Origin of the sequence: Aestuariivita sp. (assembly GCF_021404545.1) — a bacterium.
Lineage (GTDB): Bacteria > Pseudomonadota > Alphaproteobacteria > Rhodobacterales > Rhodobacteraceae > Aestuariivita.
In genome coordinates this window covers 1-113,214 of sequence record NZ_JAAWWD010000004.1, presented here as the reverse complement: position 1 = coordinate 113,214, position 113,214 = coordinate 1, and the positions used below count along the sequence as shown (strand labels likewise).

Here is a 113,214-nt window from a genome sequence, read left to right as displayed (position 1 = left end):
TTTTTGGGGTTTCGGAATACGGTCGTTTTTGATCGCTGGTGGGAAGCGCGCAAGCTGTGGGGCGGCATCGTGGCAGGTGCGCGCGCAACATCCCAGGATTGCCTGATACATCTGGGCTGCACGGAAGACCGGCGCGCCATCTTGATGCCTGTCGCGCATTTCTGTCATGCCCATCGCGAAGCGCTGCGAGGTACCACACAGTCGCTCGGTGCCGATGACATGTCCTTGCGCGCGGAGGCCCCCGAAGGGGTCTCAAACGCGGCAGCATATTGGCTCAACCAGGCCGCGCGTGCCTTGAACGCACTCTCGGTGGCGGGCCGGGTCGACGCGGTTGGGCGGCTCTCGCTGGCCACTCGCCTGGCCGAGCTTGCGGCGCAACAAGCCGGCAACGAGCGCATCAAGACAACGCCGGTCCCGTTCGTCTATTCGCTGCTGGTGCGGCGGACCACCTATGTCTACTGCGCGTTCCTGCCCTTCGCGCTGACCGATACGGTTGGGCTGTTTGGGCCCGCAATCATGGCGGTTGTTGCCTATGTGTTTTTCGGGCTACAGGCCGTGACGCGAGAATTGGAGGATCCGTTCACCGTCAACGATAACGCCCTGCCATTGAACGCGATCTGTCGGACCTGTGACAACACGATCCTCGAAACGCTGGGTCAGGTCCCGTTGCCCCCGGTTCAGCCCAGGAACTTCATCCTGGACTGAGACGGGCCCGATGCGAACACCCCACAAAACACCACCGTTCTGTCACCCGCTGTTCCGCCTCCGACGCGCCAAAAATGGAGGCTCCGCCCTGTCAGAACGCGGGGTAACACGGCCGTTCATGCAGGCTGAAACCTGTTTGAATCCCGGCTTTGAGCCATTACGCTGATCCTATGGACAACAAGATCGCCCGCAACCTGTCGCTCAGGCATTTTCGCGCCTTTGTCCATGTCGCCGAATGCGGATCATTCAGCCGTGCGGCGACGGTCATGGCGATCTCCCAACCCGCCCTCACCCTCAGTATACAGCAATTCGAGGATATTGTGGGGGTTCCCTTGCTCTTGCGGACCACGCGGTCGGTGTCGGTAACAGCGCAGGGTGAAGAGCTCCTGCCCAAAGCCCAGGCCATCCTGCGGGAGGTCGATGCGGCGATCCTGTCGGCACGGGCCAGCGCCGAACGGCAAGACAATCGGATCCGAATAGCTGCCCTGCCCTCGGTCGCCATCCGGGTCCTGCCGAAGGCTATTCGCAGCTATGCCGCGCTGGCGCCGGACGTGACAGTCCATACTCAGGACGACAATGGGCGCGGGGTCGAAACCCAGGTTCTGAACGGTGCTGCGGATTTCGGCATCTCGAACATATGGTCGAACACTCCAGACCTCTCGTTCCGCCCCTTCATCCGTGACCGGATGGGGCTGATCTGCCGGGCCGATCACGATCTGGCCGGGCGTGACACTCCGCTCAGATGGAGTTGCCTGGCCGATCTGTCCTTCGTGGGCATGGCCGAAGATACCGGGATCAGCCGCCTGACCCGCGACCGCGATGCGTTGCCCGAATCGGTCCGGAACCCCGATTTCACCGTCTTGACCATCTCTGCCCTGGTTGGGTTGGTCGAGAATGGCACGGCAGTTACCGCCCTTCCCGCGCTGGCAGCACCCGATTACCTCAACCCCTCGCTGGTCTACAGACCGCTCTCCGGGCCGGTGCTTTATCGCGAGTTGCAGCTCATCGCGCCCCGGTCGCGCCCGCTATCCGGGGCGGCACAAGCCTTTCTTCGGCATTTGCTGGACAGCGGGCCGTCGCTTTCGGCCTCATTTTCCGACCACACGGTCGAAGCAATACACCCAGAGGATTGATTTATAAGACCTGCTTATGGATTGCTCGAATCTTCAAATTTTACTTTGACATCCGTCTGCTCAAAGCTTTGCCCCACAGCAACAGTCGTTGGGGAGGACGGGACATGTTTGCAGCCTTATCGGATAAAATGCGGCCCGAGGCCGAGGTGATGGATCTTGCGCGGCTGGGATCGCTGCATTCCTCCACGCTCAGCTTCATGCGCACATTGGTGCGGCGGATCATGAAAGAGGAATGGGTCATCACCCGCGACCGCTTTGACCTGGATGAGCACGGTTACGGAACGGCGATCTACGGGATCGAAACACCGCGCGACAGATACAGCTTCGTGCTGTTTTCCGAATATCTGTCGGACGAAGACCGCAATGACCGGGTGATCGCGACGCGCTGGGATCTGACGATGGCGCTGTGCGAAGGCCAGGTTGATGACGTCTGGCTGGAAGAGTTGCATCGCAACGTGCCCAAACAGGAGGCCGGGCGCGTGGATGCGCGGGTGTTCAGCCTGTCGCGCGCCAATCGCAGTTCGCGCCTGTTTAGCTATGTGCTGGACGAGCTTTGCGCCGGTCGGCAACCGGATGCAGACCGGATTGCGGATGTCGGATATCTCTACCGGACCACCGCGGTCTATGGCAGCGGCAAGCTGGGAATGGCCGACTGGAATAAGGTGCGCGCGAAATTCGCCGATTTCGATCGCCCCTTCGCGCCCGAGATGTTCATCTGTTACATGCTGCGCCAGTTCAGCCTGGACCAGATCGATCATATCGCCATGGCGCGCGCCCCACACATGGCCGTTGCCCTGGATGATCGGCTGAAACGCTTTTTCGGGATCGGCAATTCCACTGGCCTGGGTATGGCGCCTTACCTGGTCAATCATGGCGAACTGTTCAGCCAATGGGTGGCAATGCGCGAGGCCGCCCTGGCACAGGTTCTGCACAAGGCAACGCCGACCGATTGGCGCATCGGTCTTTTTCACGACCTGGTGAGCCGCGCCAAACAGCATTTCGCGGAAAGCCGGACCAGCGACGCCGAGCAGATCGAGCGCAACCGCGTGCTGATTGCGGAACTGCCGCTGGTCGATGCATGGATGACAGCTCAGGGCGCTTCGCTTGAGACCTGGTCGGTTCTGTCGGATCATGCACGCGACAGCTGGAGCCTGGAGACACAGGAACTGATCCACGCTATCTGCCTGGAAATCCATCCTGAGCTTGTGAACGATCTGGAGGAGCGGTTTGCCGTCACACCGAACCCGGTGATTGACCCCGCGATGAGCACGGCCGAGCTTCGCGATGTGATCGAAACCCGCTATGACTGGGCGTTGGAGATCGACTTTTCAGACCCGGCCAATTCGGATGCGTTCTGGTATCGGTCCGAAGAAAAGCTTGAACCGCGCCTGGGTTTTGCCGGTGCCGACCCGGGTGTTGAAAAGCAAATGCCCCTGCCCATCGGTCGCCGGGTGCGGGCGTGCTATGATCTATTGATCGAAGATCTCGAGGTGCATCCTGACAGCGATGTGGTGCATTTCCTGCTGCGCCATCCAGCGCTGAAAAGTATCGTCCGCCGCATCCAGACCATGTCGCGACAGACCTATGCTGAAATCCGCGCAAATCTGGCGGACCGTCATGTTCGCCCCATGGATCTGCTGCGCTGCAAACTGGCCTTTTTCGGTGTCAGCAAATTCGATCCGCGCTCCAAGCTTTGGGTTCGCAACACGATGTATCAGGGCGCCCCGCTGATCGACGATATCGGGCAGACTTATGACAGCTGGTTCCTGCCGTTGAAACCCGAGATGTCGGAGGCCGCAGCATGAGAGTATCCCGCAATGAGATGATCGCCGCCTTGTCACGGGCCTATGAAGGGGCAGGGCATGATATCGGCGATTACGAAGATGCAGCCCAGCTTGTCACGTGGTCGCATATGTGTGGCCTGGGTGGGTTCGACCGCATCCCGCTGCCGCCGACGGCCCCAACGGACAGCGCGCCGCCGCAGCTGGTTTTTGAAAACGACGATATCGCGGTTATCGACGCCAGAGAGGCCGACATCTGCGAACACGGTTCTTTGGCGGCGCATCTGGCCTGTGCAAAGGCGCGCAAGACCGGCTTTGCCATCGTCGAGCTTGCCAATTGCCGCTTTCCCGATCTGATCCTGCACGCCTTGTCGCAGGTCGCGCAACAGGATGTGTTCATCTGTGCCTATTGGACGGACCCGGCTGGATCGCATGGCGCCAGTTTCGAAGCGGGGGCGGCATTTCCACATTACTGGCGTATCGAAGCTCCGGAGGCCGCCAAGGATCTCTCGACGGTGACGATCATCTGCACCAATCGGCCGGCCTTGCTGGCGGATGCGGTCACACGCCAGGCAGAGCACCCGGAGTTAGAGCGTTTTGAAGTATCCGCGGCGCAGTTGGCTGCCAATTATACACAAGCGCTGGAACGCGGCATCGAGATACCTCCGGCTCGTTGGGATGCTCTGAACGCCGCGGCCTGGCCGATCCTGGTTCCCACCGATCAACAATCCAGAGCCGGGGCCGGGCCCGCCTGATCGGGGCGCGTACGATCCTCGGCCACCCGCGAAACGATGGCCTGCGGAACAGGCGGCAAGCCCATCGGGGCGGTCGCCCGTTTTCCTGCGAGATTGCGGCGCCCTGCCCTTGGGCGAGGTCAGACCGGGCCCCGCAGCGAGGCGGTCACCTCGATCAGGACCGGCGCGTTTCTGGGGAGGCTTTTGACACCGATGACAGCGCGCGTATGGCGCCCGGCATCCCCCAGCGTCGCGATCAGATATTGCGAGGCCCCATCGGCGACCGACGAGATATCCGAAAAGGTATCATCATGCGCCACATAGCAGGTCAGACGCAGCAGACGATTGAGGTTCTCCAGCCCGCCCGCTGACCGGTTCAGCCAAGCCAAGGCCTGCTGCGCGCAAATCCGCGCCGCGACTGCCGCCTGCTCGACCCCGACATCACTGCCAACCTTACCGACATAGGCAAGGCGTCCATTCTGTTTGGGGATCTGCCCGGCCAGATAGGCAGTGCCGCCTTCAATCGTGACCAGATCATAGGGATAGCGCGTGCCTTCGGGGGTGGGCAAGCTCGGGATGACCTTCGTCAGATCCACCACTGGATCGGCCTCGTCGGCGGCAAACCGCGTCGGTGTCTCAGTCATGCTCCGCCCCTTTCCGATCGCGGCCCAAACGGCTCGTATCTTTGAAAAAGCCATACACAGATTATCGCGGCGAGACCCAGCGCGCTTAGCACAAGGCTGGGTGTGATCATCAAAACAGCCGAGATCAGGAACGCACCGCGCCCCAACCAGCGCAGCGGACGGCCGCCCAGCCAGCCGGTCAGCATGATTGACAGGCATACGATGGCAATGCCCGATCGCGCCAGTACCACAACAAGGTCCGTCCATGTGCCCTGCCCCAGAAGCTCAGGGTTCGCCACGAACAGAAACGGAATGACATAGGCCGGGACGCCCAACGCAAAGGCCCGCCACCCCACCGAGGTCGAGCTTGTCCCAGCGATAGGGGCGGCTGCAAAGGCGGCCACCGCCACGGGCGGCGTGATCTGTCCCAGCACCGCATAATAGAACACAAAGAGATGCGCGGCGAGCGGATCGGCCCCCAGATCCACCAGAGCCGGCGCGACCAGCGTGGCCTGAATGATGTAGGCGGGTGTCGTCGGCATCCCCATGCCAAAGATGAACGCCGCCACCATTGCCAGAAACAGGGCCGCATAGAGATTGCCGTCGGCAAAAGCGATGACCAGACTGCTGAATCGAAAGCCCAGCCCCGAAATCTGCACGATCCCGACTATGATACCGGCCGAAGCGCAGGCGATCGCCACCGTCACCCCGGCCCGCGCGCCCAGTTCAAGCCCCTTGGCCAACACCGCGGGCGACACCCGGGTCGAGCGGCGCAAGAACGGCGTCGCAAGCGTTGCCATCACGCCGAAGAAGGCAGACAGGGTCGGTGTGTAGCCCATCATCAGAAAGCTCATGATCACCACCAGTGGCAACAGAAAGGTCCATCCGGCCTTGAATTCGCGCCACGTCGCGCCGCGCGCGCTGCGCTGCATCGGTTGCAACCCATGTTTCAGCGCCTCCCAATGCACGGCGGCAAAGAGCGACGCAAAAAAGAGCAGTGCGGGCAAGGCTGCGGCGGTGATGACCTCCTGGTAGCTGACGCCCAGGATTGCGGCCATCAGGAATGCGGCTGCCCCCATGATCGGCGGGGTGATTTGCCCGCCGGTGGACGCGACCGCCTCGACGGCACCGGCAAAGGTCTTGGGATAGCCAAGCCGTTTCATCATCGGGATGGTAATGGCGCCGGTCGTGGCGACATTGGCGACAGAGCTGCCAGACATCGTGCCCATCAACGCGCTGGCGACAACCGCCATCTTGGCGGGCCCCCCGCGAGTTGCCCCCGTTGCCGCCTTGGTGACATTCACAAAGAAGTCCCCACCGCCAATCACCTGTAACAGGGCACCGAAAACCACGAAGAGAAAGATGAAGTTGGTCGACACTCCGAGGGCCACGCCAAAGATGCCCTCAAAACTGAAATACATCTGATCGACGAACTCATTAAGATCCACCCCGCTATGGGCAAGGGGGCGCAGGATTTCCACATGCCGCAGGCTCGGACCGAGAAATCCATAAAGAATGAAGACAAGACAGAGGCCGGTAATCGCCATCCCAAGCGTGCGCCGGGTCAGTTCCAGCACCAACACGACCGTTCCTATGGCAACGAAAAGCTCCATCGGTGTCGCCGACTGGGTCCAGGGCGGGCGGACCACGATTGAGCTGTGAAATACGATCAGGTAGCCGACACAGATGATCGAGAGCGCGACCAGCACCCCATCGACACCCTTGCGTACGGTGCCGCCGACCATCCCATAGATCAAAAAGCCAATGACCAGCGACAACAGCAAATGCGTGCCGCGCAGGACCAGATCGGGCAGCAACACAAACGGCGACGCCACGATCAGATGAAAAAGCGCCAGGCAGACGGCCAGGGCCGCGATGGTTTTATCGAGGGTCAAGGGCATCGGTTCGTTCTTTCACGCAAGCTCAGGCAGACAGCTATCCGGCGCCGCGCCGGGCGATACCCGGTAGGCCAGGACCGCAAAGGCACCGCGCGCGGGCATGGGCGCCCGCGCGCTGCACGACGATCAGTTCAACACAGGGGCGTCCATCGCTATGCCCTGTTCTTCAAAGAACCGCGCAGCCCCTGGGTGGATCGGCACGAACATCCCCCGACCGGCTGTGTCGGTATCGATGTAATCGAGCAGGGCGTGCGTTCTCTGAAAGCGCTCCAGGTTGTTCCAGATGGCCGATGTAACCCGGTAGGCGGTCTCGTCCGCCATATCCTCGGATGCAAAAAGAAAGGTCGAGGTTCCGACAGACACTGCCGGTTCGGTCTGTCCCTGATAGAGGCCAACCGGAAGCGTCACCTTCTCAAAACCGCCGCCATGCCGCTCAAGATATTCGGCAACGCGCTCTTCATCCAGCGATAGCACCCGGATCTCGCGGGCGGTTTCTGTGGCCAGCACGGTCGAGTGGGGATAAAGCGCGACCCACATCACAGCATCGAGCTGACCATCGCGCAATGCGTTTTGCGACTCGCTCCAGCTTAGATGGTGGACCCGTCCCCCATCTACTTGGAGATCCTCAATCGTCATGCCATGCACATCGAGAAGGTTGTTGAACGCGTTCCAGGATGTCTGTCCGGGTTGGCCCGCGCTGATTTGTCGGCCCACCAGATCCTCGATTGTGTAGATATCAGAGGACGCGTCGACCCAGATCTGAATAGCGCTGGGGAAAAAAGTCATTAACCCGCGCACATTTTTGATCGGGTTGTCCGGCGTGGCCGGATCCCGCCCGGCCCAGGCGTCGGTTGCATTGCTGGCGGATGTGATGCCCAGATCGGCATCGCCCGCCGCAACCCGCAACAGATTGGGACCGGAGCCCCCCGGTTGAACACCCACGATGCTGCGGGGGAACTCGTCGCGCATCAGATCGCCAAGCCCGGTGGCCACCACATTAAAGGTGCCCCCGCTCGGCCCACCACCGATATTGAGAAATGCCGGGTCTTCGGCAAAGGACGCGGTGGCCACCGAGATGGATGCGGTTGCAAGAACGGCTGCGGTGGCGGCGCGCAGAAGGCAACGGCGGTTGAGTAAACGGTTCATTCAGAGTCTCCCTGTTTTCAAGACGCATGAAGGCGCGGGAACTCCAGTGCCTGCAACCCTTAGCAATATTTTGTGGACATAAAAACAGGGCACTTATTCACTTATCGAATAAAACGATAGCCGATGCGGATCAATCCGAGGTCACCCACGCGCCCATTGCGGTCGCAAGGCTGCATTCAGGTGGTCCACGAAATTCCGCGCCGCCGGTGCAAGGGACCGCCCTTTTCGCGTAATCAGCCCCAGCTCCCGAAACAGCGGCGGGTTCAGAAGTGTCCTGAACACCACGTCATTTTCAATCGGGTTGACCGACATCTGCGGCAGGGCCGCGATACCCTGGTTGGTCTTGAGAAGCGACAAGACCGTTGCGATGTTGGAAACCTCGACCCAAGGCGATGTGATGTTGTCGGGGACATCGCGCAACGTGCCCAGAATGGGCCGGATCCCGGTATCCGACGCAAAGGAGATGAACGGATATCCGTCCAGATCCGTCCAGCCCAACGGTCGGCTGTCTTGCGCCAGGGGATGGGTCTTATGCACCACCGCCCCGAAGGGATCGCGCAGCAGCGGCTCGAATTCCAGCCCGTCATAGTCCTCCATCCTGCCGGCAACACCCAAATCGACCTCGCCGTTCAGAACCCGCTCGCGAACGCCGGTTGAGTTGTCGTCGCGCAGGGACATCCGGATTTTCGGGAACGCAGCGGAAAACGTCCGGATCGCCTCGGGCAGGACGTTCGTTGCAATCGACGGCAGGACCGCAACCGCGACGCGGCCCTGGGTGCCATCGGCCACCGACCGGAAATCCGACAGGGTCGAGTCCAACTCGTGTAAAAGCCGTTCGATACCGGGCAGGAACATCGCGCTCGCCTCGGTCAGACGAAGCACCTTCGTGGTGCGGTCGAACAGCGTGAGGTCAAGAGCCTCCTCAAGCTGTTTGATCGCGGTCGTGACCGAAGGCTGCGACGTGTCGAGGACCTTGGCCGCCCGGGTAAACGACCCCTCGCGGGAGACCGCGACAAAGGCCCGCAGATGGGTCAGCGTTATCTTCACGTCATATCCCCCTACCGGCCAAACTCCGTCGATTTCGGATCCGGGATCGCCCGCAATCGCCTGGGCATATGCGCTGCACGCTACGCCTTGGCTGATCGCGGATGCAAGGGCCGAGGAGTGCCGTCGCTCTGCCCGAGCGCGGTACTTCGGCCTGTCTCCCACCTTGTCGCAACGCTCCGATGTTGGGCGCGCCAGGCAAAGGGCGCACAGGTTTTGGGCATGCAAAGGCTGGACCCGCCGCTGCCTTTAAGGCAAGCTCGAAGCCATAGATCGAATTTCAGCACGGGTGAAATGGCAATCAAGTTTGAAATGTTGCGGGTCTTTCGGACTGTCGCCGAAAAAGGCAGCCTCGCGGGCGCGGGCGGTGCTTTGGGACGGACCCCCTCGGCTGTCTCGATGATGCTTGCCCAGTTGGAGGAAGAGATCGGCGCGCCGCTTTTTGAGACTGACCGCAAGAACCGGCTGACACCGCTGGGCCAACATGTGCTGGACGAAAGCAACCGGGCGACAGACGCCTTTGGCCGCAGCGTCGATGCCATTCGGCGTCATGCCGCGTCTCTGGCCGGGACCGTGCGGATCGCGGCCATCCCATCGGCTGCGATTGCGGTACTGCCCAGCATCGTGGCAATGTTCCGGGTCGAGCGGCCTGAGGTCCGGCTTGAGATCAGCGATGTCGACACCCAAGAGGCGCTCCGGCGGATCATGATGGACGAAGCCGATATCGGCATCATTTCCGCCACCAGCGGCACGGCGGAGGGCGTTCCCATCCTCGAAGATGATCTGGGCATTGTCTGCCGCACTGGCGGTCCGATCTCGCGTGCCGCTCAGGGCTGCGATGCACCGTCATGGGAGCTCTTGACCCTGGAGGGGCTTATTGCAAACCCGCTCTGCCACCTGGTGCAGCATCCGACCGTGACCACCGCCCTGCGGACCTGCAATCTGGAGGCCCGCAATACCATCGCGTTGCTGTCGTTCGTAAGCTTTGGGATTGGCGCAACGATCCTGCCGCGAAGCGCGGTGAACCCGCAGGACGGTCAGTTGGAGTTCATCGTGCCCCAGGACCCGGCGACACGGCGCGAGCTGCGCAAGATCGCAGGGGCGCAAGGCCGTTTCAGCCCTGCGGTCGAAGCGTTCTGGCAAGCGCTGTAACCGATCGCCCCCACCGGATCCCGATATCCGGATCCAGACAAAAATCGCCCCACCCTCAGCACGTTACCTGTGAGGATGATTGCGGCGCGTTTGCGCGGACGCAAACAGCAGACCCTTGCGATTGCCTGCCGAAGCGTGCCGCGACACGGGGCGGCATGAGGGACCCGTTCGATGTCGCATCCCCGACCGCCGCGCCCATCGCACCATACAGCAATGACCGACGCGCGCGCCAGATCCCGGCAGGACTTGAGGAACGTAGCAGCGTTTCGCGACACTTCATCAGATTGTAGAACAAAATGGGTAACATTCAGATGTGCTTTGGGGAGTACATTGGAAACTTATGAAATCTGATGATTCTATATATTTTTTGTATACAAAGAAACGGCGCAGAGACGCTGGCCACCAACACCCGGAGGAGCCCGCGATTTCCAACCCCCTCTTGAACACCGCACCCATCGAGGATGCCGAGAGCGGCAAGCCTGCCGATACGCTCAAGAACCGGACCCATGCGCGCCTGCGCCATGCCATCCCGTTCGGCGCATTCGCGGCTGGCCAAAAACTGATCGAGCGTGAGCTTTGCCTGCTGACCGGCGCCAGCCGGTCAATCGTCAGGGAGGCCCTGGTTCATCTTGAACGCGACGGGTTGGTGCAGCGGCGATCCTACAGCGGTTTTTCGGTGGTGGACCTGAGCGCCCGCAACATCGTCGAGATCTTCGAGTTGAGATACGCCATCGAGACTTTTGCAGCCGAACTCTTTGTCGCACGCGCCAGCGATGCGGAAATCGTGGAGCTTCGGGAGGCATTCCACGTTATCGAAACCTGCTATGCACAGCATGACATGAGGCAAATCTGGAGCGCCAAGAAACGCTACTATGATGTCCTGTTTACCGGTTGCCGCAATGTCGAGATTCAACGCGCTCTAATGGCGTTACCGACAAGATCGGGCTGATGCGCAATCAGCTGCTGGCGGATGAGCGCAGGCGAACCGATTCGATCGCGGAAATGGGTGCATTGACCTCTGCCATTGCACAGCGCGACACCCGCAAGGCCCGCGCGGCCAGCCAGGCACATATCCTGTCGGCACGGGATGCGCTGCTTGACCGGCTTGAGGAGGGATAGGTCGATGCAAGACGGCCCAGCGGACCAAATCCCGACAGGTATTCTGCGCACAGTGGGCTTTGGGCTTTTTGCCTATATGGCCCATGGCACGTTGTTCGGACCTTACAAGACCACCGCTGTACATCTGGCGATCTTCGCCGCCGCGACGCTGTCCATTGCGTTTCTGAGGCAGATCAGATCGCATGACCCAAGGATCAAGGCGATACAATGGGCGGTCGATATCCTGGTCACCTGCGCCGCTGTCGGCAGTCTGCTTTATATCATCATCGGCTGTGAGCGGCTGTTGAACCTGTGGGGATCCACCTATCTGACGCAGCTTGACGTGCTGATTGGGCTGATCCTGGTGGCCGTCGCACTGGAGGCGTCGAGGCGGTAGTCCGTTGTCCTGGCGTTGCCGGGGCTGGCAAGCTGCGCCTATATGCTGTTCGGAGACAGTTTGCCGGGCGTGTTTTCTCATGCCGGGATGGATGTGCAGCGCTTCACCTACATCGTAGCCTATACAAGCGAAGGCGTCTTTGGCACCGGTTTGAAGGTCGCCGCGACCTATCTGTTCATGTTCATGATGTTCGGAGCCACGTTGCAGGCCACCAAGACCGGCGATTTTATCATGAAGCTGGCGAATGCCGGGCCGGGTCGCCAAACCGGCGCCGCCGCAAAAGGCGCCATGGCAGCCTCTGCAGGGTTGGGCACCATTGTTGGCAGCTCGGTCGGGAATGTCGTGGCGACCGGATCGTTCACCATCCCGCTGATGGTCAAGACGGGCTTTAAGCGCCATGCCGCCGCAGCAGTCGAGACCAACACATCGGAAGGCGCCCAGTTGGTTCCGCCAATCATCGGGACCTCGGCCTTCATCATGGCTCAGATCACCGGGATTTCCTATGCGACGATCGCGGTTGCGGCGATCATCCCGGCCTTTCTCTGTTATCTCTCGCTTTATTGGGTTACAGGATTGGTCTTGGCACTGGCCTTTGGTGCTGCGCAAGCGCAGCAGCAGGCCTTGATCGGGGCGAGCGGCTCAGGGTCCGGACCATACATAAACGGGGCGCAAATGGCCGATGTGGCCAACAAATCCCAGGATGGCATCCGGTACTCGGTGCAAACCACTGGCGGATACCGCGACAACCTTGGGCTGGTTCTGACCGACAAGGTCGACCTGGCACTCAACACGCCGATCACGCTTAATTTCGCCTATAACCAGCGTGGGTAATATGGCGAGTCGCCGATGGCCGAGGATTTCAAGCGGTTGCGCTATGTCTTTAGCTTCGGGACCGTGTCCCAGAACCCGTTTGTGCGCCAAGACAGCGGCATCACCTCTCTGGACGAGATCAAGGGGCATCCGTTCAACATCAACATTCCCTCCAGTTTCACCCATGGGATGAACCTGACGATGCTGGAGGCGGCCGATATCCCGTTATCCTCCTTCGATGCCGGACAAGTCGCGACCGGTCAAGTCTTTGACGAGATCCAGAACGGCGTGTTTGTCGGCGGCGCGCATGTTTTCCAGCTGGGGCTTGGCAATGCCCAGCGCCTGCCGACAACCATCCCGATCCGCTATCTGGATGTACCCGCAGAGGTCGTGGTCAAAATGAACGACGAATACCACCGCCTGCTGATGCCTTACGAGATCCCGGCCGGGAGGTATAACGGACAGGATCAGGCGGTCAAAACCTTTGGCCTGGCGCAGGTGATCTTTACCGATGAAAACGCCGATGAGGAGCTGATCTATCAGTTTACCAAAGCGTTCTGGGAGAACGTCGGCGCCTTGCAGGAGACCAACACCAGCTTCAATGGCATGACGCCCGAGCTTCGCTCCAAGCTTTATGGTGTCCCGATGCATCCGGGTGCCGAACGCTATTTTCGGGAAATCGGGGCCATCTAGACGCGGGCACATCCACCGCGCGTCCGGATCTGGGCCCATAACCGGTCCCAGGTCTGGGCGCGCTCCCGCCTTGGCCTGCGGCGTTCAGGGACACGCGTCCGATCAGGGCTGTGCCTGAGCGACGCCTGAACCGCGGGAGCGGGCAAGAAGACAAACAAGGGCGGCTGTGGCTGACCGATCCATCGCGACCTCTTTCACATAGTGATCCAATAAAGACGTTCAGCAATGTCAGTTGAAATTCACCGCACGCTTTTGTGGCAACAAACCACCCATCTGGAAGTATGGAAACCGGTTGAGATCCCGACCCTTCTGGTCGCGGCAATGGTGATCGTCAAGAACCCCTGGTTCGGCCGCGGGCATGTTGAGAACCCGCGCGCGGCGCTGGTCTGGTTTTCATTGGGTGGAATGATCAATCGGCGCTGTGCGATGGATCACCCGGACCGGGTCTCTGCCCTGGTCATTCTCAATTCGCCGCATGAACGGGGTGAGGATCAGCCACGATGGAGATGTTCGACACGCTCTACGAGGCCAGGGAGATCACCCTGATCGGTGTGCATGACGAACGCACGGGGAGCATATGGCATGGCTATGCCCGTGCATCCGGGCGGACCGGTGTTGTTCTAGCGGGGCAAAACGGCCCTGGCGCCACGAACCTGGTCACCGGATTGGACCAGGCCAAGGCCGCGTATACGCCGCTTGTCTCGATCGCGGGGGCGCTGGCCTCGGGCCATGTCTATCGCGACGCGTTTCAGGAGCTCGATCAACAGGCGCTGTTTACTCCGGTCACCAAGAAGACCTGGACCGCGACAAGCGCCGACCAGGTCCCCGAGATGATGCGCGAGGCCTTTCGCGTCGCTCATACACCCCGAAAAGGCCCCACCCAGTTGAACCCGCCCCGGGACGTGTTGTCGGGCCAGGCCGATTTCGGACCGATGCAGACCCCTGAAACCTACCGCCCGGTCACAGCCATGGCCGCCACCGCCCAGACCATCGCCAAGGCGGCGCGAATGTTGGCCGAGGCGACGCGCCCCGTCATCATGGTCGGCGGCGCCACCAAAACCACCGGCACCGGGGACAACGCCATGGCCCTGGCCGAGGCCTTCAATACGCCGGTCGTTTCCTCTCCCGGGCATGGCGACGCGGTGCCCTTTGGTCATCCGCTCAATGCCGACCATATGGGGCCGCGGGGCAATCCCGTGGCCACACGGCTGGTCAAAGAGGCCGACGTGATCCTCGGATTGGGCACGCGTAACGGCTTTAACGCTACGTTCCATAGCTATGACAACATCAACCGGGACGCGCAAATCATCCATGTCGAGCAGGAGCCGACGGCCATAGGGCGCTACTTTCCGCTTACCATGGGTATCCTCGCGGATGCGCCCACCGTTGCCGACCAACTGGTCGCAGAGGCCAAGACGCTCGGCCGCCGGGCCGAGGCCGATAGTTGGACAGAGACGTATAGATCCGAACGGCACGCCTATCTGGCCAAACGTGATGCCGACGCACAGGTCGATATCCTGCCGATCCAGCCTTCCGGCCTGTTCAAGACGCTACAGGACGTATTGCCGAAAGACGCAGCCGTAACGATGGATGCCGGCACGCTGTGCCTGCAAGCCACTGACGCGCTGAGTTATTGGCATCCCCAGCGCCTTTTTACGCCGCTTGATTTCGGACTGGTCGGGTTTTCCTTTGCGGCGGGCCTGGGGGTGAAACTGGCGATGCCCGACCGGCCGGTTATCAGCCTGATGGGCGATGGCGGGTTTGGCATGACCGTGTCCGAGCTGTCGACCGCAGTCGATCACAACATCAACTCGGTCACCGTGGTGATGAATAACGGCTGTTGGGGCGCCGAAAAGGCCTATCAGCGCGACTGTTTCGCAGAGCGCTATATCGGCGCGGATATCTCCAGCCCGCCCTTTGACACGCTAGCCGAGCTGTACGGTGCGAAAGGATACCGCGCGCAGACCCTGGCTGAGATGGCCGAGCCATAGAGGCAGCATTGGCCTGCGAAAAACCCGCAGTGATCGATGTACAGGTGGATCCGACGGCGCTGTATTCGTTTCGGCGTGACAGCTTCAAACAACGTGGAGGATGAGGACGTGACACCGCAAGAACGCTATCCCGCAACGCAGGCCCAGCGCGCAACCGGAGATTGGAACCCGTTCTGGGACACATTGGCCGCGCTTGATCCCGACTATCTGGAAGCGTTCCTGGCCTTTCGTGCCGTCCCGCAAAGTGGGCCGCTGCCAAAAAAGTATAGAGAACTGATCTTTATCGCGATCAATGTCGCAACAACGCATCTGTGGCCCTCCGGTATACGTCGGCATATGCAAAACGCGCTGCAAGCCGGAGCAACCAAGGAAGAGATCCTTGAGGTGATCCAGCTGGCCTCGATCATGGGGGTCCATTCCATGTCGATGGGGGTTCCGATCCTGCTGGACGAGGTCGAGAAGCTTGCAGCCGAGGCATAACTGCAATGCGGCAACGACAGCCGGGCGCGCGTCCCCTTTTTGCAACGCAGCAGATGGCAAGGGCGTGCCGCGCACCCGCCGCCGGTGAGGGGACCGGTGCGCGCATGCCAAATGCTGAACAGATGGCGCGGTTCTTGCACTCCCCAAGTCGCTGCCAAGCGACTAAGTGAACATCCTGCGCCTTTCACCAGGGCGGGCCCTTGCATTTAGCAACTATGATTTGCCATATTGATATAGCAAGTCAGGGATAAGGCAGGGATCGGGAATGGATAATGTGCGCGCAATCGATGCGGTGGTGAACATCTGGACCGAGGACGCCCTCGCCGGGCGGCCTGATCGCCGGGAGTTCTATACCGGCAAGATGAACGTCGATGACGAAACCTTCACCGGTATTTCACTGGACGACATGCTGCATCGCATGGATCGCGCGGGCATCGAGAAATCCATGTTGATCGCGGCTAAAGTCGGGCCGAAGGAGCATCGCGCCTGCTATCATGTGCCCTACGACATCGTTTATGACGCGGCCCGACTGCATCCCGACCGGTTCCTGTGTCTGGCCGGGATCGACCCCACCGAAGGGATGACCGGCGTGCGAGCCCTGGAGGAGGCCGTGCGCGACAAGGGCTTTGTCGGTGCGCATCTTTATCCGCATTGGTTTGAGTTGGCCCCCGACCACGCGCGATACTATCCATTCTATGCCAAATGCGTCGAACTGGATATCCCGATCCAGATGCAGGTTGGCCAATCCATGGTCTATGACAAGAGCTTTCCCCGGCGCAGTGTCGGGCGGCCCATAACGCTCGATTCCGTGGCCTGCGATTTTCCCGAACTTCGGATCATAGGCATTCATATCGGCATACCATGGACCGACGAAATGATCGCGATGGCCTGGAAGCACGAAAACGTCTTTATCGGATCCGACGCCCACGCGCCGCGGTACTGGCCCGAGAGTTTTGTGCATTACATCAATACCTTCGGGCAGGACAAAGTACTGTTCGGCACGGATTTTCCGGTGCTTGATTTCGAGCGCACCATGGAACAGATCAATGCGCTTGACCTGCGGCCCGAGCCCAAACGCAAGCTGCTGCGGGACAACGCCATACGGGTCTATAAACTGAGAGCGGAACGATGACCGCGACAGGCGCCGAAGCGCTCAATCTGGCCGCAGCGCTCGAGGTGAACGCGGGCGCGCGCCCGGATCATCCCGCGATCGTCTCGGGCGACCGGATGTGGACGCACGCAGAGGTTGCCGCCGAGGTGCGGGCGCTGGCCTCCTGGCTATGTGCCCAGGGCGTTACAAAGGACGATGTCATCGGCGTGGCCCTTCGCGATACCCCCGATCATCTGATGATGATCTTTGCCGTTGTGCGCCTTGGCGCAGTGCTGTTGCCGCTGGACTGGCGCTGGACCGAAGCGGAGCGCACCCGCGTCGCCACCCATTTCGGCGCACGCATGACAATCTGCGAACCCGACGCCGAGCCGGGCGCAGCGACACCTGCCCTAACGATGACGCAGCTGCGGTCGGCACCTGTGGGCGCAGACGATCCCCCCTTTGTGCTTGACCCCGATCTACCTCTTTTGATGTCGCTGTCATCGGGGACGACAGGCATGCCATCGGGACCCGAACTGACGCATCCGCAGATGCTCAGGCGGTTTTGGACCCACTGGATCAACCTGGGTCTGAACGCCGATCACCGCTATATGTCTGCGACACCTCTCTATTTCGGGGGCGGGCGCACATTCGCGATGTCGATCCTCTATGCCGGAGGTACGGTTATCCTCTTCCCGCCCCCGTTTCGCCCCGGCGAGCTCTGTGCCGAGATCGCCCGGCGCGGGGCCACCAGCTTGTTTCTGGTCCCAACCCAGCTGCGCGGCCTTCTGGAACTGGGAGCGGACGAGCTTGGCCCTGTGCGAGCGCTCGATGTGCTGATCTCCAGCGGTGCGCCACTTGACCCCCAGGAACGTAGCGAGATCGGCACAAGGCTGAACACCAATTTCAGGGAATACTATGCGTCCACGGAAGGGGGCGGTATCTCACTCTCCACACCACAGACCCGCGCCCGTTGCGCCGATTCTGTAGGCAGGCCAGTCTTTGGTGTCGAGATTGCCGTGGTTGACGACACTGACGTACCGGTGCCTGCGGGCACGGTCGGCCGTCTGAGATATCGCGGCCCCGGCGTTGCGACCAGGAGCTTTTCCAAAGACGGGCATCATACGGATCTGCTCAGAGATGGCTGGTTCTATCCCGGCGATCTGGCCGAGATGGACGCGGCGGGTTTTGTGACCCTCCGAGGGCGCGCCAAGGAGATGATCATCAGGGGCGGGGTCAACGTCTATCCGTTTGAGATAGAGACGGTTATTCGCAGTCACCCACAGGTCGCGGATGTCGCGGTGATGGGTGTGGCCGACGCTCGGCTTGGTGAAACTGTCGTGGCCGCCTGCATCGCCAAGGACGCGTCGCTGGACAGCGGAGCCTTGCTGGATTGGTGCGCCACTCAGCTTGCGCCCTACAAGGTGCCCGCTCAGCTCCGAATGGTCAGCTCATTTCCCAGAAACAGTGCTGGAAAAGTCCTCAAGGCCGAGCTTTTGGACCTATTCCAAACGCTCGATACCGATCTGTCACAGATTTCTTCTTGACGGTTGATATATTAATATAACAACATTGAGAACAAACAGCCGTAGGGAAGCGGATGATGGATCAGGCGTTTCGCAAAAAGCCGAACAGTCAGGCAGCGCGACCATGGATGGGCCAATCCTGGCCCCGCACCGCAAGCGGGCGCAGCTCTCTGGTCGAACCGCTGCCCCACCACATCAGCTGCGACGCGTTGCATGTCACCTTTCGGGCCGCACCCGATGCGATCAGACCGTTCCTCCCGCCCGGGCTGGAGCCGCTCGACAGTGGCGACGGATGGGTCATGATCGCCGAAATGGCCAAGGCCAGCGCGCAGGATCCCGAGCAGTTCTGGCGTGACCCGTCCCGGTCCAGCTATAATGAATGCGTTATCGGCTTTTACTGCCGGTTCGGAGATCGCATCGGGCGGTACACGGCGCTGGTCTGGGTGGACCGCGACTGGTCGCTGGGCATGGGCGCGATCTTTGGCTGGGGCAAACGGATCGGCAGCATTGACCGCAGCCGCCGTCACCTGACAAATCCGCTGTTGTCCGGCGGGTCCGAAACACTTGGTGGCGTTGTCTCGCGCCATGGCCATCACGTCCTGTCCATGGCTGTCACCTTCGACGAAGGCGGCACCCCGCTGGACCAATTGCCGGGCCACGGCGGCTCGACCTTTCTCTACCGGTTTATCGCGTCCCCCTCGCCCGATGTGCCCGATATCGAACAGCTGTTCGAGCTGGGCTTTACCAATGTCGCGATGTCCGACATCCGCGCGGGCCACGGGCGGCTGAGCTTTGGCGACGCGCCAGACGAAGAGTTGTGCGCATTGGGTGCGGTCGAGGTGACCGGCGGCTACGCCTATCAGCGCGGCTGGACGACCGACAAACAGGCGCGCCTGCTACATGATTACGCAAACGGGACCCCGAAATAAACAAGTCAAAACAACAGGGAAGGTGGACTGGAATGACACAGAATCTGATGAACCGGCGCAGCGTCTTGAAAGGCGCAACCGCAGGGCTGGCCATGACGGCGGCCCCAGGGCTGCTGCGCCCGGCAGCGGCACAAAGCCTCACACCTGTCACGTATCTGACGCCCTTCGGCTATCTCATTGCTTTTGCGGAAACCATGTTCGCCGATACCGGCGGTTTCTTTGTGAAGCATGGTCTGGATGTTACAATTCAGGGCGGTCGCGGATCGGCGATGGCCGTCCAGCAGGTGGTGGCCAGAAATGCGCTGTGTTCGCGCACCGGCGGCACCGATCTGATCAAGGCCTATGCCAAGGATCCCAACATCGTGGCTTTTGCCGAAATCTATCAGCGCGATCTGTTCTATGTGATCAGCGGTCAGGACGATCCGATTGAATCCCCCTCCGACATGATCGGCAGCGACATCGGGATCGTTTCAGCAGGTGGTGCGACCGAAAACATCCTCGACATGATGCTGGCCGGTCAGGACATCGCCCCCGGCGAGGTCAACCGCCAGGTTGTGGGCAACGCCCCGGCGGCCTTTGAGCTTGTGCAACTGGGCCGAATCAAGGCGTTCATCGCCACATCTGACACGCTGTTCCAGCTGCGCGTCGACGAGGCGCCCGTCAGTGCATTTTCAACGGACGAGTTCGCCCGGGTGCCGGGCCAAGTCTATATGACCTCGCGTGCGCAATACGAAGAGCGCCAAGAAGATCTGACCGCTTTCCTGCGCGGCGTCCACGACAGCCTGGGCGCGATGCTGACGATGGACGACCTGGGGTCGGTGATCGAAAGCATGGAATCCGAATACGAGATCTTTGAAGCAGGCCGCCCCGACAAGGGGCTGACCGTACTTGCAAACAGTCTCAACAACTACAAGGCGCCCTATGACGAAAACCTGGCGACCAAGCCAGATGTCTGGGAAACCTCGCACGACCTGATGGTCAAGGCCGGTCTGATCGACCCGATCGAGAACCGGAACTTCTTTGACGACGCTGTGCAAACAATGGCGTTTCAGTGATCTTCGATCACGATGACACGGCGCTGCTGCTGATCGACTATCAGAAAGGTTTTTGTGAGCCTGATGGGTCGATGGCGCGGCAGGGCCGTGACATCGGCGCGCTTGCCGCAGCGGCCGAGGCGGGCAATCGTCTGGCCGCTGCGGCCCGGTCACGGGGGTGCCCCGTGATCTGGACGCGCATGGTGTTTGCCAGCGATTACAGCGACGGCGGCGTACTGACGACCGTGCTGCGCCCCAACCTGGCAAAGATCGGTGCCCTGGCCCGGGGCAGCGGCGACGAAGAGCTGGCCAGCATATGCGATGTGCTGCCCGGCGATCTGGTTATCGACAAACCCCGGTTCTCGTCGCTGATCGGCACACCGCTGGAGGTGATCTTGCGCAGCGCGGGGATCGGCTCCGTTGTCGTGGCAGGCGTCACCACGCCGATGTGCGTGGAAAGCACCGTCCGGGACCTCAGTCAGCGCGATTACGCGGTGACGGTCGTTGCCGATGCCTGCGCCGATTTCGAGCGCGAGCGCCATGAGGCCGCTCTGGCCGCGATGGCCTTTGGCTTTGCCCATGTCGTCGAGTGCGCAGACATCCTCACACAAGACAAACAGGCAGGATAACCCGGTGAATACCATGAAAACCACCTCCGCCGATCTGGCGCCGCATGTGGGCGCGGGCATCTCTCTGAAAGAGATCGAACAGCGGTTCTCGACCCCCGATGGCGAGATCATCGCGCTCACGGAGGTCAATCTTGAGATCGCGGCCGGTGAGTTCCTGGTCATCCTCGGCCCCTCGGGCTGTGGCAAGACCACCTTGCTGCGCATCATCGCGGGCCTGCTCAAAAGCACCGAAGGCAGCGTCACCGTCGGGGGGGAGCCGCTGTGGAATGGCGGCACCCGCAACGACACGGCGGTCGGCAATCTGGGTGTGGTCTTTCAGGACGCCAATCTCTTTCCGTGGATGAGCATCGAGGACAACATCGCCCTGCCGCTCAAGCTGACGGGCGTGGACAGGGCCACGCGACGGCGCAGGGCGGGTGAGCTCTGTGAGCTTGTCGGCATCTCGGGTTTTGAGAAACGCTGGCCCAAGGAACTGTCGGGTGGCATGCGGCAACGCGCGGCGATCGCGCGCGCGCTGAGCCGGGATCCGCAGATCCTGTTGATGGATGAACCTTTTGGCGCGCTCGATGCGATGACACGCGACCAGATGAACCTGGAATTACAGCGCATCTGGATGGAAAGCGGCTGTACCATCGTACTGGTCACACATTCGATCCGCGAAGCGGTGTTTCTGGCCGACCGCTTGCTGCTGTTGTCGCCGCGCCCCGGTCGCATGGACACGCTTGAAACGATCAAGATCGCACGTCCGCGCGACATTTACGTGCAGACCGACCCCAAATTCCAATCCTACGAAATCGAGATGCGGCGCCGTCTGGATTCGTTTTCCTGATCAACGCAAAGGCTGATAATGCAGAAGTATTCCTCCCTGATTGCCACCCCGCTGATCCTTGTGGCGCTGGTGTTGCTGTGGGACGCCTATATTCGCGTCTTTGACGTGTCCCCTTTTATCTTGCCGCCGCCCGGATCGGTGTGGGAGGCGACCAAGGATCTGTTGGCCGATTCCGGCACCTTCGGTCATATCTGGGTGACATTCGTAGAAACGGTCGTCGGATTTCTGATCGCCGTGGTCGTGGGCGTCGTTCTGGGCGGGATCCTGGGCAAGGTGCGCTGGCTTGAGCAGACCCTGAGCCCGCTGATCGTGGGGCTGCAGGTGATGCCAAAGGTGGCGCTGATTCCGCTCTTTATCGTGTGGTTCGGCTTTGGCATGACCTCCAAGATCGTGCTTGCCGCTGTGCTGGCGTTTTTTCCGATCATGACCAATACGATCCTCGGCATCAAATCCGTGGACCGCGGTCATCGCGATGTCATGCTGTCGCTGAACGCATCACGGTGGCAGACCTTTCGTGATGTCGAATTGCCCAGCGCGCTACCCTTCATTCTGACCGGGATGGAAGTTGGCATCGTGCTGGCAACGATCGGAGCGATCGTGGGCGAATATCTGGGCGGCAATGACGGGCTTGGATACATGGCCATCGCCACGCTGAACGCGTTTGACGTCGACGCGATGTTCGGTGTGATCCTTTTGATGACCGTGCTGGGGCTGGTGCTTTACTTTGCCGTGGTCGGTATCCGGCGGTTCGTGACGCCCTGGCATGAGGCGGTGACCCGCGACAAGGAATAATCTGAAAACCGGGAGTGGAGAACGATGGGACGGATTGTCGATATAGGTGTGAATTTCAAACCCCACACCGAACTGAAACTCTATGATGTTCTGGGCATCGACCGCGCAACCGCCCGGGCCTTCGATCCCGAGGGCTATCTGCGGCAGATGGATCAAGACGGCGTCGCGATGACCGGCATTGTGGCCAACACCGTGCAGAACGGCGTGCGTGGCGAATTGCTGATGACCCATGTCGACGAGGTGCAGCCGGTGATCGAAAAGGACCCGGATCGCTTTTTCGGATGGGTTGGCATCAACCCGCTGGGTGGTATGGAGACGCTGCGCTACATCGAATACGCGGTGACCGAGCTTGGGTTTAAGGGTGTTCATGTTTACCCCCATTGGTTTGGCGTGCCGATCAATGACCGGACCTATTGGCCGATCTATGCCAAATGCTGCGAGCTTGGTGTGCCGATCAGCCTGCAAGTGGGGCGGCAATCGCCCCGGTCCGGCGCCAAACTCTGTGCCCGCCCGGAATGGATCGAAGAGGCCGCGTTCGACTTTCCCGAACTCACGCTATTGGGATTGCATATCGGTGTCCCGTTCGATTTCGAGATGACAAGCGCCGCAATTGGCCATGAGAATGTCTATATCATTGCCGATGCCCATCCACCGTCGACCTGGACACCGCATTTCATTGAGTACTTGTCAGGGCGCGGCTTTCTCAATATCGATGGAGCACAAAAAGTCATGTGGGGTACGGATTGGCCGGTTCAGGATCTGAGCCAATCTCTCAAAGAGGTCCGTGCGCTAAATCTACCTGAGGATGTTGAGGCTGGACTGTTGGGTGAGAATGCTATTCGTATCCTCGGTCTCGACCTTTAGGCCCCGAGGGTCAAAGCAAACGAGTTCGGAGCGATGGCGGAAGATTTTGTCCAGCGTCCAATACGGACAGCCGGTGGTGACGTGATCACCCCGCTTTATCACAAGATTTTGCTGATCCTCAAAGAACGGATCGAGCAGGGATATTACGCTGAAACCGGCGTGCTGCCCAGTGAGCACGATCTGTGTGAGGAGTTTGGCGTCTCGCGCATCACCGTTTCAAGATCGGTGCGCGAGATGGCGGAACTTGGCCTTGTCGTGCGCAAGCGGGGAGCGGCCACGCGCATCGTTTCGCCGACCATTTCGCCCACGATCCCCGGCGATATCGACGATTTCATTGAAAATGTTGTCGATTTGGGAAAAAGGTCGACGGTTCGCGTTCTTGAATTCGGTTTCGTTTCGGCAAATCATGATGTGCAATCGGCCCTGAAAGTGAAACAGGGTGCCGAAGTTCAAAGAGCCGTGCGTGTGCGCAGCTATCGGGGGAGCCCTTTTTCATATCTGACGAGCTATCTTCCAGAGGATATCGGACGCGCTCTGAGCCGCGACGATATGGAGGTCAGCTCCCTGCTTGGGCTTTTGGAAGACATGAATATCAATATCGGGAGCGCCGAGCAGAGCGTTTCGGCAGCGCTGGCCGATCCGCAAACCGGTCCCGCCCTCGAAGTTCCGGTTGGCACGCCGCTGTTGGCCATCGAGCGGGTGGTGCGCGACACGGATGATCGCCCGGTCGAATACATCCGGATTCTGTACCGGACCGACAAATACAAATACAGGATGCGTATGGACAAAAAAGAGGTGTGACTGCCCGCTTTGAGGATCCGCCCGCATTGGCGGTTCCGTCCGGGTCGGACAAGCGTCTCCAAAGCGCACCCGTCGTAGGTTCCTTCCAGGACTGCGTTAGAGAATGTCCAGGGACACCTTGACCCGGTCCATCACCACAGACGAGGTGAACCGCCCCACATTGGATTCGTCAAAGAAGTACTCTTGCGTAAACGCTTCGTATTCCTTGATGTCAGCCACAGTGACCACAAGGATAAAATCCGCCTCTCCAGTGCTGTAATAGCATTGCTGCACCTCTTTGGCCTGGCGCATTCTGCGCTTAAACGAGTCCAGGTGCATCCGGCTCTCGCGCTCCAACACGACACCGACAATCACCGTCAATTCACGCCCCAGCTTGGTGGGGGACAGGACCGCGATCTCCTTTTCGATTACGCCTGTCTCACGCAGCTTTTTGAGACGTTTCTGAACGGCCGGAGCAGACAGTCCGATTTCGTGACCTAACGCTTCGGCGGTCAGCTGCGCGTTCGATTGAACCAGTCTGAGAATCTGTAGATCTTTTTCATCCATGGTCGGTTTTTCCTCCGGATCTGGATCATTGGCAACTTATTTCGTCGAGTCCCGGGAAGTTTTCGACGACCACCATCAAACGTCTTGGCTAGAGTCGAAACAGATAACATAACTGCGGAACGGGCTCTGGTTCAGGCAAATGTGGACGGCATCACCCCGCCCGATTTGTCATTCTTCTCGTCACCGCATCAGACACGCTTGATCAACAGGGAGACGATAATGAAGAATAAAGTATCAACTGGCATCATGGCTGCGGGCATTGCCCTTCTGATCGGCGCGGTGCCAGCCATCGCAAGCCCGCTCAGCGAGCGCATAGAAGCCGGAGAGCCGATCCGCATCGGGTTCTCCAACGTGCCGATCTGGGGTTATCCCGATGAGAATGGAGAGGCAAAGGGTTTCGTGAACGAGATCGCGCTGGGGATCCTGCGCGAGATGGGGCACGACAATGTCGAGACAATCGTCACCGATTGGGGCGGGCTGATCCCGGGGCTGAAAGCCAATCGCTATGACCTGATCACCGGCGGTCTTTATATCCTCAATAGCCGATGCCAGAACATCTCGTTTTCCGAACCCATCGCGCAGACCGGCGATGCCTTTATCGTGCCTGCGGGCAACCCCAAGAACATTCAGACCTTCAAGGATATTCTCAACAAGGACGCGATCATGGTAACCGGGGCGGGGTATAACACCGTCGAGGCCGCCAAAAAACAAGGTCTGGGCGATGACCAGATCATGCAGGTGCCCGGACCCTCGGAAATGCTGGCGGCGGTCAAGGCTGGGCGCGCCGATGCGGGCGGCATGACCTATTTCGAGGCCAACCACTTCGCCCAGACGAATGATGACATCGATGTGACGGATCCCGCCGCACTGCCTGCCTGGACATTGAACTATGTCGGGATCGGGTTCCGCGAGGCCGATGCCGAATTCATGGCCGACTTCAATGCCGCGCTGGCCGATTACCTTGGCACGGATGCGATGTTGGCATCAGTGACCGAGTATGGCTATGTCGAGGGCAATCTGCCTGGAACCAAGACCGCCGAATGGGTCTGTGCCAACCGCTAATTGACGCACGTTAAGGGCGGGCTGCAGTGCAGCCTGCCTTGTTCGTTGTGCGCTTTGCCATCCAGGTGGTCTGATGAGCCTAATTGATTTTGTTGCCCAGTTTTGGCCACGTCTGCTGTCGGGCGCGGGTGTCACGGTTGCGCAATTCCTGCTGGCTGCCGTGCTGGGCGTCGCGATCTCGCTTTTCATGGGCTTGATGAAGCTCTCGACCAACCCGCTCCTCAAGGGCGCGGCGGTCACCTATATCGAGATTTTTCGCGGCACATCCCTGGTGGTTCAACTCTACTGGATCTTCTTCGTTCTGCCGCTCTTTGGCATCACGATCGAAAAGTTCACCGCAGGCTATATCGCGGTCGGTATGAATATCGGTGCCTATGGGGCCGAGCTGGTGCGCGGCGGCATTCTGTCCGTGCCCAAAGGGCAGTGGGAGGCGTCGCTGGCCATCAACATGAGCCCGGCACAGCGGATGCGGCGCATCATCCTGCCGCAGGCTCTGGTCAATATGTTGCCACCCTGGGGCAACCTGATGATCGAACTTCTCAAGGGAACAGCGCTGGTGTCTCTGATCTCGGTCGCGGATCTGATGTTCCAGGCGCGCCAGATCAATGCCACGACCTTTCTGTCGGCCCAGGTCTTTGGAGCCGCACTGATCATCTATTACATTCTCGCCCGCTTTTTCGTCACGCCCCTCATGCGTTGGCTGGAACGCACCATGTCGCGCAAAATGGGAAAGGTCTGATCCATGTTTGAATGGAAGTGGGATTTCGTCTGGGAAATTATGCCCCGGCTGATCGAAGCGACCGGTAACACATTGCTGGCCGCAGGTGCCGGGTATGCCATCGCCGTGGTGCTGGGGCTAGCGCTGGCACTGGGACAGCGCACCCCCTATGCCGTGGTGACATTCGTGGTGCGGGAATTTGTCGAGTTCATCCGCTCGACCCCGCTGATCTTGCAGATCTTCTTTGTCTTTTACGTGGGGCCGCAATTCGGCATCCGCCTCAGCCCGTGGATGTCCGGCATGATCGCAATCGGCCTGCATTATGCCTGCTACCTGTCAGAAGTGTACCGGGGCGGCATCGAAAGCGTGGCCAAGGGCCAATGGGAGGCCGCGACCGCGCTGAACATGACGACCGCACAGAAATATCGGCGCATCATTATCCCCCAGGCCATTCCCCCGGCCCTGGCCGGGATGGGCAACTATCTGGTCGGCATCTTCAAGGACACACCGATGCTTTCGGTCATCGGGGTCGCCGAACTCATTCACACCGCCAACGCCATCGGGTCCGAGAACTACCGCTTTCTCGAACCCTACACGATGGTCGGCATCATTTTCCTGGCAATATCGCTTCCGGCGGCTGGTCTCATCCGGCTGTTCGAAGGCCGTGTGCGCCGCAAACTAGGGCTCTGAACTCTTGCAGGATCTTTCCCGTTTTCCGCTTGAACTCACCGGTGACGACGTTCCGATGGTGCGTTTCCAACAGGTACGCAAATCCTATGGGTCATTGACCGTTCTGGACAATCTAGACCTCGACGTCGCGCCCGGCGAGATGGTTACGATCATCGGCCCGTCAGGGTCTGGTAAGACAACCGTCCTGCGCATGTTGATGACACTTGAGACAATCAATGGTGGCGTCATCTATGTTGACGGCAAACCGCTCACCCACATGCCCAAAGGCGGTAAACTCGTCCCCGCAAACGAGCGCCATCTGCGCAATCGGCGCGCAGATATCGGGATGTGCTTTCAGCACTTTAACCTGTTTCCGCATATGACAGCGCTGGAAAACTGCATGGAGGGTCCGGTGCATGTGCTGGGCCTCACGAAAGCCGAGGCACGCGACCGGTCCGAAGACCTGTTGGAACTGGTTGGCATGATCGACAAGAAGGATCAGCATCCCTCTCGTCTGTCCGGTGGACAGCAGCAGCGCGTAGCCATCGCGCGTGCATTGGCCATGCGGCCCAAGGTGATGCTGTTTGACGAGGTGACCTCGGCGCTTGACCCTGAAGTAATCGGCGAGGTGACAAATGTCATTCGCGGCCTGGTTGACGAGCACAATCTTACCATGCTGATGGTCACACACCAGATGGGGTTTGCCCGCGATATCTCGGACCGGGTCTGTTTCTTCTACGCAGGCCGGATCGAAGAGCAGGGCACACCTGCCGACCTGTTCGGAAACCCGCAAAAAGAGCGCACACAGCAGTTCCTCAGCGCCGTTAAGGAAGCCGTCTAGGCGTCAGAACGGCAGCCCAACCTTGGCCAGAAGGTCAACGGTCTGGGGTGTAAGCGTCCCGGGCCGCCAGATCACGAAATAGCTGCGACCGGTAAGGATCTGGTAATCGCGCAACGCAACCAGGCGCCCTGATCCGATCTCGATCTCCAGAACATCGGGGCAACCCAGCGCGATGCCCTTCCCCCGGATCGCGGTATCAAGGGTGCTCCCATACGAGCCGAGGTCGACGCGCGCGGCCTGGGTCAGATCCCCCAGGCCACTGAGCTCTGCAAAACTGCCCCAATTGACCCATTTTGGGGTGCGCTTTTCAAAGTCGAGCAAGGTGGATCTGGTCAGATCCAGGCCAGGACGCGCAAGTTCCGGCGCCGCAACGGGCAGCCAGATCTCCTCGAAAATCCGGGTGCCTTCCCATCCGGGCGGAATCTCGGCGCCGTAGTAAATGACCGCGTCAACCTCAAGTGCGAAAAGGTCCGCATCCTTGTCCGACGCCGTCAGCGTGACCGGGGCCGCATCCCGGCTCAGCAGGTATTCGTTGATCCTTGGGGTCAGCCAGTATTGGGACACAGCGACGTTCGCCGCCAGCGACAGGCGGCCCCGGTCGCCAAGCCGATGCAGCCTCTGCACGCATGAAGTCAGGTAATCCAGAGCCTCCCCCGTATCGGACGCCAGCGCCTTGCCGTCCCGGGTCAGGGTTATGGTGCGCCCGTGCCGCTGAACAAGGGTCATGCCCAACCAGCTTTCAAGCACCTTAACCCTTTTGCTCACAGCGGCTTGACTGACATTCAGCTCGGTTGCGGCACGGGTGAAACTCTCTGATCGCGCGACCGCTTCAAAGAACAGAAGATAGTCCAGAGGCGGCAGGGTGCGACGATAGCTTTTCATAATCTGAGGTTATCATAATGCGGGATGAGATGTCACTTTGGAAAGGGCCTGCCCGCTCGTAAGGTTTCAAGGCAGGCGGTGGGCCCGAACCTCTGTCCGGGACCGGAGAGACACCATGTTCGCAAGACGATTGACCGAGTTTCAAAAACGGCTGAGCGAAGCTGGAATAGATGTCGCGCTCATCACCGATGACGACAATGTCTATTACCTGACCGGGTACTATGACTATCTGCACATGGAATTCGGCAGGCCGACCATCCTCGTGGTGCCCCGGGACAACGAGGCGCTATTGATCACACCCACCATCGACCTGATGAGCGCAAAAGCCGCCGCGCAGGTGGGCAGGATCGCCCCATGGAATGACGGGATGGGCGATGAGTGGCGCACGGAGCTGCCCGCTGCGGTCGCAAAAGCGTCCAGAGTTGCGATCGAGCCAGATCACATGCCCGCGCCCGTGCGGGCCAGTCTGGGTGATCTGGTTGACCCGTCCCGTATCGCCAACGTCACCCCGATCCTGGCGCAAATGCGCATGATCAAATCCGCACCCGAACTACAGCTGGCGCGGCACGCGGGACAGGTGGCCGACGCGATGATGCAAGCGGGGCGCGCGGCCATCGGCGACGGCGTGCCAGAATTCGAGGTCGCCATTGCTGCCAGCGAAGCTGGAACCCGCACGGCCGCGGCCCTTCTGGCGGCGCATTACAACGATGTCGACATGTCCCCAAATACGCATTTTCTGCAAATCATGGCGTCGGGCGACGATATCGTGAAAACCCATCATCGCGCCTCCACCCGCGTGATGCGTCATGGCGAGCCGGTCTTTTTGTGTTTCTGCGGCATGACGAATTTCCACCGCTTCAAGCTGGGCTTTGATCGCACGTTCTGGATCGGCGACGCGCCCAAACACCAGACTGCGGTCTATGACGTCGCGGTGGCCAGCCAGAAAGCCGCGTTGGATGCGCTGCGCCCCGGCGTGACGGCAGAGTCGGTTCACGCGGCCTATGCACAGGTCATTCAGGGCGCGGGCTACGATTATCCGTTCCGCTGCGGGCGCGCGACGGGCTTTAGCTTTCTCGAAGCGCCTCAGCTTGTGACTGGCGATACAACCATCATCCAGCCCGGCATGGTGCTGGCGGTCGATGGCTCGGTCTCGGTCGACACGTTCCGCGCCCAGGTTGGCGACAGTTTTATCATCACCCAGGACGGCTGGGAGCCGCTCACCCATCATCCCAAATCTATCGAGGAGGTCATTCTGTGATGTTCCAATCCGGCCAAACGATCCAGTCCAAACCCCGCACCCCCGAAATGGGCGCCGGGCGTCACCACCGCGCCCGATTGGGATTCATCATGATGTCCACGGATCTGGCAGGTGAGGCGGATTTCGCAGATATGGCGCCCGAAGGCGTGGGTATACACTTTACCCGGCTGAAGACCCAAGACTACACCACCACCGAAACGCTCGCGCGGCATATTGACGATATGGCAGATGCGGCCTCCCGTATCCAACCCGACCTGAAACCCGATGTGATCAGCTATAGCTGCACCTCGGGTTCGATCGTATGCGGCGAGGAAAATGTCTTTCGCGAGATCCGCAAGGGCGCGCCCTGGGCCCAGCCGATGTGTCTGGTCACAGGGGTGATTGACGCGCTGCACGAGTTGAGGGCGAAAAGGATCGTCGTTGGCACTCCCTATCTGGACGATGTCAACACAGCAGAGGCCGAGTTCCTGTTGGAAAAGGGCTTTGACGTGCTCGACATACAGGGGCTGAACCTCAGCACTGGAACGCAGATGGGCCAGGTTACTCCGGCCTATTGGAGAAAGTTCGCGCTGGAAATCGACCAACCCGAAGCAGATGTGATCTTTCTGTCCTGCGGCGGCGTGCGGTCGCTTGAAGTCGTCGACGAGATCGAGCAGGCGGCAGGCAAACCGGTCATCACCTCTAATCAGGCCCAGTTCTGGAGCTGTCTGCGGCGCGCGGGCATCATGGATGAACTGACAGGCTTCGGCCGGATTTTCCAGCATCCGGGCCGGGTGCTGTCCAAAACCGACGCGGACACCGACAGATAGCCTGACAGGCCCAACGTCCGCAGCGGGTGCTTTTGTGGCGGGGATTGATCGGACAGACAGGCCGGGACTGCCGTTGGCGCGGTCTCGCCCCCTGGCGCCGGTTCGGCGTGATTGCCATTCGGGGGCGGCCGCATGACGCGCGCAGACACCGGGTTGCCAGCAAAGGGCGGGATCTGCGGCGTCAGGCCAAGCGGATCTTTCGACCCACAACATGATGTAGCGGAGGATCCGACCCCGCTCCGCGCCTGACCATGACGAGGACCTAACCGGGAGGACCGAGGTGATACCGCATATGTCTGTCGATGAGTTGCTGGATGCCGTCGCGCGCAATGCCGCTCTGCCCGATGAACTGGCCGAGGCGACGCCGCCGCAGGTCTATAGCTCGGCTGCTTTTCTTGAGCTGGAGCTTGACGAGATCTTCAACCATGAATGGGTCTGCGTCGGCCGCGCGGACGAGTTCGAGGCCCCGGGCGATTACCGGGCAACGACCATTGGCCGTGATCCGGTTCTGGTCCTGCGCGATCGGGCAGGTGTGCTGAGGGCAATGTCCAATGTGTGCCGTCACCGGATGGCGACGCTGGTGGCCGGGACCGGGCGGATCAAGGGGCGCATCAGCTGCCCCTATCACGCCTGGACCTATGATCTGGACGGCCAGCTGATCGGCGCGGCCCATATGCGTGACAATTTCAATAAATGGAGCGTGTGTCTGCCTCAGTTCCAGGTCGAGATCTGGCAAGGCTGGGTCTACGTCTCGCTGGATCCTGAGGCGCCCCCTCTGGGCCCACGGCTGACCGCGCTTTCCAAGCGATTGGAGAACTATCAGCTTGCCAGATACCGCACCTTGTTCCGGGTCGAAGAGATCTGGGACACCAATTGGAAGATCCTCGTGCAGAATTTCACCGAAGGGTATCACCTGTTTGTGGCTCATGCGCAGACCATCGAACCGGCGATGCCCACCAGACTGGCCCATGCGATGCATGGCGGCGCGGCATACAGCCTTTATGAACAGGGGCGGGTGCCCGGCCAATCCTATGAGCGGGCGTCGGATATGCAGGTCGACAATCCGTTGCTGACCGATGACGAGCGCGCAAAGGCGGTGCTTTCAGCGGTCTTTCCTGCGCATGTGTTCTCGGTTGTGGCCGAACGGATGTTCTGGCTGTCGCTGCAACCTTATGGAACCGGCAAGGTCAAGGTCTTCTGGGGCGTTGATACCTATCCCGGCGCTGTGCCGGAGGATCCGGACGCACGCGCCGCCTATGCGGCCGAGCTGAAAGCCGGGTTTGATCGGATCAATGAGGAGGACAAACCGATCATCGGCACCATTGCGCAGAACGCCAAGGCTTTGGCAGCGGTCCCCGGCAGGCTCTCACCGAAAGAGCGCACCGTCTGGTCCTTCCAGAAATACCTCGCGCGGCAGCTTTGCAAAGACCGCACAGCCAAAGCGACTTCGGGCTGAGCCAGCCAAAACCAAGACCGGTATCTCAAGACGACCGGTCTTGCGTCTGTTCGTCTCGATCCAGGGCTCAGGCGGCTTCGCGCCCCTCCATGATCTGTTGAAAGATCACTGGATCCGTTACCCCTTCGGACCCGATCAGCAGCACGCGGGACGCCTCATCGAGGCCCAGTGCCTGGGACATGTCGACATCGCGGCGCACCGCAATCAAGGCAGCGAGCCCGGCGACCGCGCTTTCTCCGGCCTCCAGCGCGGTGTCGCCCTCCAACGGGCGCGCCAGCAGCCGAACCGTCGGTGCGACCAGCGTGTCGGGAATGGTGAGGTAGTCAGACGCCTCCTCGGCGAGAATAGCCCAGGCCAGTTCGGACGGCTCACCACAGGACAGCCCGGCCATGATCGTCTCCTCGGCAATCGCCACCGAAGTCGCCTTGCCCTTGCGGGCGCTCTCAAACAGGCAAGCGGCCCGGTCCGGTTCAACGATGATCGCGCGGGGCGATTTTGGCCCCCAATGCTGGACGAGAGCCGCGATCACACCGGCGGCCATCCCGCCGACACCGCCCTGCAAAAAAACATGGGTGGGGATCTGCGCGCTGGCATGGCAGATCTCGCGGGTCATCACCCCATAGCCTGCCATCACATCGCGCGGCGGCTGGGAATATCCGGGCCATGACGTGTCAGATACGACAAACCAGCCCTGTGCCTCGGCCTCTGACTTCGCCAAAGCGACAGAGGCGTCATAGTCGCCGTCGATCCGGATCACCTCGGCTCCGAAATCGCGCATGACTTCCGCGCGGCCTTCGCTGACCTCGGCATGGATATAGATCCGGCAGGGCGCACCAAAACGCTGACACCCCCAGGCCAAAGACCGCCCGTGATTGCCGTCGGTGGCCGAAACCAGAGTGATCTCGGCGCAGTGGTCGCGATAGGTGCCCGAGCGAATATCCTTCAGGCTGACTTCTTGACCGGTGCGGCGCGCAACTTCGCGTTGCAGAACGCGCTGCGCGGCATAGGCACCGCCCAACGCCTTGAAGCTGGCCAGGCCGAACCGCGGACCTTCGTGCTTGTAGAGTACCTCGGCGACGCCGATGCGGTCGGCCAGAACGCCCAAGCTGACCAGCGGCGTGGGCGCATACTCATCCCATGCGGTGATCTCCGCTTCGGCAGTGTCAAAATCCTCCTTGGTCAGAACCGTGTGAGCGGCGTCGCCGGGCGCACAGGTTGCCGGGATATGTCCGATATGGGCTGGAGGCAAAAGATCGTTCATGGGTTGTCCTACCGTTTGGGAAGACGATCCCGCACCAGCGCGGACCAAAAGGCCACACCATAGGGCAGGAGCGCATCATTAAAATCGTAATCGTCAGAATGGAGCGGTTGGCCGTGGGCACCCTGGATGCCGTTCCCCATCAACAGCAAACAGCCCGGCACAGCGGCCGAGAAATGGGCGAAATCCTCCGAAAAACTCATTGGCGCCCGGGCTCCGTCCGCTTCAAGGCCCGCAGTCTGCGCCGCGCGGATGACCGCATCGGTCGGGGCCTGGGCGTTGAAGGTTTCGATGAACTCAGTCTCGAAGGTCATGGACGCGCTCAACCCATGGGTCGCGGCCACGCCCGCCACAATCTGGCGCATCAGGCGTTCAATCTCGAGCCGGTCCTCGGGTCGGCGCGCGCGCACGTCCCCCTTCAGCGCCGCGCGCCCGGGCAACACATTGCGCTGACCGTTGGTCTGGAACTCGGTCACCGAGACAACGGCCCCGGCATCCGGCGGCAGTTTGCGCGAAACGATGGTCTGAAGTGCCAGCACCATCTCGGCGCCCACGGTGAGCGCATCAACCCCCACATGCGGCATCGAAGCATGCCCCCCCTGCCCTTCGATCGTGATGTCAAACAGGCTTTCGGAGGCGCAGATCTGACCGACGCGGGTTGAGACCTGCCCCAGAGGCGCGCCAGGCAGGTTGTGGATGGCATAGACCTCGTCGATCGGGAATCGGTCCAACACGCCGTCATCGTCGATCATCGCGCGCGCGCCCAGGCCATGTTCCTCATTGGGTTGGAACAAAAATACGATTGTGCCGTCGAAATCGCGCTCCTGTGCCAGATTGTGCGCTGCACCCAACAGCATCGCGGTGTGACCGTCATGGCCGCAAGCATGCATCACGCCCGTGCGTTGGGAGGCATAGTCCAGACCGCTGCGCTCCTGGATCGGCAACGCATCCAGGTCGGCCCGCAGGCCGATGGCCCTGTTGCCAACGCCACTCCGAAGGATCCCGATGACGCCCCTGCCCTCGTGCACCTCAAGCCCGAGGGCCCGCAGGACATATGCCACCTTGGCCTTGGTGCGCGTCTCCTGAAACCCGAGCTCGGGGTTGCGATGCAAGTCGCGACGAAATTCGATAAGGTTCAGCGTCGATCCGTCCATGTCCCCTCCCGACGGCGTTGATGCGTCAAAACTAGCCCAGAGCGCGAACGGCAACGATCAAAGATTCTTGAAACAGGAACGAAATCTGTCGGATATCGGGCGAATGACAACCAATTCAGGATCGCGCGTGCCGAACCCACATCCGGCACCGCACGATCCGGTCACATGCGAGAGGTGAGGTGCCGCGTTACTGCCGCATACGCTTGGCGGATGGATCGTAGAGGGCCTTGAGACTCAGATCGACGGGGATCTTCTGCCCCTCGACCAGGACATACCAGTCGCCTTCCTGCAACGCGGCCCTGTCGGCGCCACCGTCCGGCCCGGACACCATGCACAGGCCGACTGCCGCGCCGGTCGCATATCCATAGGCCCCCGATGTGACATAGCCCGCGATCCGGTCGCCCTGCAAAACAGGCTCGTTATGATAGATCAGCGGTTCGGGATCCCGCAACTTGACCGAACACAGGAACGGCCCCTGCCCATCCGCCGTGCGGTCCAGATAGGCCTCGCGCCCGATAAACGGAATGGCCTTCTCCGACTTACAGACAAAGCCCAGCCCCACCTGGTGCGGGGCATCGGTATAGGCCATGTCATGCCCCCAGTGCAGGAACCCTTTTTCGATCCTGAGTGCATTGAGTGCCTCACCGCCGACCAGGCGCAGATCCAAGTCTTGCCCCAGGCTCAACAGCAGATCGAACACATGTTCGGCGAAATCGGGGGTGACGAAGATCTCCCACCCCAACTCACCTGAGTACGATAGCCGCTGAGCGAATACCGGGGCGTGGCCGATATGGAAGTGCTGAAGGCTGTTGAACGGAAAGGCGGTATTCGACAGGTCGCAATCGCAGGCCGCAGTCAGCAACGCCCGCGCGTTCGGCCCGCAGACCGCTAAGACGCCATAGGCGGATGTGGCGTCGCGCAGGCGGACATCCTCTCCCTTCTGTATGTGGCGGCGCAGATAATCCCGGTCCCGGCGAGTATGCGAGATCGACGACATGACCATGAACGCATCCTCGGCGTGCCGCGCCACGGTCACGTCACTTTCTATTCCACCTTGCGTATTCAGCATCAGCGAATAGGCAACGCGGCCGACCGGCAGGCTCATATCGTTCGTACAAAGCCGCTGCAAAAAGCGTTCGGCATCCGCTCCCTCGACCATCAGCTTGCCCAGCATGGTGTAATCGATCATGCCGACCCCTTCGCGCACCGCCTTCTGTTCGTCCTGCGCATAGGCAAACCAATTCTGACGTCCGAAACTATACGCGATATCCGGTGCATCCCCCTGAGGCGCAAAAAACAGCGGCCGCTCCCAACCCTGAACCTCTCCGAAACAGGCACCGCGAGCTTTCATCGCATGATAGAACGGCGTCCGCCGCAGCCCTCGCGTGGTCTCGCGCTGCCGGTTTGGCCAATGCATGGCATAGGTATTGACCAGGGTCTCGGGGCAGCGTTCGCGCAGATAGGGGTCACGGGCCTGAAACGCCTCCAACCGGGCCGGGTCCATTTCGCTCAGATCCATCGTCGGGCGGCCTGCCATGATCCACTCTGCCAGGGCCTTGCCCGCGCCCGGACCGGATTGAATGCCGGTCGAATTGACGCCGGCCAGGACGTAGTAGTTCCGCAGATCCGGCGCTTCGCCCAAGGTGAACCGACCATCGTGGGAATAGCTTTCCGGCCCGTTAAAGAACGTGCGAATGCCGGTCTCCTGCAGGACGGGCACACGATTCATAGCAAGCTCGAGCACCTCGATCACGTCATCCTCGACAAATGGCAGGCTGTCGAAACAGAAATCCTCCGGAATGCCGTCCGTGGCCCAGGGTTTCGCGTGGAAATGGGCAAAACCAAAAAGCAGCTTGCCTGCATCCTCCTTCCAATAGGTGCCGTCGCAATAGGATCGCAGAACCGGCAGGTCGCTGGGCAGATCCTTGATCGGTTCTGTCACCAGATAGTAATGCTCACACGCATGCAGCGGAACGCCGACACCGTTCTGCCGACCCAGTTCTCGGGCCCACATGCCCGCGCAATTGACCACCACATCGGCGGTGATCGTGCCCTGGTCGGTGCGCACGCCGGTGATTGTACCCTCGGCCGTCAGGACGTCCTTGACCATCACATGTTCACGGATCGTCGCGCCATGCATACGCGCCCCCCGGGCCAGCGCATTGGTCAGATCAATCGGGTTGGCCGAGCCGTCCGAAGGCATGTAAATGCCGCCCAGCACCCCGTCCGCATTCATGAGCGGCCAGCGTTCGGCAATTTCGGCGGTTGGCATATACCGCGCCTCGATACCGTGCAGCGCAGCGAAATCGGCCTTGCGCCTGAGTTCCGCCAGCCGGTCGTGATTCACGGCGATGGAAATAGATCCCGATTGCCGGAAACCGGGGTTTTGTCCTGTCTCGGCCTCGATCTCCTGCAAAAGCTCGACCCCGTAAGAGGCAAAGGCGGTCGTCGCATGGCTCCCCTGAAGCTGGCCGACAAGGCCCGCGGCATGCCATGTGGTGCCCGAGGTGAGCTGTTTGCGCTCCAGCAGGAGGATATCCGTCCAACCGGCCTTGGCCAGATGATAGGCCACCGAACAACCGTGAATACCTCCGCCGATAATGACAACCTGCGCATGCTGTGGAAGCGGCTCTTGCATTTTCGATCTCCTGTTTCGCCAATCGGCTCTCTTCTGGTATATACCAGACAATCCACCTTGGTATAGACCAGAAACCATGATACTTGAAAGCCAAAATGCAGGAGCATGCCACGAATGACCGGGGCCTCGTCGCACACAGATCACAGCCAATCGCGCTTCCAGCAGATCGTGGATGCACTCAGGCATCCAATCGTGGACGGTACGTTGCCGGAAAAGGCAGCCCTGCCGTCCGAGCGGACCGTGGCAGAGCAACACGGTGTCAGCAGGATGACAGCGCGGCGCGCCCTCGAAGCGTTGGAGACCGAGGGCCTGGCCTATAGCGAAGGGCGGCGCGGGCGGTTCGTCTCTCCGCGCAGGGTGCGTTACAACATCAGCGAGATGGTCAGTTTCGTGGCCGATGCGCAGACCGCCGGACGGGAACTCGAGATCGTGCTGATCGAGGCAGTGACGATACCGGCCGATGCCGTTCTCTCGCGGATCCTGGCAGTCGCGGAGGGTGACGCACTTTATGCCTATCAACGGCTCTTTCGGACCGGTGGTCATGCCCTGTTCGTCGAAACGGAATATGTGAGTGCCAATCGGTTTCCGGGACTGTTGCAGTGCGATCTTGGGCAATCGACGACGCAGCTGATCGAACGGGACTTTGGCACCGTGGCAGCCACGGGCGATATCTCTATTCGCATGCGGGCAATGAGCGATGACGAGGCTCATCTGATGGGCCTTGCACCGAACCGGGCCGGCCTTGAGCTGGAACAGGTGATCCGCGACAGCGCAGGGGCACCCTTTTGTCTGGGACGGCAGATCTGGCGCGGCGAACTGGCTGAATTCACCGCCCGCGCCATGGTGAATGCCCGAGCGCTGGACGATCAGCCGCACAGATCGGGCAAAAATCGCGATCCCGTGCCGGAAGACTAGGAAAAAGTCAGACCGCGCCGCGCAATCGACGCCCGTCTGCCGCCTCGTTTGCTATTTTGCACCCAAGGATCAACGACGCCTCAGACCCAGGAGACAAACATGCACCCTGACCGGCCCGAACGGGGATTTTCCACAACCGAGTTCGAGGCGCGCACAGCCCGCGCACAAAGACGGATGGCCCAAGACAATCTGGCGGGCCTTTTGCTGATGACCGAGCCCGAGCTGCGCTACTTTTCTGGCTTCGACACACTTTTTTGGCAAAGCCCAACGCGGCCTTGGTTCCTGTTCGTCCCGGTCCAAGGCAAACCCATCGCGGTGATCCCGGAAATCGGAGCGGCCCTGATGCGGCGCAGCTGGCTGGACGACATCCGTACGTGGCGCGCGCCGACCCCCGACGATGACGGCATCAGCTTGCTCACCGAGCTTTTGACACCCATATCACAGGCCGGTGGAGTGGTCGGAGTGATGAAAGGGCACGAGACCCATCTGCGCATGCCGCTGGGCGATTGGGAACGGCTGTTGGCGGCGTTGCCCGGCCTGAGGATCGGCGATGCAACGGGCCTTGTTCAGGGGCTGCGCATGGTCAAATCCGAGGCGGAGATCGAAAAACTCTCTTTTATCTGTACGATCGGTTCGGCCACCTTTGCACGCGTGCCCGATCTGGTGGCCGAGGGGATGCCGCTGGAGGAGGTCTTTCGCGCGTTTCGCCGCGAGGCGTTGGCCCAGGGCGCAGATGGCGCGCCCTATGTGGTTGGTGCCGCCGATCAAGGCGGTTATGCCGACGTGATTTCCCCGCCGTCACGCACACCGCTCCGTGCGGGCGATATTCTGATGCTGGACACGGGGCTGACCTGGGATGGGTATTTCTGCGACTTTGACCGGAATTGGGCCATCGGACAGGCAGAAGATCCGGCGCGACGCGCCTATGACGTGCTTTGGCGCGCGACCGAGGCCGGGATCGCGGCCGCGCGGCCCGGTACGACGTGTCGGGACCTGTTCCAGGCGATGGCGCGCGTGATCGCAGAGATCGACGAAAGCGGCGGCGATATCGGCAGGTTGGGGCATGGGCTGGGCATGCAACTGACCGAGCAGCCTTCGCATGCGGCCTTTGATACGACGGTGCTGACAGAAAACATGGTGATCACGCTTGAACCGTCGCTGTCATACGGCTCTGGCCTTATGATGGTACATGAGGAGAATATCGTGGTCACGCCAGAGGGGGGACACCTCTTGACCCAACGGGCCAGCCCCGAGCTGCCGGTGATCTGACATGATGGGTATGCAGGATCGATACACGCCGGGCGATGACGTGGGCGCGCTGGACCATTGGCCCTTCGACAATCCGCTGAGCGCATACCGCATTCTCAGCGGCGCGCCGGTAACGTCCGGCAGAATCGACAAAGGAGGGCCGGGTCATACGACCCGCTATGGCATCTGGCGCTGCACCCAAGGCGCGTTTGAGTGCACCGAACAGGGCGATGAGCTGATGACGGTTCTGGCAGGTCGCTGCTGCATCACCTGGACCGGCACCGGCGCGCAACGGCGGCTGGAGGCCGGGGACACGCTGTTCATCCAGGATCAAAGCCGCGTGATCTGGGACGTGACGGAGGAGGTCACAAAGGTCTTTTTCGGCCACAAGCCTGGCGGCTATTGATCCATTGCTGGGCCGCGCCTCAGGCCAGTCGAACCTTGGATCAACGCCGGACTGCATCCGCGTGCGATCTATGTCTTCCCGTTGCTTTGCCGGGACGGTCCCGGAGCGGGTCAGCGCCAGGCTCTATTCGTGGCGCAATGCGTCAATGGGGTTCATGCGGGCGGCCCGCCGCGCGGGGAAGTATCCAAAGACCACTCCAACCGCGGCGGAAAACGCAAATGCGAGCAGGACGATATTCGGGTCCGGCCGGAACGGGATCGCCAGCATATTCGCGCCGATGAACCCCAAGCCCAGTCCAAGGCCGATACCAATCAGCCCGCCAAAAAGCGACAGGATGATCGCCTCGACCAGAAACTGCATCAGGACCTGCCGGGCCTGCGCTCCGATTGCCAGCCGAATGCCGATTTCACGCGTCCGTTCGGTGACAGAGACCAGCATGATGTTCATGATCCCGATCCCCCCGACCAAGAGGCTCACCGCCGCAACAGCCGACAAAAGCCCGGTCAGCACACTGGTAATGCCCGACAGCATCGTCGCGATCTGTTTCATGTCGAGAACGGTGAAATCGTCCTCCTCGCCGCGCCCGATCCGCCGAAGGTCGCGCATGACCCCTTCGATCTCTTCCTTGGCGCGTTCGGTCGAGACGCCGTCGCGCGCGCCTACCATGATCAGGTTGACGTCTGTATTGCCCGCGATCCTGCGCTGATAGGTCCGGATCGGCATCACCACAAAATCGTCCTGATCGCTGCCAAAGGTCGAGGCGCCCTTTGAGTCCAGCAACCCGATGATATCGCAGGAAAGGGTCTTGATGCGGATGACCTCACCCACCGGATCGGCGGCGCCAAAAAGCTCGCGACGGACGGTCTCCCCGATGACGCAGACCGGCCTGCCGGCATGCAACTCGGCCCGTTCAAACAGGCGACCGCTGGCAATCTCCCAGCGTGCGACATCAAAATAGCGGTTGTCGGTGCCGACGATGTCGGTGCGGAGGTTTTCGTTACCGAAAACAGCCCGCGCCCGCGACATGCTCACCGGCGCGGCAACCTCGATGACACTCAGCTGCTCGTCGATCAGGTCGTTGAGGCGGATGGTGAACATCTGATCAACCGTGCCGCTTGGACCGCGTTCCATGGCGTCCTGGCCCGGCATGATCATCAGCATGTTACTGCCCAGCTTTTCGACATCTGCGGTCACCTGCTCGGCCGAGCCTTGGCCAACGGTCACCATCGCGATCACCGCGCCGACGCCGATCACAATCCCCAAAACCGTCAGGAATGACCGCAACGCATTGCGAAAAATCGCCTGAACCGCCAGCCTGATGGTTTCCCAAAGCATCTCAGGCCGCCCTCTGTGTCGGGCCGTCGCGTTCGATCTTGCCGTCGACCATCCAGATCAGGCGCTTGGCGAACGCGGCCATGTCGGCCTCGTGCGTGACCATTACGATGGTCAGGCCATCCTTTTCGTTCAGTTCTTGCAACACGCGCATGATGTCCGCCGACAGCTTGGTATCGAGGTTACCCGTGGGCTCGTCCGCCAGGATGACCTGAGGGCTTCCCGCCAGCGCCCGAGCAATGGCCACACGCTGTTGCTGACCACCAGAAAGCTCGGACGGATCGTGATGCGCCCGTGACGCGAGACCGACCTTGTCAAGCGCCGCGGTGGCCGCGGCATGACGCTCCGTACGGCCCATGCCCTTGTAGATAAGCGGCAGTTCGACATTTTGCAGCGCACTGGTGCGGGCCAAGAGATTATAACCCTGAAAGACAAAGCCCAGATAGTGGCGCCGCAAAAGCGCCCTTTGATCCCGGCTGAGATGAGCGACCTCAACCCCATTAAAGTGGTAGGTCCCCCGTGTTGGCGTGTCGAGACACCCGATGACATTCATGGCGGTGGATTTGCCGGACCCGCTTGGGCCCATGATCGCGACGAACTCGCCCTCGTCAATGTCCAGATCGATGCCGTCCAGAGCGCGCACTTCGGCCTCGCCCGAACCATAGATGCGATGAATGTCCCGCAGCCGGATCAGCCCCTGGGACAGGCGGGCAGGGTCAGTCATTGCGCTGATCCACGATCACGCTGTCGCCCGCCGCGAGATCGCCGCCGACAATCTCGGTGATGCGCCCGTCATTCGCCCCGGCCCGGATGGCCGTTTCAACGGGCTCACCGTTCTGCAACACCCACACGCTCTTGTCGTTGATGCGCTGGGGCTGGGACGCGTCATCCGGGATCAGCATGCCAAGAAGCCCGCTGCGCGCGTCGTCCTTTTCCTGCTCCACCGGTGGTGCATATCGCAGCGCCGCGTTCGGGACGGTCAGCGCGCCCTTGACCTCGGCAACCGTGATATCGGCGGTCGCGGTCATGCCCGGCCGCAGCGAGAGGTCCGAGTTGTCAATCGTCAGGATGGCCTTGTAGGTGACAACCCCGTCGATGGTCTTGGGAGCAAACCTGATCTCGGAGATTTCGGCCGGAAAGATCCGTTCGTCATAGGCGTCGACCGTGAACTGAGCCTTGTTTCCGACCTTTGTCCGTCCGATATCCGCCTCGTCGATATCGACCTGAAGTTCCATTTTCGTTAGATCCTCCGCCACTGTAAACAGCACCGGGGCCGAGAGGGCCGCAGCGACGATCTGCCCGGCATCCACCGCCCGGTCGAGCACAACACCATCAATCGGAGAGCAGATGCAGGCCTGATCCAGATCGGCCTGATTGAGATCGAGATTCGCCTCGGCCAGCGCGCGATCTGCAATGGCAGACTGTAACTCCGCTTGCGCCCGAATATACGCGGCCCGCAAAGACACGAAAGTCTGGTGCGCGGTGACGCCGCGTTCTTCCAAACGCACGGCGTTCTCGTGTTTCTCCCTGGCATCCTCCACCGTCGCCTGGGCCATCGCGACCCGCGCAATCGCACTGTCCAGCGAGGCCTTGCTGACCGCGACCCGTGCTTCGAACTTGGTGGTGTCCAGTTCGGCCAGCACGGTGCCCTTGCTGACCCTGTCATTGAAGTCGGCGTAGACCGTCTTGAGCGTGCCCGAAAGCTCGCTTGAGATTTCCACCAGGTTGGTGGGTTCAATGGATCCGGTTGCGGTGACGACAACATCGAAGTCTGCAATGACCGCTGGCTCGGTGATGTATTGCACCTTCTGGGAGGGCGCGGTCGCGAACAGCACATAGCCGCCGATGGCGCCAAGCACCACAGCGACGGCCAGGTATTTGACCCATATGGCAATCCGTCCGCTCTGCTGTCCGATGCCCAGCTTCTGCTCGATGTCTTCAGCCTTCGCTGACATGGTTGTCCCCCGTCGGATTCGCACATCTTTGCAGTGATAGTCGGTCCTCGCCAGGTTCGGGCTGACCTAGATCAATCAGCGCCGCGGCTTTGCGCAGCGGATCAAGGGGACGTTGGGTCATCACCTGGCGGCAAAGCGGCGCCAGGCATGGTGATGCACCTCAGAATGTGGGCGCATCCTTCTTCTCTCAGGCACCAAAGCGCCGAGAACCCGCCCCTTTTTTGCAACGGTCCGTCCGCCCCGGGCGGCCCAGACAGACGCCCTGCGGCCCGACCCACCGGTTTTGGCCCGCGACCTGGCCACTGAACCCCTTAAATGCGTGTTTCCTGTCCGGCCCGACCGATCCGGACGCCATGACGGTCCCGCTCTGTCAGAACGCCCGCAGTGGACCAGCGGTCCGCACCGTTTTCTTAACTCCATGAGGTTCTTCAACATGTCCCACTTTGACCCCCAGGCCCTGAAAGAGGGGCCATCCAACGCGCTGGATGACTTTGCCGACGGCAGCCCCGCGCCCGCCGTTCTGATCGAGATTGCCCGCGAGGGGCTTTCGGTCCGCGATGCTTCCGGCACCGTCGAGATCGGCGGCGCCGAGGCCGCCACCACCGACAACCGGTTCGAAATCGGGTCCCAGACCAAGATGATGACCTCGGTCGTGGTGCAGCAACTGGTCGTGGAAGGGCTAATCGACTTTGATGCGCCTCTGGCCGATCAGATGGACCTGTCCGGCCTGGAAGGCATTGCCAACATCGAAGAGGTCACGGTGCGCGAGTTGCTTGCCAACCGATCGGGCATTCCGGATTTTGATTCCGTCCCCGGTCAGACCGGACTTCCGGCCTTTATCGAGCAACTGATGGCCAATCCCGGCCAACCTTTGGGTCCTGACGGACTGCTTGCCATTGCGTCGGGCCAATCGGCCTCTTTCGCACCGGGGGCGGCCTATGAGTACTCCAACACCAACTATCTGCTTTTGCAGAAACTGGTCGAGCAGGTGACAGAAAAATCATTCGGAGACCTGTTGTCAGACCGGATCTTTTCCAAAGCCGGGATGGATGACAGCGCGCTTAAATCGGATGGCGGGATCGAGGATGTGCTGCACTCCTATGCGGAGCTGATCCCAGGGCAGGTCCTGGATGTGACCAACGTGCCTTTGGATTTTGGAGCTGCGGGCGGGGTGGTGTCGACCACCGCCGATATGATCCGCTTCTTCGATGCGCTGTTGGTCTCAAAGACACTGTTGCCGCCAGAACAACTGGACGAGATGCTGGACTTCCGCGCCCCGGATGGCACATCGGGGACGGATGGCGAAAGCCTTGGTCTGTCTTCGGGAACGATCTTTGGCCAGCAGTTCATCGGCTTTCAGGGCGGCACGCTGGGGACCAACACCGCCACCTTTATCCATGTCGAATCTGGAACGATCTTTTCGATTGCCACGACCCATTCGAGTGCCGAACCGACCGAGTTGCTGGTCAACGCATTTGCGGCGATTTTCAATGACGAGGCTTGGGCCGAATTCGATCCATCGGATGAAAGTTTTTCTATTGAAGGCACCGCGGCCGAGATCGAGCTGAGCGAAGATACCGACGCGCCCGGCGGCCCGGAGACGACGTTGGAACTGGACGGTGCAAGCCTGACTTTCGACGGGGCGCTGGTGGATCTGGACACCGGGCGGTTCACCTTCTCGGATGGGTCGACACTCTGGATCGGCGACCAGGGCGGGGACCGGTTCGACGTGCTTCGCAACGCGCCCGATGCAGGGCAAAGCGACAACCAGATCATCGGGCTGGACGGTAATGATCATCTGCGCGGCGGCCATGGCGACGACAAAATCGATGGCGGTGCGGGGCGCGATCACCTGCAAGGGCGCGCGGGCGACGACAACCTGAAGGGTGGTGCGGGAAACGACATCCTGAATGGCGATCAGGGCGATGACGTTCTGGACGGCGGCGCCGGGCGCGATCATCTGCGCGGCGGGACTGGTGACGACGTGCTGTCCGGCGGCGAAGGCACCGACATCATACGCGGCGGCGCGGGCGACGACATTATCGACGGCGGCGCGGGGCGCGATTACATGTGGGGCGGCGACGGGGCCGATGTCTTTGTGTTTCAGACCGATGCCGGACGGGACCGCGTTTTTGGCTTTGACGCCGAAGAGGATCTGCTGGATTTCTCGCAAACCGGGCTGAGTTTCGACCAGCTGGAGATCGAAAGCCACGGCTCGTTTACGCAGATCAGCTATGGCGATGCCGAAATCATGATCTTTGGGACATCATGCGACCCCTTGACGGAAGACAGTTTTGTCTTCTGAACATCCGCATAGAACAAACTCTAGGGGGCGCGCGGATCTGCGCCCCCTCACCTCTTTAGTACGATGGCCATCATTTCATGGATCCCACAACGCTCACTGTTGATATCGAAGATTTGCGCCTTGCCGCTGGGTCGGGGCTGCTGGTCCTATCGGTTTTTTGCGGGCACTTACTGTTGTTGCAAGACCGGCACCGTCCTATCCGCCTGCCGCTGGCCTTGTTTTTTTGGGCAAACGCGCTTGAGTTGCTGGCACTGCCCGTCTTTTACCTGAACCCAAGTGATGAGCTGGGCCTTTTGAATTTGGCACTTGAACTGGCCGAGGTGCCGTTGACCATGGTTCAGCCGTTTCTCCTTTGGCTCTATGTGTATCGCCTGACCGCCGACCCGGGCAAAGAGGCGTCCGGCATCCGCTGGATCTGGCATGCGTTGCCCATTGTCTTTGCCTGCGCACTCTACCTCTACATCCTTCTATTGCCCGCGCCGTTGCAGGCGGGTCTCGGTTCTGGCGCGGAAGACCTGGGTGCGCTGCAGACCGTTGCGATAATCGGTCTTTATCTCGCAACGCTGGTGTTCTACGCCTTGGTGCCGGTCTATGCGACACTGATACTGCGCCGGTTGAAGCGATATCGGAGCCGCCTGAAAGACCTCTTTGCCAGCACCGAAGGCAGGGAGCTGGCCTGGACCTGGTGGCTGACGGCGGCCGTTTTCATGTTCTGGACATTCAATATCATCGCTATTGCCGCATCCGTGTTGGGATTGGCCTTTCCGGGGGTTGCGGTGTTCGACTCGCTTCTGGCCGCGATCCTCATCCACTATGTGCTGACATGGAGCATCGCGTTATGGGCCGCCCGTCAAAAACCAGGACTTGAGCCGCCTGCGAGCCAGCTTCCGGTCGTTGTGAATGACACGCCGCCCATGCGCAAATACGGCAAGTCCGGGCTCAGCGACACCCGTCTGGACCGGATCGCGGGAAAGATCGAAGCCCTGATGACCGACGAACGTCTCTATCTTGACCCGGATCTTTCGCTTTGGGATCTAGCAGGCCGGATCGGCGTGACAACGCATTACGCATCACAAGCGCTAAACGACAAGATCGGCGAGCGGTTCTTTGATTATGTGAACCGCTGGCGCATCCGCGACGCGGCGGACCGGCTGCGCACGACCGACGCCACGATCCTGGCGATTGCCTATGATGTGGGGTTCAATTCCCGCTCGTCGTTTTACACGGCCTTCAAACGCGAGCTTGGAATGACGCCCTCACAATACAGAAGCGAGGCATAGCAGCGGCAGGGATCTCGTCTCGATCAAAAAAGCGACCTTCCTCAGACCCGTCTGACACAGCGCAGGACCGGTGACGCTGGCGATCCCTCAGCTCATCTGACCTCGTCGGATCGGGCGAGCGCTCCTGTATCGCGGCGATCCGATTGAACGCCCCGCATCAGGGCCTGCCAGGAATTGTCTCCCGGATCGCGAAAGCCTGAGGTGCCCCAAGACCCGTAAACGCTTTCCTGCAGGAGCTTGTGCAAGTGTGTTTGCAAGAGCTTACCTTCTGCCGTATCGGGTCGGGACAACTCTCACAGAACTAGCCTTGCCCTGGATCACAACCAACTTTGGACCGTTTGATGCCCCACGCGTGCGTCCAGAATGCGACGCCCAGGCAGTTGGGAAGGCCTGGTGACTGAAATTCTTGGTAGCGGAGGAGGGACTTGAACCCCCGACACGCGGATTATGATTCCGCTGCTCTAACCAGCTGAGCTACTCCGCCACAAGCGAGGGCCGACCTAAGCCAGCCGTCTGGCCACGTCAAGACGCAAAATCGCGCTCACGCGCTGCGCACGGAGTCGATCATCAATTGCACATTCTCGGGATCGGCATCCGGAGTGATGCCATGGCCCAGGTTAAAGACATGCGGACCGTTCGAAAACGCCTCGACGATCGCGCGCGTCTCGTCGATCAGAGCCTGGCCGCCGCTGACCATGTGCGAGGAGGTCAGATTGCCCTGCACGCAACCATCAACCTGCACGTTTTGCGCGGCCCAAACAGGATCGACGGCGCTGTCCAATGCCACGCAATCGACCCCCGTCGCCTTGGCAAAGCCCACGTATTTCTCGCCCGCCTCACGCGGGAAACCGATAACCGGAATGCCGGGATGCTTTTTCTTCAGCGCCTGGGTGATCACGCGGCAGGGTTCCAGCGCATATGTCTCGAATGCATCGCCCTTAAGCGATCCTGCCCAGCTGTCAAAGATCTTGACGCATTCCGCGCCAGCCTCGATTTGGGCGGAAAGGTAGGAAATCGTAGCCTCGGTAATACGATCAATCAGCGCAGCAAAGACCGCTTCATTCTCGGTTCTCAGCTTATGAGCCGGGGCCTGATCCGGCGTACCGCGACCGGCTATCATATAGGTGGCGACCGTCCAGGGCGCACCTGCAAATCCGATCAGCGCGGTCTCCGGCGGGAGTTCGCGGCGCAGGATGCGCACCGTCTCATAGATCGGGTTCAGCGTTTCGTGGATATCGGAGGCGGGACCTAGCCTGTCGAAATCTGCCTGACCGGTGATCGTGGACAGGCGCGGCCCCTCACCGGTCACGAACCACAGATCAGCACCCAGCGCCTGCGGCACCAAGAGGATATCGGCAAACAGGATCGCGGCATCGAACCCATAGCGGCGGATCGGCTGCAAGGTCACTTCGGCGGCCAGTTCACTGTTATAACACAGCGACAGGAAATCCCCGGCCTGCGCACGGGTTGCGCGATACTCCGGCAGATAACGTCCGGCCTGCCGCATCATCCAGATCGGCGGCGTATCCAGTGTCTCGCCCGCCAGGGCCCGCAGCAGTTTCTTTGCTTCCGCCATGTCTATCCTCTTTTTCTTGCTGCGCTTTTGGTCCGGTCTCAGCGGCATTTTGTCAAGGAGGCGGCGGTTGTCAGGGCAAATTGACGCGACTAATGATAGCCCCATGACAGTTTCTCTCCCCTCCCCCGATCACCCGCTCAAAATCGGCACGCGCGGATCGCCTCTGGCATTGGCGCAGGCCCAGGAAACGCGCCATAGGCTGATCCAAGCCTTTGATCTTCCAGAAGAAGCCTTTCGCATCGTGGTGATCAAGGTAACCGGCGACGCGATCCAGGACCGCCCCTTAAAAGAGATCGGTGGCAAAGGTCTTTTTACCCGCGAGATCGAAGAGGATCTGTTGTCAGGAAAGATTGACATCGCCGTGCATTCCATGAAGGACATGCCGGTTGACCAGCCCGCAGGTCTGCTGCTCGACACCTATTTGCCCCGAGAAGATGTGCGCGATGCGTTCATCTCTGCTGACAAGACAGGGATTGCCGAACTGGACAAGGGCGCGGTTGTTGGCACCTCCAGTCTGCGACGCCGGGCCCAATTGCTGAACCGGCGGCCGGATTTGCAGGTGGTGGAGTTTCGCGGGAATGTGCAGACCCGTCTGCGCAAGCTCAGCGAAGGCGTGGCGGAATGTACGTTCCTGGCGATGGCGGGCCTCAACCGGCTGGAAATGGATGAGGTGCCCAAATATGCGATTGCGCCCGATGACATGCTGCCCGCAATCGCTCAAGGTGCGATCGGGATTGAGCGGCGCGCAGATGACACATGGGTTGCGACCTTGCTTGAGGCCATTCACGACGCTCCAACGGGCCGACGGCTGGCGGCGGAACGGGCGTTTCTGGCACGACTCGATGGATCCTGCGAGACACCCATCGCGGGGCTCGCCGAGTTGAGCGGCGGCACGCTGCGTCTGCGTGGCGAAGTGCTGCGCCCCGACGGATCGGAGGCGATCGGCGATGATGGCGACGCTCCGATTGAGGATGGGGCTGAGTTGGGCCGCGAAATGGCCTCGAAACTCTTGGATCAGGCGGGGCCGGATTTCTTCGATTGGCATTCCTGAATCGGATTTCGTGACGCAGCGGTTTTGTTGACAGCTATGGGTCTGGACGGAATCATTGGTGCATCGCATTCGATGGGAGGCTGCGATGACACCTGGAAAGGCCTATCTGACCACCGATGAGATCCGCCCGCTGGCCGAGCGGTCCGATCTGATGGGCGCCTGGCTTGTCCTGCATTGCTGGGGCGTGATCGCCCTGTCCATCGCGATTTTTGCATGGTTCCCCAATCCGTTGACCTTTGTTTTGGCGGTGGTTCTGATCGGATCCCGCCAACTGGGGCTGGCGATCCTGATGCATGAAGCGGCGCATAACGCGCTCTTTAAGACACGCCGCCTCAATGAGTTTGTCGGTGAGTGGCTGTGTGGGCGCCCGATCCTGGCCGAGTTGGCGGCCTATCGTCATTACCATCTGACCCATCATCGGTTCACGCAGACAGATAAGGACCCGGACCTGGCCCTGTCATCGAAGTTCCCGACAACCCATGCCTCGCTCAGGCGCAAGTTCCTGCGGGATCTCACCGGACAGACAGGCGTCAAACAGCTTGTCGGCCAGATCATGATGTCGATCCGGCTGGCGGGCGATGACGAAGCGGTCGAAGCCGCCAATTCGGATTTTGCCCAAGCGTTCAAGGCGCGCGATCTGTGGAAATCGCTGCCGGTATTTTTGGGGATCGTTGTTCTGATCGGGATCTTGGGCGAGTGGTGGTGGGGCCTGGCATTATGGCTGTTGCCGTTTCTCACCTGGTTTCAGCTGGTGCTGCGTATCCGCAATATCGCCGAACATGGCGCCACCGAGGTCTCGGACGATCCACTGCGGAATGTGCGCACGACGATGGCCGGGCCGGTGGCACGGGCGCTCGTCGCGCCCTATTGGGTGAACTATCATCTTGAGCATCATATGGTGATGCACGTGCCCTGCTGGAACCTCAAGAAGATGCATAAGACGTTGGTTGAAAAGGGGCTGGGATCCCGGATGCGTGTTGCGCGGTCTTATGGCGAGGCGCTGGCCGCGGCGGGCTGGCGGTCGGTGTAAGGCGCACGACCCATCCCGCGCACCAGTTTCTGACACAGAAACTGGCCAGAAAATGTGTCATTTTCTGAGCCGCGTCAGATCCACTTGGCCAAGGGCGGCAGGCTCATCAGCACGGCATTCGCGTCATGCCCGGTTTCCAGTCCGAACTTGGTGCCGCGATCGTAGACGAGGTTATACTCCGCATAAAGCCCCCTGTGGACGAGTTGTGCCTCCTTGTCGGCCTCGCTCCACTCCTGCACCCGCCGCGTTTCCACCAGCGGCACGAATGCGGGCAAGAACGCGCGCCCGATATCCTGTGTCAAAGCGAAATCGGCCTGCCAGTCTTCGGTGCAGTAATCATCCATGAAGATACCACCGACCCCCCGCGCGCGGCCCCGGTGGGGCACAAAGAAATACTCATCCGCCCACTCCTTGAGACGCGGATAATGGGCTACATCATGAGGATCCAGATGGGCCTTTTGGGTGGCATGAAAGTGCGCCGTATCCGCGTCATATTCGATGCATGGGTTCAGATCGGACCCGCCGCCAAACCACCACGCGTGGGGCGTCCAGAACATCCGCGTGTTCATGTGAACAGCCGGTACATGCGGGTTTTGCATATGCGCCACCAGTGAGATGCCAGATGCCCAGAACCGCGGATCGTCCTTCATCCCCGGCAGCCCCTTGCGCGCCATCATTGCCGCCTGTGCACGCTCGCCCAAGGTCCCATAGACCGTCGAAACATTGACGCCCACCTTCTCAAAGACACGCCCGCCGCGCATCACGCTCATCAGACCACCGCCGGCATCCCCCCCATCGGGAGCGGATCGCGTCGTTTCGCTCACTTCGAAACGACCAGGTGCCTGGTCCGACAGGGGACCCACGTCATGACTGTTCTCCAGACCCTCAAACGCGGCAACGATTTCATCGCGCAGGCGGCGGAACCACGCCGCGGCAGTGGCCTTTTCAGTGTCAAAATGTGCGGTCATATGGCTGTCTCCCCTAGATGCGGTGCAGCCTACCGCATCGCAAACCATGGGCGAAAGCGGTTAATGCGCAGGTGCGGCGACAGGGTCAAGCAGGGTGCGCCCGCCATCCAGTGTGAGGATCTGACCCGTCATGAAGCCGGATGCTTCCGACGCAAGGTATTGGACAGCATCCGCCAGCTCACCCGGAGCCGCGATGCGCGACAGCGGGGTGTGCTTCTCGATATCGTCACGATAGTTGGAATTGTCTTTCAACGTCCCGCGCAGCGACGCGCTCATTACCGAACCGAAGGCAACCGCGTTCACCCGGATACGCTGCGGAGCCAAGGCAACGGCCATCGACCGCGTCAACTGATCCAACGCCGCCGAGCTGACCGAATACGCCAAGAGATCGGGATGCGTACGGCGTGCGGCGATCGAGCTGAGGTTGATGATCGCACCAACCTGCCCTTCGTCCTGCCCTTCGGCCTGTTTGATCATGCGCTTGGCGACAAGCTGGGTCAGCCGAAGCGCGGGCACCAGATTCTGATTCAACAGCTCAATCACCGAATCATCGTCCGGCGACAGCGGGTCCGACGGCATCACCTGGCGCGATCCATTCACCAGAATATCCACCTGATCGAACGCGTCGATGGTCGCCGACAGCAGATTGGCGACCGTCAGCTTTTCCCGCAAATCTCCGGCGAAGTACCGGACATGACCATCCTCGGCCTGCTCACCCAACTGTTTAGTGAGCCCTTTTTCATCTATATCCGCGAACATGACATTGGCGCCTTTCTCCGCGAAATGACGCCCTATGGCGAGGCCAATTCCGTTGGCGGCCCCGGTCACAATGGCGGTCTTACCGGCGATGGAAAAGGACATGAGCAGTCTCTCCTTGTCTAAGATCCAAACCTAGCGGGTTTCACCGGCCTGGGCGAGAGGGGCGTGCCGCACGAAAAAGCTTGAACCGATTGTCGCCAGCCAACTCATCGCCCTCCCGGAATGCAGACCGCAGGGCGGCTTCGTAAGGCAGATGGCGGTTTGCCACCATCCAAAGCGTGCCGGACGGTGCCAGCATCCGCGCCGCCGCCGCGATAAACGCCTGCCCCAGGGCGGTATCGGCAGAGCGCGACGTGTGAAAGGGTGGGTTCATCACAACACTGTCCACTGGCTCCGGGGACACCCAGGACCGGGCATCCGCCCAATGAAACTGCGCGCGCGGGTCGGGGAGGTTGAGCCGCGCGCAAGCCAGCGCGGCATGATCGGCCTCGACCACATGCAGGGTTTCGACCGTCGGGCGGCGCAACACCTCTGCCGACAGAAACCCCCAGCCCGCGCCAAGATCGGCGACAGTCCGGCCCAGGTCATCCGGCAGTACCGCTGCCAGCAGGCGCGATGCGGGATCGATCCCATCCGCCGAAAACACACCAGGCGCGGTCACATACTCCCCGACGGAGCCGGGCCGGGCATCCCAATCCGCGAATCCATCCGCAGGAGAAGTAAACCAGAAAATCTTGCCATGGGCTTTGGAGATCGGTGCAGATACGGTCACCCGCTGCCGAAGGTCTTTCAAGATACTGTCGACTCCGTCGGTCTTGGCCCCGTCGACGACCACGATCCCATCGGTCGCAGCCACCGCAGCAGCCAACAGCGCCCGCGCCCGCGCCTTGGCACGCGGCAAAAACACCACAATCGAAGCAAAGCGTCCCGACAGCGACGGCGCACAGCTGAATCCGCGCGCCTGCCAGACTGCGTAGTCGGGATAAAACGGCTGCACAATCGTCAGCCGATCCGAAGGCAGCGCGGACAGATCCGCCTCGGCTGCGGGGTGCAGCACCGCGACAGGCCCGTCCGGCAGGCGCAGCCCGCCTGCATCAAGTGCCAGCGATAACCGGAGCGACATTGGGGAGGATCAGTCCTCTTTCTCCATCGTGCATTGCAGCGGATGTTGATGGCGGCGGGCAAAATCCATCACCTGACCGACCTTGGTCTCGGCGATCTCATGGCTGAACACGCCGACCACGGCCACGCCTTTCTTGTGCACGGTCAGCATCACCTCGAACGCCTGTGCGTGGGTCATTCCAAAGAACCGCTCCAACACATGCACCACGAACTCCATCGGGGTGTAATCGTCATTCAGCAGGAGAACCTTATAGAGCGGCGGCCGCTTGGTCTTGGGCCGCACATCGGTGATCACCGACGCGTCATCGTCGGTGCCATTATCGTCGGCCATGATCCAAGGTCGCATTGTCATCGTGGAAATTCACGCCAATGTGCTGTCGGTTCTGTGAGTGCTCTATATAACGCGTGTGAAGAATTAGAAAAGACGTCGCAGCACAGAATCGAATATGACCTACCTGACCTGCATCGCCTTTGATGCCGACGATACGCTCTGGCACAACGAACGCTTTTACCGTCTGACGCAGGACCGGTTCGCCGATCTGCTGCGTGACTACAGCGAAAGCGATCACCTGATGGCGCGGTTGCTGGAGGCAGAACGGCGCAACTTGGGCCATTATGGCAACGGGATCAAAGGGTTCGTCCTGTCGATGATCGAAACCGCGATTGAGGTGACGGAGAAACGCGTGCCTGCCTCGGTGATCGCGGAACTGCTGGAGGCCGGGCAGGACATGCTGCGTCACCCGATCGAGATCCTGCCTCATGCAAGAGAGGCGGTTGAGGCGGCAGCGGCCACTCACCAGGTATTGCTGATTACCAAGGGCGATCTGCTGCATCAGGAGCATAAACTGGCGCAGTCAGGTCTGGGCGATCTGTTTGACGGGGTAGAAATCGTGTCCGAAAAGACACCGGACATCTACGCCCGGATTTTCTCCAACCACGCCAATGGGGCTGCTCAGGCGATGATGGTTGGCAACTCCATGCGATCAGATGTGGTTCCGGTGGTCGAAATCGGCGGCTGGGGGGTGCATGTCCCGCATGGTCTGGAATGGGAAATCGAAGCCGCGCCCGCCCCCATGAACGCGCCCCGGTTTCGCGAACTGGCGGATCTGGGTGCCCTGCCCGACCTGATCCGCGACATCGGGTGAGTCCGCGCCCACAGGCGCCGCTCGCCACCGTATTGCCACAATTGCCGGTTTTGGGGGCAGATAATCCGCCGCTACTAAATCTGGACTTCGGACCTGGCGGCAACCTGCTAACTCATTGCAACTTGTAACTTTCTTTTGCCATCATCCTATGCTAGGTTTCCGATCAGCAGGCAAAAAAGCCAGTCGGAAAACCGACGGCATGAGGCAGACAGAGGCAATCATCGTGCAGGTTCGACCCATCAAGTCGGCCCGTCTGGGGCTATTTTTTCTCGCAGCGGTTTGGATGTGTATCGTCGTGCCGCTCAGTGTGGCCGCAGCGCCCTATGCCGCCATGGTCATGGATGCGCGCACCGGCGAGGTTTTGCATTCACGCAATGCTGACACCCGATTGCATCCGGCCTCCCTTACTAAGATGATGACACTCTATATCGCGTTTGAGGCGGTCAAGAATGGCGAGATCACGTTGGACACCAAAGTCCGTGTCTCCAAGAAGGCCGCCGCCGAGCAGCCCTCCAAACTCGGTCTGAAAGCGGGCCAACGAATCGCCCTCCGCTATCTCATCCGCGCCTCGGCGGTCAGATCCGCCAATGACGCGGCCACCGCGATCGCAGAAGCCATTTCGGGGAGCGAAGCGGCGTTCGCACGCCGGATGACCGCTACGGCCAAGGCGCTGGGCATGACCCGGACCACGTTCAAGAACGCCCACGGTCTGACCGAAGCCGGGCATTTGTCGACCGCGCGCGACATGACAATCATGGGACGCCGCATGCTCTATGACTATCCGCAATACTACAACCTTTTCTCGCGCCGCTCGACCCATGCGGGGGTCAAGGAAGTGCGCAACACCAATCGCCGCCTGCTTGACGCTTATCGTGGGGCGGACGGGATCAAGACGGGTTATACACGGGCTGCGGGGTTTAACCTCGTTGCCTCGGCCCAGCGCGGAAACGAGCGGGTGATCGCCACGGTATTCGGCGGCAAATCCACAACCTCGCGCAATGCGCGGGTGGCCGAACTTCTCGATCTGGGGTTCCGTCGGGCACCGTCGCGCGCGCCGCTGCGCAAACCCTCCCCTCCGGTCTATGCAGGCACACCGGGCGGCGCGGACGGGGCGGCGGGCAAGACCATCCGCGTCAGCGGCGCGGTGCAGAAAAGCTTGCGGCCGCACCTGCGCCCCGGCTCGGGGCAACCGGTTGTTGTGGCGCAAGCCATCGTTGAGACGGCCAAGGCCGAGGAAACGATACTGCGTGAGGAGATCGCAGAAGCGATCGCAGAGGCCAAGACACCTCAGGTATCGACAGCCAGCCTCTCGGCGCCTTCTCCGGCTGTTGTGCCACGCCCGGCGGCCCGGCCCACGACACGTGTGGCAGCAGCGGCAGGGCAGGTCGACCCGCAGGATGACAGCCAGCGCGAGGTCGTCACCCGGCTCTCCACATCCGGGGGCAAACACTGGGGCATCAATGTGGGCCGCTATACCAGCCGGTATCAGGCCGAAAAGGTGCTGCTGCGCACCGCGCTTGCCGAGATGTCGGCACTGGATGGATCGCTGCGCAAGGTGGTTCGCGGTCCGCGCGGGTTCGATGCCAATTTCCATGGCATGACACGCGAAAGCGCCGATCTTGCCTGCCGCCGCCTTCAGGCGCGGAACGTCAGCTGTTTCATGGTCGGGCCAGGCTGATCCATCGGGCTTGGCAGATCAGACGCGGCCGCGATGCGCCAGCTGGGCGCCACCGCGTCGGCTCTGCCCGTCAGGGTTTGGGTCTGTCATCCCATTCATCGCTGAGGATGCGCCGACTGTCCCCATCGGGATCATCATATTGGTTCGACCTGACGGTATAGAGAAACCCGATCAGGCCGACGGCGCCCAGGGTCAGGGAGATCGGAATCAGATAGGCCAGCACTTCCATTCAGATCACCTCAACCTCAAAGCGTTCAGCGACACTGTAATCGAAGAGGCCGACATCGCCAAGGCCGCAATCAGCGGTGTGGCAAGGCCCGCGACCGCCAGCGGTACGGCAATCACGTTATAGACCGTCGCGATCTGGAAGTTCTCGCGGATCCGGCGCACGGCGCGATCAGCAACCCCCAATGCTTCGGGAATGGGTTTGAGATCGGTGCCCAGCAACACGATGTCTGAGGCGACACGCGCTGCATCCAGGGCCGAGGCCGGAGAGATCGAGACATGCGCCGCTGAAAGCGCCGTCGTGTCATTCAACCCGTCGCCAACCATCAGGACATGCCGCCCCTCTTCGGACAGCATGGTGATACGCGCGGCCTTGTCTTCCGGCAGGGCCTCGGCCACCCATTTGGTGATACACAAACGCTTGGCCAGCGCTTCGACCGCATGGGTCGTATCGCCCGACATCAGCAGAACGTCCTTGCCGTCGGCAATCAGGGCGGCCACAGCCTCCTCCGCACCGGCCCGCAGGGCATCGGTAAAGGTAAAGGCACGCGGCGCGTCCCCTTCGATGCCCAACCAAGCCACGGTACCGGTCGCCTCTTTGGCGCCGACCCAGGCGCCTCGACCCAGACGCACGCGGCGTCCTTGCCAGAGGGCCTGCGTGCCATAACCTGGCACCTCGGTGATATCGGTCAGCGCAGCCGGTTTGATCCCGGCTTCGCGCGCGGCCTGCGTCAGAGCACGGGACAGCGGGTGCGCGGAAATCTCGGCCAAGGCCAGCGCCACCTCCAGTTCGCGGCGCCCGTGATCGCCCAGATTGGTCAGATCAGGCGCTCCGGCGGTCAGGGTGCCGGTCTTGTCAAAGACCACCGTATCGACCGCCGCCAAACGTTCCAGTGCGGTGGCGTCCTTGATCAGCATCCCCTTGCGGAACAGACGGCCCGAAGCCGCCGTGGTCACCGCAGGCACGGCCAGCCCCAGCGCGCACGGGCAGGTGATGATCAACACCGCCGCGGCGATATTGAGCGCGGTGCGCATGTCCCATGTATAAAGATACCAGCCCAGAAAGCTGAGCGCCGACAGGATATGCACACCTGGCGCATAGAGCTTGGCGGCCCTATCGGCCAGCGACGTATAGTTCGACCGCCCAGATTCCGCGATGGCCACCAGATCCGCCATGCGATGCAGCGATGTTTCCTGGCCGACCGCTGTCGCGCGGATCGTCAGGGGGCCCGTCAGGTTGACCTCGCCCGCGCTGACCGCTTGCCCGGGTTCGGCAAAGACCGGCAGCGTCTCTCCGGTCAGGAGCGACCGGTCAAGCTCGGATTGTCCCTCCTCAACCACACCGTCAATCGGCATGCGCCCGCCGGGACGCACCCGGATCAGATCGCCAACGGCCAGATCGGCAACGGAAACCTCGGCCTCAACGCCATTGACCAGCCGCCAAGCGCGCGGCACTTCAAGCGCGGCCAACTCCTCGGCCGCCGATCGCGCCGCCGCCCGTGTCCGGTAGTCCAGATAGCGGCCTGCCAACAGAAAGAAGGTGAGCGCGATGGCCGCATCGAAATATGCGTGCTTACCCGAAAGGGCGGTCTCCCACAGCGATGTCACCAGGGCCAGCACGATCGCCAGCACGATGGGCACATCCATGTTCAGCTTGCGCGCCCTCAGCGCGGACCACGCGTTGCGAAAGAACGGCTGGGCTGAAAAGGCAATCGCCGGCAGTGTGATGGCCGCTGAGATCCAGTGGAACATATCGCGTGTCGCATCTGCCGCCCCGGACCAGACCGAGACCGACAGGAGCATCACGTTCATCGACGCAAAGCCCGCCACCGCCAATCGCATCAACAGATCGCGGCCCGCGCGATCCGTCTGGGTGGCCCGTAATGCGCCCGGGTCCAGCTCATACGCCTCGTACCCGGCATCGGCCAGAACCGGCAGCAGATCGACGGCGTTTACATCCGCCTCCGCCTCGATCATCGCGCGTTTCAGCGTCAAGTTCACCCGGGCGGATGTGATGCCGGGATAACCGTTCAGGACCCGCTCCACTCCGGCGATGCATCCCTGACAGTGAATGCCGGGCAGCGACAGCGCCAGTCGAGCAGGCTCAGGCGGCAGTTCGACCGCCTGCGCAGGGGCAGCCAGGCAGCCCGGGCAGGCCGCCGCTGACTGAGGCAATTGCGCGGTCACGGCCCCCTAACTCCGCACGTGCAGGATAACGCGCTGGGTAAACTCCGTGCCGTCATCGGCCAAGGCCACCATGCGGATGTTCCAATTGCCTTCTCCCAATGTGGCGGGCGCAACATAGGTTTTGCCGTCAAAGACAAAATCGGGCGTCATGTCGTCCCTTGTGTGGGTGGCGCGGCCCAGAGTCGCCTGAAGGTCGGCTGCCTCAACCGGCGCGCCGTCTGCATCGGTAATCGACAGAAAAACCTGGCCGTCCCGTGCATAGGCCCGCACCGACCATCCCAGCGCCAGCTGCGCATCGCGCTTGGCATCGAATTGCTGCGATGCCACGTAGGAATTCTTGACCTCAAGCCCCGGAAAGGTGCTGACCGCATTATAGGCCATGCTGAAATTGACGATAAAGATGATCCCGAATGCGCCGACAAAAACCATTACCGCATGTCGTCCGGTGAATTCGCGCGTTGCCATGGTTTAGTTCCCTTTCCCAAAGAATGTGCTGTCTTTAAAGGCGCGTTCGCCATTGGTCAGATCCTCGACCCAGAACCGCAGATCTGTCCGCTCGCCCAGCGAAGGATCCGATCCCGGAGGGGCCACGACGTACACGCGTTGCAACCTCATGCCTTCGGCGGGGATGTCGATCACCTCATAGGGCGTTCCTTCCAGTTGCAGGCGCAACTGCGGGTGCCCTTTGACAAAGATGCGGAACGTGCGTTCGTCGTTGTTCTTGTTGCGCAAGCGGACATCGTAGGTGTTGCGAATGGATCCATCCGACATGGTCACGAATGTTGGATTGCGCACCGGCGCGACAGTCAGTTCGATTTCGGAACGGATGAACAGCGCAAAGATCAAAGCAAAGCCCACCACCGCCCAGAGCGCGGTGTACAAGATCGTGCGTGGCCGCAGGATGTGTTTCCAGATGTTACGGGGCGTCTCCCCTGTGCGTTCCAGATCCTCATCCGACAGGGCCATATAGTCGATCAGACCGCGCGGCTTGCCGATCTTGTCCATGATCTCGTCGCAGGCATCGATACAGAGCGCGCAGGTAATGCATTCGAGCTGTTGGCCATCGCGGATGTCGATGCCCACCGGGCACACATTCACGCAGGCCATACAGTCGATGCAATCGCCCTGCTCGGCCCCGTCGGCCACTTCTTCGGAATGCTTGCGCGGCTCCCCTCGCCATTCGCGGTAAGCCACAGTGATGGTGTCTTCGTCCATCATGGCCGCCTGGATGCGCGGCCAGGGGCAAGCATAGATACAGATCTGCTCACGCGCGAAACCACCGAAAAAGAACGTGGTCCCGGTCAGGATGGCGATCGTTGTATAGGCAATCGGATGGGCGTTCAGCGTCACCAGATCGACCAGCAAGGTCGGCGCATCGGCGAAATAAAACACCCAGGCCCCGCCCGTGGCGAGACCGATCAGCAGCCAGACCGCCCATTTGCTGACGCGTAGCCGGAACTTCCGGAAATCCATCTTTTCCTGACGGTGCAGACGCAGCCGCGCGTTGCGGTCGCCTTCGATCCAGCGTTCGACAAGGATGTAAAGATCGGTCCACACCGTCTGAGGGCAGGCATAGCCGCACCAGACCCGTCCCAGGGCCGAGGTGAACAAGAACAGCCCCAGCCCCGCCATGATCAACAGGCCCGCGACAAAGTAGAACTCATGCGGCCAGATCTCGATCCAGAAGAAATAGAAGCGGCGATGCGCCAGATCGAGCAATACCGCCTGATCCGGCAGGCTTGGCCCTCGATCCCAGCGGATCCAGGGCGTTACATAGTAAATCCCCAGAGTGACAAGAAGAATGATCCATTTGAGATTGCGAAACTGCCCCGAGACGCGTTTGGGGAAGATGGGCTCTCGAGCTGCATAAAGACTTTGTGGCTGCTCCGAACTTTCGGACAAGAGACTCACTCCAGATGAGGGTATGATGTTGGGTGCGGTTGTCTCATTCCATGCCCTGCCCAACATTGACATGGGTCAAAAAGCGCATCGTGCAGATACCTTTTGGGCGCGCCTAGTCGGTTGCCTTCCGACGGCGCAACCATCGCACAAAAGCGCGCAAAGGCGGGCGTTGCAGGCCGGATCGGGTGACGATGTGGTACCCCGCCCCCTCCTGCGCGGTGAAGAGTGCGACAAGACGCCCCGCCTCAAGATCAGCCTCAACAAAGCTGCGTACGGTGACGGCCAAACCCTGCCCGTTGCGCGCGGCATCCAGCATCATGTTGCCCGGCAGCGCGATGGTGCGCCGTTCAGGATCGGGACCGACCCCGTGCCGGGCCAGCCAGTGCGACGCCTCGGAGGTGCCCAGCTCCTCAAGCCAGGGTGCGGCAGTCAGATCGGCGGGGCTGTCGACCTTGCGATCCCCCATCAGCGAGGGGGCCGCGATGACGATCATCGGCGAGGTCAGAAGCCGCTCGCTCTCCAGCCCCGGCCAGTCACCGGGGCCATAGCGGATGGCGATGTCGATCCCACCGGGCTCAAGCGTGACAATCTGCGGCGAGGGATCGATCATGATATCGATATCGGGATGATCGGCGCGAAACTCCGGCAGGCGCGGCATCAGCCACGACGCCGCGAATGTGGGCGTGGTCGACACGTGCAGCGGACGATCCGCGTCCGCTCCGGTCAGCGTTTCGATGGTTTCGATCATACGCTGAAACCCGGCGGTCGTGGCCGCCGCCAACAGCCGCCCGGCATCGGTCAGGTCCAGAGCCCGTCCGCTCCGGTCAAACAAGGCGATATCCAGATGCCGCTCCAACCCGCGCAATTGCTGGCTGATGGCCGCATGACTGACGTTCAACGCGGCCCCCGCGCCGGTCAGGGATCCGGTGTCAACAAAGGCCGCAAAGGCGCGCAACGCAGGTAGCGGTGGCAGGCTGTGCCAGTTCATATGTAAGCTTTGCTTAAATACGGAATTTCTAATTGAGTCGCAGCTTTGCGTCTTTTCGTCAAGTATATAGCCATATGAACCATACCAGAGGATGAGGAACATGCTTGACGCTATCGCCCATACTTTAATGACCACGCGGCAGAACGACTGTCGGGCCGGTCACCTGACCCGCGTGCGCGACGTGCCGAAATGGGATGCGCCCGCCTGGTGGCGTACGCGCCCCTTGCGGAGGCGCACCTTCTGGATCGACCTGGACCGGCTTTGATGGCGCGGTCCGCCCTGATCCTGGTCGACCTGCAAAACGACTATCTCCCCGATGGTGATTGGCCGGTCGACGGGATGGAGGCCGCGGTGCAGAGCGCCCGCGGCCTCCTGACCCGTGCCCGTGACACGGGCTTGCCGGTTTTTCACATTCGGCATGAAGCCACCTCGCCGACGGCGCCGTTCTTTCGCCCGGGCACCAAGGGCGCCGACATCGTGGCTGACCTTAGCCCTCGCGCGGATGAGCCGGTGATCCACAAACACCGACCCAACAGTTTTCATGAAACCGATCTAAAAACACGCCTGCACGACGCCGAAGTCACCCATGTGATCCTTGCTGGGGCCATGACCCAGATGTGCATTGATGCCACCGCCCGCGCCGCGCGGGATTTCGGCTTTGGTGTGACGGTTGCACAGGATGCCTGCGCGGCCCGCGCGATCAACTGGAACGGTGTCACCGTGCCCGCATCCCAGGTTCAGGCGACCATTCTGTCGGCATTGAAGATGTCTTATGCGCGGGTTCTGCCGACGGGTGAGATTATCACGGCCATGGCATAGAAAAGCGCCGGTCTTCTAGGAAACGCGCGAACAGAACAGAAGACCGGCGCTGCACCTCCGGGCCATTTGCACGGCCCGGAGTATCTGGTTCGGACCTGGCTACTCACCGCCGCCCAACTGGTGGACATAAGCGGTCACGGCGCGGATCTGCGCCTCGGTCAGGCGGGTTTGCCAAGGCGGCATCACACCAAAGCGCGAATAGGTCACTGTCTCCATCAGCGTCTCATAGTCACCGCCGTAGAGCCAGATCGCGTCCGACAGGTTCGGCGCCCCCTGGAAGATATCGCCTTCGCCCGCTTCACCATGACAGGCCGAGCATTGGTCGAGATACACAACCTCTCCGGCTTCCACCTGGCTGGGATCGGCCGCTTGACCCCCTGACAGGACCTGCACATAGTTCACGACCTGAACGATCTCTTCAGGTTCCAGCAATTCACCAAAAGCCGGCATCTCCGAGTAATGAGCGTCGAAGTCTTCCTCGTTCCGGATACCGTGGCTGATGGTATAGTGGATGGCTTCCATGTCGCCGCCCCACAGCCAGTCATCGTCCAAAAGGTTGGGATAACCCACCGCACCGGCTGCACCCGATCCGTGACACTGCGCACACCAGGTACGGAACACAGCCTCACCCGAGGACACCGCAAAGCTGTAGATCTCGGGATCGTCGCCAATCGACGCCAGCTCGACACCTTCAAGGCGTGCGTTGATCTCGGCATTCTGTGCCTCGAACTCGGCAATATCCTCGGCCACCTCACCACGGGTGGAATAGCCCAGCAGACCCGCTGTTGCCTGGTTGACCAGAGGCCACGCCGGATAGGCGATGGTATATCCGATGCCCCAGACGATCGTCGCATAAAAGACCCAGACCCACCATTTGGGCAGTGGATTGTTGAACTCTTCAATCCCGTCCCAGGAATGGCCGGTGGTTTCGGGGTCCTTGTTTTGCTGTACTGGTTTCTTACTCATGAATCTGCCTCCTTGGACGCAGCCGGTTTGTCTTCATTCCGGAACACGACATTTGCCGTGTCCCGATACGTTTTGCTGCTGCCAGGGCGGAAAACCCAGATGACGACGCCGATGAAGAAGATGAACATCGCCAACAGGAACCAGCTATCCGCCAGTTGCCGAAGGAACGTGTAGGTTTCCATGTTTCAGACCCTCCCTTAGCGGCTTGCATCTGGGGTGAAGGTCGAAAAGTCGACCAGCGTACCCAGCATTTGCAGATAAGCGACCAGTGCGTCCGCTTCGGAGATGCCAGGTTGGCTATCGAAGTTGCGCACCTGCGCACCCGGATAGCGTTCCAGCAAATCGTCAAAGTCACTGTCGGCATCAGCCTGCGCCCGGAAGTCCGCCGCCGCGTTGGCGATCATCTCATCGGTATAGGGCACGCCCACGAACCGGTTGGCCCGCAACAGATCCTCGATGTAATCCGGCTCGATCATTGTCCGCTCCAGAAAGCCGTATTTCGGCATGATCGATTCCGGCACCACCGATTGCGGATCCCGCAGGTGAACGATGTGCCAATCGTCTGAGTACCGGCCACCGACCCGGGCCAGATCGGGCCCGGTCCGCTTGGAACCCCACTGGAACGGATGGTCATACATCGACTCCGCAGCCAGAGAGTAGTGGCCATACCGCTCGACCTCGTCCCGCATCGGCCGGATCATCTGGCTGTGGCAGACATAACAGCCTTCGCGGATATAGATGTTCCGACCGGTCAGTTCGAGCGGGGAGTAGGGGCGCATGCCGTCTACTTCCTCGATCGTGTTCTCAAGATAGAACAGCGGCGTGATCTGAACGATGCCCCCGATGGTGACAACCAGAAAGCTGAACACCAGAAGGAGGGTCGCGTTGGTCTCAAGGATCTTGTGTTTGTCCAAAAGTGCCATGTGTCCGGGCCCTCCTTATTCGGCCGGGACGGCTGTTGACAGGCTGGCCTCTTTGGCCGGACTCCGTCTGACAGTCATCCACAGATTATAGCACATGATGATCGCACCGGTGAGGTAGAGAACCCCGCCCAGACCGCGCACCACATACATCGGGAACTTGGCGGCCACAGTGTCGGCAAAGCTGTTCACCAAGAAGCCGTTCGCGTCCACTTCACGCCACATCAGGCCTTCCATGATGCCCGTCACCCACATCGACGCGGCGTAGAGCACGATGCCGATCGTGGCGAGCCAGAAGTGCCAGGAGACGAGACCAAGCGAATAGAGACGCTCGCGTTTCCACAAGACTGGCACCAGGAAGTAGAGCGCACCGAAGGTGATCATGCCGTTCCAGCCCAAGGCGCCGGAATGCACGTGACCGATGGTCCAGTCTGTATAGTGGCTGAGCGAGTTGACCGCGCGGATCGACATCATCGGACCCTCAAAGGTCGACATACCGTAAAAGCCCACCGAGATCACCATCATCCGGATCACCGGGTCGGTCCTCAGCTTGTCCCACGCGCCCGAGAGCGTCATCAGCCCGTTGATCATACCACCCCAGGAGGGCATCCACAGCACGATCGAGAACACCATGCCCAAGGTCGAGGCCCAGTCAGGCAACGCGGTATAGTGCAGATGGTGCGGACCCGCCCAGATATAGAGGAAGATCAGCGCCCAGAAGTGGATGATCGACAGCTTATAGCTGAACACCGGACGTTCGGCCTGCTTGGGGATGAAATAGTACATCATGCCCAGGAAGCCGGCAGTCAGGAAGAAGCCCACTGCGTTATGGCCATACCACCACTGCACCATGGCATCCTGTACGCCAGGCCACAGGATGATCGATTTCGATCCCCAGATGCTGACCGGGATGGTCAGGTTGTTGACCACGTGCAGCATCGCGACTGTGACGATGAACGACAAAAGGAACCAGTTGGCGACGTAAATATGCGGCTCTTTCCGCTTGACCAGCGTTCCCAGGAACACGGCCAGATAAGCCACCCAGACAACGGTCAGCCACAGATCGACATACCACTCAGGCTCGGCATATTCCTTGGACTGCGTTCCACCCAGCACGTAACCGGTCGCCGCCAGAACGATAAACAACTGATAGCCCCAGAAAACGAACCAGACCAGGTTGCCGCCCCAAAGCCGTGCCGCAGACGTTCGCTGCACGATATAAAGCGATGAGCAGATCAGAGCGTTGCCGCCAAAGGCGAAAATCACCGCCGAGGTATGAAGCGGGCGCAACCGCCCGAAGTTCAGAAAGCCCTGCGCCCATTCGAAATTGAGCACCGGAAACGCCAACTGAAACGCGATGACGACGCCAACCAGGAAGCCGATAACCCCCCAGAACGCCGTCGCGATCACGCCTGCGCGGATCACGCCATCATTGTACTCCAACGACAGGTCAGTGGCGGACACAGGCTCATCCGTGCGCCGCAGTGTCCATAGAAACAGCCCACCGGCCACCAACATGATCAGGATCATGTGGACCTGGTAAGCCAGATCACGCGCATAAGAGGCGCCAATCATCGCAAACAGCGTGATAAGGCCAAGCGCGATCAGCTTGAGATAGTTCAACATATTTCGTCCCTTCGTCATGTCCGCGCGATTCATCAATGCCGCCGGACGGATTAGACTGGGTGCTTGATCGCCCGATACGAGCTCAAATGCCTTGATCTGAATCAAGCATTTCAATGGCAGCTTTTGACGCGCATCAACGATGGTCCGCGGCAGGCGTGCCTAATGTCGGTTCATTAAGATTGCTCCAAACAGGGGAGACTACTGACATGGCCTACAAATCACTGCTAACAGTGATCACCGACGCCGCCACCGCCAAAGCGCCGCTGGACCACATCACAGCGCTGGCCGCGGCCCAGGATGCGCATGTCGAGGCATTGTGCCTCGGCGTTGATCGCACCCAGACAGGATACTACTATGCCGGAGCCAATGCTCTGATTTTGCAGGAAACTCTGACGCGCGCCCATGCAGAGGCCGCGGATTTGCTGGCAATGGCCAAAGAGACGCTGTCGAAATCCGATATCCGCTGGTCGGCGGATGACGGCGTCACACCATTCGCAGATATCGCCCGGCATGTGGCGCTGCATGCGCGGTTTTCCGATCTCGTCGTTCTGCCAAAGCCCTATGGCGACGAGCGGGGTGCCGAATTGGAGCCGCTGGTGGAGGCGGCGCTTTTTGACGCAGATGCTCCGGTTCTGGTCGTGCCGGATGGGGTTGCGCCCTGCCCGGCCCCGTCGCAGGTGCTGGTCGCCTGGAACCAGTCCCGCGAAGCATTGGCCGCGATCCGTGCGGCACTCCCGCTGCTGAAACAGGCCAAGCTGGTGCGCATTGTGGTGATTGACCCGCCCCAACATGGGCCCGAACGTTCCGACCCGGGCGGTCTGCTTAGCCAGATGTTGGCGCGCCACGGCGTCTCTTGCGAGATCGATGTCGTCTCCAAGACCATGCCACGGGTGTCGGACGTACTGAACCGGCATGTGGTCGACAAAGGTGCCGATATGATTGTGATGGGTGCTTATGGGCATTCGCGGTTCCGCGAGGCCATTCTCGGCGGGGCCACCCGCAATATGTTGGAGCAGGCCACCGTGCCTGTCTTTATGGCCCATTGACCCTTGGGCGCGGCATGGGTTCGCTCTGCCGCGCCCTCTGGTCAGGCCCCACGGGCCATCTACGGATCAGGTCGAGTATCACTGCGCATCCCGCAGCCCGACCGCGCTCAAGCACTGATCCTACTGGCGTTTTTGTCTTGGATTAGGTGTCACACGTACCCATCGCCCGCAAGGTTCCGGGCACACGCCCCGTCACAGCGAAAAAAGACAGAGAGACCCGACCGGCGATCTCCAGCGATATGCCTCAGCCCAATACACCACCATCGCTGTCATCGCCCGCCTCTTCCAGCAACCGATCCATATCGGGTACGGTCACGTGCCGCTTGCCCTCAAGCACGATGACCTTGTCTTTCTTCAAAGCCGAGATCTGGCGGCTGACCGTCTCCAGCGTGAGACCCAGATAATCCGCCATCGCCTCCCGCGTCAGCGGCAGATCGAACACCACTTGGCCGGTTCCGGTTTTCATGTTCAGCGTCACGTCCCGACGGGCGATAATGGTCAACAGGCTGGCGATCTTTTCTCGCGCGGTCTTGCGGCCCAGGACCAGCATCCATTCGCGCGCGGCATCCAGTTCGTCCAGCGTCATTTCCAGCAAACGGTGCGCCACATGTGGCGTATCGTTCATCAGGTCCTCAAAGGGTTTTCTGCGGAAACAACACATCACCACATCCGTGGTCGCCACGACATCATAGGCCGCCCCATCCCGGCCTGGCCTGCCCACAAAGTCCGAGGGCAACAGCAAACCCACCATCTGGGTGCGCCCATCCTCCATCGTCTGGCTCAGCGTGGCGATCCCCGAAACCACCGATCCGACAAAATCCATTTTGTCGCCCGACCACATAACGGACTGACCGGCCTCGAAGGTTCTATAGTACTTGATCTCCTCCAGCCGCGCGAGCTCATCAGTCTCGCATCTCGCACAAACGGCCCGGTGCCGGATTGGACAATCCGAGCACTCCTGAGAGAATGACTGGTTCAGATTCATGCGCGCTTCCAACTTGATCTGCGTCAAGGAACAGTCCCCTCCGCTTGGTCTAAGACTAAGCACATGAGGACAAAATCGCAATTGGCCAAGCTTGGGCTATTTGACGCGCGGGTGCCCCGGTATACCAGTTATCCGACGGCGCCGCACTTCAATGATCAGGTCGGGGCCAACCAGTTTACCAACTGGCTGTCGCAAGTTCCCGCTGGGGGACAGGTCTCACTTTATATCCACGTCCCGTTTTGCAGGCGATTGTGTTGGTTTTGCGCATGTCGGACGCAGGGAACGCAATCGGCCAAACCGGTGGCGGAGTACCTCAAGACCCTCAAACAGGAACTTGCCCTGGTTGCGCAAACCCTGCCCGAGGGCGTCAGTCTGTCGCGGCTCCATTGGGGGGGCGGGACCCCGACACTCCTGACACCAGAGATGATGACCGACCTTGCCGGGACGATCGCCGAGGTCGCGCCATTGGCCGATGGCTACGAGTTCTCGGTCGAGATTGACCCCAATGAACTGGATCAGGCGCGTGTCGACGCCCTGGCGGCGGCGGGGATGAACCGCGCTTCTATCGGGGTGCAGGATTTCGACGACGAGATTCAGCAGATCATCGGTCGGATCCAGAGCTTCGACGTAACGAGGGATGCAGCGGAAATGCTGCGCGCCAGCGGGATCCAGAGCCTGAATGCCGATATCCTCTTCGGCCTGCCAAACCAGTCGAAAAAACGGATGACGGAAAGCGTTCAGAAATTGCTGTCGCTGAACCCGGATCGTGTCGCGCTTTATGGATACGCCCATGTGCCTTGGATGGCGCGGCGGCAAACGATGATTCCTTCCGATACCCTGCCCACGCCCGAGGAGCGGCTGGAGCTTTTCGATACCGCGCGCCGCCTGTTTATGTGGGACGGGTACCGCGAGATCGGGATTGATCATTTTGCCCGGCCCGATGACGGGCTGACGGTTGCATTGGACGCAGGCAGGCTGCGCCGGAACTTCCAGGGCTACACCGACGATACCTCCGACGTGCTGATCGGTGTCGGCGCTTCGTCAATCTCGAAATTCCCGCAAGGGTATACCCAGAACGCGCCATCGACCGGTCTGCATGTGGCCGCCATTCGCGATGGTCGGTTCTCGGTGTCGCGGGGCCATGCGTTCAAGGGTGATGACAAACTCAGGGCCCGCCTGATCGAGGCGCTGATGTGCGACTTCCGGATCGACGCGGAGGAGATCCATCGTGATTTCGGGCTGTCCGCGCACGACCTGCAGGATCTCTTTGACAAGGTTATGCGCGCGTTTCCAGGTGTGGTGGAGTTGACACAGGATGGCCTGTATCTGCCTCATGACGCGCGACCCTTGACCCGAATGATCGCCCGCGTCTTTGACGCCTACGATCTCAGCAAAGCCGGACACTCCTCGGCCATCTGATCCAAATGAGCGCCTGCGGCGCAGTGCATTCTTGTGCGAGGCTCTGCCTCGCGCTCCGGGAATATTTAGGGCCAGAAGAAGTGTAAGACTGCCCAGCTTCTTCTGGCCCTAAATATTCCCGGGGGAGCGCGTAGCGCGGGGGCAGAGCCCCCCAGGGATCCTCACCCGGCCGCTTTGAGCAAGGTCTGAGTATACTCCATCTGCGGCGCGGAAAAAAGCGCTTCGGCGTCACCATATTCCACAACATCGCCCTGTTTCATCACGATCATCTTGTGGCTCATGGCGCGTACGACCTTTAGATCGTGGCTGATAAAGAGATAGGCCAGCCCGTATTTCTCCTGCAGATCCCGCAAGAGCGTGACGATCTGCACCTGCACGGTCATATCCAGCGCCGACGTGGGTTCATCCAGGACCAGCAGCTTGGGTCTGAGCACCATGGCGCGAGCAATTGCGATGCGCTGGCGCTGCCCGCCCGAGAATTCATGCGGATAGCGGTCCATCGCTGCAGGATCCAGCCCGGTTTCCACCATCGCCTCGGCCACCAACTCGCGCGTATCGCGATCGGGGTCGACTTTGTGGATGCTCAACCCTTCGGCGATGATCTGAAAACAGGTCATCCTTGGGCTGAGGGAACCAAAAGGGTCCTGAAAGACGATCTGCATATCCTTGCGCAACCGGCGCAGATCCCGGGTGGACCATTGGCGGATGTCGCGCTCCAGAAAATGGATGCCGCCATCAGAACTGATCAGGCGCATAATGGCCAGCGCGAGCGTCGTCTTGCCCGATCCGCTCTCGCCGACGATGCCCAGCGTCTCGCCCGCGCGGACCGACAAGGACGTGTCGTTGACCGCTTTCACATGGCCCACGGTACGCTTGAGAAATCCACGCTGGATGGGAAACCAGACCCTGAGATTTTGTGTCGTGATGATCTCGGCCGCGCCCTCGGGCACCGGTTGGGGGGCGCCGGAGGGCTCAGCCGCCAACAGCTTTTGTGTGTAGGGGTGTTGCGGGCTGGCGAAGATCTCTGCCGTAGGGCCGCTTTCCACAATCTCGCCGTCTTTCATCACACAAACCCGATCGGCGATCCGGCGCACCACGCCCAGATCATGGGTGATGAACAGCAGGCCCATTCCTTCCTCAGCCTTGAGATCGGCCAACAAGTCAAGAATCTGCGCCTGGATCGTCACATCCAGCGCGGTGGTCGGTTCATCGGCAATCAGAATATCGGGCTGGTTGGCCAGTGCCATCGCAATCATAACGCGTTGGCGTTGGCCGCCTGACAACTGGTGCGGATATGCGCCCAGGCGACTTTCGGCATCGCGAATGCCGACCTTCTCCAGAAGTTCGATAATACGCAGCCGTGCCTCTGCGTCGACCAGCCCCTGATGCAGCGCCAACGATTCTCGCAGCTGCTTTTCGATGGTGTGCAGCGGGTTGAGCGATGTCATCGGCTCTTGAAAGATAAAGCTGATGTCGTTGCCACGCACGCGGCGCAACTGGCGATCATCAGCACCGATCATCTCCTGCCCGTCATAGGTGACCGAGCCTGCAACCTGGGCACTGTCGCCCAGCAGCGATACGGTCGACAGAGCCGTCACCGACTTGCCCGACCCGCTTTCTCCCACCAGCGCCACGGTCTCGCCTCGGTCGAGGCTGAAGCTGACCCCGCGCACGGCTTGGGTCATTTGCCCATCCTGGCGGAACGCCACAGTGAGGTCTTTGACGGTCAAAAGCGCGGTCATGTGAAGGTCTTTCTTGGGTCGAATGCGTCACGGATGCCCTCAAAGATAAACACCAAAAGTGACAGCATGATCGCAAATGCAAAAAACGCGGTGAAGGCCAGCCAGGGCGCCTGAAGGTTTTCCTTGGCTTGCAAGGTCAACTCTCCCAGCGACGGAGCTGAAGAGGGCAGGCCGAATCCCAGAAAATCCAAGCTGGCCAGCGTGCCGATGGTGCCTGTGACGATAAAGGGCAGCATGGTCAGGGTCGCCACCATCGCATTGGGCAGCATGTGACGGAACATGATCGTCATATTGCCCACGCCCAGCGCCTTGGCCGCGCGGACATATTCCAGGTTGCGCGCGCGCAGAAACTCCGCCCGGACCACACCCACAAGGGCGGTCCAACTGAAGATGACCAGGAGAAAGACCAAGAGCCAGAAACTTCGCCCCAGAATCGCAAACATGATGATGATCACATACAGGAAGGGTGTCGCGGTCCAGATCTCGATGATGCGCTGGAAGATCAGATCGAGCCAGCCGCCGAAATACCCCTGCACCGCGCCCGCTATGATCCCGATGATCGAGGCCGCGGCCGTTACCATCAGCGTAAACGCCACCGACAGCCGGAAACCATGGATTACACGCGCCATCACATCGCGCTTGGTGTCATCGGTGCCCAGCCAGTTTTCTCCGTTTGGCGGCAACGGCGCCGCACCCGGACGATCGACGGGTGTATCATAAGAATACGGGATCACCGGCCAGATCATCCAGCCGCGCGTGATCTCCTCACCCTCTACGATCCCGTCCTGGGCGTCTTGGATATACCCGTCGGGATCGTCAAAGCACTGATCCAGGCCACCGGTTATGATCAGGCATTGCACCTCAGGGTCGCGATAGACGGCCTCGGTCTGGAAATCGCCACCAAAGGCGGTCTCTGGATAAAAGCTCCAGATCGGCGTGTAAAAACTGTTCTGATAGCGGATGAGGATCGGTTTGTCGTAGGCCAGGAACTCAGCAAAAAGGCTCAGCCCGAACAGCACCGAAAAAATCCACAGCGACCAATGTGCACGCTTGTTGCGTTTGAAGTTCCGCCAGCGGCGTTCGTTGAGGGCAGAGAGGGCCATGCGCTATCCCTCCCTCCGCTCGAAATCAATGCGTGGATCCACGAGCACATACATCAGATCCGACAGAATTCCGACCACAAGACCGATCAGGCCGAAGATAAAGAGTGTTCCAAAGACCACCGGATAGTCACGCGCAACGGCGGACTCAAATGCCAAGCGGCCCAGACCGTCCAGCGAAAAGATCGTCTCGATGATCAGCGATCCGGTAAAGAACACACCGATGAACACCGCCGGAAATCCCGCAATCACGATCAGCATCGCATTGCGGAATACATGCCCATAAAGCACGCGGCCCTCGCTGAGGCCCTTGGCGCGGGCGGTCATCACATAGTGTTTCTTGATCTCGTCGAGAAAGCTGTTTTTGGTCAGTAGCGTCAGTGTCGCAAAGGCCGAGATGGTCGAGGCCAGAACCGGCAAGGTAATATGCCAGAAATAATCGCCGATCTTGCCCAAAAGGCTCAGATCCTCCCAGTTTTCAGACGTCAGGCCCCGCAAGGGAAACACTTGCCAGTACGAGCCGCCCGCGAAGAGAACCAACAGCAGAATCGCGAAAAGAAATCCCGGGATCGCATAGGCCACGATGATCGCTCCACTGGTCCAGGTGTCGAAGCTGCTGCCATCGTTCACCGCTTTTCGGATGCCCAGCGGGATTGAGATTAGATAAGCGATCAGCGTCGACCAAAGCCCCAGAGAGATCGACACCGGCAACTTTTCGATGATCAGGTCGATCACACTGACGGACCGAAAGTAACTCTCGCCGAAGTCGAGGCGCATATAGTTCCAGATCATGTTAAAGAACCGCTCAACTGGCGGTTTGTCGAAACCGAACTCCCGCTCGAGCTGTTCGATGAATTCGGGCGGCAGGCCGCGCGCGCCGACATACTCGCTTTCGACAAGGCCCTCGGTCTGGCCGGTATCATTGGCGCCACCGGCAAAACCTGCAAACACATCCCCCTGACCCTGGGCCCGGGCAATCGCCTGTTCGATCGGCCCACCGGGCACGAACTGCGCCAACGCAAAGTTGACCAGCATAATCCCGAATAACGTGGGGATAATCAGCAGCATCCGCCGCAGAATATACGCGCCCATGAAGGCCGTCCTCAGCTCTTACCTCAGTGCACCGGCGGATCTTAGCGCTGCTGCCTTGTCTGCGTTGTACCACCAGAAATCCAGATGACCCAAGGCATAAGGCGGAATTGTCTCGGGGTGCTCGTATTGGTTGTAATACGCCACCCAGTGATCCTGTTTGTACCACAGCGGGATCATAAAGAACTCATGGCGCAGGGCACGATCCAGCGCGCGTAGCGCGGCCTGCTCTTCTTCCAATCTGGTCGCGTTCAAAGACCGGTCCATGATCTCGTCAATCAACGGGCTGGCCAGGCCTGCGGGGTTGAACAAGGAAAACTCGGCCGCCTCGGACCCGAATTGCTGGGGCAGACCGGTGCCGGTGCCCAGAAAAGGCGAGTAGCTGTCAAAGACCAGATCATAGTCGCGATCGCGTTCGCGCTTGGTGTATTGGGCGGTGTCGACCTCATCCAGGCGGATGCCCACGCCGAGCTTTTGGACGTTGGAGATGAAGTTCTCCATAATGGCCTTGCCCGTGGCCGAGGAGGCTGCGCTGAACAGAAATGACAACTGGAACGGTTGGCCATCCGGCGTGGTGCGCATGCCATCGGCCCCGACCTTGTACCCGGCCTCATCCAGCAAACGCATCGCTTCGCGCGCGTTGCGGCGATCAAAGAGCCGGTCGGGATCGGAGGTGTGCGGCATGCGCACCTGCGACGTCAGCATGTCTGATGGCACCAGATCACCAAGCGATTTGAGAAATTCCAGTTCCGTCCCCTCGGGCACACCGACCGCCATGACCGGGGAGTTCTCTGAAAACGAGGTCCGTTGTCTGAAAAGACCGTATTGCAGGCTCTCATTGGTCCACTCAAAGTTATAGGCCAGTGCGATTGCGTCGCGAACACGCTTGTCCTGAAACACCGTTCTGCCCAGGTTGAAGACGATCCCCGTGGCCCCGGGAGGCGCCCCATCAGGCAGTTCCGCCTTGATCACATGGCCATCACGCAGCTTGGGGAAATCGTACCCTGTGGCCCATCTGCGGCTGTCGCCTTCGACACGCATGGTGTACTCGCCGGCCTTGAACGCCTCGAACGCGGCCGCGTTGTCCGAAAAGATCTCCAGCCGAATGCGGTCGAAATTGTTGCGCCCGACATTGAAGGCCAGATCCTTGCCCCAGTAATCGTCGCGCCGCTCCAGCACGATCCGCCGTGACAAGTCATGCTCTGTTATGATGTAGGGACCCGACCCCAGAGGAGGCTGTGTCCATGTCTCGGAGAGTTGGATTCCGGTTTCTTCAAACCAGGCCTTGGACCAGACAGGGACGCCGCCGACCACCTCGACCAGGCTGCGGCGGGAAATCCCCTCCTGGAAGTAGAACTTAATAGTATAATCGTCGATCACCTCTATCTCGGGCACGCGCTGGCTGACGGCTTGGGCATAGCTGGGCAACCCTTGGGTGGTGATCAGCTCAAAGCTGAACGCGACATCATGCGCGGTCACCGGGCTGCCATCCGAAAACCGGGCCTCGGGGCGCATGTAAAAGATCACCCACTCCTTGCTGACCGGGTACTCGAGTCGTTCACAAAGCAGGCAGTAAAGCTCGGCATAGACATCGGCCGGCACCGCGACCTGGCTCGGCGCTTCGCCCAGCAGGCTTTCGTAATGCATAATCGAGAAGAGATGCGCGCGTCCGCGCCCGTTATAGGGGTTGAGGGAATCGAGAGAGCCCACGAAGGGCATCGAGACCTCTCCCCCTTTCGGTGCATCCGGGTTCACATAGGCGAAATGCGGAAAATCCGCCGGGTAGGTCAGATCGCCATAGAAGGAATAGCCGTGGCTGACGATCACCTCGTCTGGCGCTGCATCCTCTGCCCGGACCATGATCGCTGACATCAACACGAATGACAGACAGACAAATCCGAAACTGAGCAAAGGGTTTTGAGACGTGCGGCGCGCGAGGGCACGGGATCGGGTCATATGGCTCTTCCTGTTGTGTCGGGGGCCTTTACCGGCCTTTCTGCTGAAGGATGTATGGTAATCGGCAGCCAAGCCAAGCTTCAAGTTGAGAATACGTGATATGGCGCGAGCGGCAGGTGATCGACAGCATCCTGCGCTTTTTCTCGCGCTACGCGCGATGCGAGGCTCTGCCTCGCGCTCCGGGAATATTTTGAGCCAGAAGAAGCAGGAGGCCGGACCAGACCTTGGCCGGACGGCGCCTGAGCAAACCGTCGCCGCGCCGGTCAGGACGATCGGCTCAGGCCTATCTGCACATGAAAAAGGCCGCTGCGGGTTGCAACGGCCCTTCTTGTATCAATCTTCCCGTGCTCAGTCGTCGAGACTGTCGAGATAGGCGATCAGATTGGCGCGATCTTCGATCTTGCGCATGCCGGAATAGCTCATCGAGGTGCCCGGCGCATAGTTGCGCGGGCTTTCAAGGAAATCGCTGAGGTTTTCCGGTGTCCAAACACCGTCGAGCGAGGCCAGCGCGTCGGAATACCCGAACCCTTCAGACGATGCTTTGGGGCGGCCCACGATGGCATAGAGATAAGGACCCGTGCCGTTCGCGCCCTGCTCAAGCTTGTGGCAGGCGCTGCATTGGCGGAACAGACGCGCGCCTTTGTCCACTTCGGCGGATGCCAGGACGGTCGCAAAATCAACCTCTTCAACCTCGGCGGTTTCGGCGCTGCCATCATCGACTTCGATCACATAGGCTTGTTGGCCGTGCGATTCGACGGAGTAAAGCTCCTCCGCTGCCCAGCTGCCCAGCAAAAACACCAAAAGTGCCCCGAACAAGCCAGCGGCGGCTTTGGTGAAGGTCATCGTATCCAGCATCGTTCGCACGTTCCCTATGATCCGTTTGCGCGGGTATCTATTGATTCCCTAGGGGAGTCGCAAGTAATAGACACCGCGACCAAACGCCCATTTCGTTTAAATACCCTGAAGGACATCAAATGACCTCCGGCAAAATCGCCCGCATCGCCTTTCAGGGGGAACCTGGCGCCTATAGCCATCAGGCCTGCCACGAGGCCCGCCCCGAGATGGAGGCCATGCCCTGCCGGACGTTCGAAGATGCGATCGAAGCCGTGCGCAGCGGTCAGGCGGACCTGGGCATGCTGCCGGTCGAGAACTCGACCTATGGCCGGGTGGCCGACATCCATTCCCTGTTGCCCGCAAGTGGTCTGCACATCATCGATGAAGCGTTCGTGCGCGTGCATATCAACCTGCTGGCCGTGCCTGGGACAAAGCTGCATGCTATTGAACAGGCGATGAGCCACACGGTGCTGTTGGGTCAGTGCAAGGAATTCCTGGCGGACCATGGCATTCACCGGATCATTGGCGCCGATACTGCCGGATCGGCCCGCCATGTGGCCGAGCTGGCCAATCCCAAGATCGCGGCGCTGGCCAGCGAACTGGCCGGCGAGATCTATGGGTTGGACGTCCTGGCGCGCCATATCGAGGATCACGGCAACAACACCACACGGTTTCTGATTATGTCGCGCGACGCAGACCGGTCCCGGCGCGGCACCGATGGCATGATCACCTCGTTTGTCTTTCAGGTGCGCAACATTCCCGCGGCGCTGTACAAAGCGATGGGCGGGTTTGCCACCAATGGCGTGAACATGACAAAGCTGGAAAGCTATATGGTGGGCGGAACCTTTACCGCCACGCAGTTCTATGCCGATATCGAAGGGCACCCCGACGATCCGGCCGTGAAACGTGCGCTGGACGAACTGGATTACTTTACCACCAACGTAAAGATCCTCGGCGTCTATCCGGCAGATCCGGGGCGCCATTAGATCCGCGCCTGGATCACGATACCTGAGCCTGAACGGCGCGCGCTTCGTCTGTCGACGATCCGCATGTCCTTGCAAAACCGACCAAGCGTCGGGCAAACCGTGGACAGTTGGTTTGGTCGGCGGTCGGCACTGCACGGGGATCTGTCTCGAGCTTCAAAGTGGAGCAGTCCGGCATTCCGACATCGGTGGCGGCGCCCAATCAGCTGCTTAGAGAAAAATCCGATGAGGCGCGCGGATGCAACCAGACGCCGTGAGGGGTTTACGCAAGCCGCGTTTTCTTTGATCCTGGCGTCACAATCTTAGGGAGAAAACCGATGCGTTCCGCCAGATCCGTCCTGTTCCTACCAGTCGCTCTTGCCCTCAGCGGTGTTGCCAGCCCATCCTGGGCACAGGGCGACGAGAGCTGCGCAGCGCTGCACAACACCGCCCTGGCGTCGGGGTTTGTCACCTCGGCCCGCGTGGTCGAGGCAACCGACGCTCTGCCCGCGTATTGCGAGGTACGTGCCACGGCCTTGCCTGCCATCTCGATCGAGGTGCGCCTGCCGATGGAAGGGTGGAACGGCAAATACTATCAGGCCGGGTGCGGCGGGTTTTGTGGCATCCTGGGGCGTGCGGATGCGGCCGCGGGTTGGGTGAACGCTATGCGGCCGGGGCTGGAACGCGGCTATGCCACGGCAACTTCAGATAGCGGTCATCATGGCCTGTCGGTGCTGGATGCGGGCTGGGCGGCGGATAATCCGCATGCCGAACGAGATTGGGGCTGGCGGTCGATTGGCGAAACCCACCGGGTCGCGCAATCGATGATCACGGCGTTTTACGGCAGCACGACTGAAGAGGCGATCTTTCAGGGCTGCTCTACCGGCGGGCGCATGGCGCATATGGCCGCTCTGAGATACCCTGAGATGTTCCAGGGCATTATCTCGGGCGCGCCCGCGATGGATTACACCGGGCTGGTAGGCACCAAGATGAGCTATCTGATGCAGGCCAATACCGGGGCGGATGGTCAGCCGATCCTGAAACCCGGCAAGGAGCTGCTGATTGGCGACGCAGTGATGGCGGCCTGCGATGGGCTCGACGGAGCAGAGGACGGCCTGATCTCGGACCCGCGCAGTTGCAACGCGGACCTCACCGCCCTGCAATGCAGCGGTGCGGCAGGCGCGGATTGCCTGACCGATGCCGAACTGGAGGTGATCGCCAAATGGCGCCACGGCCCGGTGAACGCGGCGGGCGAGCAGTTGTATCCCGGCGGAGTTCCCGCTGGATCCGAACCGTTCTGGTGGCTGTGGCTGACCGGCAATGCCGATGGCGGTGGCAAACTGGTGAACGCCTTTACCACCAATTTCGGGGCCTACATGGCCTTTGCGGACGATCCCGGAGCCAGTTGGACCCCCCAGCAGTTCGATTTTGAGACCGATCCCGCGCTGCTGGAACCGATGGGCCGGGTCTATAACGCGGACAATCCCGATATTTCGGCCTTCCGCGCGGCAGGCGGCAAGATGATCGTCTGGCATGGGTGGGGCGATTCGATCGTCACACCTTTCAAGACGGTCGATTGGTATGACCGGGCGGCTGACATGGCAGGCGGTGAGGCGATTTTACAGGAAAATGTCGCCCTTTTCATGCTCCCGGGGGTCGATCATTGCGGGATCCTGCCCGGGCCGGGCGGAATATCGCAGGCAGGGATTGATCCCATGACGGCCCTGGAACGCTGGATGGAAACCGGAACTGCACCCAGCTCCATTCTTGTCGGCGATTGACCACCGGACAACTGGCCGTTTCGTGGTCACGCGATGCGGCTTGCCCGATCCTCGATATCCTTGGCGTAATCGGCCACACGCAGCTTGAAGCGCTTGCTCAGGTTGGACTTGGCCAGTTTCATCGACTGCACGAAAAGCCTGGCAGGCAAGGTGCTGGGTTTGAACTGCGCCGACACCGCGACCCGTGTCCGTCTGGGGGACAGGGGCATCAACTCGATCTCGAGAAGCGTGATCAGACCGCTGGATCTGCTTTCGAAGACCATGTCGCTGGGCGGTGTGTATTGGGTCAGTTCCACCCGGGCAGACCGCTCTTTGCCGCGCATGGAAAAGCTGGCCTCCCAGGCTAGGCCAACCTCGGGGGCCTCATGTTCGCCCACGCGATGCACCTCCGCTCCACGCCGGATCGCTGAGCGTTCGAACATCTCGAAATCCGACAGCATCCCAAAGACGGTCGCAATCGGTGCTTCGACATCTTCCTTGGTAGACAACTTCATACTGCGTGCCCCGGGTTTTTTTAGGAATGGGAAAGCTTGCCGTCAATCCAGCCTGTCCGCAAGCCAGTTCCTCAGCAAAAAATGCGCAATCGAGCCTTTTCTGGCAGGTTTGATAATGGGGTGCTGGCCTGCGAATGCGGTCATCATCTCGTCGCGGGTGACCCAGATCGCATCGTCGATTTCCCGCGGGTCAATGGTGATCTCGCGGCTTGTCGCCTCGCCCGCGCATCCAAACATCAGCGACGCCGGAAAGGGCCATGGCTGGCTTGCCAGATAGCCGACGGGACCGACTGTGACGGCGGTTTCTTCGAATACCTCCCGCCGGACCGCAGCTTCCAGCGTCTCTCCGGGTTCGACAAACCCCGCCAGCAGGGAGTACATGCCTTCGGGCCAGCCGGGCGAGCGGCCCATCAACACCGACGCGCCATGGGTGATCAACATGATCACTACCGGGTCTGTGCGCGGGAAGTGATGGCTCTTGCAGGCCGGGCAGATGCGTTGCCATCCCGCCTGCGCGAGATCGCTGCGGGTGCCGCAGCGGGCGCAGAAACCGTGCGTCTGGTGCCAACCGATGATCGCCTTGGCCGTTGCCGCGATCTCGGCTGCGCGTGGGCTCAGACGGGTCATCATACGGCGCAGCTCGGCAAAGGCATGATCTTGGGGCAGATCAGGGTGCCGCTGTTCGCTGGGGTCCAGAAAAAGACCCAGCGCCTCGGCATCCAGGTACTCCGGTTCCCATGTGGAAAAGTCGGCGGCGAATAACGGCCCGCCTGTTTCATCGAGTCCCAGAAACAGGAGCGCATCGCGCGTGCCCACCTCCGCCACCAGAACCGGATGATCGATGGGCAGAAGCGCCAGATCCGCCAGCGCCGTGCCGCGCAGCAGCGGCTTGCCGCGCCAGACCGGCAAACATCGGGCCCCAGTATCCGACTGCATGCGCAGCAACGCCTCGGCATCGCTGCGCAAATGGGCCGCGCGGTCCAGTCCGCTGCCTCCGAATGTCACGGTTTCCGCCAGTTTCACGATCTCTCTCCTGCGTGTCGGGCAGCATTGGCACGGGCCGTCCGACGATTCAATGGCCCCAGGGCGGCCATCGCAACGACCAATACCCCATGCGGCATGACGGCACTTGAAAACAACTCAAAGTTGCTGTGTTGTGGAAGACAGAGCGACAGCCAGCTGAAGAGGACATCTAGCTGCAACATGATCGCCACATAGCAGATGCGCGCGCGGACCATGGCCCGCCGCTCACGGCCAGGAACGGCGGGCGGTTGCGCATCCTCGCCAGTTCGGATCTGCACATGCAGCTGCGCAGCTTTGACTACTATACCGACCGCAAGACCGAGGGCGCCGGGATGGCGCGTCTGGCAACATTGATCCGCAGAAAGCGCGCCAAGGCCGAGGCCCAGGGACATATCGTTTTGACCTTGGATAACGGCGACAGCCTGCAAGGCACGCCTTTGGACGAACAGGCCATCGCCGCCGATGACGGGCCGCATATCTTCTATCGCGCTCTCGATCTGATGACCTATGACGCGGCGGGCCTTGGCAATCACGATTTCAATTTCGACCTCGACCACCTCAGCGCCAGTCTTGAGGGCGCGCCGTTACCGATCTTGTGTGCGAATGCGCGGCGCCTGGATGGCGGCAGCCTGCCGGTCGAACGCTGGACAGTGTTCGACCGGGTATTGCAAGGATCGCCCCTGCGGGTTGGTGTGTTTTCCGTTCTGCCACCCCAGACCCTGATCTGGGATGCCGACCATCTGGCAGGCCGGGTCGCGATCGACGACATCACCCAGACCGCTCGGACCGCCATCGCCGCACTGCAAGAATGCGGCTGCGACGTGATTGTCGCATTGGCCCATACCGGCTTGGGGGAACGCCACGAAAAGCCTGGACAGGAAAACGCACTCTGGCCGCTGTCCACGCTGGACGGTCTTGATGCCATCGTCGGAGGCCATACCCATCTGCGCCTGCCCGACCCGGGAGCGCCCGTCGGGTCCGATACAGCGCGCGGTCTGCTGAACGGCACACCGGTGGTGATGCCCGGCGTAGGCGGAGCGCATCTGGGAGTGATCGATCTTGATCTGGCCCGAACCGCGACCGGCGGCTGGGCGGTGGCGTCAGGGCAGGCAAGGCTGGATCCAACCCATGCGGGCGAAGACGCGGATGTCACCCGCATCACCGATCCGCTGCATCGCGCCACGCGCGTCTGGCTCTCGCGGAGGGTGGGATACACCCCCGTACCGTTGCACAGCTATTTCGGATTTCTTGCCCCCTCGCCTGCCCTTGAGTTGGTTGCAGGAGCCAAAGCACATGCCCTGCGTGCCCTTGGCTGCGTGCCCGACGACCTGCCACTGCTCAGCGCGGTTGCCCCGGCCAAGATGGGCGGACGCGGCGGACCCGAGAACTATGTCGACATACCCGCTGGCCCGCTGAACCTGCGCCATGTCTTTGACCTGTGCATTTTTCCCAACCGTCTGGCCGCGGTGATCGTCACCGGCACCGACCTGGCAGATTGGATCGAGATGTCGGCGGGGCTCTTTAACACCATCGCACCTGGGCGGGGCGGGCAGATCCTGCTGAACCCCGATCGTCCCGCCCATGGCAGCGATCTTTTCTACGGAGTTGAGTACACGCTGGATCTGACCCGGCCGTCCCGGTTCGGCGAGGATGGTGTCCTGGTGGATCCCGGGCATCGCAGGTTGACCTCTCTGCGCTATCGAGGACGGGACGTGAGGCCGGAGCATCGGTTTGCCGTGGCGCTGAGCAGTTACCGGGCCAATGGCGGTGGCAATGTCCGCGCCCTGGAACGCGCCACACGGTTCGCGATTCCCAACCTGTTGGTCCGGCAATGCCTGCTGGAGTATCTCGACCAGAACCGGTTTGCGGACCGGGCCTTTCGGTCCCCCTGTCAGTTCAATCCGATCCCGGGTGCGGAAGTGATTGTCGCCACCGGACCAGGGGCCGCGCCCTATCTGGGCGAGATATCGGACATCAACTGCGGCAGCGATGGCCTGGACGCAAACGGGTTCGAGCGGCTGCGCCTGCGGCTTTGACAACCGGACGCTTGCCAAGCCGACGGCGGGTATCTATATGCAGTTCTGAGAGGTTGGCGCGGGCAGGCACCTCGCCAACCCGGTCAGATCCGGAAGGAAGCAGCCGTAACGAGCCTCGCTTGGGTCGTTGTCCAGCCTCTCACCCCTCGCAGTGTTCACCCGGCTCTTGCATGTACCCCAGGTTGGCCCACCTGATGGAGCGTGATCCGAACACAGCAAGCGAATTTGGGTAACGCGCAGATCTTCTTAGGCTCCTAGCCACGCCTTATAGATCGGCGGTGCCACCATCGGTGCGACTTTGCGGACCAGTGGTGGCGCCAAGGATCCGTTGGAACGGTCTCAAAGTGCCATCCCCATTCCGATTATACGGCAAAAAAAAGGGCCGCCCTTTGGGACGACCCTCCATAGACGCAGTGCGTGGCTGCGATCAGCCGTTCACGCTGTCTTTCAGAGCCTTGGCGATGGTCATCTTGACCACCTTGTCAGCTTCCTTCTTGAACTGTTCGCCGGTGGCGGGGTTGCGCACCATGCGCTCTGGGCGCTCTCGGCAATAGATCTTGCCGACACCTGGAAGGGTCACCGCGCCGCCGCCGGACACTTCCTTGGTGATGATGCCGGTGATTGCATCCAGGGCTGCGCCCGCGGATTTCTTGTCGGTGCCCATTTCTTCGGCCAGTGCGGCGACGAGTTGGGTTTTGGTCATTGGTTTTGCCATTTTTCTGGTCTCCTTCGTCTGCCCGAATATGGGGCCTCGTTCCGTGATCATAACGGTATATGGTAGATCAACACAACGAATAGTGGGCGTTTGCAAGGGAAAAACGCCGTTTCGTGGGGGAATCTTGCCGTCAAAGGAAGGCCGTTTCGTCGAAAGACCGCAATTTCCGACTGTGAACCCGCTCCAGCGGCATGCCCCGTAGCGTTTCCATCGCGCGGATCCCGATCATCAGATGCCGTGCCACTTGCGTCTTGTAGAAATCCGAGGCCATTCCGGGCAGTTTCAGCTCCCCATGCAGCGGCTTGTCGGAGACGCACAAAAGCGTGCCATAGGGCACCCGGAACCGATATCCGTTTGCCGCAATCGTGGCACTTTCCATATCCAGCGCGATGGCACGCGATTGGCTCAGCCGTTTCACCGGGCCGGATTGATCGCGCAGTTCCCAGTTGCGATTGTCGATGGTGGCCACGGTGCCGGTGCGCATCACCCGTTTGAGGTCATATCCTTCGAGTTGGGTCACCTCGGCCACGGCCTGCTCCAACGCGATCTGGATCTCGGCCAGGGCGGGGATCGGGGTCCAGACCGGCAGGTCGTCATCCAGAACGTGATCTTCGCGCAGATAGGCATGGGCCAGTACGAAATCGCCCAAGGCCTGCGAATTGCGCAGCCCCGCGCAATGGCCCACCATCAGCCAGGCATGCGGACGCAGCACCGCGATATGGTCCGTCGCCGTCTTGGCGTTCGACGGCCCCACCCCGATATTGACCAGCGTGATCCCGTTCCCGTCGGGCCGCGTCAGGTGATAGGACGGCATTTGCGGCAGTTTCAGCGGCTGGCTGATCGGTGTTTCGGGATCGGTGATGCGGGCATTGCCGGTGCTGACAAAGGCGTCATAGCCGCTGTCTGGATTCGCAAGCTGCGCGCGGGCATAGGCCTCGAACTCCTCCACATAGAACTGGTAGTTGGTGAACAGGACATGGTTCTGGAAATACCCGGGGTCGGTTGCGGTGTAATGGGTCAGCCGCGCCAGCGAGTAATCGATCCGCTGGGCAGTGAACGGGGCCAGCGCGCCGGTGCCGTCGGGCGCGGCATAGGTGCCGTTGACGATATCGTCATTGGTGGTCGACAGGTCCGGCACGTCAAAGATATCGCGCAGTGTAAACTCGGTCGCCCCTTCCTGCGGAACGCTGATGCTGGTATCATTGGCCACCGCGAAATGCACCGGGATCGGCGTGGTCGAAGCGCCGATGGTTACCGGTTGGGCGTGGTTGCGGATCAGCAGACCAATCTGTTGCGTCAGATAATGACGGAAAAGATCGGGCCGCGTGATTGTTGCAGTATAGGTCCCGGGCTCGGCCACGTGGCCAAAGCTGAGCCGTGTATCGACCTGCGCAAAAGTCGAGGTGGTCAGGCGCACCTCAGGGTAAAAGGCGCGGATGCGATGGCCAGGTGCACCGTTCTCGATCACGGTCACGAACTCCCGGCACAGGAACTCGGTTGCAGTCTGATAGAGCTCTTCCAGCCGGGCGACGGCAGCCTCGGCCGAGGCGAAGGTCTCAGAACCGGGAATGTCAGGGGATTTGATGGTCATGACAGCGGCTCGAACACGGGGATTTCCCGAAACAGGCGCACATCGATCAGCCCTTTGTCCGAGATGCGCAGTTCCGGGATCACGACGAGCGCCAACAACGAATGTTGCATATACGCATTGTTGAGGGTGCATCCGCAGTCGATCATCGCCTGCACCATTCGGTCCGCCTTGGCCGCGACATCCGCAGCCGGGCTGTCGGACATCAGACCCGCAATGGGCAGCTCGACCAGCGCCAGCTCCGCGCCGTCCCGGAAGATCGTGATCCCGCCACCGACCTGCGCCAGACGGTTGGCGGCCAAGGCCATCTGATCCCGATCCGTGCCAACGACGATCATATGGTGACTGTCATGGGCCACGGTGGAGGCCATGGCCATGCGCCCCTGGTAGGTGAAGCCTGAGACAAACGCATTGGTCACCCCGCCCGTCGCGCGGTGCCGTTCGACAAGTGCGATCTGACAGGTGTCCCCCTGGCTTTCGACCAGCCCGTCATTGACGGTCAGCTCCTTTTGCAGCGCTTTGGTGGGCGCCTGGTTTTCAACCACCCCGATGACATTTGCGCGCACGGCATTCGCCCCCTGCGGTGCGGAGACTGCAAAATCGTCCCGTGTCAGCGCCTGTTTGACCCGTACGGTGCGCCGCGCCGCATCGGGCCAGTCGTAATGCGGGCACGTTGCCAGACAGGTACCGTTTTGCGCAACCAGAGCCCCCCGCGCCCAGACCTGTTCGATGGGCAATTCGGTCAGATCCGAGGTCAGGATCACATCCGCCCGGCGCCCCGGCGCAAGCGATCCCAGCTCCCGCTCCAGCCCGAAATGGGTGGCCGTGTTGATCGTGGCCATTTGCAGCGCCACCAGCGGGTCGCAGCCGCAGGCAATCGCGTGGCGCACCACGCGGTTCATGTGGCCGTCATTCACCAGCGTGCCGGAATGACAATCATCGGTACAAAGAATGAAGTTGCGCGGGTCGAGACCTTTTTCCGTGATCGCGGTGATCTGGCGCTCGACATCGTACCAGGCACTGCCCAGCCGCATCATCGAGCGCATGCCCTGGCGCACGCGTGCGATGGCATCGGCCTCGCAGGTGCCTTCGTGATCATCCGCCGGGCCACCGGCCACATAGGCGGCGAAATCCGGTCCCAGATCGGGGGAAGCATAATGCCCGCCCACCGTCTTGCCCGCCCGCTGGGTCGCGGCGATCTCAGCCAGCATCTTGGGGTCGGCATTGGCGACACCGGGGAAATTCATCATCTCGCCAAGCCCGATGATGCCGGGCCAGGACATCGCCTCGGCCACGTCATCGGGCGTGATCTCATACCCTGTCGTCTCCAGCCCCGGGGCCGAGGGCGCGCAGGAGGGCATCTGGGTAAAAATATTGACGGGCTGCATCAGCGCCTCGTCATGCATCATCCGCACGCCGTCCAGCCCCAGCACATTGGCGATCTCATGAGGATCGGTGAACATCGTGGTGGTGCCGTGCGGGATCACCGCGCGGGCAAATTCGGCAGGGGTCAGCATGCCGCTTTCGATATGCATATGCCCGTCGCACAGACCGGGGACCATGTAGCGGCCCCGCACCTCGACCACCTCGGTGCCCGCGCCGATACAATGGCCGGCATCGGGGCCGACATAGGCGATGCGCCCGGCGACAACCGCGATATCGTGATCCCGCAGCACCTCACGCGAGTGGACATTGACCCAAGTCCCGCCACGAAACACCAGATCGGCGGGCGCACGCCCGGCGGCGGTGGCGATGAGTTTCGGGGCCACATCGGGCCAGGACGGGACTGTGCGATGCTCCATGATCCGACTTTCCAGAGATTGGCGGCAGGTGCAACACCCCAATTGGGATTGCGCAAGGGGTTGCCGCGCGGGCAGGGTGCCATCATGGAGTACGATTCGATTGATGCCGACAGCTTTGGCCGGTCCCTGCGGGGGATCGGGCTGAACCTGCTGGTGCGGGACGTCAGGGGCGAATGCGCCTTTCTAAAGGCGGTCTTTGGCCTGACCGCCCATCAGATGACCGAGGATTTCGCCATAATCACCTATGGGGATCATGTGTTCCAAATCCACAGCGACGGCACCTATCATTCCAACCCGCTTTTGGGGCTGCTGCCCGAACAGCCGCCCCGCGGCGCAGGCCTGGAGATCCGGCTATACGACACCGATCCCGACACCGCGACGGCCAAGGCGCACGCTGCCGGAGCAATGGTGCTGCAAGAGCCCACCGACAAGCCGCACGGCCTGCGCGAGGCCTATATCCTGTGCGAAAACGGCTATGCCTGGGTGCCCTCTCGGCCCAAGGACTGAAGATCCGCCGCCGTCTCGGACCGCAGCCAGGCTGCGAACTCAGCCGCGCCGGGGATCTCATCGGCCTGCGGCGAGAGGATGAGGTAATAGGCCTCCGCCATCGGCGCAGAGTGGTCAATGGGGCGGACCACGCGACCCCTTGCCAGAAGATCGCTGCAAATCGCGTCATGGCCCAGCATCAGACCGCCCCCCGCCTCCACCACCGACAGGCAGAACGTATAGGTCGAGGCATAGGTGACCGGCACCGCCTCCCACCGCAGCGCCTGCTGTTCCGCCCAGTACCCCCAGGTCGACAACAGGTTCGCGCAATCGTAAAGCGGCTGATCGGTCAGGCTCTCCAGCGTCACCTCATAGCCCGGCGCGCAGATCGGATAGACCGCATCCCGGCGCAACAGTTCGGCCCGGATGCCCTGCGGTTTGCGCAGAGCGAACCGAATTTCGATGTCGATTGCGTCCGAGGGGCGGTCCGGCTCCCAGATCTCGGCCATGAAATTGAGCCTCAGACCGGGATGCATCGCGCGAAACCGAGGCAGGCGCGGCGCCAGCCACCGCACCGCAAAGGTCATGTTGCAATGGATGTTGAGCGTGCGTTGCGTCTCGCCCACCACGATGCGGGTGCCTTGCCTGAGCGTGGCGAAGGCGTCGCGCACGATCGGCAGATAGGTGCGCCCGGCCTGCGTCAGTTCCAGCGCACGGGGGCGGCGATGAAACAGCGCGCGGCCCAGATGACCTTCCAGCGATTTGATCTGCTGGCTGACGGCACTCTGCGTCATGTTCAGATCGCGCGCGGCGCCGGTGAAGCTGAGCTGTCTGGCTGCGGCCTCGAATGTGCGCAGCCAGCCCAGCGGCGGCAGATCGCGGTGCATGACATAAACCTATCATAAGTTTTGCTAATGCCGAGACTGCGTTTTTTTCGTTGGTCAAGGCAAGACCCCCCAGGGCACCCTTGGCCAAAACCGGAGGATGCCATGACCGTCACCGAACTGCGCCCCAACATGGATTATTGGGCCGAGCGTGTGGATCTGGCCGCCGCGTTCCGCTGGACCGCGCGGCTGAACATGCACGAGGCCGTGGCCAACCATTTCAGCCTGTCGATCAACGAGGATGGCACGCGGTTCCTGATGAACCCCAACCAGCGTCATTTCAGCCGGATCAAGGCCAGCGATCTGATCGTGGTCGATGCCAACGATCCCGAGACGCTGGAAGGGCCGGACGCGCCCGACCCCACCGCCTGGGGGCTGCATGGCGGATTGCATCGCCATTGTGCGCATGCCCGCTGTGCGATGCATGTGCATTCGATCTTTGCCACGGTGCTGGCCAGCCTTCAGGACAGCCGCCTGCCGCCCATCGACCAGAACTGCGCCACGTTTTACGACCGTGTGGTGATCGACGAGGCCTATGGCGGGCTGGCGTTTGAGGAGGAGGGCGAACGCTGTGCCCAACTGTTTCACGATCCCCGCAAAAAGGTCATGGTGATGGGCAATCACGGTATCATGGTGATCGGCGACAGCGTGGCAGAGACGTTCAACCGGCTCTATTACTTTGAGCGCGCCTGCGAGACCTATATCCGTGCCTTGCAAACCGGCCAGCCGCTGCGCGTGCTGCCCGATGAGATCGCCGAAAAGACCGCGCGCGAGCTGGAGGCCTATCCCGAACAGGACGCCCGCCATCTGGACGAGCTCAAGGCCATTCTGGACGATGAAGGATCGGACTACGCGCAATGAGCCTGCCCGACGATCCCGAAGCCCGCGAGGCCGCCCGTTGGAACCACCGCCCACCGGTGCCCATCGCGCAAAATCCGCTGTTTCAATGGCCGCCGCGCATAGGAAAGATCCTGCGCTGGTACGGCGCCTATTGGTTCGAGGTGTCAACCACCACGCTGTGTCTGGTGCTGGCCTTTGTCGCCTATTTCATGATCCTGCCACCGCTTGAGGCGATGCAACGCCTTGAGGCCGGGTGGATGATCCGCGTCTGGCTGGCCAATCTGGTGCCGCAATGCCTGTGCGCAGGGCTGCTCCATTACTGGCTGATCATGCGCAAAGGGCAAAACGATCAGAGGAAGTTCGACCCGCGTGACCAGAACCGTTCGAACGGCAGTTTCACCTTTGGCAATCAGGTCTGGGACAACATGTTCTGGCATATCGCCAGCGGCATCACGCTGTGGACGCTGGCCCAGATCGGCGTCTTCTGGGCGATGGCAAACGGCTTTGCGCCCGGTCTGCTCTTTCCCGACAACCCTGTCTGGTTCGTGGCGCTGTTCGTTCTGCTGCCGATCTGGTCGAGCTTTCACTTTTACTGGGTGCATCGGTTGCTGCATTGGCCGCCGCTCTACCGTGCGGCGCATGCGCTGCATCACCGCAACGTCAATGTCGGACCGTGGTCGGGTATTTCGATGCACCCCATCGAACACCTGCTCTTTTACACCAATTTCCTGATCCATCTGGTGGTGCCCAGCCATCCGCTGCACGTGATGTTTCACGGCTATGTCCAGTCTACGCACCCGGTCTTTTCCCACTCGGGGTTCGAGAATCTGATGGTCAAGGATCAACCGCAGCTCAAGATGGGCGTGTTCTTCCACCAGCTCCATCACCGGTATTTCGAGTGCAACTACGGCACGGTCGAGATGCCCTGGGATCGCTGGTTCGGCAGCTATCACGATGGCACGGCCCGGGCGACGGACGAAACGCGGGCGCGCAAGACACAGATGTATACCCGGTGAAATTGCGCGCTTGAGGGTGGAGCATAAATAGGTGTCAGGCCCGTCGCAGCGGCCATTTAAGCGGAGAAGATGATGCAATACGGTCTGACCGATGAGCAGGAGATGATCGCGGCCACAGTGCGGAGTTTCGTAGAAAACGAGATCTATCCGCATGAAGAGATCGTAGAGCGCACCGGCGAGGTTCCGCAGGAGATCGCGCGGGAGATCAAACAAAAGACGATCGATCTGGGGTTTTACGCCTGCAACTTCCCTCAAAGCGTCGGCTGCGCCGGGCTGAACCATATCGCGTTCGCGTTGGTCGAGCGAGAGCTGGGGCGCGGGTCGATGGCGCTCAATCACTTCTTTGGGCGGCCGCAGAATATCCTGATGGCATGTGAGGGCGAGCAGATCGAAAGGTATCTGATGCCCGCCGTGCGGGGCGAGCGGATGGACGCGCTGGCCATGACCGAACCGGGCGCGGGTTCGGACGTGCGGGGGATGAAATGCGCCGCCATACGCGATGGTGGCGATTGGATGATCAACGGGACCAAGCATTTCATCAGCGGCGCGGATCACGCCGATTTCCTGATCGTGTTTGTCGCAACGGGCGAGGATCAGACACCGCGCGGTCCGAAAAAACGCATCACCTGTTTCCTGGTGGATCGCGGCCATCCCGGCTTCACGATCCGCGACGGCTATCAATCGGTCAGCCATCGCGGCTACAGGAACATGATCCTCGAGTTCGATGACTGCCGGGTGCCCGATGCGCAGGTTCTGGGCGAGGTCGATGGCGGATTCGAGGTGATGAACACCTGGCTCTACGCCACCCGAGTCACGGTGGCCACGATGAGCGTGGGTCGCGCGCGGCGGGTCTTTGACTATGCGCTACGTTACGCCGCCGAGCGCGAACAGTTCGGCCAGAAGATCGGCAAGTTCCAGGGCGTGAGCTTTCAGATCGCCGACATGATCACCGAGATCGATGCGGGCGATCTTTTGACGCTGGCGGCGGCGGACCGGCTGGACAAGGGGCTGCCTGCCAATCGCGAAATCGCGTCGGCCAAGCTTTACGCCTCGGAGATGCTGGCGCGGGTGACCGATGCGGCGATCCAAATCCATGGCGGGATGGGACTGATGGATGATTACCCGCTGGAGCGATTCTGGCGGGATGCACGGGTCGAACGGATCTGGGACGGAACAAGTGAAATCCAGCGCCACATCATCTCGCGCGATCTGCTTCGGGCGCTGGGGGCATGAACCGGTTTCGAATGGGCTGCGCCCATCTGACCGATGTGAGGGGCCAGCCCCTCACACTCCCCGGGAATATTTCTGGCCAGAAGAAGCAGGGGAGAGCCTGTAACCCTCCCCTGTCCAAAGAAACATCTGACGATGCTTCTCCTGGCGCGGTCATCGGCGTCCCCGCCTGTACCGCCTGAACAGGGTGCACATTAATGGTTAATAGTTTGTTGCTTCTTCTGGCCAAAAATATTCCCCGCCGGAGGCTCCGACATGGGCTACCGGCGCAGGTGACCAAATGACACGTGACCTGCGCCGCCTGTTGGCACCCCGAACAATCGCCATTATCGGTGGCGGCGCCTGGGGGGCGTCGATTGTCGGCGCGGCGCGGCGGGTCGGCTTTGATGGGCGGATTTATCTAGTTCATCCCAATGCCAAGACCTTGGCCGGGTGTACCTCCGCGCGGTCGCTGGCCGCGATCGAGAGTCCGATCGATGCCGCCTTCATCGCCGTGAACCGGCACACCACAGTGGGGGTTGTCGCAGACCTTGCCGCCAGCCAGGCCGGGGGGGCTGTGTGCTTTGCCTCCGGTTTCTCCGAGGCGGTCGCCGAGGATGGCAGTGCGACCGATCTGCAAGCGCGGCTGGTGGAAGCCGCAGGAGTGATGCCCATTCTGGGGCCGAACTGTTACGGCTTTATCAATGCGCTGGACAAGGTGGCGATCTGGCCGGACCAGCATGGAATGGCGTCGGTGGAGCGCGGCGTGGCGATCCTGACCCAAAGCTCGAACATTGCGATCAACCTGACCATGCAGCGCCGCGCCCTGCCGATTGCCTATATGATCACCTGCGGGAATCAGGCGCAGGTCTCGCAGGCCGAGATTGCAGAGGCGCTGCTTGATGATGACCGGGTCAGTGCGATTGGCCTGCATATCGAAGGGTTCGGAGAGACGGCGCCTTGGGTCGCTCTGGCACAAAAGGCTGCGGACAGAGGCATCCCGCTCGTTGCGATCAAATCCGGGCGATCCGTGCAGGCGCAGCAGGCAACCATTTCCCATACTGCGTCGCTTGCGGGCAGCGATGCGGGCGCGCAGGCTTTGCTGGACCGGCTGGGGATCGCCCGTGTCGATGATCTGCCCGCCTTTCTGGAGACCCTGAAACTCCTTCATGTCTTTGGGCGGCTCCAGAACGGACAGCTGAGCAGTATCAGCTGTTCGGGGGGCGAAGCCAGTCTGGTCGCCGACAGTATCGAAGGCCGCGCGTTAGAGTTTCCGCCACTCACCGATGCGCAAAAGCGCGATCTGCGGGCCGCACTTGGACCGATGGTGGCCCTCGCCAACCCGTTGGACTATCACACCTATATCTGGCGCGACACCGAGGCGATGATCGCCGCGTGGACACCCATGGCCGCAGACCATGTCGGCCTGACCTTTGCCATTGTCGATTACCCTTACACCGACGCGGACGATTGGGACTGCGCGACGCAAACCGCCTTGTCAGTCCGCGCCGCATCGGACAGGCCCTTTGCGATGGCCGCGACACTGCCAGAGTTGATGCCACAGGATGTGGCGCATCATTTGATGGCAGGCGGTGTCCTGCCTGCCTGCGGGCTGCGTGAGTTGCTGATAGCCGCAGAGATCGCGAGCCGGCCTGTCAGGTTGGAGCCTGAGATACCGCTGAAGGCTCCGGAACTGGGTGGCCCGGTCGCCCTTGTCGATGAGGCGCGCGCGAAGGCAGAATTGTTGGATTACGGCCTCGACGTACCCCGGTCGGTGGTCTTGCAAAAGACCGGCGACCTTGCGGCGGCGCGCGAACTCTCCGCACCGCTGGTCGTCAAGGGGATGGGGCTGGCGCATAAATCCGAGATGGGTGCCGTTCGTCTGGGTGTGGGTCACGCGGAGCTTGCCAGGGCCGTTACCGAGATGCCGGGCAAGAAGGTTCTGATCGAAGAAATGGTGACTGGCGGTGTGGCAGAGCTGCTGATTGGAGTGACCCGGGATCCGGCGCATGGATTTGTGCTGACCCTGGGCGCGGGCGGTGTCTTGACAGAACTTGTGCGCGATACCGTCTCATTTCTTGTGCCAACCACGCGCAGGCGGCTGGAAGATGGTTTGCGCGGTTTGAAGGTCTTTGTCCTGTTGCAAGGCTATCGCGGCACGCCAGCCGTCAACCTGCACGCGGTGCTGGATGCGATCATGGCCGTGCAACTTTATGTGGCGGATCACGCCGACCTATTGGATGAGTTGGAGATAAACCCATTGATTGCGACACCCGACATGGTGGTCGCGGTGGATGCAGTGATCAGGAAAGGATGATGATATGGAGCCGGTGAAAACGCGGTCGGAGGGCGCTGTTTTGGAGGTGACCCTGGACCGGCCCAAAGCCAATGCGATTGATCTGCAAACCTCACGGCTCATGGGGGACGTATTTGCCCGGTTCCGGGACGATCCCGATCTGCGGGTGGCGATCCTGACCGGCGGGGGTGAGAAATTCTTTTGCCCAGGATGGGACCTGAAGGCCGCCGCCGATGGCGACGCGGTGGACGGCGACTACGGGGTTGGCGGATTTGGCGGGTTGCAGGAGCTGCGCGATCTCAACAAACCGGTGATTGCCGCGGTCAATGGCATTGCCTGCGGCGGCGGTCTGGAGCTTGCCCTGTCCGCGGACATGATCCTTGCGGCCGATCACGCAAGCTTTGCCCTGCCCGAGATCAGATCTGGCACGGTGGCCGATGCGGCCAGCGTCAAGCTGCCCAAGCGCATCCCCTATCACATCGCGATGGAGCTGCTGCTGACCGGGCGCTGGTTCGATGCAGAAGAGGCCAAGCATTGGGGTCTGGTCAACGAGATCCTGCCGCGCGATCAACTGATGAACCGTGCCTGGGAGCTGGCGCGGCTTTTGGCGAGCGGGCCGCCTTTGGTCTATGCAGCGATCAAGGAAATCGTGCGCGATGCCGAGGACGCCAGGTTTCAGGACGCGATGAACCGGATCACCAAGCGGCAGCTGCGCAGTGTCGATGTGCTCTATTCCAGCGAGGATCAGTTGGAAGGCGCCCGCGCCTTTGCCGAGAAACGCGATCCTGTCTGGAAAGGCAGGTAACCCGACTGAGCGCCTGCGGCGCACGCCATGCTGGCCCTTCGGGCCGATTGGCGCCCGGAGGCAGACGCAACGCCTTACCTTTTGCGGAAACTGGCGATGAGAGCCGTGTCATCCCTGTGGGATCCCAAAGCGCGCTCGCCATAGATACGCGTTTCGGTCAGGATGAGATCCGACAGCGTCGGGCCAAGCCTGTCGAACGCGGCGCCAAACCCAGCGCTTTGAAAATGCTGGACGTTGATGGAAAGAGCAAAACGCGCGCCAGGGCGCGCGACACGCAAAAGCTCATCAAAAGCCGTGGGGCCCACATGGCCGGTGGTGAAGGTCCCCGATGAGACGATGCCCGAATAGGTGTCATTCGGTATCGGCAGGCCTTGGGTCAGATCAGCCTCGATCGCGCGCGCATAGACCCCTTTTTGCATGGCCTGGTGCAGCATTTCGGGACTGATGTCGGTCGCCTCGATCGGGTGAACCCCAAGCGCTGCCAGAGCCTGCCCGCACAGGCCGGTGCCCGCGCCCACATCCAGAACAGGGCCTGTGCCCCCCATGGTGGCAAAGGCTTGCGCGGCGTGCAGGTGCAACTCATACCCGGTCTCTTGGGCAAAGCCGGTATCATAGGTTTCGGCCCAACCGGCATAGAGCGCGCGTGACTCCTGAGGCGTTTTCAGGGCATAGGCGCTGTCGAGATTAGGCGTGTCGTCATCCATCCGCTATCAAATCCATGGTCAGCGATTCGGATCAACCGCGTTGACTGGCGGGGCTTGCAGAGCGCGCGCGCACACCGCATCTAGGGTTTATGAACAAGACATTACTTTCATTCGGTCATGGCTTTTCGGCGGCGGCATTGACCCGGTTGCTCGTGCCGCAGGGCTGGCGGGTTTTCGGCACGACCCGTACTGCAGAGCGGGCCGATGCGATCCGTGCGACGGGGGTGACGCCCTTGATCTTTCCCGGTGAGGGGATGGAGGAGGCCCTGTCCGAGGCAACGCATCTGCTGATCTCGGCCGGCCCCACTGAGGCGGGCGACCCCGTTCTGACGGATCTGGCGGATCAGATAACAGAGGCGGCACCCAGACTGAAATGGGCCGGATACCTCTCCACCACCGGTGTCTACGGCGATCATCGCGGCGGATGGGTGGATGAAGCCACGCCCCTGACCCCATCAACCCGACGGGGAGTTTGGCGCAAAGAGGCCGAGGCCGCCTGGCAAGCGATCCCTGCTCTGCCGTTACATATCTTTCGTCTGGCCGGTATCTACGGACCCGGGCGTGGGCCATTTGCCAAGGTGCGCAGCGGCACCGCCCGACGGATCGTGAAAGAAGGCCAGGTGTTCAGCCGCATCCATGTGGATGACATCGCCCAAGTTCTGGAAGCTTCGATCCGCCACCCCAATCCCGGCGCGGTCTACAATCTCTGCGACGACGATCCGGCTCCGCCAGAGGATGTAATCGCCCATGCGGCTGAACTTCTTGGGCTGGCTGTGCCGCCCGCAATCCCTTTTGAAGAGGCGGAAATGACGCCGATGGCGCGCAGCTTTTACGCCGAGAGCAAGCGGGTGCGGAACGAGCGGATCAAGGATGAGCTTGGCGTCCGGCTGATCTATCCCGATTATCGCGCGGGTTTGGCGGCGCTTTTGGCGGATGATACGACCGGCTGACAGCCCTGCAATGTCCCAGACAGCGGCGTGCGCGGGCAAAAAGATTGCGTGCGGCATCATCGCAGGCCATTCTCAACACGTATTTTAGTGTTTGATTTTGGAGGTTGACGGAATGCGTGGATGTCTTTTTGCGTCAGTTCTGGCCCTTATGGGAGCGTCGAGTGCGGCGGCGGCATTGACATGCGGCAATACCAGCGCCGGGTTCGAGGCATGGAAATCGGAATTTGCCGCCTATGCAAGAGATCAGGGTGTTGGCGACCGTGGCTTGGAAGCGCTGGCCCGGGCGCAATATGCCTCGCGCACGATTTCGGCAGATCGCAATCAGCGCTCGTTCCGCTATAGCCTGGAGCGGTTCATGGAGGTCCGTGGCGCGGCCACGATTGTCGCACAAGGACGCAAGCGCAAGGCCCGCAATCCGGAATTCTATCGGGCGCTGGAACGGCAATACGGGGTGCCCGCCGGTGTTTTGATTGCCATCCATGGTATGGAAACCGCCTTTGGCGGCTTTATGGGCGACAGCTCGGTCGTTTCGGCGATCGTGACGCTGACCTTCGATTGCCGCCGGTCGGACTTCTTTCGGCCCCATGCCATCGGGGCGCTCAAGCTGGTCGATAAGGGGTCCATCTCTGGTCAAACCAAGGGGGCCAAACATGGGGAGCTGGGCCATACCCAGTTCTTGCCGGGCAACGCGATTACCTATGGCGTGGATGGAAATGGCGACGGCACGGTGGATTTCTACAACCTGACGGACGCTATGGCATCGACCGCGAATTATCTGCGGCGCAAGGGTTGGAGGCCCGGGCGCGGATACCAACCCGGCGAGCCGAATTTCGCAGTAATCGAGGAATGGAACGCCGCCACGGTCTATCAAAAGGCGATTGCGATCATGGCCGGACAGATCGACGACTAGTCTGCCAAAACGGCTGCACCGGGATTTTGGATGACGAATGTGTGGATGCTGAAGATGACTGCTTTGGTCCGTGGCAAGCGGAGGATGGATTGCTTTTCACTGCGCAGATACGGGGCGGTTGCCGCGTCGACCTGTGCCCGAGAAGACTGGACCGAGCGGGGTTGATGCAAGCTGGCATCGGCATAGGGCAAGAAATTGAACCGCCACATCGGGCGGCCTACCTGAACGCCATCGAACAGGCGCTGCACCCGGGCAGCAATCGGCGTGTCATAGGAGGGGACCGGCCGATGGATATCGCTCAGCGGCCGCATGAACTTCTCATCAAGGCGCCAACTTGCCGGAAAGCACAGGATCGCGCCGGTCAGCCGATGTTCTGAACCGCGCTTCTGAAGAATGCACAAATCCTCCTGCACAAGGCGACCCAAAGTGCCGAGCGGATCCGCGCGATCCAGCCTTATCGCAATGCCATCTGGCCGCCGTACCCGATCAGCGTCTACGACATAGCCACGCTCTGGCAACCTCCGGAGCAGATCGACCGTGAGATCGAGCAGTTCGTCGGCTGCAGCGGTTGCATGGGCGTCCAGGGCCAGAACATCCGCGCGTTTGTTTGACAAGAGCTGCACGCGCTGCTCCATCTGAAGCGCGAACGCGTCATCTACCACCAACCAGTCATCAGGCGGCAATGGACTCACCCCCGGCATTGGGCGGGGAGTTACGTCATAGGGGATCTGCCGTTGCAGAACGGGCACCTGACCGGTGCTGCGCGACGGCGGATCGTCTATCATATCGAGTGCATTCCCCTGACCACTGGGACAGCATCATAGACAATTCGCTGCGAGGTTCGAGCCGCCAAACCAACGCCGTCATCCAGCGGCGCGCATCCGGGTGTTGCGCTCAAAGGTGGCGGGACGCGCAGGACCGAAGGACCGCACCAGTTGATCGAGCGCCTCTGCCTGCTGGGTCAACTCCCGCACGCTGGAAGTGCTGTCTTGGGCACGATGGATGGCATGACGTCCCGCATCTTCGAGGTTGGAAAGCGCGTCGGATGCCCGGGCAATGCCCGCCACCTGAGCGTCGCATTTCTGGTTGATTTCGGCTGTGTGCGCGACGATTTCCCCCACACCTTCCTTGATGTTGCTCAGCACAGTGCCGACACGTTCCACGACCGTTACCCCTTCGCCGATGTCCTCGACGCTTTGCCGGACCAGTTCGCGGATTTCAGAGGCTTCACGCGCTGTGTCCTGCGCCAGCGTTCGCACCTCTTGGGCAACAACGGCAAATCCGCGCCCCGCTTCGCCAGCGCGGGCGGCCTCGACCGATGCGTTCAGCGACAGCAGATTCGTCTGGAACGCGATCGAATCAATGACCCCAACGATATTCTCGATGCGCGCCGATCCCTCCTTGATCCGCGCCATGACTTCGGTCGCCTCTCTGACAACCTGGTGACCTTCGCCGCTCTTGCTGTCAGTGGCATCCGCCATCCGACGATTCGATTTCAGCTTGGCCACTGTTTCCGTCACCAGAGTTTCAACCGAGCGCACAGCCTCAAGAGCTTGCGCCAACCCTTCGGATTGAGCGGCCTCCGCCTGAGATGACGTCTGCGCATGTTGGGCGAGGTCGCTGCTGGCATGTCCGATCCGGCCCGCCAGATCCGTGATATTGCGGATCAGTTTCGCACGCTCAGTGAGATCGGCATTGATTGCGCTGACCAAATTCCCCAAGGCGCCGGTTGCACCAGGAGGAACACGCACCGAGACATTGCCTGCCGCATTGTTGCGAAACGCCGCCAGAACGGCATCCATCGTTTTTCGACGCTCCGTGACATCCGACGCGAGTTTCACGATTTTTTCGATCTGCCCGCGGTCGCCGAAGACCGGGCTATAGCTGGCTTGAAGCCACAGATCAGAACCGGATTTGGTCCGGCGGAGGTATTCACCTTGATGAAACTTGCCAGATCGGAGCGTTTGCCAAAACTGCGCATAGTCGGGGCTGTTGGCATACTCGGACATCACAAACATCCGATGGTTTTTGCCGACAATCTCGTCCCGGCGGTATCCCAGGGCGTTGCAGAAAAGCTGATTGGCGTCCAGAATGGTGCCGTCCAGGTCAAGCCAGATGATCGCGTGCACCTTGTTCATCGCATCGATCAGGGCCCCGTTGGCCGGATGCCAAGGTTGATCGCCAGAGCCCGCTCGGTCTTTGCCAAACAGCATAATCCGGATTCCTTTCGTTTGCTGTGATCGGGATATCCCACCAGCCCTTAAGAACTGGTTTCGCCGTCTGAATACGACGCGAAGCGACGTCGCTTTTTTGCGGTCGTCCATGTTTCTGCGGCAATAGCCTTGGAACACAGACAGGAGATTTTCTGATGAACACCCACTATCGCGATGCCCGCAAAATCGATCCAAACAAGGGCGCGGTTCTGGGCGATGGCAGCCCAAATGACAGCGACCGGATCGAAATCGGACCGACCCAGTTGGCGTTTGGCGAATGGGAGGCGGCGGGGCTGACACCGCCCAATCTGGATGCGATGCGGCGCTATCGCTGGGCCCGTCTGACGCGGCATATCGTGGATCGGGGTTATGCGGGGCTTTTGATGCTCGACCCGCTCAACATCCGTTACGCCACAGATTCAACAAATATGCAGCTTTGGAACACCCACAACCCGTTTCGCGCGGTTCTGCTGTGTGCCGATGGGTATATGGTGATCTGGGATTACAAGAATTCGCCTTTCCTGTCCCAGTTCAACCCATTGGTCCGCGAACAACGGTCTGGCGCCTCGATGTTCTATTTCGCCAATGGGGACCGGATCGATCCCGCCGCAGACCTGTTCGCCAATGAGGTGCGCGTGCTGCTTGAGGGGCATGCCCGTGGCGACAGACGCCTGGCGGTCGACAAGATCATGCTGCACGGCGCACGCGCGCTGGAAGCCCAGGGGTTCGAGATCATGGATGGCGAGGAAGTTACAGAGAAGTCGCGCGCTGTCAAAGGGCCGGATGAGATCCTGGCGATGCGCTGTGCCAACCATGCGTGCGAGACCTCGGTGCGGGCGATGGAGGACTTTGCCCGCGCCCATGTGGGTGACGGCAAGACTTGCGAAGATGACATCTGGGCCGTGTTGCATGCGCAAAACATCCACCGTGGTGGAGAATGGATCGAAACGCGGCTGCTGTCGTCGGGTCCGCGTACCAATCCGTGGTTCCAGGAATGTGGGCCGCGGATTTGCCAACCCGATGAGATTATCTCGTTCGACACGGACCTGATCGGGTCCTACGGTATTTGCATCGACATCTCGCGCAGTTGGTGGATCGGGCCCGGCAAGCCGCGCGCCGACATGATCTATGCCATGCAGCATGCCCATGAACATATCATGACCAACATGGCGATGCTGAAACCGGGTGTCATGATCCCAGAGCTGACGGCCAATACCCATGTGCTGGACGACAAGTATCAAGAACAGAAATATGGCTGCCTGATGCACGGAGTGGGGCTGTGCGATGAATGGCCTCTGGTGGCCTATCCCGACATGGCGGTGGAGGGCGCTTTTGACTATCCGCTCGAGCCAGGCATGACGCTCTGCGTCGAAGCCGCCGTGGGAGAAGTCGGAGGAGATTTCACGATCAAGCTCGAAGATCAGGTATTGATCACCGAGGATGGGTACGAGCGCCTGACCACGTATCCATTTGATCCCGCGCTGATGGGCGACAACTGAACCTCGGCCAAAGAGACAACACTTTTGACCAAAATTCCCGGGCACCGCCCTTGGTCGGGTAACAGGCGCCAACTACCCCAGGTGGGAGGATCTTCGTCGAAAACCCTCTTTGGTCACGCGCGTTTCTCACCGATCTGCGCAACTCCAAGCACATCGAGCACCTTGGCCTCGATATTATCTGCATTCATGCCGGCGACCCGGTACATATCCGCCGGACCCGCCTGATCGATGAATATGTCCGGCAGCACCATGGATCTGAATTTCAGGCCGTGATCGAAGACGCCTTCATCACCCAGGAGCTGGGCCACGTGGCTGCCGAACCCACCCACTGCACCTTCTTCTATGGTAATGAGCGCCTCATGATCGGCCGCAAGGCTCAGAATCAGGTCGCGGTCCAGCGGCTTGGCAAATCGGGCATCGGTGACAGTGGGATTGATCCCCTTGGCCTCCAACCCTTCGCAGGCCTTCAAAACCTCCGACAAACGGGCGCCAAAGGACAAGATTGCCACTCGGCTTCCTTCCCGGATGACCCGGCCTTTGCCGATCACCAGCGGCTTCCCCCGTTCCGGCATGTCGACGCCCGTCCCTTCGCCTCGCGGGAAGCGGAAGGCGATCGGCCCTGCATCATGCGCCGCGGCTGTGGCCACCATATGCACCAGTTCAGCCTCATCCGCCGCGGCCATTACGGTAAATCCGGGCAAGTTCGCCAGATACGCGATGTCGAAACTGCCCGCATGGGTGGCGCCATCCGCACCGACCAGCCCAGCCCGGTCGATCGCGAACCGCACCGGCAGCCGCTGGATCGCCACGTCATGAACGACCTGATCGTATCCGCGCTGCAGGAAGGTCGAATACATCGTGCAAAAGGGCTTCATCCCACCCGCAGCCAGTGCTGCGCAAAAGGTCACACCGTGCTGTTCGGCGATGCCCACATCGAAACACCGGCTGGGATAACGTTCGGCAAAAAGGTTCAGCCCGGTGCCGTCCGGCATCGCGGCGGTCACAGCACAGATCTTGTCATCCTCCGCAGCCTCACGGATCAGGCTATCGGCATAGACACGCGTATAGGAGGGCGCGTTTGAAGGCGCCTTCTTCTGTTCTCCCGTGACAATGTCGAATTTCGCCGTCGCATGGCCACCGTCACGGGCGCTTTCGGCCGGGCCATAGCCCTTCCCTTTCTTCGTCAGGACATGGATCAGGATTGGCCCGGTGGCGCGGGCCTTGACCGTGCGCAGCACCGGCAAAAGCTGGTCCATGTCATGCCCGTCGATGGGGCCGAGATAGGAGAAACCCAGCTCTTCAAAAAGCGTCCCGCCCACGGCCATGCCTTTCAGCATCTCCTTGGCGCGTTTTGCGCCCTCGCGGAACGGTTCGGGCAAGAGCGACACCGCCCCCTTGGCCGCCGCCTTGAACTCCTGGAACGGCTCTTCGGCGTAAAGACGCGAGAGATAGGACGACAGCGCACCGACCGGAGGCGCAATCGACATCTCGTTGTCGTTCAGAATGACGATCAGGCGCTTTTTCAGATGGCCTGCATTGTTCATCGCCTCGAACGCCATGCCCGCGCTCATCGCACCGTCACCGATCACGGCAATCGCATCGCCCAGCCCCTCGGGCGTTACCCCGCCCAGATCGCGCGCGACGGTAAAACCCAGCGCTGCCGAGATCGACGTAGAGCTATGCGCGGCGCCAAAGGGATCATAAGGCGATTCCAAGCGCTTGGTGAACCCGCTCAGCCCGTCCTTCATCCGCAAGGTGCGAATGCGGTCGCGCCTGCCGGTCAGGATCTTGTGCGGATAACACTGATGACCCACATCCCAGATCAGCTTGTCCCGTGGGGTGTCGAAAATCGCATGCAGCGCGACGGTCAGTTCCACCACGCCCAGGCCAGCACCCAGATGACCTCCGGTAACCGACACAGCGGAAATCGTCTCGCTGCGCAGCTCATCGGCCAGTTGTCGCAACTGGGCATCGCTGAACGGCTTGAGATCGGCGGGCTTGGATACGGTGTCGAGGAGCGGTGTATGAGGGCGGTCTGACATGACGCCTCCTTTTGGGGCGCTGGGGTTAGCTGCGGCGCGAGATAGCGAAACGCGCGGCGTCCCGCAAGCATTCGGCTTCTTTGCCATAACAAGATAGCGCGTCGCAGGCTTGCGTCACCAGATCCTCTGCGCGGCGTTTCGCCCCGTCGAGACCCAGCAGCGACACGAATGTCGCTTTCCCGGCTTGTGCATCCTTGCCCACGGCCTTGCCAACCTCGCCCGCATCCCCCTCGACATCCAGAATGTCGTCGGCAATCTGAAAGGCCTGACCCAGGGCGGTGGCATAGCGGCCCAGATCCGCCGGATCGTCACCGGCCAGCCGTGCGCCGGCTTCCGCCGACCATCGGATCAGGGCCCCGGTCTTGCCTGCTTGCAACTGGGTGATCTCCTCCAACGTCAGAGGCCGCGCCGCCGTCTCTGCCGCGATGTCGAGGGCCTGACCCAGGACCATGCCCTTGGCGCCGCTGGCCCGTGCGAGGCTGCGGGCCAGATCCGCGCGGACCTCCCCCAAGCCGACCTCGGGATGGGACGCCAATTCAAACGCCAAAGTCTGAAGCGCGTCACCCACCAAAACGGCCGTTGCCTCGTCCCATTGAATATGAACCGTGGGCCGTCCCCGGCGCAGGTCGTCATCATCCATGCAGGGCAGATCGTCATGCACGAGGCTATAGGCATGCAGTGCCTCGATCCCGGTAGCGGGCCAGATCGCACGGGCCGGTGCGACCCCATGCAGCCGTGCCGCTTCGAGCACCAGAAACCCGCGCAGCCGTTTGCCGCCCTGGGTCGCATAGGCCATGCCGTGAACAACAGGCAGATCGTCCAGCCCCGACAGCACGTGATCGAACTGCGCCTGAATGCGCGCAGCCACCGCGCTCAACCGCGCCTCGAGCATGGCTCAGAGTCCTTCGGCAGGCTTGGTCCCGGTCGGGTTTCCCTCCGCATCCAGCGTGATCGCGGCAACCTTTTCCTCGGCGCGTTTCAGTTCTTCCTCACAGCGCTTCTTCAGGGCCGCACCTCGCTCGTAAAGCGCGATCGAGGCATCCAGCGCCACATCGCCCTGCTCCAACTGATCGACCACGGCCTCCAGCTCTCGCATGGCATCTTCGAATGTCATTTCGGATACAGGGGTATCGCTCATCTTGCGGCCTTTATTAGTTCGTCTACATGGGCCCGCGCACTTTCGGACAGGGCGTTCAGATCATAGCCGCCCTCAAGTGTCGAGACCACCCGCCCTTCGCAGAGTTCATGCGCCAGTGCGCAAAGCTCTGCCGTGAGCCAGGAGAAATCCTCCGTCTGCCAATTCAGATTGGCAAGCGGATCATCGGCATGGGCATCAAACCCTGCCGAGAGGATCAACAACTCGGGCCGAAAAGACCGAAGGCGCGGAAAGACCTTGGCCTTATAGAGCGCGCGCATCTCGGCCCCGCCCGTGCCGGGATCGAGCGGCAGGTTGAGCACATTGCCATGCGCGCCGGTCTCGGACGGGTTGCCGGTGCCCGGCCAAAGCGGCATCTGCTGGCTGGTGATCACCAATGCGCGGGCCTCGTCCCACAGAAGGTCCTGCGTGCCATTGCCGTGATGCACGTCGAAATCGACAATCGCGACGCGGCTCAACCCATGCACGTCCAATGCGTGTTTGGCAGCAAGTGCTGCATTGCCAAAGAAACAAAACCCCATCGCGGTGTGGCGTTCGGCGTGATGCCCGGGCGGGCGCACGGCGGCAAAGGCATTGGGTGCCTCACCGTCCAGCACCAAATCCACAGCCTTGATCGCAGCCCCCGCCGCGCGCAAGGCGGCCGCAACCGTGCCGTTCGACATCCAGGTATCCGCGTCGATCTGATGATGACCCTCTACAGGTTCCCACCCCCGAATATCCGCAATATGGCTTTGAGGATGCCCCCGGGTCAGGTCCACGTCTCGGGCCAGCGGGGCCGAAATGTAGGCCACGTCTGCACCATCCAGCGCGTGCAGCACATGCTCCAGCCGCGCCGCGCGCTCAGGATGACCCTCAGGCGTGATATGCCCCAAGCAGTCCGGATGCGTGATCATGGCTGTTTTCATGGCCGGGCTCCTCTTTTGTCGCTCCGTTGCAGACCGCTCCCCGCACCCTCAATCGGGCGACAGCATATATCCCGCCCCCCGCACCGTTTGCAGGTAGCGCGGCTGTTTGGGGGTCTCTTCGATCTTGCGCCGCAGCCGGGTGATCTGCACGTCTACCGCGCGCTCCTGGGCCTGGCCGCGATCACGGCCCAGATCTTCAACGAGTTTGGTGCGGCTCACCGCCTCTCCCGGGCATGCGGAAAAGATCTTCATCAACTGGCTTTCCGTCGCTGTCAGCCGCACGAGCTCATCTCCGCGCCACATCTCGCCCCGTTCCAGGTCATAGCGGATCGGCCCCAGATGCAGGATTTTGGGCACGGTTTCCTGCGATGGTGTCTCGGGCATGCGTCTCAGGATCGCGTTGATCCGCAACAGGAGTTCCTTGGGCTCGAACGGTTTGGTCAGATAATCGTCCGCGCCAGCCTCCAGCCCCGCGATCCGATGCTCGGTCTCGCCCTTGGCCGTGAGCAGGAGAATAGGCGTCTCATGCGTCTCGCGCAGACTGCGGGTCAGCGACACGCCGTCCTCGCCCGGCATCATCACATCAAGGATGATCATGTCAAAATCCAGGCCCGACAAAACCCGCCGTGCATGGGCAGCATCGCGCGCGGCACTGACAAGAAATCCGTTGCGCATCAGGAACTTCTTGAGAAGCTCCCGAATACGCTCGTCGTCGTCCACGATCAGCAAATGCGCATCGAGATCCGTCATTGGCCGGAATCCCGCAGCCGCACATAGGTTCGCTTCAGATCCGGTTCGATCATCGCCTCCAACACCTTGCGAAATCCCGCCACCGCCTCCGGGCCCGCATTGCGAAAGGCCGCCCGCATGCGCGCGCGCTGCGCATCCGAAAGCTGTCCCTCCAGATCGGCGCCCGCGTCGGTCAGAAACAGATGGCGTTCGCGTTTGTCGGCAGTGCCCACGCGGCTTTCGACCAGACCGTCCTCGATCAGGGTCCGCAGCACCCGATTGAGCGACTGTTTGGTCACACCGAGGATCGACAACAGGTTGTTCACCGTCGTGCCAGGCGCGCGATTGATAAAATGGATGGCTCGGTGATGCGCCCGGCCATAGCCCTTGTCCGACAGGATCCGGTCAGGATCAGCCGTAAACCCGCGATAAGCGAAGAACATCGCCTCAATCCCCTGCCTCAACTGCTCATCGGTCAAAAAAAGAAGGCTCTCTCCCGAATACGCTTGCAGCTTGCGTCCCTCAGACATCACCGACCAACTCAATCTCATGCTCATTTTTTCGGAGCTTACGTCAGCCTTGTTGACATTCCAACAGTGAAAAGGTATCGAATCGCAGTTTTGGCGAAATATTATGTCCACATCGGACGCAAACACGCAATAAATGCAAACGCACAAGGATGTGCAGGAGGATATGAAAATGGCAGGTTATGATGATCGTGACGGCCTGATCTGGATGGATGGCAAGCTGACCGACTGGCGCAAGGCCCAAGTCCATGTCCTGACCCATGCGATGCATTACGCCAGTTCCGTCTTTGAGGGAGAGCGCGCCTATAACGGCAAGATCTTCAAAAGCCGGGAGCATTCCGAGCGTTTGCATTTCTCTGCCGGAGAGTTGGATTTCCAGATCCCCTTCACCGTGGATGAGATTGAGGCGGCCAAGCAAGAAGTGCTTACCGTGAACGGGCTAACAGATGCCTATGTCCGGGCGGTTGCCTGGCGCGGGGCGGGCGAAGACATGGGTGTTGCATCAGCACGCAACCCCGTTCATCTGGCGATCGCGGCCTGGGAATGGGGCAGCTATTACGGCGACGCGAAATTCAAGGGTGCCAAGCTCGATATCGCGAAATGGAAACGCCCCAGCCCCGAAACGATTCCCGTCCATGCCAAGGCCGCAGGGCTCTATATGATCTGTACGACCTCGAAACACGCGGCCGAAGCCAAAGGCTGTTCGGATGCCCTGTTCATGGATTACCGCGGCTATGTGGCGGAGGCGACGGGCGCCAACATCTTTTTTGTGAAAGAGGGTGAGGTGCACACGCCAGATCCCGATTGCTTTCTCAATGGGCTGACCCGTCAGACGGTGATCGGCATGCTCAAAGACCGCCAAATCAAGGTGCATGAACGTCACATCATGCCCGAAGAGCTAGAGGGTTTTGAGCAATGCTGGCTCACCGGGACCGCTGCGGAGGTGACACCAGTGGGCCAGATCGGTGAGTTCAATTTCCAGGTCGGAACCCTCACGCGCGACATCGCGGAAGGATACGAAAAGCTTGTCCGGGCCTGACAAGCGCCACCTATCGTACCTTGCATCAAGGCAGTTAAGGGGCTCTGCCCCACGCTACGCGCTCCCCCGGGAATACTTGAAGCCAGAAGAAGCATTGGGCACATCTGGATGCTTCTTCTGGCCTTAAATATTCCCAGGGTTTGGGACAGTGTCCCAAGGCCCGTGCGGCCCAGCACAAAAAAATCATGTGCGGCGAAGCCGCTCCGGCAAATCAGATCTTACGCCGCCTTACCGATGGCGAGGGCGGAACGCATCTCTGCAGCGATCTTTTCGGCCATCATGATTGTCGGCGCGTTCGTGTTGCCGCCGATCAACCTTGGCATCAGCGAAGCATCAACCACACGCAACCCCTCGGTACCGTGCACACAGCCCTGGGGATCTGTCACCGCCATCTCTCCGCGCCCCATCGCGCAAGTCCCGACGGGGTGATAAATCGTGTCGGCGCGCGCGCGGATATCGGCCTCCAGCCCAGCGTCGCTGCCATCATGCGGATAAAGCCGCTTGCCCCGCCAAGGCGCCAGAGGCTCAGCCTCCAGAATTGCCTCCATCTGGCGTGCCCCCTTCTTGAGAAGCGCCAGATCGCGCGGATCGCTCAGAAACGCAGGATCGATCCGGGGCGGGTCGGCCGCGCGCGCTGACTGCAGACCAACATGCCCCCGGCTATGCGGTCTCAGCACACAGACATGGCAGGAATATCCGAACTTCAGATGGATCTTGCGCATGTGATCATCCACGATCCCGATCACGAAATGGAGTTGCAGGTCGGGCCGGTCCACGCCGGGATCTGAGCGCAGGAATGCACCCCCTTCGGCAAAGGGTGTCGCAAAAAGGCCGGTCCCGTCCTTGCGCCAGCGCAGCCCGGCACGCGCAAGCTTGCCCAAGCCTTTGGGCGATAGGCCCACCACATCGTCACGTTTTGAATGGTAGGTCAGGATGTAATCGAGATGATCCTGAAGGTTTTGGCCCACGCCCGGCAGGTCATGGGCGACATCGATCCCATGCTGGGCCAGTTCATCGCGTGGCCCGATGCCTGACAAGAGCAGCATCTGCGGCGAGCCGAACGCACCGCCGCAGAGGATCACCTCGCGCGTGGCCTCCAGAATGAACCGTTTACCCCTGCTTTGAACCTCGACCCCTGTGGCACGGGTCCCGTCCAGAACAACGCGGCGTGCTTGCGTATGGGTCATGACCGTTAGGTTGGGCCGTTCCATTACACCAAAAAGGTAGGCAGCAGCAGCCGAACATCGCGCACCCTTTTGCGCACCATCGTGAAACTGGGTCACCTGATACAAGCCAACACCCTCCTGCCGGTCCCCGTTGAAATCGTCGTTGGCGCGGATCTGACGCTGTGTTGCGGCCTTTACAAAGGCATGGGTGATCGCGCGTGGTTCAGACTGATCCGCCACTTTCAACGGGCCTTCACCGCCGTGCAGCGCGTCAGGCCCGCGCGCATTGCCCTCCGCGCGTTTGAAATAGGGAAGAACGCTTTGCCAGTCCCAGCCGTCACAACCCAGATTGGCCCATTCATCGTAATCCGCCGGGTGCCCGCGCACATAGAGCATCGCGTTGATCGCGCTCGATCCGCCCAACGCCTTGCCGCGCGGCTGAAACCCGCGCCGCCCGTTCAGCTCGGGCTGGGGCTCGGTTTGAAAGGCCCAGTTGTTCAGCTTGGGCCTGCCCGAGATCATGCCCGCCACCAGCGCCGGCGCACGGATGAGCAGGTCCCGTCCGCCCCCTCCCGCCTCGATCAGACAGACGCTGAGTCTGGGATCCTCGCTGAGCCTGGCGGCCATCACAGATCCTGCCGACCCTCCGCCGACAATGACGTAGTCGAATGTCATGAGCCCTGCCTCCCTCTTGGCTTCCCAAAAGGCTAAGGCGAGCTTGGGTGCTGAGGCAAGGCCTGCGTGACGGCGATACCGCTCAGGCGGGAAGCTGCCCGGTCAGGACATAGCGCAAGACCTGCACGACCTGCACCGGCTCCTCGGCCACGGCAAGGGCTGCGGCATGAACTTCCTTTAGCGCATGCTGATGCTCCGGCAGGTTCAGCACGATCAGGGATTTGCCCAGCGCCGCAGCATAACCCGCGTCGAAGGCTGCATTCCACTGACGATACTTCTCGCCAAAGCGGACAACGACGATATCGGCATCGGTAAGCCCCTTGCGGGTGCGGATCGCGTTGACCATGGCACCTTTGTGATCGTGCCAGTACTTGTCAGGCTCCGCCCCCAGGATCGCCACCCCGCAATCGTCCGAGGCGGCGTGATCGGTGACGGGGCTGGTGAACACAACATCCAGCCCTTTGGCACCCTCGATAATCTGTTCGCGCCAATCGGTGTGGATTTCGCCCGAAAGATAAACATTCAACGTCATTGGCCCTGCCTTTCTGTTCGCCTGGATCCTTGTGACACTCGCGCACCCAACGGGTGGGCACAAGGTCGCGTTACCCGCGCAGGGTCCCACCTGTTGCCTTGGTCACTTTCTCGACGATCCTGGCGCTCACGGCCTCGATATCGGCCTCTTTCAGCGTCGCGTTGCGCGGTTGCAGGCGCACCGTCATGGCGATGGACTTCTTGCCCTCACCCAATGAGTCGCCCACGAACTCGTCAAAGACATGCACATCCTCGATCAGCGCCTTGTCGGCGCCAGCGGCGGCATTGACCAGCGTCAGTGCCTCGACCTGGGCATCCACCACAAAGGCAAAGTCCCGCTCCACCGCTTGCAGATCGCTGATGTCGAGGGCAGCACGGGTGGCACCGGATCTACGCGGCATCGGCACTTCATCGGGCCACAGCGTAAACGCCATTGCGGGACCCTTGACGTCCATCGCATTCAGCACTTTGGGATGCAGCTCTCCAAATACACCCAACACCTTCTTGGGGCCCAGGCAGATCATGCCGTGCCGACCGGGATGCCACCAGTCCGCCGCACCGCGCAGAATCTGCACCTTGGCGGGCGCACCAATGGCGTCCAGCACGGCCTCCGCATCCGCCTTCACATCATACAGATCGACGGGGCGCGAGGCGCCATGCACATCCTTCGGGCCGGTCCGACCGACCAGCAGACCACTCACCAGGCTATGCTGTTCGCCCGGCTCTCCGCCATGAAAGGCCGGACCAACTTCGAAAAGCGCGAGATCCATGATCCCGCGCGCCTGATTGCGTGCGGCCGCCTGCAAGAGGCCAGGCAGCAGCGCTGGGCGCATATGGCTCATCTCGGACGAGATCGGATTGTCGAGCATCGTGTGATCGGTGCCCCCGCCAAAAAGTGCAGCGGAGGATTGGTCGATGAACGAATAGGTCACGCATTCGTTGTACCCAAGTGCCGCACAGGTGCGCCGGGCTGCGGTTTCACGCCGTTGTTTCGGTGTCATGACCGGTTTGGGCACGCCCGGGGTCAGCCGCCTCAACGGGCGCCCTTCTAACTTGGTGAGAGAGGCGATGCGCGCCACTTCCTCGACCAGGTCGGCCTCGCCCTGCACATCGGGGCGCCAGCTGGGCACATGGGCCTGATTGCCCTCCAGCCGAAAGCCAAGCGCCGTCAGTGTCTGGCGCTGCTCGCTTTCCGGGATATCGAGGCCGACGAGTGACTGCACCCGCGCGGCATTCAGCGTGTAGGCCCGCGCATGATCCGGTACGGCGCCCGCCACGACCACATCGGAGGGCTCCCCGCCGCAAAGATCGAGGATCATCTGCGTTGCCGCCTCTAGGCCCGGCAGGGTGAATTCCGGGTCCACCCCCCGCTCAAAACGATAGCGCGCGTCCGAGTTGATCCGAAGCGACCGACCGGCCAGTGCAATTTGGATATGATCCCAATAAGCGCTCTCGAGAAAGACATTGACGGTCTCTTCGGTGACGCCGGTGGGCGCGCCACCCATGATACCCGCGATGCTCTCGGGCCCCTCATTGTCCGAAATCACCATCATGCCCGGCTGAAACGTGTATTCCTTGTCATCAAGCGCCATCAGCGTCTCGCCGCCCTTGGCGCGGTGAATACGCAGGCCGCCGGTGACCTTGTCGGCGTCAAAGACGTGCAACGGGCGGTTCCGGTCATAGGTGAAGAAATTGGTGATATCGACCAGGGCCGAGATCGGACGCAGCCCGATGGCGCGCAGCTGGTCCTGCAACCATTGTGGCGAATGCCCGTTCTTGACGCCCCGGATCAGCCGGCCCGTGAACAATGGGCATCCATCCAGCGTGTCATCCTCGATGCGGACCGGGATCGGACAATCGAATGCGCCCGGGACGGGCAGGATCTCCACCGGTTTCAGCGTGCCCAGACCGCGCGCCGCCAGATCGCGGGCAATCCCCGCCACGCCCAGCGCATCGGGGCGGTTGGGCGTGATCGCGATCTCGATCACCGGGTCGACCTTGGCCGGATCATTCTCGGCCAGCCAATCGACAAACCGATCTCCGACAGCACCCGAAGGCAGCTCAATGATACCGTCATGCTCGTCCGACAGTTCCATCTCGCGCTCGGACGCCATCATGCCAAAGCTTTCGATGCCACGGATCTTGCCCACGCCAATGGTGGTATCGATCCCCGGCACGTAAACACCCGGTTTGGCCACGACGACTGTGATGCCCTCACGCGCATTGGGCGCGCCGCAGATGATCTGCTTGACGCCTTCATCGGTCTCGACCTGACAAACGCGCAGCCGGTCGGCATGGGGGTGTTTCTCGGCGCTCAGCACGCGGCCGATGGTAAAGTCAGATAGCCGGTCCGCCGGGTTCGAGATCTCTTCGACCTCCAGCCCCAAATCGGTCAATGTCTCGGCGATCTCGGCCACCGATGCGGTGGTTTCGAGATGGTCCTTGAGCCAGGAGAGGGTGAATTTCATCGGCTTGGCCTCTGCATGCGGTATCGGCAGAGCCAATGACAAAGATTGCGGCAAGGTGCAAGCGTGAGGCGCCCTGGGTGGGAGTGAGCTGCTCCGCAATAGTTGGACAGGTTCTGGCGTAGAGTGAGCTACTTTTTGGACCTGCTGATCGGGTTGAGTTGCTTCGGTTCGCTGCCAGTAGATCACAACGGGTGGTTTGGCGCCAAGAGCGGAATGGGGACGTTTGTGACTGTAGAAGTCCATCCACTTGGTGACACCGGCCTTGGCCTCTGATCCGGTTTCCCAAGCATGCAGATAAACGCATTCGTATTTCAGGGACCGCCAAAGCCGTTCAACAAAGATATTGTCCAGCAACCGGCCTTGCCATCCATCCATTGCCCGGCAGGCGATTTTGTTAAGCAAAATCGGCCGAGAGGGGAGACACGCACGTTTGAACGCCGCAGGAAGCCTGTCCAGGCGAAGGATGTAAACTGGCTGCCCTGGACGCCTTTCTGAGGGTCAAGCGACGATCTGAGACCGATTGATCTGTTTCTGGCGCCTCATGATCTCATGATAATGCCAAAGACTTCGCGCGCGATGTAGTGTTTGAGGCTGCGAATGGCTTCAAGCTTTGAGTTTCCAGATGCGATGCGTCTGGCGACGTAGGCCTGGGTGCGCGGGTCTACGCAGAACCCGGCCTCCAGCGTGTTCGATATGCGCCAGGCCAAAACCTTGCGGGTGTGCCAGTCCATGATGGCGACCAAATACACGAACCCCTTGCGCATTGGCAGGTAGGTGATGTCGGCCGCCCAAACCTGGTTGGGTCGCGTCACCCGCAAGCCACGCAGCAGGTAGGGGTAGATCTTGTGCCCCTTGGGCAAGGACATCACCAAGCTGGAGCGTCAGATAGACAGCTTTCTCGACAAGATCGCCGATGCCTCCAGTGATCACGTCGCTCGCGCCTATGAGCGTAAGATCGCAAAACTGGAAACGGAGAAGATGATGGCGGAGCAAAAACTGGCTCAGGCAGGCACCATGGGCAAGGGCAAGCCGGAAAAGATAGAACTCGCTCTGAAATTTCTAACAAACCCTTGGAAGCTCTGGACTTCCAATGTCATGGAGCACCGCCGTTTGGTGCTGAAACTGGCCTTTGCGGAGCGTCTGCCGTACACTCGAAATGAGGGGTATAGAACTCCCAAAAACCACCTTGCCCTGCAAGGTGTTAGAGGGGTTTCAGAGGTCGATTTGTGAAATGGTGCCCCCACACGGACTCGAACCGCGGACCTACTGATTACAAATCAGTTGCTCTACCAGCTGAGCTATAGGGGCTAAGACCGTTGGCCTTTTGCACGCGGGCCGCTCCGGCACACCCGCTTTGCGACGATATGCCAAAACCATTTCTCGGATGCAACAAGGAATACGACATCTCAAGCGCCGCGCGAGACCTTAATCGACACAGATCAGGATGGGATCACCAGGGTCTATATCCAGGATGGGGTGCTCCAAATGTAAGAGCGACGGCCCGTGACCGATCAAGAAGCAAGGCTGCCCAGCGGTCAGCCATGCTGCTGCAGGCCGACTTGGAGTTGGAGTTCTGGACCTGTCGCGGTTTGATGCGCCAGACCGGCCTATCGGTCGTGCGAACGCGCAAACACACGGTCACGACCATTGCCGGGCAGGCGATTGCAAAGCAATCTGCCGAGAGGGCGACAGGGACCACAAGTTCAACATCGCACCGAA

At 60.9% G+C, this 113,214-nt stretch carries 103 protein-coding genes, 2 tRNA genes, 1 other RNA gene and 4 pseudogenes (1 of these 110 only partly in view); 56 read left to right on the top strand and 54 right to left on the bottom strand.

The features are described 5' to 3' along the window. The 4 genes from HEP69_RS03785 to HEP69_RS03770 all read left to right on the top strand — a co-directional run. Nucleotides 1-705: the 3' portion of a bestrophin family ion channel gene (locus tag HEP69_RS03785; protein WP_290557186.1), read on the top strand. It extends 195 nt beyond the left edge of the window; the window shows 705 of its 900 coding nt (coding positions 196-900); its start codon lies beyond the left edge, outside the window; the stop codon is at nt 703-705. A 170-nt stretch (nt 706-875) separates the two neighbouring features. Further along, the gene (locus HEP69_RS03780; protein ID WP_290557185.1) at nt 876-1,838 is read left to right on the top strand and encodes a LysR family transcriptional regulator; all 963 of its coding nucleotides are present in this window, start codon (nt 876-878) and stop codon (nt 1,836-1,838) included. 104 nt (nt 1,839-1,942) lie between these two features. Further along, nucleotides 1,943-3,643 carry a hypothetical protein gene (locus HEP69_RS03775; protein ID WP_290557184.1) on the top strand — a complete coding sequence of 567 codons (1,701 nt, stop codon included), beginning with the start codon at nt 1,943-1,945 and terminating at the stop codon, nt 3,641-3,643. After that, nucleotides 3,640-4,374 (top strand): DUF3726 domain-containing protein, encoded by a 735-nt coding sequence (locus tag HEP69_RS03770; RefSeq protein ID WP_290557183.1) that lies wholly within the window; start codon nt 3,640-3,642, stop codon nt 4,372-4,374. Before HEP69_RS03775 ends, HEP69_RS03770 begins: the two co-directional genes overlap by 4 nt. A 119-nt stretch (nt 4,375-4,493) precedes the next feature. Here HEP69_RS03770 and HEP69_RS03765 read toward each other — a convergent pair whose 3' ends face one another. From HEP69_RS03765 to HEP69_RS03750, 4 genes are all read right to left on the bottom strand, one after another. After that, nucleotides 4,494-4,997 (bottom strand): RidA family protein, encoded by a 504-nt coding sequence (locus HEP69_RS03765; protein ID WP_290557182.1) that lies wholly within the window; start codon nt 4,995-4,997, stop codon nt 4,494-4,496. After that, nucleotides 4,994-6,877: a TRAP transporter fused permease subunit gene (locus HEP69_RS03760; protein ID WP_290557181.1), complete on the bottom strand. Its 1,884-nt coding sequence runs from the start codon at nt 6,875-6,877 to the stop codon at nt 4,994-4,996. The genes HEP69_RS03765 and HEP69_RS03760 overlap by 4 nt, the downstream gene beginning before the upstream one ends. A 123-nt stretch (nt 6,878-7,000) precedes the next feature. Next, a complete protein-coding gene (locus HEP69_RS03755) occupies nt 7,001-8,020 on the bottom strand; it encodes a TAXI family TRAP transporter solute-binding subunit (RefSeq protein WP_290557180.1) in 1,020 nt (339 codons plus the stop codon). A 141-nt stretch (nt 8,021-8,161) separates the two neighbouring features. Next, nucleotides 8,162-9,067, bottom strand: coding sequence for a LysR family transcriptional regulator (locus HEP69_RS03750; protein WP_290557179.1), 906 nt, complete (start codon nt 9,065-9,067; stop codon nt 8,162-8,164). Nucleotides 9,068-9,358: 291 nt separating this feature from the next. On the opposite strand from HEP69_RS03750, the gene HEP69_RS03745 reads away from it, so the two are divergent. The 17 genes and pseudogenes from HEP69_RS03745 (at nt 9,359) to HEP69_RS03660 (ending at nt 24,179) form a co-directional block, all read left to right on the top strand. Continuing rightward, the gene (locus tag HEP69_RS03745) at nt 9,359-10,216 is read left to right on the top strand and encodes a LysR family transcriptional regulator (RefSeq protein ID WP_290557178.1); all 858 of its coding nucleotides are present in this window, start codon (nt 9,359-9,361) and stop codon (nt 10,214-10,216) included. A 340-nt stretch (nt 10,217-10,556) separates the two neighbouring features. Next, nucleotides 10,557-11,335: pseudogene (locus tag HEP69_RS03740) on the top strand (GntR family transcriptional regulator). Between the two features lie 4 nt (nt 11,336-11,339). Further along, on the top strand, nt 11,340-11,711 hold the full coding sequence (locus HEP69_RS03730; protein ID WP_290557175.1) for a hypothetical protein: 372 nt from the start codon (nt 11,340-11,342) through the stop codon (nt 11,709-11,711). Between the two features lie 42 nt (nt 11,712-11,753). Then, entirely contained in the window at nt 11,754-12,542 is a 789-nt protein-coding gene (locus HEP69_RS03725) for a TRAP transporter large permease subunit (RefSeq protein WP_366111296.1), read from the top strand. A gap of 15 nt (nt 12,543-12,557) precedes the next feature. Then, a complete protein-coding gene (locus HEP69_RS03720; RefSeq protein WP_290557173.1) occupies nt 12,558-13,214 on the top strand; it encodes a TAXI family TRAP transporter solute-binding subunit in 657 nt (218 codons plus the stop codon). Nucleotides 13,215-13,586: 372 nt separating this feature from the next. After that, a pseudogene (locus HEP69_RS03715) lies at nt 13,587-13,697 on the top strand (alpha/beta hydrolase); the annotation flags it as partial. A 17-nt stretch (nt 13,698-13,714) separates the two neighbouring features. Continuing rightward, complete coding sequence (locus HEP69_RS03710) at nt 13,715-15,205, top strand: thiamine pyrophosphate-binding protein (RefSeq protein ID WP_290557172.1); 1,491 nt, start codon at nt 13,715-13,717, stop codon at nt 15,203-15,205. Between the two features lie 108 nt (nt 15,206-15,313). After that, nucleotides 15,314-15,685 (top strand): carboxymuconolactone decarboxylase family protein, encoded by a 372-nt coding sequence (locus HEP69_RS03705; RefSeq protein ID WP_290557171.1) that lies wholly within the window; start codon nt 15,314-15,316, stop codon nt 15,683-15,685. A gap of 265 nt (nt 15,686-15,950) precedes the next feature. Continuing rightward, entirely contained in the window at nt 15,951-16,817 is an 867-nt protein-coding gene (locus HEP69_RS03700; protein WP_290557170.1) for an amidohydrolase family protein, read from the top strand. Continuing rightward, the gene (locus HEP69_RS03695; RefSeq protein ID WP_290557169.1) at nt 16,814-18,322 is read left to right on the top strand and encodes a class I adenylate-forming enzyme family protein; all 1,509 of its coding nucleotides are present in this window, start codon (nt 16,814-16,816) and stop codon (nt 18,320-18,322) included. The genes HEP69_RS03700 and HEP69_RS03695 overlap by 4 nt, the downstream gene beginning before the upstream one ends. Nucleotides 18,323-18,378: 56 nt before the next feature. Continuing rightward, nucleotides 18,379-19,230, top strand: a complete 852-nt coding sequence (locus HEP69_RS03690; RefSeq protein WP_290557168.1) for an acetoacetate decarboxylase family protein — start codon at nt 18,379-18,381, stop codon at nt 19,228-19,230. A 32-nt stretch (nt 19,231-19,262) separates the two neighbouring features. After that, nucleotides 19,263-20,285 (top strand): ABC transporter substrate-binding protein, encoded by a 1,023-nt coding sequence (locus HEP69_RS03685; RefSeq protein WP_290557167.1) that lies wholly within the window; start codon nt 19,263-19,265, stop codon nt 20,283-20,285. Further along, entirely contained in the window at nt 20,282-20,893 is a 612-nt protein-coding gene (locus HEP69_RS03680) for an isochorismatase family cysteine hydrolase (RefSeq protein ID WP_290557166.1), read from the top strand. The genes HEP69_RS03685 and HEP69_RS03680 overlap by 4 nt, the downstream gene beginning before the upstream one ends. 13 nt (nt 20,894-20,906) lie before the next feature. After that, nucleotides 20,907-21,722, top strand: a complete 816-nt coding sequence (locus tag HEP69_RS03675) for an ABC transporter ATP-binding protein (RefSeq protein WP_290557165.1) — start codon at nt 20,907-20,909, stop codon at nt 21,720-21,722. A gap of 18 nt (nt 21,723-21,740) precedes the next feature. Next, nucleotides 21,741-22,514: an ABC transporter permease gene (locus HEP69_RS03670; protein WP_290557164.1), complete on the top strand. Its 774-nt coding sequence runs from the start codon at nt 21,741-21,743 to the stop codon at nt 22,512-22,514. A gap of 24 nt (nt 22,515-22,538) precedes the next feature. Further along, nucleotides 22,539-23,378, top strand: coding sequence for an amidohydrolase family protein (locus tag HEP69_RS03665; protein ID WP_290557163.1), 840 nt, complete (start codon nt 22,539-22,541; stop codon nt 23,376-23,378). Nucleotides 23,379-23,411: 33 nt separating this feature from the next. Further along, a complete protein-coding gene (locus tag HEP69_RS03660; RefSeq protein WP_290557162.1) occupies nt 23,412-24,179 on the top strand; it encodes a GntR family transcriptional regulator in 768 nt (255 codons plus the stop codon). A gap of 96 nt (nt 24,180-24,275) precedes the next feature. On the opposite strand, the gene HEP69_RS03655 is transcribed toward HEP69_RS03660, so the two are convergent. After that, nucleotides 24,276-24,725, bottom strand: coding sequence for an Lrp/AsnC family transcriptional regulator (locus HEP69_RS03655; protein WP_290557161.1), 450 nt, complete (start codon nt 24,723-24,725; stop codon nt 24,276-24,278). Between the two features lie 219 nt (nt 24,726-24,944). On the opposite strand from HEP69_RS03655, the gene HEP69_RS03650 reads away from it, so the two are divergent. The 4 genes from HEP69_RS03650 to ehuA all read left to right on the top strand — a co-directional run bounded on the left by HEP69_RS03650 (nt 24,945) and on the right by ehuA (nt 28,015). Next, nucleotides 24,945-25,787: a transporter substrate-binding domain-containing protein gene (locus tag HEP69_RS03650; protein ID WP_290557160.1), complete on the top strand. Its 843-nt coding sequence runs from the start codon at nt 24,945-24,947 to the stop codon at nt 25,785-25,787. Nucleotides 25,788-25,860: 73 nt separating this feature from the next. After that, nucleotides 25,861-26,526, top strand: coding sequence for an ectoine/hydroxyectoine ABC transporter permease subunit EhuC (ehuC, locus tag HEP69_RS03645; RefSeq protein WP_290557159.1), 666 nt, complete (start codon nt 25,861-25,863; stop codon nt 26,524-26,526). Nucleotides 26,527-26,529: 3 nt separating this feature from the next. Beyond that, nucleotides 26,530-27,195 (top strand): ectoine/hydroxyectoine ABC transporter permease subunit EhuD, encoded by a 666-nt coding sequence (gene ehuD, locus HEP69_RS03640; RefSeq protein ID WP_290557158.1) that lies wholly within the window; start codon nt 26,530-26,532, stop codon nt 27,193-27,195. A gap of 4 nt (nt 27,196-27,199) precedes the next feature. Beyond that, the gene (gene ehuA, locus HEP69_RS03635) at nt 27,200-28,015 is read left to right on the top strand and encodes an ectoine/hydroxyectoine ABC transporter ATP-binding protein EhuA (protein ID WP_290557157.1); all 816 of its coding nucleotides are present in this window, start codon (nt 27,200-27,202) and stop codon (nt 28,013-28,015) included. A gap of 3 nt (nt 28,016-28,018) precedes the next feature. On the opposite strand, the gene HEP69_RS03630 is transcribed toward ehuA, so the two are convergent. After that, the gene (locus HEP69_RS03630) at nt 28,019-28,897 is read right to left on the bottom strand and encodes a LysR family transcriptional regulator (RefSeq protein WP_290557156.1); all 879 of its coding nucleotides are present in this window, start codon (nt 28,895-28,897) and stop codon (nt 28,019-28,021) included. Between the two features lie 115 nt (nt 28,898-29,012). Between HEP69_RS03630 and HEP69_RS03625 the strand changes: the two genes are divergently transcribed. The 3 genes from HEP69_RS03625 to HEP69_RS03615 all read left to right on the top strand — a co-directional run bounded on the left by HEP69_RS03625 (nt 29,013) and on the right by HEP69_RS03615 (nt 32,420). After that, entirely contained in the window at nt 29,013-30,155 is a 1,143-nt protein-coding gene (locus HEP69_RS03625; protein WP_290557155.1) for a Xaa-Pro peptidase family protein, read from the top strand. Beyond that, a complete protein-coding gene (locus HEP69_RS03620; RefSeq protein WP_290557223.1) occupies nt 30,155-30,964 on the top strand; it encodes an arylmalonate decarboxylase in 810 nt (269 codons plus the stop codon). The genes HEP69_RS03625 and HEP69_RS03620 overlap by 1 nt, the downstream gene beginning before the upstream one ends. A gap of 292 nt (nt 30,965-31,256) precedes the next feature. After that, the gene (locus HEP69_RS03615; protein ID WP_290557154.1) at nt 31,257-32,420 is read left to right on the top strand and encodes a Rieske 2Fe-2S domain-containing protein; all 1,164 of its coding nucleotides are present in this window, start codon (nt 31,257-31,259) and stop codon (nt 32,418-32,420) included. 67 nt (nt 32,421-32,487) lie between these two features. On the opposite strand, the gene HEP69_RS03610 is transcribed toward HEP69_RS03615, so the two are convergent. The 3 genes from HEP69_RS03610 to HEP69_RS03600 form a co-directional block, all read right to left on the bottom strand. After that, nucleotides 32,488-33,681, bottom strand: a complete 1,194-nt coding sequence (locus HEP69_RS03610; protein ID WP_290557153.1) for a diaminopropionate ammonia-lyase — start codon at nt 33,679-33,681, stop codon at nt 32,488-32,490. A gap of 8 nt (nt 33,682-33,689) precedes the next feature. Then, on the bottom strand, nt 33,690-34,832 hold the full coding sequence (locus tag HEP69_RS03605) for an amidohydrolase (protein ID WP_290557152.1): 1,143 nt from the start codon (nt 34,830-34,832) through the stop codon (nt 33,690-33,692). A gap of 187 nt (nt 34,833-35,019) precedes the next feature. Then, nucleotides 35,020-37,470, bottom strand: coding sequence for an FAD-dependent oxidoreductase (locus tag HEP69_RS03600; RefSeq protein ID WP_290557151.1), 2,451 nt, complete (start codon nt 37,468-37,470; stop codon nt 35,020-35,022). Between the two features lie 105 nt (nt 37,471-37,575). Between HEP69_RS03600 and HEP69_RS03595 the strand changes: the two genes are divergently transcribed. The 3 genes from HEP69_RS03595 to HEP69_RS03585 all read left to right on the top strand — a co-directional run bounded on the left by HEP69_RS03595 (nt 37,576) and on the right by HEP69_RS03585 (nt 40,039). Continuing rightward, the gene (locus HEP69_RS03595) at nt 37,576-38,385 is read left to right on the top strand and encodes a GntR family transcriptional regulator (RefSeq protein ID WP_290557150.1); all 810 of its coding nucleotides are present in this window, start codon (nt 37,576-37,578) and stop codon (nt 38,383-38,385) included. Between the two features lie 99 nt (nt 38,386-38,484). Then, nucleotides 38,485-39,654: a Xaa-Pro peptidase family protein gene (locus HEP69_RS03590; RefSeq protein ID WP_290557149.1), complete on the top strand. Its 1,170-nt coding sequence runs from the start codon at nt 38,485-38,487 to the stop codon at nt 39,652-39,654. Between the two features lies 1 nt (nt 39,655). Continuing rightward, nucleotides 39,656-40,039 (top strand): cupin domain-containing protein, encoded by a 384-nt coding sequence (locus HEP69_RS03585; RefSeq protein WP_290557148.1) that lies wholly within the window; start codon nt 39,656-39,658, stop codon nt 40,037-40,039. Nucleotides 40,040-40,162: 123 nt separating this feature from the next. Here the strand turns inward: HEP69_RS03585 and HEP69_RS03580 are convergent, their stop codons facing one another. The 3 genes from HEP69_RS03580 to HEP69_RS03570 are packed head-to-tail and all read right to left on the bottom strand — an operon-like array spanning nt 40,163 to nt 43,326. Then, nucleotides 40,163-41,374, bottom strand: a complete 1,212-nt coding sequence (locus HEP69_RS03580; protein WP_290557147.1) for an ABC transporter permease — start codon at nt 41,372-41,374, stop codon at nt 40,163-40,165. A 1-nt stretch (nt 41,375) separates the two neighbouring features. Then, a complete protein-coding gene (locus tag HEP69_RS03575) occupies nt 41,376-42,077 on the bottom strand; it encodes an ABC transporter ATP-binding protein (protein WP_290557222.1) in 702 nt (233 codons plus the stop codon). Nucleotides 42,078-42,087: 10 nt separating this feature from the next. Then, entirely contained in the window at nt 42,088-43,326 is a 1,239-nt protein-coding gene (locus HEP69_RS03570; protein WP_290557146.1) for an efflux RND transporter periplasmic adaptor subunit, read from the bottom strand. Between the two features lie 433 nt (nt 43,327-43,759). On the opposite strand from HEP69_RS03570, the gene HEP69_RS03565 reads away from it, so the two are divergent. Further along, nucleotides 43,760-45,631 carry a serine hydrolase gene (locus HEP69_RS03565; protein WP_290557145.1) on the top strand — a complete coding sequence of 624 codons (1,872 nt, stop codon included), beginning with the start codon at nt 43,760-43,762 and terminating at the stop codon, nt 45,629-45,631. 77 nt (nt 45,632-45,708) lie between these two features. Further along, a complete protein-coding gene (locus tag HEP69_RS03560; RefSeq protein WP_290557144.1) occupies nt 45,709-46,911 on the top strand; it encodes a helix-turn-helix transcriptional regulator in 1,203 nt (400 codons plus the stop codon). Between the two features lie 407 nt (nt 46,912-47,318). On the opposite strand, the gene HEP69_RS03555 is transcribed toward HEP69_RS03560, so the two are convergent. Further along, nucleotides 47,319-47,395, bottom strand: a tRNA-Met gene (locus HEP69_RS03555). 57 nt (nt 47,396-47,452) lie between these two features. Beyond that, nucleotides 47,453-48,487: a uroporphyrinogen decarboxylase gene (gene hemE / locus HEP69_RS03550; protein WP_290557143.1), complete on the bottom strand. Its 1,035-nt coding sequence runs from the start codon at nt 48,485-48,487 to the stop codon at nt 47,453-47,455. Between the two features lie 103 nt (nt 48,488-48,590). Between hemE and hemC the strand changes: the two genes are divergently transcribed. Both hemC and HEP69_RS03540 read left to right on the top strand, forming a co-directional pair. Further along, the gene (gene hemC, locus HEP69_RS03545) at nt 48,591-49,538 is read left to right on the top strand and encodes a hydroxymethylbilane synthase (RefSeq protein ID WP_290557142.1); all 948 of its coding nucleotides are present in this window, start codon (nt 48,591-48,593) and stop codon (nt 49,536-49,538) included. A gap of 85 nt (nt 49,539-49,623) precedes the next feature. Next, nucleotides 49,624-50,568, top strand: coding sequence for a fatty acid desaturase family protein (locus tag HEP69_RS03540; RefSeq protein WP_290557141.1), 945 nt, complete (start codon nt 49,624-49,626; stop codon nt 50,566-50,568). A gap of 74 nt (nt 50,569-50,642) precedes the next feature. Here HEP69_RS03540 and hemF read toward each other — a convergent pair whose 3' ends face one another. From hemF to clpS, 4 genes are read right to left on the bottom strand one after another with little or no spacing between them, the layout of a single operon-like run. After that, the gene (gene hemF, locus HEP69_RS03535) at nt 50,643-51,536 is read right to left on the bottom strand and encodes an oxygen-dependent coproporphyrinogen oxidase (RefSeq protein ID WP_290557140.1); all 894 of its coding nucleotides are present in this window, start codon (nt 51,534-51,536) and stop codon (nt 50,643-50,645) included. 60 nt (nt 51,537-51,596) lie between these two features. Next, nucleotides 51,597-52,397, bottom strand: a complete 801-nt coding sequence (locus HEP69_RS03530; protein ID WP_290557139.1) for an SDR family oxidoreductase — start codon at nt 52,395-52,397, stop codon at nt 51,597-51,599. Between the two features lie 40 nt (nt 52,398-52,437). Further along, the gene (locus tag HEP69_RS03525; protein ID WP_290557138.1) at nt 52,438-53,418 is read right to left on the bottom strand and encodes a class I SAM-dependent methyltransferase; all 981 of its coding nucleotides are present in this window, start codon (nt 53,416-53,418) and stop codon (nt 52,438-52,440) included. A 9-nt stretch (nt 53,419-53,427) separates the two neighbouring features. Next, nucleotides 53,428-53,748 (bottom strand): ATP-dependent Clp protease adapter ClpS, encoded by a 321-nt coding sequence (gene clpS / locus HEP69_RS03520; RefSeq protein WP_290557137.1) that lies wholly within the window; start codon nt 53,746-53,748, stop codon nt 53,428-53,430. A 115-nt stretch (nt 53,749-53,863) separates the two neighbouring features. Between clpS and HEP69_RS03515 the strand changes: the two genes are divergently transcribed. After that, on the top strand, nt 53,864-54,562 hold the full coding sequence (locus tag HEP69_RS03515; protein WP_290557136.1) for an HAD family hydrolase: 699 nt from the start codon (nt 53,864-53,866) through the stop codon (nt 54,560-54,562). Between the two features lie 283 nt (nt 54,563-54,845). Continuing rightward, nucleotides 54,846-56,240 carry a serine hydrolase gene (locus HEP69_RS03510; RefSeq protein ID WP_290557221.1) on the top strand — a complete coding sequence of 465 codons (1,395 nt, stop codon included), beginning with the start codon at nt 54,846-54,848 and terminating at the stop codon, nt 56,238-56,240. A 70-nt stretch (nt 56,241-56,310) separates the two neighbouring features. On the opposite strand, the gene ccoS is transcribed toward HEP69_RS03510, so the two are convergent. The 5 genes from ccoS to HEP69_RS03485 all read right to left on the bottom strand — a co-directional run bounded on the left by ccoS (nt 56,311) and on the right by HEP69_RS03485 (nt 61,542). After that, a complete protein-coding gene (gene ccoS / locus HEP69_RS03505; protein WP_290557135.1) occupies nt 56,311-56,469 on the bottom strand; it encodes a cbb3-type cytochrome oxidase assembly protein CcoS in 159 nt (52 codons plus the stop codon). Nucleotides 56,470-56,474: 5 nt separating this feature from the next. Next, on the bottom strand, nt 56,475-58,652 hold the full coding sequence (locus tag HEP69_RS03500; RefSeq protein ID WP_290557134.1) for a heavy metal translocating P-type ATPase: 2,178 nt from the start codon (nt 58,650-58,652) through the stop codon (nt 56,475-56,477). Nucleotides 58,653-58,658: 6 nt separating this feature from the next. Then, the gene (locus HEP69_RS03495; RefSeq protein ID WP_290557133.1) at nt 58,659-59,117 is read right to left on the bottom strand and encodes a FixH family protein; all 459 of its coding nucleotides are present in this window, start codon (nt 59,115-59,117) and stop codon (nt 58,659-58,661) included. Nucleotides 59,118-59,120: 3 nt separating this feature from the next. After that, complete coding sequence (gene ccoG, locus HEP69_RS03490) at nt 59,121-60,554, bottom strand: cytochrome c oxidase accessory protein CcoG (protein ID WP_290557132.1); 1,434 nt, start codon at nt 60,552-60,554, stop codon at nt 59,121-59,123. 112 nt (nt 60,555-60,666) lie between these two features. Then, nucleotides 60,667-61,542, bottom strand: a complete 876-nt coding sequence (locus tag HEP69_RS03485) for a LysR family transcriptional regulator (RefSeq protein WP_290557131.1) — start codon at nt 61,540-61,542, stop codon at nt 60,667-60,669. Between the two features lie 100 nt (nt 61,543-61,642). Here HEP69_RS03485 and HEP69_RS03480 point away from each other — a divergent pair, with 100 nt between their 5' ends. Beyond that, the gene (locus tag HEP69_RS03480) at nt 61,643-61,807 is read left to right on the top strand and encodes a hypothetical protein (RefSeq protein ID WP_290557130.1); all 165 of its coding nucleotides are present in this window, start codon (nt 61,643-61,645) and stop codon (nt 61,805-61,807) included. Continuing rightward, the gene (locus HEP69_RS03475) at nt 61,807-62,361 is read left to right on the top strand and encodes a cysteine hydrolase family protein (RefSeq protein WP_290557129.1); all 555 of its coding nucleotides are present in this window, start codon (nt 61,807-61,809) and stop codon (nt 62,359-62,361) included. The genes HEP69_RS03480 and HEP69_RS03475 overlap by 1 nt, the downstream gene beginning before the upstream one ends. 99 nt (nt 62,362-62,460) lie before the next feature. On the opposite strand, the gene ccoP is transcribed toward HEP69_RS03475, so the two are convergent. From ccoP to ccoN, 4 genes are read right to left on the bottom strand one after another with little or no spacing between them, the layout of a single operon-like run. Continuing rightward, nucleotides 62,461-63,327 (bottom strand): cytochrome-c oxidase, cbb3-type subunit III, encoded by an 867-nt coding sequence (ccoP, locus tag HEP69_RS03470; protein ID WP_290557128.1) that lies wholly within the window; start codon nt 63,325-63,327, stop codon nt 62,461-62,463. After that, on the bottom strand, nt 63,324-63,509 hold the full coding sequence (locus tag HEP69_RS03465) for a cbb3-type cytochrome c oxidase subunit 3 (protein WP_290557127.1): 186 nt from the start codon (nt 63,507-63,509) through the stop codon (nt 63,324-63,326). Before HEP69_RS03465 ends, ccoP begins: the two co-directional genes overlap by 4 nt. Nucleotides 63,510-63,524: 15 nt before the next feature. Continuing rightward, a complete protein-coding gene (gene ccoO, locus HEP69_RS03460; protein ID WP_290557126.1) occupies nt 63,525-64,250 on the bottom strand; it encodes a cytochrome-c oxidase, cbb3-type subunit II in 726 nt (241 codons plus the stop codon). Between the two features lie 15 nt (nt 64,251-64,265). Next, nucleotides 64,266-65,873 (bottom strand): cytochrome-c oxidase, cbb3-type subunit I, encoded by a 1,608-nt coding sequence (ccoN, locus tag HEP69_RS03455; protein WP_290557125.1) that lies wholly within the window; start codon nt 65,871-65,873, stop codon nt 64,266-64,268. Nucleotides 65,874-66,079: 206 nt separating this feature from the next. Here ccoN and HEP69_RS03450 point away from each other — a divergent pair, with 206 nt between their 5' ends. Beyond that, a complete protein-coding gene (locus HEP69_RS03450; RefSeq protein WP_290557124.1) occupies nt 66,080-66,919 on the top strand; it encodes a universal stress protein in 840 nt (279 codons plus the stop codon). A gap of 244 nt (nt 66,920-67,163) precedes the next feature. On the opposite strand, the gene fnrL is transcribed toward HEP69_RS03450, so the two are convergent. Further along, nucleotides 67,164-67,904, bottom strand: coding sequence for a transcriptional regulator FnrL (fnrL, locus tag HEP69_RS03445; RefSeq protein WP_290557123.1), 741 nt, complete (start codon nt 67,902-67,904; stop codon nt 67,164-67,166). A gap of 63 nt (nt 67,905-67,967) precedes the next feature. On the opposite strand from fnrL, the gene hemN reads away from it, so the two are divergent. After that, nucleotides 67,968-69,323, top strand: coding sequence for an oxygen-independent coproporphyrinogen III oxidase (hemN, locus tag HEP69_RS03440; protein ID WP_290557122.1), 1,356 nt, complete (start codon nt 67,968-67,970; stop codon nt 69,321-69,323). A 161-nt stretch (nt 69,324-69,484) separates the two neighbouring features. On the opposite strand, the gene HEP69_RS03435 is transcribed toward hemN, so the two are convergent. The 5 genes from HEP69_RS03435 to HEP69_RS03415 form a co-directional block, all read right to left on the bottom strand. Continuing rightward, entirely contained in the window at nt 69,485-71,065 is a 1,581-nt protein-coding gene (locus tag HEP69_RS03435) for an ABC transporter ATP-binding protein (RefSeq protein ID WP_290557121.1), read from the bottom strand. After that, nucleotides 71,062-72,168: an ABC transporter permease gene (locus tag HEP69_RS03430; protein ID WP_290557120.1), complete on the bottom strand. Its 1,107-nt coding sequence runs from the start codon at nt 72,166-72,168 to the stop codon at nt 71,062-71,064. Before HEP69_RS03430 ends, HEP69_RS03435 begins: the two co-directional genes overlap by 4 nt. A 3-nt stretch (nt 72,169-72,171) precedes the next feature. Next, nucleotides 72,172-73,257 (bottom strand): microcin C ABC transporter permease YejB, encoded by a 1,086-nt coding sequence (locus tag HEP69_RS03425; RefSeq protein ID WP_290557119.1) that lies wholly within the window; start codon nt 73,255-73,257, stop codon nt 72,172-72,174. 18 nt (nt 73,258-73,275) lie between these two features. Next, nucleotides 73,276-75,210: an extracellular solute-binding protein gene (locus tag HEP69_RS03420; protein ID WP_290557118.1), complete on the bottom strand. Its 1,935-nt coding sequence runs from the start codon at nt 75,208-75,210 to the stop codon at nt 73,276-73,278. Between the two features lie 348 nt (nt 75,211-75,558). Continuing rightward, nucleotides 75,559-76,065: a cytochrome c family protein gene (locus tag HEP69_RS03415; RefSeq protein WP_290557117.1), complete on the bottom strand. Its 507-nt coding sequence runs from the start codon at nt 76,063-76,065 to the stop codon at nt 75,559-75,561. 119 nt (nt 76,066-76,184) lie between these two features. Between HEP69_RS03415 and HEP69_RS03410 the strand changes: the two genes are divergently transcribed. Both HEP69_RS03410 and HEP69_RS03405 read left to right on the top strand, forming a co-directional pair. Beyond that, a complete protein-coding gene (locus HEP69_RS03410; RefSeq protein ID WP_290557116.1) occupies nt 76,185-77,030 on the top strand; it encodes a prephenate dehydratase in 846 nt (281 codons plus the stop codon). 314 nt (nt 77,031-77,344) lie between these two features. Then, nucleotides 77,345-78,787 carry a tannase/feruloyl esterase family alpha/beta hydrolase gene (locus HEP69_RS03405; protein WP_290557115.1) on the top strand — a complete coding sequence of 481 codons (1,443 nt, stop codon included), beginning with the start codon at nt 77,345-77,347 and terminating at the stop codon, nt 78,785-78,787. A gap of 26 nt (nt 78,788-78,813) precedes the next feature. Here HEP69_RS03405 and HEP69_RS03400 read toward each other — a convergent pair whose 3' ends face one another. Next, nucleotides 78,814-79,281, bottom strand: coding sequence for an SRPBCC family protein (locus HEP69_RS03400; RefSeq protein ID WP_290557114.1), 468 nt, complete (start codon nt 79,279-79,281; stop codon nt 78,814-78,816). A gap of 42 nt (nt 79,282-79,323) precedes the next feature. Further along, nucleotides 79,324-80,304, bottom strand: a complete 981-nt coding sequence (gene nudC / locus HEP69_RS03395; RefSeq protein ID WP_290557113.1) for an NAD(+) diphosphatase — start codon at nt 80,302-80,304, stop codon at nt 79,324-79,326. 248 nt (nt 80,305-80,552) lie between these two features. On the opposite strand from nudC, the gene HEP69_RS03390 reads away from it, so the two are divergent. Continuing rightward, a complete protein-coding gene (locus HEP69_RS03390) occupies nt 80,553-82,340 on the top strand; it encodes a 5'-nucleotidase C-terminal domain-containing protein (protein WP_290557112.1) in 1,788 nt (595 codons plus the stop codon). 46 nt (nt 82,341-82,386) lie between these two features. Then, nucleotides 82,387-82,485: signal recognition particle sRNA small type (ffs, locus tag HEP69_RS03385), an RNA gene on the top strand. A 282-nt stretch (nt 82,486-82,767) separates the two neighbouring features. Here ffs and HEP69_RS03380 read toward each other — a convergent pair. The 3 genes from HEP69_RS03380 to ade form a co-directional block, all read right to left on the bottom strand. Beyond that, nucleotides 82,768-83,055 carry an HU family DNA-binding protein gene (locus HEP69_RS03380; RefSeq protein WP_290557111.1) on the bottom strand — a complete coding sequence of 96 codons (288 nt, stop codon included), beginning with the start codon at nt 83,053-83,055 and terminating at the stop codon, nt 82,768-82,770. 130 nt (nt 83,056-83,185) lie between these two features. Then, complete coding sequence (locus tag HEP69_RS03375) at nt 83,186-84,646, bottom strand: AMP nucleosidase (RefSeq protein WP_290557110.1); 1,461 nt, start codon at nt 84,644-84,646, stop codon at nt 83,186-83,188. After that, entirely contained in the window at nt 84,643-86,445 is a 1,803-nt protein-coding gene (gene ade, locus HEP69_RS03370; RefSeq protein ID WP_290557109.1) for an adenine deaminase, read from the bottom strand. Before ade ends, HEP69_RS03375 begins: the two co-directional genes overlap by 4 nt. 84 nt (nt 86,446-86,529) lie before the next feature. Between ade and HEP69_RS03365 the strand changes: the two genes are divergently transcribed. Further along, complete coding sequence (locus HEP69_RS03365; protein ID WP_290557220.1) at nt 86,530-86,952, top strand: glyoxalase; 423 nt, start codon at nt 86,530-86,532, stop codon at nt 86,950-86,952. Here HEP69_RS03365 and HEP69_RS03360 read toward each other — a convergent pair. Beyond that, nucleotides 86,919-87,818: a LysR substrate-binding domain-containing protein gene (locus HEP69_RS03360; protein WP_290557108.1), complete on the bottom strand. Its 900-nt coding sequence runs from the start codon at nt 87,816-87,818 to the stop codon at nt 86,919-86,921. The two genes, HEP69_RS03365 and HEP69_RS03360, sit on opposite strands and share 34 nt — an antisense overlap. A gap of 102 nt (nt 87,819-87,920) precedes the next feature. Here HEP69_RS03360 and HEP69_RS03355 point away from each other — a divergent pair, with 102 nt between their 5' ends. From HEP69_RS03355 to HEP69_RS03335, 5 genes are all read left to right on the top strand, one after another. Next, nucleotides 87,921-88,676: a class II aldolase and adducin N-terminal domain-containing protein gene (locus tag HEP69_RS03355; RefSeq protein ID WP_290557107.1), complete on the top strand. Its 756-nt coding sequence runs from the start codon at nt 87,921-87,923 to the stop codon at nt 88,674-88,676. Then, nucleotides 88,673-89,671, top strand: a complete 999-nt coding sequence (locus HEP69_RS03350; RefSeq protein WP_290557106.1) for a sterol desaturase family protein — start codon at nt 88,673-88,675, stop codon at nt 89,669-89,671. Before HEP69_RS03355 ends, HEP69_RS03350 begins: the two co-directional genes overlap by 4 nt. 72 nt (nt 89,672-89,743) lie before the next feature. Further along, a complete protein-coding gene (locus HEP69_RS03345) occupies nt 89,744-90,904 on the top strand; it encodes an acyl-CoA dehydrogenase family protein (protein ID WP_290557105.1) in 1,161 nt (386 codons plus the stop codon). Nucleotides 90,905-91,181: 277 nt separating this feature from the next. Continuing rightward, nucleotides 91,182-93,197, top strand: a complete 2,016-nt coding sequence (locus tag HEP69_RS03340; protein ID WP_290557104.1) for an acetate--CoA ligase family protein — start codon at nt 91,182-91,184, stop codon at nt 93,195-93,197. Nucleotides 93,198-93,201: 4 nt separating this feature from the next. Continuing rightward, nucleotides 93,202-93,981, top strand: coding sequence for a carnitinyl-CoA dehydratase (locus HEP69_RS03335; protein WP_290557103.1), 780 nt, complete (start codon nt 93,202-93,204; stop codon nt 93,979-93,981). A 74-nt stretch (nt 93,982-94,055) separates the two neighbouring features. Here HEP69_RS03335 and HEP69_RS03330 read toward each other — a convergent pair whose 3' ends face one another. Further along, complete coding sequence (locus tag HEP69_RS03330; protein WP_290557102.1) at nt 94,056-94,685, bottom strand: class I SAM-dependent methyltransferase; 630 nt, start codon at nt 94,683-94,685, stop codon at nt 94,056-94,058. Between the two features lie 89 nt (nt 94,686-94,774). Between HEP69_RS03330 and HEP69_RS03325 the strand changes: the two genes are divergently transcribed. Further along, complete coding sequence (locus HEP69_RS03325; RefSeq protein WP_290557101.1) at nt 94,775-95,635, top strand: SDR family oxidoreductase; 861 nt, start codon at nt 94,775-94,777, stop codon at nt 95,633-95,635. Nucleotides 95,636-95,747: 112 nt separating this feature from the next. Next, the gene (locus HEP69_RS03320; RefSeq protein WP_290557100.1) at nt 95,748-96,545 is read left to right on the top strand and encodes a lytic murein transglycosylase; all 798 of its coding nucleotides are present in this window, start codon (nt 95,748-95,750) and stop codon (nt 96,543-96,545) included. Here HEP69_RS03320 and HEP69_RS03315 read toward each other — a convergent pair. Both HEP69_RS03315 and HEP69_RS03310 read right to left on the bottom strand, forming a co-directional pair. Then, nucleotides 96,542-97,330, bottom strand: coding sequence for a DUF3445 domain-containing protein (locus tag HEP69_RS03315; protein ID WP_290557099.1), 789 nt, complete (start codon nt 97,328-97,330; stop codon nt 96,542-96,544). The two genes, HEP69_RS03320 and HEP69_RS03315, sit on opposite strands and share 4 nt — an antisense overlap. A gap of 78 nt (nt 97,331-97,408) precedes the next feature. After that, nucleotides 97,409-98,758 (bottom strand): methyl-accepting chemotaxis protein, encoded by a 1,350-nt coding sequence (locus HEP69_RS03310; RefSeq protein ID WP_290557098.1) that lies wholly within the window; start codon nt 98,756-98,758, stop codon nt 97,409-97,411. 155 nt (nt 98,759-98,913) lie between these two features. Between HEP69_RS03310 and dddP the strand changes: the two genes are divergently transcribed. Beyond that, nucleotides 98,914-100,257, top strand: coding sequence for a dimethylsulfonioproprionate lyase DddP (dddP, locus tag HEP69_RS03305; RefSeq protein WP_290557097.1), 1,344 nt, complete (start codon nt 98,914-98,916; stop codon nt 100,255-100,257). Between the two features lie 113 nt (nt 100,258-100,370). Here dddP and dxs read toward each other — a convergent pair whose 3' ends face one another. From dxs to HEP69_RS03275, 6 genes are read right to left on the bottom strand one after another with little or no spacing between them, the layout of a single operon-like run. Next, nucleotides 100,371-102,299, bottom strand: a complete 1,929-nt coding sequence (dxs, locus tag HEP69_RS03300; RefSeq protein WP_290557096.1) for a 1-deoxy-D-xylulose-5-phosphate synthase — start codon at nt 102,297-102,299, stop codon at nt 100,371-100,373. Nucleotides 102,300-102,324: 25 nt separating this feature from the next. Then, nucleotides 102,325-103,191: a polyprenyl synthetase family protein gene (locus HEP69_RS03295; RefSeq protein WP_290557095.1), complete on the bottom strand. Its 867-nt coding sequence runs from the start codon at nt 103,189-103,191 to the stop codon at nt 102,325-102,327. A 3-nt stretch (nt 103,192-103,194) separates the two neighbouring features. Continuing rightward, nucleotides 103,195-103,437, bottom strand: a complete 243-nt coding sequence (locus tag HEP69_RS03290) for an exodeoxyribonuclease VII small subunit (protein ID WP_290557094.1) — start codon at nt 103,435-103,437, stop codon at nt 103,195-103,197. Next, a complete protein-coding gene (locus HEP69_RS03285) occupies nt 103,434-104,360 on the bottom strand; it encodes a histone deacetylase family protein (RefSeq protein ID WP_290557093.1) in 927 nt (308 codons plus the stop codon). The genes HEP69_RS03290 and HEP69_RS03285 overlap by 4 nt, the downstream gene beginning before the upstream one ends. A gap of 48 nt (nt 104,361-104,408) precedes the next feature. Further along, on the bottom strand, nt 104,409-105,110 hold the full coding sequence (locus HEP69_RS03280) for a response regulator (protein ID WP_290557092.1): 702 nt from the start codon (nt 105,108-105,110) through the stop codon (nt 104,409-104,411). Continuing rightward, entirely contained in the window at nt 105,107-105,619 is a 513-nt protein-coding gene (locus HEP69_RS03275; RefSeq protein WP_290557091.1) for a MarR family transcriptional regulator, read from the bottom strand. Before HEP69_RS03275 ends, HEP69_RS03280 begins: the two co-directional genes overlap by 4 nt. A gap of 169 nt (nt 105,620-105,788) precedes the next feature. Here HEP69_RS03275 and HEP69_RS03270 point away from each other — a divergent pair, with 169 nt between their 5' ends. Further along, complete coding sequence (locus HEP69_RS03270) at nt 105,789-106,655, top strand: branched-chain amino acid aminotransferase (protein ID WP_290557219.1); 867 nt, start codon at nt 105,789-105,791, stop codon at nt 106,653-106,655. Between the two features lie 218 nt (nt 106,656-106,873). Here the strand turns inward: HEP69_RS03270 and HEP69_RS03265 are convergent, their stop codons facing one another. The 5 genes and pseudogenes from HEP69_RS03265 to HEP69_RS03245 all read right to left on the bottom strand — a co-directional run. Then, nucleotides 106,874-108,496, bottom strand: coding sequence for a GMC family oxidoreductase N-terminal domain-containing protein (locus HEP69_RS03265; protein ID WP_290557090.1), 1,623 nt, complete (start codon nt 108,494-108,496; stop codon nt 106,874-106,876). Nucleotides 108,497-108,578: 82 nt separating this feature from the next. Then, on the bottom strand, nt 108,579-109,028 hold the full coding sequence (locus HEP69_RS03260) for a YtoQ family protein (RefSeq protein ID WP_290557089.1): 450 nt from the start codon (nt 109,026-109,028) through the stop codon (nt 108,579-108,581). A gap of 70 nt (nt 109,029-109,098) precedes the next feature. Next, the gene (gene pheT, locus HEP69_RS03255) at nt 109,099-111,495 is read right to left on the bottom strand and encodes a phenylalanine--tRNA ligase subunit beta (RefSeq protein WP_290557088.1); all 2,397 of its coding nucleotides are present in this window, start codon (nt 111,493-111,495) and stop codon (nt 109,099-109,101) included. A gap of 201 nt (nt 111,496-111,696) precedes the next feature. Then, nucleotides 111,697-111,971: pseudogene (locus tag HEP69_RS03250) on the bottom strand (integrase core domain-containing protein); the annotation flags it as partial. 22 nt (nt 111,972-111,993) lie between these two features. Continuing rightward, nucleotides 111,994-112,346 (bottom strand): annotated as a pseudogene (locus HEP69_RS03245) (DDE-type integrase/transposase/recombinase); the annotation flags it as partial. 1 nt (nt 112,347) lies between these two features. Between HEP69_RS03245 and HEP69_RS03240 the strand changes: the two are divergent. Beyond that, nucleotides 112,348-112,725: a hypothetical protein gene (locus HEP69_RS03240; RefSeq protein WP_290557087.1), complete on the top strand. Its 378-nt coding sequence runs from the start codon at nt 112,348-112,350 to the stop codon at nt 112,723-112,725. Between the two features lie 2 nt (nt 112,726-112,727). Here HEP69_RS03240 and HEP69_RS03235 read toward each other — a convergent pair. Continuing rightward, nucleotides 112,728-112,803 (bottom strand) — tRNA-Thr (locus tag HEP69_RS03235). Between the last annotated feature and the right edge of the window lie 411 nt (nt 112,804-113,214).

What these genes read in the sequence shown, in the direction of transcription:
- HEP69_RS03380 (WP_290557111.1), bottom strand. Translation starts at nt 83,055, where the DNA reads ATGGCAAAACCAATGACCAAAACCCAACTCGTCGCCGCACTGGCCGAA.
- HEP69_RS03625 (WP_290557155.1), top strand. Translation starts at nt 29,013, where the DNA reads ATGTTCGCAAGACGATTGACCGAGTTTCAAAAACGGCTGAGCGAAGCT.
- dxs (WP_290557096.1), bottom strand. Translation starts at nt 102,299, where the DNA reads ATGTCAGACCGCCCTCATACACCGCTCCTCGACACCGTATCCAAGCCC.
- HEP69_RS03330 (WP_290557102.1), bottom strand. Translation starts at nt 94,685, where the DNA reads ATGGATGACGACACGCCTAATCTCGACAGCGCCTATGCCCTGAAAACG.
- HEP69_RS03280 (WP_290557092.1), bottom strand. Translation starts at nt 105,110, where the DNA reads ATGACGGATCTCGATGCGCATTTGCTGATCGTGGACGACGACGAGCGT.
- HEP69_RS03485 (WP_290557131.1), bottom strand. Translation starts at nt 61,542, where the DNA reads ATGAACTGGCACAGCCTGCCACCGCTACCTGCGTTGCGCGCCTTTGCG.
- HEP69_RS03400 (WP_290557114.1), bottom strand. Translation starts at nt 79,281, where the DNA reads ATGAAGTTGTCTACCAAGGAAGATGTCGAAGCACCGATTGCGACCGTC.
- HEP69_RS03265 (WP_290557090.1), bottom strand. Translation starts at nt 108,496, where the DNA reads ATGACATTCGACTACGTCATTGTCGGCGGAGGGTCGGCAGGATCTGTG.
- fnrL (WP_290557123.1), bottom strand. Translation starts at nt 67,904, where the DNA reads ATGAATCTGAACCAGTCATTCTCTCAGGAGTGCTCGGATTGTCCAATC.
- HEP69_RS03760 (WP_290557181.1), bottom strand. Translation starts at nt 6,877, where the DNA reads ATGCCCTTGACCCTCGATAAAACCATCGCGGCCCTGGCCGTCTGCCTG.
- HEP69_RS03700 (WP_290557170.1), top strand. Translation starts at nt 15,951, where the DNA reads ATGGATAATGTGCGCGCAATCGATGCGGTGGTGAACATCTGGACCGAG.
- clpS (WP_290557137.1), bottom strand. Translation starts at nt 53,748, where the DNA reads ATGGCCGACGATAATGGCACCGACGATGACGCGTCGGTGATCACCGAT.
- HEP69_RS03595 (WP_290557150.1), top strand. Translation starts at nt 37,576, where the DNA reads ATGCCACGAATGACCGGGGCCTCGTCGCACACAGATCACAGCCAATCG.
- pheT (WP_290557088.1), bottom strand. Translation starts at nt 111,495, where the DNA reads ATGAAATTCACCCTCTCCTGGCTCAAGGACCATCTCGAAACCACCGCA.
- HEP69_RS03350 (WP_290557106.1), top strand. Translation starts at nt 88,673, where the DNA reads ATGAGCCTGCCCGACGATCCCGAAGCCCGCGAGGCCGCCCGTTGGAAC.
- ehuD (WP_290557158.1), top strand. Translation starts at nt 26,530, where the DNA reads ATGTTTGAATGGAAGTGGGATTTCGTCTGGGAAATTATGCCCCGGCTG.
- HEP69_RS03675 (WP_290557165.1), top strand. Translation starts at nt 20,907, where the DNA reads ATGAAAACCACCTCCGCCGATCTGGCGCCGCATGTGGGCGCGGGCATC.
- HEP69_RS03405 (WP_290557115.1), top strand. Translation starts at nt 77,345, where the DNA reads ATGCGTTCCGCCAGATCCGTCCTGTTCCTACCAGTCGCTCTTGCCCTC.
- HEP69_RS03375 (WP_290557110.1), bottom strand. Translation starts at nt 84,646, where the DNA reads ATGACCATCAAATCCCCTGACATTCCCGGTTCTGAGACCTTCGCCTCG.
- HEP69_RS03345 (WP_290557105.1), top strand. Translation starts at nt 89,744, where the DNA reads ATGCAATACGGTCTGACCGATGAGCAGGAGATGATCGCGGCCACAGTG.
- HEP69_RS03600 (WP_290557151.1), bottom strand. Translation starts at nt 37,470, where the DNA reads ATGCAAGAGCCGCTTCCACAGCATGCGCAGGTTGTCATTATCGGCGGA.
- HEP69_RS03510 (WP_290557221.1), top strand. Translation starts at nt 54,846, where the DNA reads ATGTGTATCGTCGTGCCGCTCAGTGTGGCCGCAGCGCCCTATGCCGCC.
- HEP69_RS03725 (WP_366111296.1), top strand. Translation starts at nt 11,754, where the DNA reads ATGCTGTTCGGAGACAGTTTGCCGGGCGTGTTTTCTCATGCCGGGATG.
- HEP69_RS03655 (WP_290557161.1), bottom strand. Translation starts at nt 24,725, where the DNA reads ATGGATGAAAAAGATCTACAGATTCTCAGACTGGTTCAATCGAACGCG.
- HEP69_RS03480 (WP_290557130.1), top strand. Translation starts at nt 61,643, where the DNA reads ATGCTTGACGCTATCGCCCATACTTTAATGACCACGCGGCAGAACGAC.
- HEP69_RS03515 (WP_290557136.1), top strand. Translation starts at nt 53,864, where the DNA reads ATGACCTACCTGACCTGCATCGCCTTTGATGCCGACGATACGCTCTGG.
- dddP (WP_290557097.1), top strand. Translation starts at nt 98,914, where the DNA reads ATGAACACCCACTATCGCGATGCCCGCAAAATCGATCCAAACAAGGGC.
- HEP69_RS03295 (WP_290557095.1), bottom strand. Translation starts at nt 103,191, where the DNA reads ATGCTCGAGGCGCGGTTGAGCGCGGTGGCTGCGCGCATTCAGGCGCAG.
- HEP69_RS03610 (WP_290557153.1), bottom strand. Translation starts at nt 33,681, where the DNA reads ATGAACGATCTTTTGCCTCCAGCCCATATCGGACATATCCCGGCAACC.
- HEP69_RS03275 (WP_290557091.1), bottom strand. Translation starts at nt 105,619, where the DNA reads ATGTCTGAGGGACGCAAGCTGCAAGCGTATTCGGGAGAGAGCCTTCTT.
- ccoO (WP_290557126.1), bottom strand. Translation starts at nt 64,250, where the DNA reads ATGGCACTTTTGGACAAACACAAGATCCTTGAGACCAACGCGACCCTC.
- HEP69_RS03755 (WP_290557180.1), bottom strand. Translation starts at nt 8,020, where the DNA reads ATGAACCGTTTACTCAACCGCCGTTGCCTTCTGCGCGCCGCCACCGCA.
- HEP69_RS03580 (WP_290557147.1), bottom strand. Translation starts at nt 41,374, where the DNA reads ATGCTTTGGGAAACCATCAGGCTGGCGGTTCAGGCGATTTTTCGCAAT.
- HEP69_RS03770 (WP_290557183.1), top strand. Translation starts at nt 3,640, where the DNA reads ATGAGAGTATCCCGCAATGAGATGATCGCCGCCTTGTCACGGGCCTAT.
- ccoN (WP_290557125.1), bottom strand. Translation starts at nt 65,873, where the DNA reads ATGTTGAACTATCTCAAGCTGATCGCGCTTGGCCTTATCACGCTGTTT.
- HEP69_RS03435 (WP_290557121.1), bottom strand. Translation starts at nt 71,065, where the DNA reads ATGACCGCGCTTTTGACCGTCAAAGACCTCACTGTGGCGTTCCGCCAG.
- HEP69_RS03260 (WP_290557089.1), bottom strand. Translation starts at nt 109,028, where the DNA reads ATGACGTTGAATGTTTATCTTTCGGGCGAAATCCACACCGATTGGCGC.
- HEP69_RS03745 (WP_290557178.1), top strand. Translation starts at nt 9,359, where the DNA reads ATGGCAATCAAGTTTGAAATGTTGCGGGTCTTTCGGACTGTCGCCGAA.
- HEP69_RS03365 (WP_290557220.1), top strand. Translation starts at nt 86,530, where the DNA reads ATGGAGTACGATTCGATTGATGCCGACAGCTTTGGCCGGTCCCTGCGG.
- HEP69_RS03530 (WP_290557139.1), bottom strand. Translation starts at nt 52,397, where the DNA reads ATGTCCTTTTCCATCGCCGGTAAGACCGCCATTGTGACCGGGGCCGCC.
- HEP69_RS03590 (WP_290557149.1), top strand. Translation starts at nt 38,485, where the DNA reads ATGCACCCTGACCGGCCCGAACGGGGATTTTCCACAACCGAGTTCGAG.
- HEP69_RS03615 (WP_290557154.1), top strand. Translation starts at nt 31,257, where the DNA reads ATGTCTGTCGATGAGTTGCTGGATGCCGTCGCGCGCAATGCCGCTCTG.
- HEP69_RS03690 (WP_290557168.1), top strand. Translation starts at nt 18,379, where the DNA reads ATGGATCAGGCGTTTCGCAAAAAGCCGAACAGTCAGGCAGCGCGACCA.
- HEP69_RS03710 (WP_290557172.1), top strand. Translation starts at nt 13,715, where the DNA reads ATGGAGATGTTCGACACGCTCTACGAGGCCAGGGAGATCACCCTGATC.
- HEP69_RS03335 (WP_290557103.1), top strand. Translation starts at nt 93,202, where the DNA reads ATGGAGCCGGTGAAAACGCGGTCGGAGGGCGCTGTTTTGGAGGTGACC.
- HEP69_RS03310 (WP_290557098.1), bottom strand. Translation starts at nt 98,758, where the DNA reads ATGCTGTTTGGCAAAGACCGAGCGGGCTCTGGCGATCAACCTTGGCAT.
- HEP69_RS03560 (WP_290557144.1), top strand. Translation starts at nt 45,709, where the DNA reads ATGGATCCCACAACGCTCACTGTTGATATCGAAGATTTGCGCCTTGCC.
- HEP69_RS03290 (WP_290557094.1), bottom strand. Translation starts at nt 103,437, where the DNA reads ATGAGCGATACCCCTGTATCCGAAATGACATTCGAAGATGCCATGCGA.
- HEP69_RS03320 (WP_290557100.1), top strand. Translation starts at nt 95,748, where the DNA reads ATGCGTGGATGTCTTTTTGCGTCAGTTCTGGCCCTTATGGGAGCGTCG.
- ehuC (WP_290557159.1), top strand. Translation starts at nt 25,861, where the DNA reads ATGAGCCTAATTGATTTTGTTGCCCAGTTTTGGCCACGTCTGCTGTCG.
- HEP69_RS03620 (WP_290557223.1), top strand. Translation starts at nt 30,155, where the DNA reads ATGTTCCAATCCGGCCAAACGATCCAGTCCAAACCCCGCACCCCCGAA.
- hemE (WP_290557143.1), bottom strand. Translation starts at nt 48,487, where the DNA reads ATGGCGGAAGCAAAGAAACTGCTGCGGGCCCTGGCGGGCGAGACACTG.
- HEP69_RS03665 (WP_290557163.1), top strand. Translation starts at nt 22,539, where the DNA reads ATGGGACGGATTGTCGATATAGGTGTGAATTTCAAACCCCACACCGAA.
- HEP69_RS03540 (WP_290557141.1), top strand. Translation starts at nt 49,624, where the DNA reads ATGACACCTGGAAAGGCCTATCTGACCACCGATGAGATCCGCCCGCTG.
- HEP69_RS03605 (WP_290557152.1), bottom strand. Translation starts at nt 34,832, where the DNA reads ATGGACGGATCGACGCTGAACCTTATCGAATTTCGTCGCGACTTGCAT.
- HEP69_RS03355 (WP_290557107.1), top strand. Translation starts at nt 87,921, where the DNA reads ATGACCGTCACCGAACTGCGCCCCAACATGGATTATTGGGCCGAGCGT.
- HEP69_RS03525 (WP_290557138.1), bottom strand. Translation starts at nt 53,418, where the DNA reads ATGTCGCTCCGGTTATCGCTGGCACTTGATGCAGGCGGGCTGCGCCTG.
- HEP69_RS03720 (WP_290557173.1), top strand. Translation starts at nt 12,558, where the DNA reads ATGGCCGAGGATTTCAAGCGGTTGCGCTATGTCTTTAGCTTCGGGACC.
- ccoS (WP_290557135.1), bottom strand. Translation starts at nt 56,469, where the DNA reads ATGGAAGTGCTGGCCTATCTGATTCCGATCTCCCTGACCCTGGGCGCC.
- HEP69_RS03415 (WP_290557117.1), bottom strand. Translation starts at nt 76,065, where the DNA reads ATGCTGGATACGATGACCTTCACCAAAGCCGCCGCTGGCTTGTTCGGG.
- hemF (WP_290557140.1), bottom strand. Translation starts at nt 51,536, where the DNA reads ATGACCGCACATTTTGACACTGAAAAGGCCACTGCCGCGGCGTGGTTC.
- HEP69_RS03420 (WP_290557118.1), bottom strand. Translation starts at nt 75,210, where the DNA reads ATGACCCGATCCCGTGCCCTCGCGCGCCGCACGTCTCAAAACCCTTTG.
- HEP69_RS03315 (WP_290557099.1), bottom strand. Translation starts at nt 97,330, where the DNA reads ATGATAGACGATCCGCCGTCGCGCAGCACCGGTCAGGTGCCCGTTCTG.
- HEP69_RS03660 (WP_290557162.1), top strand. Translation starts at nt 23,412, where the DNA reads ATGGCGGAAGATTTTGTCCAGCGTCCAATACGGACAGCCGGTGGTGAC.
- HEP69_RS03565 (WP_290557145.1), top strand. Translation starts at nt 43,760, where the DNA reads ATGTCCCACTTTGACCCCCAGGCCCTGAAAGAGGGGCCATCCAACGCG.
- HEP69_RS03630 (WP_290557156.1), bottom strand. Translation starts at nt 28,897, where the DNA reads ATGAAAAGCTATCGTCGCACCCTGCCGCCTCTGGACTATCTTCTGTTC.
- HEP69_RS03780 (WP_290557185.1), top strand. Translation starts at nt 876, where the DNA reads ATGGACAACAAGATCGCCCGCAACCTGTCGCTCAGGCATTTTCGCGCC.
- ade (WP_290557109.1), bottom strand. Translation starts at nt 86,445, where the DNA reads ATGGAGCATCGCACAGTCCCGTCCTGGCCCGATGTGGCCCCGAAACTC.
- HEP69_RS03270 (WP_290557219.1), top strand. Translation starts at nt 105,789, where the DNA reads ATGGCAGGTTATGATGATCGTGACGGCCTGATCTGGATGGATGGCAAG.
- hemN (WP_290557122.1), top strand. Translation starts at nt 67,968, where the DNA reads ATGAGGACAAAATCGCAATTGGCCAAGCTTGGGCTATTTGACGCGCGG.
- HEP69_RS03410 (WP_290557116.1), top strand. Translation starts at nt 76,185, where the DNA reads ATGACCTCCGGCAAAATCGCCCGCATCGCCTTTCAGGGGGAACCTGGC.
- HEP69_RS03450 (WP_290557124.1), top strand. Translation starts at nt 66,080, where the DNA reads ATGGCCTACAAATCACTGCTAACAGTGATCACCGACGCCGCCACCGCC.
- HEP69_RS03670 (WP_290557164.1), top strand. Translation starts at nt 21,741, where the DNA reads ATGCAGAAGTATTCCTCCCTGATTGCCACCCCGCTGATCCTTGTGGCG.
- HEP69_RS03285 (WP_290557093.1), bottom strand. Translation starts at nt 104,360, where the DNA reads ATGAAAACAGCCATGATCACGCATCCGGACTGCTTGGGGCATATCACG.
- ccoP (WP_290557128.1), bottom strand. Translation starts at nt 63,327, where the DNA reads ATGAGTAAGAAACCAGTACAGCAAAACAAGGACCCCGAAACCACCGGC.
- HEP69_RS03650 (WP_290557160.1), top strand. Translation starts at nt 24,945, where the DNA reads ATGAAGAATAAAGTATCAACTGGCATCATGGCTGCGGGCATTGCCCTT.
- hemC (WP_290557142.1), top strand. Translation starts at nt 48,591, where the DNA reads ATGACAGTTTCTCTCCCCTCCCCCGATCACCCGCTCAAAATCGGCACG.
- HEP69_RS03360 (WP_290557108.1), bottom strand. Translation starts at nt 87,818, where the DNA reads ATGCACCGCGATCTGCCGCCGCTGGGCTGGCTGCGCACATTCGAGGCC.
- HEP69_RS03765 (WP_290557182.1), bottom strand. Translation starts at nt 4,997, where the DNA reads ATGACTGAGACACCGACGCGGTTTGCCGCCGACGAGGCCGATCCAGTG.
- HEP69_RS03695 (WP_290557169.1), top strand. Translation starts at nt 16,814, where the DNA reads ATGACCGCGACAGGCGCCGAAGCGCTCAATCTGGCCGCAGCGCTCGAG.
- HEP69_RS03570 (WP_290557146.1), bottom strand. Translation starts at nt 43,326, where the DNA reads ATGTCAGCGAAGGCTGAAGACATCGAGCAGAAGCTGGGCATCGGACAG.
- HEP69_RS03585 (WP_290557148.1), top strand. Translation starts at nt 39,656, where the DNA reads ATGATGGGTATGCAGGATCGATACACGCCGGGCGATGACGTGGGCGCG.
- HEP69_RS03425 (WP_290557119.1), bottom strand. Translation starts at nt 73,257, where the DNA reads ATGGGCGCGTATATTCTGCGGCGGATGCTGCTGATTATCCCCACGTTA.
- HEP69_RS03775 (WP_290557184.1), top strand. Translation starts at nt 1,943, where the DNA reads ATGTTTGCAGCCTTATCGGATAAAATGCGGCCCGAGGCCGAGGTGATG.
- HEP69_RS03465 (WP_290557127.1), bottom strand. Translation starts at nt 63,509, where the DNA reads ATGGAAACCTACACGTTCCTTCGGCAACTGGCGGATAGCTGGTTCCTG.
- HEP69_RS03495 (WP_290557133.1), bottom strand. Translation starts at nt 59,117, where the DNA reads ATGGCAACGCGCGAATTCACCGGACGACATGCGGTAATGGTTTTTGTC.
- HEP69_RS03685 (WP_290557167.1), top strand. Translation starts at nt 19,263, where the DNA reads ATGACACAGAATCTGATGAACCGGCGCAGCGTCTTGAAAGGCGCAACC.
- HEP69_RS03325 (WP_290557101.1), top strand. Translation starts at nt 94,775, where the DNA reads ATGAACAAGACATTACTTTCATTCGGTCATGGCTTTTCGGCGGCGGCA.
- HEP69_RS03340 (WP_290557104.1), top strand. Translation starts at nt 91,182, where the DNA reads ATGACACGTGACCTGCGCCGCCTGTTGGCACCCCGAACAATCGCCATT.
- HEP69_RS03730 (WP_290557175.1), top strand. Translation starts at nt 11,340, where the DNA reads ATGCAAGACGGCCCAGCGGACCAAATCCCGACAGGTATTCTGCGCACA.
- HEP69_RS03430 (WP_290557120.1), bottom strand. Translation starts at nt 72,168, where the DNA reads ATGGCCCTCTCTGCCCTCAACGAACGCCGCTGGCGGAACTTCAAACGC.
- HEP69_RS03475 (WP_290557129.1), top strand. Translation starts at nt 61,807, where the DNA reads ATGGCGCGGTCCGCCCTGATCCTGGTCGACCTGCAAAACGACTATCTC.